We start from the raw sequence: 107,888 nt of genomic DNA, 5'->3' as shown, positions 1-107,888 counted from the left end.
GACCTTCAGGTAGGCGGTCTGCTCCAGCATGTAGCGGCCGCCCATGGCGCCGTGCATCACGAGGTCCGAGAACGTCACCCAGGTCTGGCCCGGTTCGAAGCGGATGTCGGCCTGGGGCGCGTCGGCCTGATAGGCCATGTCCTGTTTCAGGGCGTCGTGCAGGTGCAGCATGAGGTGGTCGTATTCCGAGCGCCGCGCCTTGGTGATCTTCAGGGCCGCCAGCAGGCGTGCCGAGAGGGGCGAGTAGCCGGGGAGCTTCGGCACGAACTTCTGGGCCATGGACGCGAAATCCTCGCCCACCCGCCACAGGCGGGGCTGGCCCTCCGGGTTGATGTTGCGGAAAATCCGAAGAATGCGCTTCTCGCCGATGGGGTTGGACGGGAAGGCGTCGATATGCAGGCGGGTGTCGTCGCGCCGCCAGCTCAGCTTGCGCTGGTCCACCTCGAACGGCCGGTAGGAGGTGCCGGCCAGCGACACCTTGCCGATGTAGGCCGGCAGGTGGCGGGCGATCAGCGCCTCCGCGAAGGCGCGGTAGCGGATGAGGAGCTGGCGCAGCGCCTCCTGTTCCTCCGGCGTCCCGGCCGCGCCCCGCAAGGTGGCGGCCTCGCCCCGGATGTTGACGTTCTTGGCCTTGCCGTCGGCGAAGGGCCGCTCGACGAAGCGTTCCTCGAACGGGCTGAACGGGAAGTCGAGGTCCGGGAACATCAGGACCGCGCCGCCCTCGAGGGCATCGACCAGGGACGGCGTGCCGGGGGCCGACCCTTCGCGGGAGACGGAAACGATCGGGCTGATCATCGCAGGAAGCGTCCTGGGTTTCGGCGGGTCTAGACGCCGTTTAGCCGAAGGTGATGCCCGAGACCAACCCGGGCGCCCGCATCGCGAATACCGGTGGATGACGGGTTTGTCCGGTTGTCAGGGCACGGTGGCGGGCTCAACCATTCGGTTCCCGTCGCGCGCAACTCCCAAGCGTGCGGCACGTTTGTGTGACGGTCCCGGTTCCGAGGTCGGAGACCGGCGCCGGCAAGGAAGCCAGCATGGCGACGTTGAAGGAATTCGAGGAGTCGCTGCGCGAGCACGGGATGCTCATGGCGCTCGCTCTGCTGGAGCGCCTGCGCGAGCGCGACCGGGCCACCCGCACCATCAAGCCGGCCCGGCGTCTGACGGGCCAGAAGATGACGCCCGAACTCGCCCGCGCCATCCTCGATCTTCACGCCTCCACGGGGATGACCCAGCAGGAGATCGCCTTCAAGGTCGGGGTTAACCAGGGCCGGGTCAACGAGGTGATCAAGCACGGCAAGTGGCTCGACGACGATCCCCATGCCCCGGAGGCCATCGCCCGCGACCGGGCCAAGGCGCGCCTCCGGGCCGAGCCCGTGGCCAAGCGGCCGCCGGTCAAGCGGGCGAAGCCCGCGCCGCGGACCGGCGCTCCGGCACGGCGCCCGAGCCCCCAGGGCCAGCTCATCTTCGGCGACCTCTAGGGCCTCGTCCCAGCCTTCGCAGCGAGGCCGATGTCCCCACCGACTGTCCCCGCCGACGCGGTCACGCGCCGCAGGATCGACGGGCGGCGTGCGGCGTTTTCCCGCCGGCCGCATGGATTCGCCGCGCGGCGCAGGGGATCGATCCCATGACGCGTTTCCTCCTCGCGCTGATCTGCATCGGCGCGGTCGGCCCGGCTTACGCCCAGCGGCTTTCGACCACCGCCATGAGCTGCGCACGTGCCCAGGGCATCGTCGGAAGTCAGGGCGGCGTGGTTCTCGGCACGGGCGGGGCGACCTACGACCGCTTCGTGCGCGACCGCAGTTTCTGCGAGATCACCGAGATCACCATCCCGGCCTTCGTGCCGGCGGGCGACACGCCGCGCTGCTTCGTCGGCTATCGCTGCAAGGAGCCGGGACGCGGCGACCGATTCGACGACGAATCCTGAGGGTTCGGACACGAAAACGCCCCGGCCTTTCGGCCGGGGCGCCCTCAAGGCCGGGAACGAAGCGTCGCTTACGCCGCCTGCTGCACCGTGCCCTCGATGGTCGGCGCAGCCGAGGCGCGCCCGGTGGCGATCTGGATCTGACGCGGCTTCTTTGCCTCCGGAATCTCGCGGACGAGATCGATGTGGAGGAGGCCGTTCTCCAGCACCGCGCCCGTCACCTGGACGTAGTCGGCGAGCTGGAAGCGGCGCTCGAAGGCGCGCGCGGCGATGCCCTGATGCAGGAACGTCACCGGCTTGTCCGGATCGGTCGCGCGCTCGCCCTTCAGCGTGAGCGCGTTCTCCTTGACCTCGATGGACAGATCGGAGTCCGTGAAGCCCGCGACCGCCACCGTGATCCGGTAGGCGTTCTCGCCGGTGCGCTCGATGTTGTAGGGGGGATAGGTCGGGGCCTGATCGGCGGCGACGTACTGGTCGAGGGCCGAGAACAGGCGGTCGAATCCGACGGTGGAGCGATAGAGGGGAGCAAGATCGAACTGACGCATGACATATTCTCCATAAGAAGCAACATGCTTAGATCGGGTCCGCCCGAGGGCCGGACCGGTCGCACCGCCGTTACGGCCGGTGCTCCCATGATATTGGCGGTGACGTTTGTGCTCGCAAGAGCCTGGATCGCGCGATCGCGCGCGTTTTTTCGGATTTTTCCGACACGGTGACACGCCGGAAGGGATGGCATGGCAGAACAGACGCCAGGGCGGGGACATCCCTGCCGCACGAGGATCGGTCGATGCTGACGCTGGGCTCCACACCCGACAACCCGGTCCCGCCCGGGGGCGCCCTCAAGGCGGTCCGCACCGACGACGGCATCGAACTCAGGGTCGCGCATTGGCGCCCCACCACCCGCCTCGTGAAGGGCACCGTCTGCCTGCTTCAGGGCCGGGCCGAGTTCATCGAGAAGTACTACGAGACGGTCAGTGACCTGCGCGGGCGCGGCTTCGCCGTCGTTGCGTTCGATTGGCGCGGTCAGGGCGAATCGCAGCGCCAGGTCGCCGACGCGCACAAGGGCCACGTCGCCTGGTTCGACGATTACCGCCGCGACCTCAAGGCCGTCGAGGATGCGGTCCTGCGCCCCCTGATGCCGCATCCGCACGTGGGCCTCGCCCATTCCATGGGGGGCGCCGTGGCCTTCACCGGGGCCTGCGACGGCTGGCTGCCGTTCAGCCGGATCGTGACCGTGGCGCCGATGCTCGCCATCCGCATGGTGCGCTGGCCGGCCGGGGCCTCGGTTCTGGCCCGCTTCCTTCACCGCCTCGGGCTCGGCCGCCGGTACATTCCGTTCGGCAAGCCGACCTCCATCGCCACCAAGCCGTTCGCGGGAAACCGGCTGTCGACGGACCCGATGCGCTACGCGCGCAACGCCGAGGCCGCGCGCGCCGTCGGGGCGGGTGCGGTTGGGGACCCCACCATCGCGTGGCTCGCCGGGGCGTTCCGCGCCATGGCGCGCCTGCGCGACAGGCGGGTGGCCGCCACCATCGCCATTCCGAGCCTCATCGTCGCGGCCGGCGCCGACCCCGTCTGCGAGACGCGGGCGACGGAACGGTTCGCGCGCCTCGTGCGCGGCGCGCACATCCTCGTGCTGCCCGGTGCCCGCCACGAGATCCTGTCGGAGGGCGATGCCATCCGCGAGGATTTCTGGGCGGCCTTCGACGCCTTCGTGCCCGGCAACGTCGCCGAGGCGATCCCGACCGAGACTTACGCCAAAGCCTGACCTCCGCCGACCGGATCTAGGGGTTGAGGAGCCGCAACGCCTCCGCGTGGAGCGCCCGGTCGCCCGCCGCCACGATGCGCCCGCCCGGAGCGGCCGAACCCCCGTCCCAGGCGGTGATGACGCCGCCCGCACCCTCGACGATGGGGATGAGGGCGACGATGTCGTAGGGCTTGAGCCCGGCCTCGACCACGAGGTCGATCTGTCCGGCGGCCAGCATGCAATAGGCATAGCAATCGGTGCCGTAGCGCGACATCCGCACGGCGGCCTCGATGGCGGCGAAGCCGTCGCGTTCCGGTCCCTCGGCGAACAGGCGCGGATCGGTGGTGGCCAGGAGGGCGTGCTTCAGGCTCGTCCCGCGCCGGGTGCGCAGAACCCGCTCGCCCCTGGCCGAGCGCATCCGCGCCGTGGCGCCGTCGCCCCAGAAGCGTTCGCCGAGATAGGGCTGGTGCATCAGGCCACGCACGGGCGCACCGTTCCGGGTGAGGCCGATGAGGGTGCCCCAGGTCGGCAGGCCGGCGATGAACGCGCGGGTGCCGTCGATGGGATCGAGCACCCACACGCATTCGGCCTCGAGATTCTCCGAACCGAATTCCTCGCCGAGGATGCCGTGGGTCGGGAAGGTGCGGCGGATCAGGCCGCGGAGGATTACCTCCGCCGCCCGATCGGCTTCCGTGACGGGATCGAAGGTGCCGCTGCCGTGGCCCTTGTCGTCCAGGCCGAAGGCGGCCCGGAAGAACGGCAGGATCGCCTGACCCGATTCGGTGGCGAGGTCGTCCATGAACCGCGCGAGATCGACGACGCTCATCGGGATTTCCTCTCCGGGTCCGGGGCGGCAACGAAACGGACGCGGCGGCCCGCCGTCAAGCCCCGGCGGACGAGCGGCCGCGTTCAGGCGGGGATGGGCGTGCCGACGGGGTGCGGTGCCGGCCGGTCCGCATCCACGGGATCGGGCGCGACCGGGTCGGCGGCGGCCACGATGGCCTCGACGGCGCCGCGCAGGGACGTGACGTGGATGTCCGCTGGAATCGCCCGGCGCTGGGCGGCCTCGTCGAGGCTGCTCTCGTCGGCCTGCCACAGGCCGACGACGGTGTACGCCTGGGGCAGCTTGCGCTTCAGCCGCTCGGCCAGGCGCCGGAGGTGGGTCGGCTCCCCGCTGATGGCGGTGGAGACGATGCAGACGAGGCGCGCCGGACCGGGGTCGAAGGTGTCGATCCGCGCCCGCGCCACCTCCGAGAACGGCACGACGCGCACGCCGATCCCGCGATTGCGCAGGAGCTGAGCCAGGATGGCGCAGGCGGACTCGTCCACGAAGCTGCGCCCGGAGACGCAAAGGACCGTGCCCTCCGCGCGCCAAACCTCGTTCGCGGCCCGTGCGTCCGGCGTGTCCTCGGCCGATTCGTCGTCGCGGTCGGCCAAATCCTCGACGAGGCCGGCGAGGCTCTGTCGGATATCCGCCTTCTGCTCGTGCGTGAGCACGCCGCGCGCCGCATCGCGGGCGGCGAGTTCGAGGCCCTTGATCACCACCTCGTCGTAGTAGGTCGCCAGCGGACAGGTCTTGAGGATGAGTTCGGCGTGCTCCTGCACCTCGTCGGAATCACCCGCGAGGATGCGCTGATAGAAGTTCTCCACGGGCGTCAGGGCCGGCCGGTCGCCGAACAGCACGTCGAGGAATTCGAGCTTGTCGACGTGGCGCCCCAGGACCACGAGGCAGACGGTGAGCGGCGTCGAGAGCAGCAGCCCGACGGGTCCCCACAGCCAGGTCCAGAACAGGGCCGAGACGAGGACGGCGAAGGGCGACATGCCGGTGGAGTGGCCGTAGAGCATCGGCTCGATGAAATGCCCGACGATGGGCTCGAGGATGAGGAACAGGATCAGGGTCTCGACGACCATGGACCAGCCGGGATCGACGGCCGCCGCCAGCGCCAGGGGAAACAGCGCCGACACGAAGGCGCCGATGTACGGCACGAACCGCATGAGGGCCGAGAAGATGCCCCACAGGACCGGGCTCGGCACGCCGATGAGGTAGAGGCCGATGCCGACGACGAGGCCGAACGAAGCGTTGAGGGCGAGCTGAACGAGGAAGTAGCGGCTCAAGCGCTTGGCCGCATCGTCCATGGCGACCGTAGTCCGGTGCAGGTCGCTCGATCCGGCGAGGCGGATCATGCGATCGCGCAGATCCTCGCGCTGCATCAGCAGGAACAGCAGCACCACGAACACGATGCCGATGGTGGCGAGCGGATGCAGGATCGGCGAGAGCAGGGTCCCGGCCATGGTGAGGGCGTCGGGCGCGCGGTCCTTCACCTCGACGAGGATCGCCTTCTCGGGTGGCGCCGCCGCGGGGGCGGCATCCGGTTTGGGTTCGGGTTTGGGCTCGGGCTTCGGACCGTCCGGGTGCATGGTCCGGCCGATGCCGGCGACGTAGTCGGCCATGTGCCCGGCGGGCGTGTCCTTGAGGCCCTCGACCTTGCGCTCGATGGTGCTGCGGTAGCGTGGGACGTCGCCGGCGATGTCGGCGAGCTGCACCCCGATGAGGGTGCCGAGCGCCCCGACCACGCTCAGGGTCATCAGCACGGCGGTGGCGACGGACAGGAAGCGACCGAAATGCCAGCGCCTGAGCCAGTTCACCAGGGGGCCGAGGACGAAGGACAGCAGGATCGCGATGGCGATGGGGATGAGCACGTCGCGGCCGAGATAGAGGCCGGTGACGATGAGGGCCGCGACGATGAGCGGCGAGGTCATGGTCGGTGCCGGCGTCTCGGCGGCGGCGATCCGGGTCGGGCGCGGGGGAATCAGCGAGGGTTTCGTTGTGGGTCTCGTCGCCATGCCGGTTCCGTCTCGACGCCTAAGCCGGCCGCCCTCGGATGGGGCGCCGCGCCGGGGGAACGGTGCGGTGCTGCAAAACGATCCCTCGCGCGGACCCTCCTCCTCGCGGCGGCGTGATCGGATGACCCCCGACGGCGGCACGCGCGCCCCTTGCGTTGCGTGAAGCGGGCCGGTTCAGGGCTCGCTCCGGCGGACAAGGCGTCCCTTCGGAGCCGCTCTCATCCGGCGAACGGCGCCAGGGTGAACCCGGCCTCCTCCAGGGTCCGGCGCACCGCCTGGGCGGTCGCCACCGCGTGCGGATCGTCGCCGTGGACGCAGATCGTGTCGATGGCGACCGGGATGCGGCGACCCGAACGTGTGACGAGGGCGCCCTCCTCCACCATGCGGCGGGTCCGCTCGGCGACGGTTCCGGCATCGGTGATCACGGCGCCCGGCTCGCCGCGCGGCGCGAGCTGCCCATCCTCCGCGTAGGCGCGGTCGGCATAGATCTCGCGCACCACCCGGAGGCCCTCCGCCCGAGCCGCCCGCTCGGCGGCGAGGCCCGGCATCACGAGAACGGCGAGGGTGTCATCGACGGCGCGCACGGCCCGGGCGATGGCCCGCGCCACGTCGTCCTCGGCGTTCGAGAGGTTGGCCAACGCCCCGTGGGCCTTCACGTGGGTGACGCGGTGGCCGGCCAACGCCGCGCAGGCCTGGAGCGCCCCGATCTGATAGGCGACATCGGCCTCGATCTCGCCGGGCGTGGCGCGGATCACACGGCGGCCGAATCCGCGTCGGTCGTCGAAGCCCGGATGGGCGCCGAGCGACACGCCGCGCGCCCTCGCCGCCCGGGCGGTCGCGACCATGAGGCCCGGATCGCCCGCATGGAAGCCGCAGGCGACGTTGGCCGACGTGACGATGTCGAGGAGGGCGGCGTCGTCGCCCATCCTGTAGGGGCCGTAGCCCTCGCCGAGATCGGCGTTGAGATCGATCCGCATCCCTGGCTTCCCCGCGGGTTCTCGCACGCCCCTGTCCTTGTCGCGTGACGTGCGCCGGCACAAGGCGCCGTCGATCGCCCCATCGATGCGGCGTTCTCGCCAAGGGGAACGGGCCGCCTGCGCTGCCGATCGGATGCGTCCGGCGATCCGGGGCAGCCTATCCATCGGGTTCATCGGGCTGTTGTCCAGCACCGTCCAGACTGCACCGTTGACGACTGACGCCGTACATTTACGGAACCATCGCAAACGGGTGCCGGCCCGCCGCGTAGGCCGATGAGATCTGACCGAGATCATCCTTTGGAAAAATCGTCGACCCAAATCAACACTCGACAAGTCCAGTGCCGGGCGGCGTGCTCTGGTCAGACATACAATACAACGGTCTGATAGTGCGAAATTTAATAAGGCATTAGCTGCTATCGATCATTCCTATCTCGGGTTGTAAAGACGAACGAGGGACGGATGTCGGGTTTGAGCCTCAAGCAGGGGGGCGTGGCTTCGCCAGGGCCGTCGAGCGCTCCCGGGACCGGCCTCCGGGGCGTCGCGGCGGAGATCGCCGAGCTGAAGCGCATCTCGTCGGAGAAGAGCCGCCGCATCCAGGGCATCACCGGGCAGGTCAAGATCCTGGCCCTGAACGCCCTCATCGAGGCGGCGCGTGCCGGTGAGATGGGACGCGGCTTCGCCGTGGTCGCCCAGGAGGTGCGCGCCATCGGCGGAGAGGTCGAGGGGATCGCCAAGGCGCTGGAGGCCGAGCTGTCCGACCGGATCGCCGGGCTTCAGGCCCAGGTCGAGGATCTGTCGAGCCACACCCGCGACGACCGGCTCATCGACCTCGCCCTCAACGCCGTCGAACTCATCGACCGCAACCTCTACGAGCGGACCTGCGACGTGCGCTGGTGGGCGACCGACGCGGCCCTCGTGGATTGCGCCACCGCTCCGACGCCCGACCGGGTGGCCCACGCGGCCGCGCGTCTCGGGGTGATCCTCGACGCCTACACGGTCTATCTCGACCTGTGGCTGTGCTCGCCCGGCGGCATCGTCCTGGCGCATGGCCGCCCGGAGCGGTTCCGCGAGGTGATCGGCCGGGACGTCTCGGCCGAGCCTTGGTTCCGCCGCGCCGCCGACCTGCTCGACGGCGATTCCTACATCGCCGCCGACGTCGCGCGGCAGGGCCGGCTCGGGAACGCCCAGGTCGCGACCTACTGCGCCAGCGTCCGCGCGGGCGGCAGCAGCCGGGCCGGGCCCGTCGGCGTGCTGGCGATCCATTTCGACTGGGAGGCGCAGGCCCGCGCCATCGTCGAGGGTGTCCGGGTGTCGCCGGAGGATCGGGACCGGACCCGCGTGGTCCTCGTCGATGCCCGTCACCGCGTGCTGGCCGCGTCCGATGGACGGGGCGTCCTCGAGGAGACCCTGCGCTTTCAGCCGGCCGGGCGGACGAGCGGCGCGGATCGCGATCCGCAGTCGGGCGCCGTCACCGCCTTTCACCGGACCCCCGGCTACGAGACCTATGCGGGACTCGGATGGTACGGGGTCATCGTCCAGGGTGCCGACGCCTGAGCGCACCTCACACGACGACCGGCAGCGCCGGCGCGTCCTCGACGCCGAACACCCGGCGATAGCGCGCGATCTGATCCTCCGGTCCGATGGCCTTCGACGGGTTGTCGGAGATCTTCACCGTGGGCCGTCCGTCCGCCGCGATGACCTTGCAGACGATGGAGATGGGATCGAGGCGCCCGTCCGGCACCAAGCCGCGAAAGTCGTTGGTGAGCAGGGTGCCCCAGCCGTAGCCGATGCGCATGCGCCCGTGGAAATGCGCGTGGATGGCCTCGATGGTGTCGACGTCGAGCCCGTCCGAGAAGATCGCCAGTTTCTCGCGGGGATCGCAGCCCCGCAAGCGCCACCACGCGATCGCCTCCTCGCCGCCCGCGATGGGCTCCTTCGAATCGATGCGGATGCCGGTCCAGGCGTTCATCCAGTCGGGGGCGTGCGCGAGAAAGCCGCTCGTGCCGTAGGTGTCGGGCAGCATGACGAGGAGGTTGCCGGCGTAGTCCTGCTGCCAGTCCGCGAGCACGTCGTAGGGAGCCCGCGCCAGGGCCGCGTCCCCGTCGGCCAGCGCCGAATACACCATGGGCAGCTCGTGGGCATTGGTGCCCACCGCCTCGACCTCGCGGCGCAGCGCGATGAGGCAGTTCGAGGTCCCGAGGAACCGGTCGCCGAGGCCCGCGCGCATCGCCTCGACGCACCAGTCCTGCCACAGGAAGCCGTGGCGCCGGCGCGTGCCGAAATCCGCGATGGAGAGATCGGGCAGGGCGCGAAGGCGTTCGATCTTCTCCCACACCCGGGTCATGGCGCGGGCGTAGAGCACCTGGAGCTCGAGCTTGCCCATATGGCGCACGACGCCGCGCGCCCGCAGCTCGTTGAGGATGGAGAGGGCCGGCACCTCCCACATCGTCGTCTCGATCCAGGGTCCGTGGAAGGTGAGCACGTACTGCCCGTCCCGCGCCTCGAGCTCGTATTCGGGCAGGCGGAAGGCTTCGAGCCAGTCCATGAAGTCGGGCGCGAACATCTGGCGCTGGCCGTAGAAGGTATTGCCGCGCAGCCAGGTCGACTCGCCCCGGCTCAGGGTGAGGGTGCGGGCATGGTCGAGCTGCTCGCGCAGTTCGCCGGCATCGACGAACTCGGCGAGCCGCACGCTCCTGGAGCGGTTCTGGATGCCGAAGGTGACACGGGCGTCGCGACGGCGGCGAAAGATCGTCTGCGCCATCAGGAGCTTGTAGAAATCGGTGTCGAGGAGCGACCGGACGATGGGGTCGATCTGGAAGTTGTGGTTGTACACCCGCGTCGCGAGATCGAGCATGGTCGGGCACCGTCCGGCGCGGGACCCGGGCGCCCGCTCGCCTGCGAGAGGCGCATAGGCGTCGGTCACGAGTCAATCGGACCTGCGATCGCGGAACGTCGAAGGGCGGCCACCCGTCCGGGTGACCGCCCTCCTCCCTCGTCCCGATCGGTAGCAATCAGGCGAGATCGACCTTCTTGGTCTCGGTCTTCGGCGACTCGCCCGTGAGGGCGGCCTTCACGTAGCCGTAGATGTGCAGGGCCGTGGCGTTGGGGCTGTCCCAGTACTCGCCCTTCTCCGGATGGATGCGGAGCAGCGCCACTTCCGGGTCGTCCTTCCCGTTGGGAAACCAGGTCTTCAGGCTCTCGGTCCACTTATCGTCGATGACGGCCTGATCTGTGACGATCTCGGCCTTGCCGGCAATGGAGACGTAGGTCTGGCTCGACGGGTCGGAATAGGCGAGGTTTATCTGGTTGTCCTTGCTGATCTCGGCGGTCTTCGGCGAGTGCAGCTTGGTGAAGAACCACAGGTCGCCGTTCTCGTCCGCGTCCTGGCACCACATCGGGCGGCTGTAGAGCTTCCCATCGGGGTCCGCGGTGGTCATCATCGCGACCTTGATGTCCTTGATGAGGGCGAAGAGCTTCTTGGCGCCCTCGTGATCGCGGTGGTTGCCCTGATGCATGGGGTTGGAATCTCCGACTCGGTCTCGACGCATCCGGACGCGGCGCCCTCGACGGGCGCCCGCGACCGGTTCGAAGGCTCAACGGGCGAGCTTCGCTTTGGTTTCGGGTGACGCGATGCTGGGTTTCGGGATTCCGGGCCGGACGATTCCGGGGCTCGCGATGATGGGCCGCGCGGTGCGGGGTTGCGCTGGCTGCGCGCCCATGCTGTCCCCTAAGTCGACATGCGCGCGAGAGTCCCGACCGGGGCGGATGGCGCCACCGATTTCGCGTCCGGCCCGGGCTAGCCCGTCCGTTGCGCCAAGGAGCCCGACTGTTGGCGATCACCCGCGACGATGTCCTCAAGATCCTGTCGGCCGTCACCGTCGATGCCGGTGGCACCACACTGCCCGCGTCCGGCCGCCTGTCGCAGGTGGTCGTCGATCCGACCGGCCGGGTGATGTTCTCGATCCTCATCGATCCGAGCGAGGCCGAGCGCTTCGAACCGATCCGCCGCCGCGCCGAGGGCGCGATCCTCGCCACCCCCGGGGTCTCGGGCGTGTTCGCGAGCCTGACCTCGGAGCGCGGTCCCAACCACCCCGCCCAGGGCCAGACCCCGCCGCAGCCGCCCGCCCCCGGCCGGCCGCCGGCCCCGCCGCCGCCGCGCACCGGGCCGGCCCTGCCGGGGGTCCGCCACATCGTCGCCGTGGCGTCGGGCAAGGGCGGCGTCGGTAAATCCACCACCGCCTGCAACCTCGCCCTGGCGCTCTCGGCGCAGGGACTGAAGGTCGGATTGCTCGACGCCGACATCTACGGCCCGTCCGTGCCGAAGCTCTTCGGTTTGTCCGGCAAGCCCAAGGTCATCGAGGAACGTCTGCTGGCGCCCATGGAGGGCTACGGCATCAAGGTCATGTCCATCGGCTTCCTCATCGAACCCGAGACGGCGATGATCTGGCGCGGCCCCATGGTTCAGTCGGCCATCACCCAGATGCTGCGCGAGGTGGCGTGGGGCGACCTCGACATCCTCGTGGTCGACATGCCCCCCGGCACCGGCGACGCCCAGCTCACCATGGCGCAGGCCACCCCCCTGTCCGGCGCCGTCATCGTCTCGACGCCGCAGGATCTCGCCCTCATCGACGCCCGGCGCGGCGTGACCATGTTCCGCAAGGTCTCGGTGCCGATCCTCGGCGTCATCGAGAACATGGCGACGTTCGTCTGCCCGAATTGCGGCCACGCTTCGCACATCTTCGGCCATGGCGGCGCCCGCGACGAGGCGGCGCGCCTCGCGGTGCCGTTCCTCGGCGAGGTGCCCCTGAACATGACCATCCGCGAGAGCTCGGATGCCGGGCGCCCGGTGGTGGCCGTCGATCCCGACGGGCCGCACGCCAAGGTCTATCGCGACATCGCCGCCAAGCTCTGGGCGAACCTCAACGGTGCGTCGGCGCCCCGGGCGGCGCCGCGCATCGTCATCGAGTAGATGCCGGTCCTCGGCGTCGTCCTGGCCGGCGGCCTGTCGCGGCGCATGGGCGGCGGCGACAAGGCCCTGCGGCGCCTCGCCGGCCGCCCGCTCCTCGACCACGTGGTGGCGCGATTCGCGCCCCAATGCGATGCCGGGCTGATCCTCAACGCCAACGGCGACCCGGCCCGGTTTTCGGGGTTCCCCGGCCCGGTCGTGCCCGACGGCGTACCGGGGAATCCCGGCCCCCTCGCGGGCATCCTCGCCGCCCTCGACTACGCTGCCCGCCTGCATCCGGGGGTGAAGTACGTGGCGAGCGTCACCGGCGATGCGCCGTTCCTGCCCGCCGACCTCGTTGCCCGCCTGGCGCGGGCGGACGGCCCCGTGGCGATGGCGGCCTCGAACGGGCGCGAGCACTTCACCGTGGCCCTGTGGCCCGTCGCTCTGCGCCCTGCGCTCCATGATGCCCTCGTGATCCGCCTGGAGCGGCGGGTCGGCGCCTTCCTGCGCGCGCAAGGGGCGGTCCCGGTGGAATGGCCGGCCGAGCCCCTCGACCCGTTCTGGAACATCAACACGCCGGAGGATCTGGCGGAGGCCGAGGCTCGCCTTTCGGACCCACCCTCCCCTCACACCAGACCCGATTGATCCCGTCGGGATGGCGGAGGCCGTCTCACACGCGACGCCAGCGCGGATAGAGGACGCCCAGGGCGAGTCCCGCCATGACGAGGGCCGCCGCGCCGATCTTCCAGGGCGGCAGGGGTTCGCCGAGCCAGAGGGCGGAGGCGCCCATGCCGAAGACCGGGACCAGCAGCGCCATGGGCGTGACGAGGGCGGCGGGGTGGCGCGCCAGGAGCCAGCCCCAGGCGGCGTAGCCGAACAGGGCGTTGCCCACCGCCTGCCACGCGACGGCGCCCCAGGTGGCGGCATCGGCCCGCATCACCCCCTCGCGCATGGCGTCCCAGCCTTCCAGGGCGAGGGACAGGGCGAGCAGCGGCGGCGCCGAGAACAGGCTGCCCCAGATCACGTAGGCGAGCATGCTGCGCACGCCGCTCGCCCGCGCCACCATGTTGCCGCCGGCCCAGCTCAGGCCGGCCAGGAGCACGAGGCCGAGTCCGAGCGGTGTGGTCGCCGCATCCGTATGGACGGCGATCACCAGGAGGCCGGCGACCGCGAGCAGCAGCGCCGCCCCCTGATAGGCGCGGACCCGTTCGCTCGTCAGCCACATGGACAGGCCGATGGTGAAGAACACCTGCACCTGCACCACCAGGGAGGCGAGGCCCGGTGCGATCTCGCCGCGCAGGGCGACGAAGAGCAGGCCGAACTGGCCGGCGCCGATGAGGAGGCCGTAGGCGGCGAGATTCCACCATGAGGCGGCAGGCCGGGGCAGCAGGAACACGCCCGGCAGGGCGGCGAGGACGAAGCGCAGGCCGGCGAACAGCAGCGGTGGCAGGTGGTCGAGGCCGATGCGGATGACCACGAAGTTCGTACCCCACACCGCCACCACGGCGAGCGCCAGCAGCAGATCGCGCGGGGGAAGCGTGGCGGGATTCATGGGTCAACTCGCTGCCGACACGCGCGCGCGCCCGAAACGGCGGAAGGGCCCACACGCCGGACGCGCGGACCCTTCCCGATCAAAGATCGTGCGCCGTTCAGGCGGCCGAGACGGTCGCCTTGACGATCTTGTCGGGGGAGCGCGGCGGCTCGCCCTTGTTGAGGGTGTCGACGATGTCCATGCCCTCCGTCACCTTGCCCCAGACGGTGTACTGCTTGTCGAGGAAGCGGGCGTCGCCGAAGCAGATGAAGAACTGCGAATTGGCCGAGTGCGGGAAGTTGGTGCGGGCCATGGAGCAGGTGCCGCGCACGTGCGGCTCGGCGTTGAATTCCGCGTTGAGGTCGGGCAGGTCCGAGCCGCCGGAGCCCGTGCCCGTGGGGTCGCCGGTCTGGGCCATGAAACCGTCGATGACGCGGTGGAACGGCACGCCGTCGTAGAAGCCCTGCGCCGCCAGGGTCTTGAGGCGCTCGACGTGGTTGGGGGCGAGGTCCGGGCGAAGCCCGATCACGACGCGGCCCTTGGTGGTCTCGAGGGTGAGGGTCTCGGTGTCTGCCATGGGTCTAGATTCCTTGTCCTCTGGGTCCGTGATGGATGAAGCGGAGCGCGATGGGGCGCCCCGCGATGGCCGCCCCGAGGGCGGCCGTGACCCGCGCGGGCGTGCAGCGCCGGATCGCCGAAACGGCGGCCTCCGCCAGCAGGGCTCGCGCCCGCCCGTCGCCCCCTTCCGTCGCGAAGGTGACGCGCGGGGTTCCGATGACCGATCCGTCCCGGCGAAGGGCGAACCGGGCGGTGATCTCCGTGCGCTCGAAGCGGGCGAGGCCTTCCGGCACCACCCAGCACGCGGCGAGCGCCGGATAGAGGTCCTTGAGGGTGTCGATGGGCGGGGCGTTCACGGACTTGTCCGGCGCCCGCGCCATCCCGGTCCGTGGCGTGTCCGGCGCGGGAACCTGTACGGTCCCGCGCAGGGTTTCCGGCAGGGCGAGCGGCCCCGTCGACGGGGCCGATTCCGCGCCGACGGGCCCGAGCGGCAGCGCGAGCACGATGGCGGAGACCGCCCGGACGCGACCGACGCCCGCCATGGCCCCGTCGACCCCGGGTTACTTCGCTCCCTGAGCCATCTGCAGCTTCAGGATCTTGTCGGGGTCCTGCACGGCACCGCCGGGCGCGCCGGGGGCGGCCTTCTTGATCTTGTCCACGGCCTCCATGCCCGACGAGACGAGCCCGATGACCGTGTACTGGCCGTTGAGGAACGGTGCGTCGCCGAGGCAGATGAAGAACTGCGAGTTCGCCGAATTCGGCTCCGACGAGCGGGCCATGCCGAGGGTGCCGCGCCGGAACGGCGTCTGCGAGAACTCGGCCGGGATGTTGGGCAGGTTGGAGCCGCCGGTGCCGTTGCCCTTCGGGTCGCCGGTCTGGGCCATGAAGCCGTCCATGACGCGGTGGAACTTGAGGCCGTTGTAGAAGCCCTGCTTGATCAGGGTCTTGATCTGCGCGACGTGCTTCGGCGCCAGATCCGGGCGCAGCTCGATGGTGACGCGGCCATCCTTGGTGTCGAGGAACACGGTGTTCTCGTCCGCCGCCCGGGCGGCGGGCGCCGCGCCGATGACGGCGGCGAGGCTGAGAAGGGCGAGGCGGCGGTTGAGTCCGAACATCATGGGCAGGCGGTCTTTCTCTAGCAAAGCGGGTGCGCTCAGGCGCGGCCGAAGCGGGTGGACAGGCGCTCGGCCACCAGGGCCGGCACGAAGGGCGAGACGTCTCCGCCCATGGCGGCGATCTGACGGACCAGGGTCGCGGTGATGGGCCGGACCCCGGTGGAGGCCGGCAGGAACACCGTCTGGACCTCGGGCGCCATGGCGCCGTTCATCCCGGCGAGCTGCATCTCGTAGTCGAGATCGGTGCCGTCGCGCAGGCCGCGGATGAACAGGGTGGCGCCGTGGCGCCGGGCGGCACTCACGGCGAGATCGTCGAACGCCACGATCTCCAGGCTCGCGCCCTCGGCCTCGGCGAGCGGCGTGCCCGTGGCGCGCAGGAGGTCGGTGCGTTCCTCGGCGGTGAACATCGGCGCCTTGCCCGGATGCACCCCGATGGCGATGACGAGGTGCTGTACGAGCCGGCATGCCTGACGAATCACGTCGAGGTGTCCGTTGGTGACCGGGTCGAAGGAGCCGGCGTAGAGCGCGGTGCGGATCATCGCGGCCCGAGGTAGAGCATTTCTGCCCCGAACGGAACCGGGGCCGGATGGATGGCTCCGTCGGTGCCGGATCGAGCCCGTGAAATCGAGCGCGCGAAAAAGGCGGCCGCCCCGGGGGGCAGCCGCCTCGATCCGCCCGGACCGGCCGGGCGGATGTCCAAGACGATTCTAGTCCAAGACCATCCCAGGCCAAGACGATCCTAGTAGGAGCCGAACTTGTAGTTCACGCCGGCGCGGATCAGGCTGCCCTCGGTGGTGAAGCGCGAGTTGTAGCCGATTCCGGGGCCGCCCGTGGAGGCGACGAGGAGGTTCTTGGCGCCGAGGTCGTAGCGCAGGTACTCGGCCTTGATGGTGACGGCGCTGGAGCGGAAGAAGTTCAGGAACGACTCGGTGGGCAGGGCGTACTCGATGCCGCCGCCGTAGGCGTAGCCGGTCTCGATCTGCGAGCGCGAACCGGCATAGGTCTGGGGCACGCCGGTGGTGAAGCTGATGTTCTGGGACACGTCGCCGTAGGCGAAGCCGCCGGTGCCGTACACCAGGACGCGGTCGAAGGCGTAGCCGATGCGGCCGCGCACGGTGCCGAGGAAGCCGAGCTCCGAGCGGTAGGTGTTGGTCAGACGGTTCGGGTTGAACACCGGCAGGAAGATGTTGTCGACCTGGGTGCGCTGGAGGTCGGTGTACTGCGCATCGGCCTCGACGCCGATGACGAGGCCGGAGCCCGGGGTGAACTGGAAGTTGTAGCCGACCTGACCACCGCCGGTGAAGCCTTCCTGCTGGAGACGGACGTCACCGCGGCGCAGGCCGGCGTTGACGTTGTTCTGCAGGGCGCCGATGCCCGTGGTGCGGACGATGTCGCCCTCGTTGAAGGCGTAGCCGGCGTTGAAGCCCGCGTAGAATCCCGTCCAGGTGAAGACCGGGACCGGCACGAACACCGGCGGCGCGGCGCGGCGCGGCAGATCGGCGGCGGAGGCGGCGCCGGCGAGGAGCGCGGTGGCGGCACCGGCCAGGAGGAGGGTCTTCAGCACGGGGTGTATCCTTGCACTTCAAATCTTGCGTTGGCCCCATGGGTATTACGGCGCCGCCCGGACCGCTATGACTTTACTGCAACAGGTCTTCTCAAGAGGTCGCCAACCCTTTCGGAGATACCAGCACTACTCAGAAAGACTTTTAATCCACCCGCTCGCGTCTTCGTGATCGTTCCTCGGAAAGACGCGCGCGGGGACGGGACCGGACTCAGACAGCCTCTTCGCCGGTGACCTCGCCGGCACCGTCGCCGGACTCGTCCTCGCCCTCGATGTGCTCCACGGAGACGACGCGCTCGGTCTTCTCGGTGTTGAACACCGTGACCCCCTGCGAGGCGCGGCCGACGATGCGGATGTCGTCCACGGGCACGCGGATGAGCTGGCCGGCATCGGTGACCAGCATGATCTGGTCGGAGGGCTGGACGGGGAAGGACGCCACCAGGGTGCCGTTGCGGGCGTTGACCCGCATGGCAGTGATGCCTTTCCCGCCGCGCCCGGAGGTGCGGTACTCGAAGGACGAGCTGCGCTTGCCGAAGCCGCGCTCCGACAGGGTGAGGACGAACTGCTCGGCGGCACCCATCTCGTTGTAGCGCTCCAGGGAGATGGCGGAGGCCTCGGCGACGCCCTCGTCAGCCTCGCCGTTCGCCTCTTCGCCCTCCGCCCCGTCACCGATGACGGCCCGGCGCATCTTGAGGTAGCCGGCCCGCTCCTCGGGGCTGGCCTCGAAGGAGTTGAGGATCGTCATGGAGATGACGCGGTCGTCCTTGGCGAGGCTGATGCCGCGCACGCCGGTGGAATCGCGGCCCTTGAACACGCGCACATCCTCGACGGGGAAGCGGATGCACTGCCCGTCCTTGGAGGTGAGGAGTACGTTCTGGTCGGCTCGGCAGATCTCGACGTGGACGATGTGGTCGCCCTCGTCGAGCTTCATGGCGATCTTGCCGGCGCGGTTCACCTGCACGAAGTCGGAGAGCTTGTTACGACGGACGCCGCCGCTGGCGGTCGCGAACATCACGTCGAGGGTCTCCCACGACGCCTCGTCCTCGGGCAGCGGCATGATGGTGGTGATGCGCTCGGTGCCCGCATCCATGGCGAGGATGTTGACGAGCGCCTTGCCGCGGGCGTTCGGGGCGGCCATGGGCAGGCGCCAGACCTTCTCCTTGTAGACCTGACCCTGGTTCGAGAAGAACAGGATCGGCGTGTGGGTGTTGGCGACGAACAGGCGGGTGACGAAATCCTCGTCGCGGGTCGCCATGCCCGAGCGGCCCTTGCCGCCCCGGCGCTGGGCCCGGTAGGTCGAGAGCGGCACGCGCTTGACGTAGCCGGCATGGGACACGGTCACCACCATGTCCTCGCGCTGGATCAGGTCCTCGTCCTCGACGTTGGAATCCCAGTCGAGGATCACCGTGCGGCGCGGGGTGGCGAAGGATTCGCGGACCTCGGCGAGCTCGTCCTTGACGATGCCCATGATGCGCAGGCGCGAGCGCAGGATGTCGAGGTAGTCGGCGATCTCGTCGGCGAGCTTCTGCAGTTCGTCGCCGATCTCGTCGCGGCCCAGCGCCGTGAGGCGCTGCAGGCGCAGATCGAGGATGGCGCGGGCCTGCACGTCGGAGAGGCGGTAGCTGTCGTCGTCGTTGATGCGGTGGCGCGGATCGTCGACGAGGGCGATGAGGGGCGCGATGTCCTTCGCCGGCCAGTCGCGCCCCATGAGGGCCTCGCGGGCGGAGTTCGGATCGGGCGAGGTCCGGATGAGGCGGATCACCTCGTCGATGTTGGCGACCGCGATGGCGAGGCCGCACAGGACGTGGGCGCGCTCGCGGGCCTTGTTGAGGAGGAACTTGGTCCGCCTCGACACCACCTCTTCGCGAAAATCCACGAAGGCCTGGAGCAGGTCCTTCAGGTTCATGAGTTCGGGGCGGCCGCCGTTGAGCGCCACCATGTTGCAGCCGAACGACGATTGCAGGGGCGTGAATCGGTAGAGCTGGTTCAGCACCACGTCGGCCATGGCGTCGCGCTTGATCTCGACGACGATGCGCATGCCGTCGCGGTCGGATTCGTCGCGAAGGTCGGAGATGCCCTCGACGCGCTTCTCCTTCACCAGCTCGGCGATCTTCTCCATGAGGGTCGCCTTGTTCACCTGATACGGGATCTCGGTGAAGATCAGCGCCTCGCGCTCCTTGCGCAGTTCCTCCACGTGGGATTTCGCCCGCATGATGATCGAGCCGCGCCCCGTGGCGTAGGCCTGGCGCGTGCCGGCGCGGCCGAGGATCGAGCCGCCCGTGGGGAAGTCAGGCCCGGGGACGATCTCGGTCAGGCCCTCGATGGAGAGGCCCGGATCGTCGATGAGGGCGACGCAGGCGTCGATGAGCTCGCCGAGGTTGTGCGGCGGGATGTTGGTGGCCATACCGACCGCGATGCCGCCGGCGCCGTTGGCGAGCAGGTTCGGGAAGCGGGCCGGGAGGACGGTCGGCTCTTCCCGCGACTCGTCGTAGTTCGGCTGGAAATCGACGGTGTTCTTGTCGATGTCGGCGAGCAACGCGTTGGCGGGCTTGGCGAGGCGCGATTCGGTGTAGCGCATGGCCGCCGGCGGATCGCCATCGACGGAGCCGAAATTGCCCTGGCCGTCGATGAGCATGAGCCGCATCGAAAAATCTTGCGCCATGCGCACGAGGGCGTCGTAGATCGATTGGTCGCCGTGCGGATGGTAGAGACCGATCACGTCGCCGACGATGCGGGCCGACTTGACGTATTTGCGCTCGGGCAGGTGCCCGCTCTCGTAGGCCGAGTACAGGATGCGCCGGTGCACGGGCTTGAGGCCGTCGCGGGCATCGGGCAGGGCCCGGCTCACGATCACGCTCATGGCGTAATCGAGATAGGAGCGGCGCATCTCGTCGGTGATGGAAACCGGCTTGATGTCGGAGGCGGGGGGCGCTCCGGCGCCGGGAATGTCGTTCTCTGCCAAGGTTCTGGATCTCTGCCTATGGGGCGTCCGGAGCACGGGGCGTCGGAGTGCGACGGCCAAGCGACGGGAAATGACGGATGGGCGATCGAACCCGTTCGCGCGGGCGAACCGGGCTGCACCGCTCCCTGGCGCCCCCTATAGACGATCTCGGTGCCGCCCGCCACAGATCGCCGCATCCCGCCGGGGAAAGGCGTGGACCCGCAACGGCTTGCCGCCCTTGAATCTCACAGGAATCGAAAAGGGCGCGGCCCCGTCCGGGGCCGCGCCCTCCCGTCGGACAATTCTAGAACGGAATGTCGTCGTCGAGGTCGTAATTCGGCTTAGAGCCACCACCGCCACCGCTCGACGGGGACGGGCGCCGGTCGCCACCGCCCGAGGGGCGCCCGGCGCCGGAGGACCGGCCACCGCCGCCGTAATCCCCGCCGCCGCCGCCGCCACCGTAATCGCCGCCGCGGCTGATCTGGCCGCCGCCCTCCTCGTCGGCGCCCATCTCGCCGCCACCGCCGCCCGAGCGGCCGTCCAGCAGGGTGAGTTCACCGCGGAAGCGCTGGAGCACCACCTCGGTGGTGTACTTCTCGACGCCGGACTGGTCGGCCCATTTGCGGGTCTGGAGCTGGCCCTCGATATAGACCTTCGAACCCTTGCGCAGGTACTGCTCCGCGACGCGGGCGAGGTTCTCGTTGTAGATCACCACCGCGTGCCACTCGGTCTTCTCCTTGCGTTCGCCCGACATCTTGTCCTTCCAGGACTCCGATGTGGCGATGCGCAGGTTGACCACGGGATCGCCGGAGGCGAGGCGCCGCGTCTCGGGATCGCGCCCGAGATTGCCCACCAGAATCACCTTGTTCACGCTGCCGGCCATGCCGCTCTCTCCTCTCGATCGATCTCACCGCGTGCCGAATCGAGCCCGGCCCCAAAGGGCCGGACAAGGTCGGCGCCGCCTGTCATGGGCCGTCCCGACGCGTCCGGCAATCGGCAGGCGCGGGGTTGTCCCCGAGACTCACGGAGCCTCTCCATCCTATGAATGTTCTACCTTTGTTCAATTGTGCCGGCAAGGTGCGGGCCGGTCTGTTCAGGCGATCCGCACCAGCAGCTTGCCGAAGTTCCGGCCCTTGAGAAGCCCGGCGAAGGCGGTCGGCGCATTCTCCAGGCCGTCCACGATGTCTTCGCGGTGGATGATGCTGCCTTCCTGGAGCCAGCCGCCGACCTCGCGCAGGAACTCGGGCTCCTGGGAGGCGAAATCCCAGACGATGAAGCCCTGCAGGTGGAGGCGCTTCGACAGCACCGCCCGCATGAGGAGCGGGATGCGATCGGGGCCGGGCGGCAGGTCCGTGGCGCTGTAGCCCGAGACGAGGCCGCAGACGGGAATGCGCGCGAAGGTATTCAGGAGCGGCAGCACCGCGTCGAACACCGCGCCGCCGACATTCTCGAAATACACGTCGATGCCGTTCGGGCAGGCGGCCGCCAGGGCGTCGGGAAAGTCGTCGGCGCGGTGGTCGATGGCCGCGTCGAACCCGAGGGTGTCGCGGAGATAGGCGCATTTCTCCGGGCCCCCGGCGATGCCGACGGCGCGGGCCCCCTTGCGTTTCGCGATCTGTCCGACGAGGGAGCCGACGGGCCCGGTGGCCGCAGCCACCACCACGGTCTCGCCGGGCTTCGGAGCACCGATGTTGAGAAGGCCCGTATAGGCGGTCATCCCCGGCATCCCGAGAACGCCGAGCGCCGTGCTCACAGGTGCTGCGGCGGGGTCGAGCCTGCGCAGGCCCTTGCCGTCGGAGGTGTAGAAGTCCTGCCAGCCGCCGAAGCCGACCACGGTCTCGCCGACCCGGAAGTCGGGATGGTTCGAGGCGGCGACTTCAGCCACGGTCGCGCCCACCATGGTGTCCCCGATGGCGACCGGCTCGGCGTAGGATTTGGCGGCGCTCATGCGGCCGCGCATGTACGGATCGAGGGAGAGGATGCGGTTGGCGAGCAGCATCTCGCCCGCGCGCGGCGTCGGCACCCGGCCTTCCTCCAGGCGGAAATGGCTCGCGTTGGGCTCACCGTGCGGGCGGGCGGCCAGAACGATGCGGCGGTTGACGGGGCTCGCGGTCGGGTTGGTCGTCGCAGTGCTCATGGGCGGTCTCCCGAGGCTTGGTCCGAGCAAGCGCAGATGGGGTCCCGCGCGGGTAAGGCAAATCCACCGCTGGCGCGTTGACGGAGACGGAACGGGAGAGGCGCGATGGTTCGGGGTCTGCTGCTGTTGGGTGTGGTGCTGGCGAGCAGTCCGGCGTCGGCCGCCGAAGATCCCCTCGCGCTCCATCGCTGGAAGGCCCGAATCGTCGTGATCTCGGCCCCCGGTCCCGATGACCCGCTTCTCGCGCGCCAGCGCGCGCTCCTCGCGGCGGTGCCGGAGGGCGTGCGCGAGCGCGACCTCGTGGTGTTGGAAGCGGTGGGAGCCAGCGCCGGGGCCCGGAGCCTGCGCGCCCGCCTGGGCCTGCCCGACGGGGCGTTCCGGGTGGTGCTGATCGGCAAGGACGGTGGGGCGAAACGAAATGCCGCCACGCCGCTGCCCGCCGAGACGCTGTTCGCCACCATCGACGCCATGCCGATGCGGCGGGACGAAATGCGGCGCTGACACGAAAAAAGGGACTGCCCGAAGGCAGTCCCCGATGGCGATTCCCTGTCGCCTCAGCCGGTTTCGCGCTCAGTAGCAGCGCTCGACCAGAACCCGGCGGTAGCCGTAGGGCGTCCAGCGGACGCGCGGGACCGTGTAGCAGCCGCCACCGTAGCCGACATCGTACCCGACCGGGGCGTAGCCGTACCCGCCGTAACCGTAGCCGTAGCCCGGGCCGTATCCGCCGTAGAGGCCGCCCGCCGCGAGGCCGAGGCCCACACCGAGACCGAGGCCGCCGAGACCGTAGCCGTAGCCGCGCCCGTAGCCGCGCCCACCGTAGAAGCCGCCCCGGTTGCCGTAGAAACCGCCGCGATAGCCGCCGAACCCGCCCCGGTATCCACCGAAGCCGACACCGCGATAGCCGCCGAATCCGCCCCGGAAGCCACCGCCTCCGAAGCCGCCGCGGAACCCGCCGCCGCCGAAACCGCCGCCATGAAATCCACCGCCGTGGAAGCCGCCACGGGCCTCCGCCGTCGCCGGGATCATCGCGAGGGCCCCGATCATGGCCGCCGAGGCCAGAACAACTCGTTTCATCTCAAACTCTCCGAGAGATACCGATGCGTCCCCAACGGCACAGGAACGCGGAGCCGCCCGCAACGGTTCAGCGACCGATCCGTTTTGCCGCAATCGTGAAGTCGTGCCCTACGCCTCGCCCGCCGGACGTCGGACGACTTGAAAACCGGCCGGCTTTCGGGCGAGGAAGCGCGTCCCGGCCCTCTTCCCCGCCGCCGCAAGGTTTTCGCCGCAAGGCTTCTGCCGCAAGGTTTTCGCGATGTACGGTCTCGAGTTTCAGGATGCCGCCGTCAGGACGCGGCGGTGGGTCGCTCAGGCGCTCATCGCGTTCCTGGCCTTCGCCCCGCCGGCTCTCGCTGCGCCCGCCCCCGCCCCGTGCAAGCCCGTCCAGGCCGAGGGCGAGAGCTACACCGTCTGCACCGTCGATCTGCGCCGCGACAGGGTGCGCCTGTTCTGGCGCGGCACCGACGGGCAGCCCTATTCGTCGCTCTCGACCCTCGGCGACAAGCAGGGCCCGTCCTTACGCTTCGCCATGAATGCCGGCATGTACGACAAGGACCAGGCGCCCGTCGGCCTCTACGTCGAGGAGGGGCGCGAGCTGAAGGGCGTGTCCACGGCCAACGGCCCGGGCAACTTCCACCTGAAGCCCAACGGCGTCTTCTACGTGAAGGGCGACCGCGCCGGCGTCCTCGACACCCCACGATATCTGCGGGTGAACCCGAAGCCCGATTTCGCCACGCAATCGGGGCCGATGCTCGTGGTGGACGGGCACATCCACCCGAAAATCTCCAGCGACGGGCCGAGCCAGAAGATCCGCAACGGCGTCGGCGTGCGCGACGACGGCCGCACGGCGGTGTTCGCCATCTCCGAGCGCCCCGTGAGCTTCGGGGCCTTCGCGCGCCTGTTCAAGGACGGTCTCGGCTGCCGCAACGCCCTGTTCCTCGACGGCAGCGTATCGAGCCTCTACGCGCCGTCCATGAACCGCTCCGATCTCAGCCGGCCGCTCGGGCCGATGGTCGGAGCCGTGGCCCGCTGAGGGCGGGTCGGGCTAAGCCCGCTCCGGCCCACCCATCGGCGCTCCGGGCGGCCGCGCGAACGCACCCGCCCGTGAGCGGAGGGAACGCCGACGCAGGGATGCCCGTGTCGTCGTTGGGATATGGCCGAATGGCGACCCCGTTCGACGCGGATGGCCGGCGGTCCGGGATGAGTCGTCGCATGGCGAATGTGTGGTGAGCGCGTTGGGGTTCGAACCCAAGACCTACAGATTAAAAGCTTGCAAGAAGCCCTGCGATCGGTGCTGCCCCATGTGGATGCAGAGTGATAAAGCGCTTGATTTGTAGCGGCTTAGCGACATACCTTGTCGACGAGCGGCGATCGTTGTCGCTCATTGTTGATGCCGCGTGCTGCCCCGGTGCTTCCCCAGACAGGGCCAGGTGCTACCCCGCCCTGCCCTGCGAATAGCCCTGGCAGCGTGGCGGAAGGTGAGCGCCATGGCCGAGCAACGGATCACGAAACGCATGGTCGACGGCCTCGAGCCGCGCACGGCCGAGTATACGGTCTGGGATCGCGACCTGACGGGTTTCGGCGTCCGAGTCCGGCCGACCGGCACCAAAGCATACATTGCGGCTTACCGGGCCGGGCGCGGCCGAGGCGCGCCCTACCGGCGCCAGACGATCGGCGCTACGACCAAGCTCTCGCCCGACCAGGCTCGGCAGGAAGCCGAACGCATCCTGGCCGGCGCTACGCTCGGCGCCGACCCGGCTGCTGACCTCGCTGCTGCGAACGTGGCCCAGGCTGAGAAGCGGAAGGCCCCAAAAATCCGTGACCTACTCGACCGCTTCGTCATGGAACACGTCGATACGCGCCTCAAGGCGCGCACCGCCTACGGCTACAAGCACATCGTTGAAAAGGTGCTGAAACCCGAGCTGGGCGACGTACCGGTGCGCGGGCTCACCCCAGCGTTGGTCGCCGAACTGCACCACAAGCGCCGCGCCACCCGCACCCACGCGGATCAGATCGTTCGGGTGCTGTCGTCGGCCATGGGCCTTGCCGAGCAGTGGGGCCTCCGCGAGCCGGGATCGAACCCCTGCCGGGTTCGCAAGTTCGGCTCGCGCCGGCGGGAGCGGCTGTTCTCTGACATTGAGGTGGCGAAGCTGCTGAACGCGGTCGAGGCCCTCACGGACTCGGGGGCGATCACCGAGTTCCAGGCCCTCGGCATCCGGCTTCTGTTTGCTACAGGGTGCCGGGTCGGCGAGATCACAGGCCTGGAGTGGGCCTACGTCGATTTTGACGCAGGGCTCATTTCGTGGCCGGACACGAAGACCGGTGCTCTCATGAAGCCCCTCACGAACGAAGCACGCGAGCTGCTCGCAGCCGCGCCGCGGATTGCCGGCGCATCGGCTGTGTGCCCCTCGAGGAACCTCAAGGCGATGCGGGTCGAGACGCTGGAGGGTGCCTTCGAAAAGGTAATGGCGAGCGCGGGCGTCGCCGCGAGGGAGAACGCGACTACCCACCTAGTGCGCCACTGGTTTTGCACCCAAATTTACTCTGATCCAACGATCCCCCTTCCGCACCAAATGCGCATCTGCGGCCACAAATCTGTGGCGACGGCCATGCGTTACGCACAGCTTCAAATGGATGCGGTCAAGCAGGGAGCCGAGGCCAGTTCGAAGAAGCGAGCTTTAGCGCTCGCGGCAGCTCGCAAGGCGCTTGAGACTTCAAATATCGTTCCGCTTCGGTCGGGAGGCCACTGATGTCCTTCCATTTTACTGATGCGCAGTGGGAAGGCGTTGGCCGGTGTATAGAGCGGGTTGGCGGAGTTCCAACCAATTGGGTCAAGGGAGAGATTGAAGGCTATATCAATCGTGTATTTAATCTAAAGAACTCTGAGGAGCAAAAAACTGTTCTTTTCCGTCGCGTATTTGTTGCTGCGACCGATTTGTCTGATGCGCTGATGCAACTGGCAGAAATTGGAAGATTAGAGGCCGAAGCGGACAAGATATTTGGCGATGAAATTATGTACAACGATGTAATACAACGATTGAAATTAGCCAAAAGTGTCCAAAAATACGTGGATGGCGCAGATTGGATGCTCGACAAAGAACTCCGGTCGACTGACGATCCTACGCGAGGGCGTCCTGTCGACTCTGATCTGCCTGCATTTGTAGGGCGAGTATTCAACTTTGGTCGGCAGGAGCAATGGGTATTAGAAGATAAAAAAGGTTCCACCTCACCAAAATTCATCGATTTATTGGTCGATCTGGCGAGCTGTGCGCGATCAGCAGGCTTGGACCATTCTCGTGACATCAGACGTGCTTTAACTAGGGCGGTTGCAGCGGCACGTGTCGAAGAGGTGGAGAGGCTACGGAACAAACCCATCGTGGATGCAGCGCTCGACGCCGTCTTCCTATGCGCGCAAAAAAAGGCCGACGGGTAAGCGAATTGTTTGTGTGGCGCCTCGCGAAAATCTGATTAAATTGTCGAACCGCGGACGGTAATACGAACCGAGAGCGGTGCAAATGAATAAACCATCAGCCTTAGAACAGCGCGGCTTCTATTGTGAGGCAGATGCTGCAGATCAGCTCGGATCGAAGCCCTCAACGCTGAGGGCCTGGCGTGTGAAAGGTAAAGGACCGCGCTACTACAAGATCGGTGGCAAGGTGTTCTACCGAGGCGCTGATCTCGACGCCTGGATTGAGGCGCAAGTCCGCGGCTCAACGTCCGAAGTCGCGGCGTGAGAGACACCATGCGTGACCTCACCGATCTCCCGCTATTCAGCGGCGTCCCTGCGGCCGAGCCTCTCCGATCGAAGAAGCACTGCCGCGAGAGGCATAACCGTGGCCCTGAGCGCGTCGCGCCCGGCGCCGATCCCCTGTCACCATCTGCGACCGGCAGCGCCCTGGTGCTGCCGTTTCCCCCCTCCCGCGACACCCGCCTGATCGCTGACCTCGTGCAGGCCTTCCTGAACCTGCGACAGCGCCACGGCCGGCGGTGCCGCTCCCTGCTGATTGCAAGGCGTTTCAAGCCGATCGCCGGGCAGTTGCGCAAGATGGGCGTGCCTGCTGCCTCGGTTGAGCACGAGCTTGCCCAGCTCGAAGCCGCAGTCGCACGCTCTGTCTGGCGTTGCGATGGCTGCCCCTCGACAGCCTCCAGCGGGGGGCATGCAGCATGAGCGTGATTGCGATGCCGTCGCGGGTCCCGACGGCTTCTCCTAGCCATGTTGAGCCCACGCATCTCGACGCAGTCAGTGAGCCAAAGCCAGGGGCAATCGCGGCCGACCCCAACGCGAAGGGGGCCGCGCGTGAAGCGTTCATGTGGCTCCGCCAGGTCGCTCGCGACCCTGCCCTGCCGCTGCTCTCCCTGCGCGTCGCAATCGAAGTGAGCCAGCACGTTGATCGTCGAAAGGGTTACGCCCATCCGTCGCACGAGACGCTAGCTGCCGATCTGAAGGCTAGCCGGCGTGGGGTGCAGAAAGCACTCGGCAAGCTTCAGGAGCAAGGCCACCTCGACGTTCAGGTCAGCCGTGGGGCAGGACAGGCAAACCGCTATCGGCTGAGGGTCTGGCGCATGGCGAGGGGGGCCGTATGAGCACGCTTCTGCCCTCCCCTCTTTCGCCGGGAAATGCGCATCCCAGAGTGCGCATTAATTCAGCCCAGCAAACGGACATAAATGCGCACAGCAAGTGCGCATTAATCGGACCCGTTAAATGCGCACTCCAGAGTACGCAGGGGGTGCGCACTCTGGAGTGCGCCCTATCCATGTACAGACCAGGATTTTTCTAGGAAAGAGCCGCGCGGCAAGCGTCCGGCGGTCGGCGCTCCCAGGCGTCCGATCCGTCCGGCGCGCTTCTAGTCTGAACGTCGCCGCCGCTACCTCCCTCAGACCCTCGCGGTTCCCATCTCCCGCCTCGTCGGTGGCTCTGGTGGGTCGGGCGGCCCCAGCCGACCCGATCCCGCCACCGTCCGGTGAGGTCGCGGGTGGCGCTGCCGCAGCCACGTTCGGAATCGTGCGTCACGACTGGAAAGAGCAGGGTCGCGTCGGTAGCAACATGAGGCACCTGGCATCGCACCCCTGCGCCCAGGCGAGGCGGGTCGACGCCCTCGCTCTCGCCCCGTTGGGGACGCGAGCGCGTCGCCCCTCGCGTCGGCGGGTGATCCTGGCGCCATATCCTTCGACCGATGCCCTCGGTGATGTTGCTGGCTGCGAGGGGGAGCTTCAGCGGTCGGGCCTGCCCTATCCGGCACCCGTGTCGCCGCCCTGGCCTTCGCTGCCGGCTTGCCCCTCTCGGAGCCGTTCCATCTCTACGCCTGAATGCAGCGCGCAAGACGGTTCGGCCACCATGTATTCGGCCCGCGCAGCCGGTGCATCCGTCGGCTGGAACTCGGGACACGACAGACGATCCTCGGGGGTGGCTAGGAAGCGCAGAAGGCGGGCCTTGAGGTCGGCCTGCATCTCTGTGCTGCCCGGCGCGCGAGCGAGCGCCTGGGCGATTTGGGAGAGGAAGGTCGCATCGTCATCAGCGGGCATCGTGAGCCCAATGCAACTGACGACCCTTCGTTTCACGGCGCCGCCCTTCCGTCCAATCTGCCGCGGCCTCCCCTGCGCGCTTATCGATTGCGTGCGCTGGCTTGGCCGTGGACCGGCTCGACGGGTCAGGTCGGTGTTCGGTGCCGGGCGAGAGGGCGCGGCCGGTGACGGGGCTGCCAGTCGATTTAGGGACCGTGGACGCGTGCGACGTAGCCGCGGTGCCGACGCAGCCCTCAATTCGATCAAATCTGGGGTATTCCCGATTGCAGTTTCGTTTCGCACGGCCCACCTCACCCGGGGGGTCGGCCGATGACCGCCCCCCGCCACGATCAAGCCGGTCTGGAGGCCCGTATCCGGGCCACCAGGGCGGAAATCCAGGCCCTTGAGGTGCAGGCTCGCGCCATCGCCAAGAAGCGGGCCGCCCGCGATGCCGAGATGCTCCAGATGGCCTACCAGTTGGCCCGCATCCCGGCGGATGATGATGTTGTAGCTCCCGTGCCCCGGGGCCTGGAGACCGTGCCCATCAAGCAGGCTACCCGCATCGCGAATTGCGGTGACGGTACACTCCAACGGCACGGCATCGCGGCAGGCTGGTGCTTCAAGCGAGGGGGGCGCTGGTACGTCGACCTAGCCGGCCTTCAGGCCTGGATGAGCGGGCCGCGAACCCTCCCCCTCGCGCGCGTGTAGTTATACTCCGTTCCGCCCGGTTTTGCCTTGGGACGGGCCATGACCGGGCGGGGCATCATGCCCCTCATGAAGACGCCCCCGACCTCCACAGCCGCCGAGGACGCCGCACAGGAGCGGCGGGGACGTCTTCACCTCCGCGTCGCCCCAAACCTCGCCAAGGCGGTGCGCCTCGCCGCCGAGGTGCGCCGGGTCCCCGTCTCAGACTTCGTCGCCGACGCCTTGCACGATCGCCTAGCGCGCGACGCCGCCCCCTCAAAAACCAGAGTCGACCGATGAGTTGGAACCTCACCTTACCCCCGCGCCATCCCGTCGCGTTCGCCGATCCAATCGGCCTGACGGCCGAGGCCGTCGCCAAGGCGTCTGGAGCGGCCGTTACGGCTACCAATCCCCCTATCCGGGCCATGACGCCGGCAGAGAGAGAGGCCGCCGCATGGGAGGCCGGGTATGGCGTCGGCGCCGCCACCGAGCGTCGCGAGTGGGAGGCCGCCGGGGCCGTAAAGGGCAGCGACGAGCCCTCCACCAAGGCGTCTGCCTTTTCCTGGGACGCCATCACCGCCGAGACGAACGCCGAAGCCGGCGTCAACACGCGATCGGAGAGCTAAACCCATGTCGCGCATCGCACAATTCCGCGCCCTGTTGACCCGGGCCCGCCAGGACGCCCCGGCACCGGCCCCGCAGCTCGCCCAGGACCGGGAAGCGGCCGCCGTCGAGCTAGCCGCCGCAAAAACCGGGGTCGAGGAAGCGGATGCCGCCTACGAGGGCGCGCTGCTCGGCGCCACCGACGAAGGCTTGAAGAAGCTGGACGACGACCGCCGGGCCGCCCTGATCCGCCTGGATCGCGCTGAGAAGCTCGTGGAGCGCTTCGCGGCGCAGACCGCTGCTGCAGTCGAGGCGAAGGACAAGGCCGCGCTGGCGGCCATTGTTGAAGCCGCCAGCGCGGCGCAGGCGGTGTTTCGTGAGGCCGTTGAGCGCGATATGCCCGACATGGCGGCCAAGGCTTATGCGATCTTTAGGCTCCGCCTCGACGCCGAGCGCGCGACGATCGCCGCCAACAGGGCGCTCGCCGAAGCCGGCGAGGGCGGCTCCTTGCCAGGCGTCGAAGCCTTCAGGGCCCTAGCTGGCAGGCCGCGTGAGGATCTGCGCCGCGAGATTGTGGACCTCTGGGTGGACGACGCCGGCAACGCGGCCGGGCATCAGGACAAGATCACGGTCGGCTCCGACGGCACGGGTTCACTGCGGCTCCCGAACGCATCGTACCTTCGGCGCTACACGAAGAAGCGGCCCTTCGAAACCATCGAGTTCCTCCCGGCCGAGCCCGGCGCGCAACCCGCCTCCCTGCTCGACGCGCTGCACGTACCGGAGGTCTACGGCGTCGCCCGGCAGGGCACCGATCGCCGGCCTCAAACCGAGACGCGCCCAGTGGGTCCCGCCCGGGTCGTGGCGAAGGTGGAGCCGTCGAGGTCGGATCGGATCGCGATGGGTCATCGCGCCTAGAAATTCAGAGTTGCCGGCCGGTCGTCACGATGACAACCGGCAGGGAAGGTGGGGCATTCATTGATGGCTTCGCCGGCAGTCAAATATCGAAAAGTATTCCTCCGTGCCCCGCCTAGCGAAAGCTGAAAGAGACGGTCAAGGAATACAAGCCGGCACTTCAATTCATCCATCCGGCGCGAACGCGGGATCGGGGGGCGCCGGGGGTGCCGTCAGGGGGTCGCGCTCTGACGGCACACACTCGGGAGCATCACCGTGTCCACCCTCACGTCCACACTCGCCATCCGCGTTGACGACGCCGGGCTCGCCTCAAGGCTCCGCGCCGACGCCGAGGCCCTGAAGAAGTTCGGCGCGTCCGCCAGCCAGATCAAGGCAACGGCGGGTGGGGCCGATCTACTCAAGCAGTTCGGCCAGCTCCAGGCCGCGGCCGGGAAGCTCGATGGGTTCGCCGCTGCGTCCAGAGGCCTCGACGGCCTCGGCGCCCGTCTCCGGGCCGCCCGTGACGAGGTCTGCAAGACGGCTCGCGCCCTGGTGGCGGCCGAGCGCAAGGCCGCGTTCTTCGACAGGTCCAAGGCCTCCGGGTCCAGCAACTATCCGGGCTTCGTCGGGTCCGGCGCCATCGCGGAGGCCGCGGCCGGCCTCAAGGCCGCGCGCCGTGCGAACGCCGCCGCGATCCGGGCCGCGGCCGGCGTCGAGAGCGCCTTCACGAAACAGCGCATCGCGGTCCGCGGAGCCGGCCGGGAGCTGGAGCGCGCCGGCACGCCCTTAGCGGACATCTCCAAGGCGCAGCGCAAGGTGCAAGCCGACATCGAGGCCGTCACGGTCGCGGTCCGTCGCCAGGTCGCCGCCCACGAGGCGTCCGGCACCGCCGCCGCAGCCTCCGGGATCGAGGCATCGCGGAGGGCCAAGGCTCAACTCCGGGCCACGGTCGCGGCCGGCCGTCAGGCCCGCGCGGATCGGGAGCACGCCGAGGCCACCGAGGCCTCGCGCCGGGCGAACGCCGGCCGGGACCTGGCGCGCGGCATGGGCGGCGCCGGCCGCCGGCAGTCGTCCGACATCGAGGGCAGCCGACGGATGACGGAGGGCATGTCGCGCCCCGCCCGTCAGACCCGCGCCCGTGCTGATGGGGAGGCCCTGGCCGAGGCCAGGGCGCACGCCGAGGCCGAGCGGGAACGCGACCGTCATGTCCGCCGTAACGGAGTCCTGCACGCCGCCAGCGCCGGGGCCGCCGGCTATGTCGGCGTGCATGGCGTATCTCACGGGATCGGCCACAGCGTCCGGGCCGGCGCACGTCTCCAGCACGAGCGCGTCATGCTCCAGAACGCCGGGCGCACCCCAGCGGAGATGAAGGAGATCGAGGAGCACTCTGAGCGGACCAGCCGGGCTGTGCCGCACGCTACCTTCGAGGAAAACCTGAAGGTCGTGAACGAGACCGTCGGCGCCTTCGGCGACCTCCACCACGCCCTTGAGAACTTGACCTTCGTCCAGAAGGCCACGGCTGTCGTGCACGCGGCGGCCGGCGGCAAGATCACCGACAGCGCCGGGGAGATGGGCAACAAGACGGCCCGGTTCTTCGAGATGCGGGGCACGGCCGGCAACACCGCCGTGTTCCAGCGCGAGGCCGGCGAGATGGTCCGGGCGATGGCCTTCTCCGGTGGCAACTTCAACCCGGCGGAGATGCTCAACTTCGGCCAGCAGGCCAAGGCGGCCCTGCCGCTCTACAGCGAGCGGTTCCTGACGAAGATCGCCCCCTCCATGGTGACGGAGTTCGGCGGCGATCGGGCGGGCACGGCGGCCAACGCCTTCAGGTCGGTCATCATGGGCCGGGCGAACGACCAGAAGCAGGCCGAGGCCTGGGTCGACGCCGGGTTGCTCGACAAGAAGCAGGCCCGCATCAAGGGCGGGCACGTCGTCTCATGGAACGCCGGGGCGGTGAAGGACACCAACAAGGCCCTGTCGGACCCCCTGGAGTGGGCGGAGACCGTCCTGATCCCGGCCCTCCAGAAAAAGGGGGTCAACACCGACGACAAACTGGAGCTGTCGAAGGCCCTCGGCACCATGTTCCGCAACAGCAACTCGAACCTGTTCGCGGAGGCCCTCACCCAGCAGATGAGCCGCACCCGGCTTCACAAGGATGAGGCCAACATCAACCAGTCCGACACGATGGCGGGCATGTACGCTCGCAACCTCTCCAAGGACGCCACCGAGGGCTACAAGGCCCTCAAGGCCGGCATGGAGAACCTCATCTCCACCGCCTCGTCGCCGCTCATGGAGAGCGCGGCCGGCGGCATGAAGCGGCTTGCAGGCGGGCTCCAAGACCTCGCCGTCATGGCGAAGGATCACCCGAGCCTCGCGGTGGCCGGTGGCGGGGCTGTCGCGGCCGGCGGTCTCGCCGGGGCGGGGCTCCTCTCCTACAAGCTCATGACCGGGTTCGGCCTGGGGACGTCCGCCACGGCCCTGACGGCCTCGGCCGCCTCCCTCGACGCGGCGGCCGTGGCCCTCGCCGGCAAGGGCGCCGTCGGGACCGCGGCGACGGTCGCCGCCCCGGCGGCAGCGGCGACGGCCGGCGCGGGCCTGAGCCTCGGCCTGGGAGGCGTCACGGTCGCCGCCGGGGCGATCTACGGGGCCATCGCGGACGCGCTGACCCCCGGCACGAACGGGGGCATCATCGGCGCCATCCAGGGGAAAGAAAGCTCCCTCGCGCAGTCCATGCGGGTCATGCGTCAGGAGCGCGAGCGGTCCCGCGGGACCTTCGAAGGCAAGGGGTCCCTGCCCCCCGGCCGGGCCGGGATGCCGGCGCCCGCCCCCGTGCGTCTCCCGGGCCTCGACGGCCGGCCGGCGCCGGCCGCGATCCCCGCGACCATCGCCCCGAAGGTCGAGGCGGGGGGCCTCGACGGCCTGCACGCTCGCGCCGACGAGCTGCGCGCCAGCCTCGAAAAGGCCGGCGCGACGACCGTCGCACCGCAGGCGGATAGCTCGGGGCTGTCCTCCACGTTGTCGGTGGCGAAGGACCTGTTGGCGACCCTCCAGGCGATCCCCGGGGCCATCTCCAGCGCCTCCAACGCCAACGCCCTCGCCGGCATCCGGGCCCGGGCGAATGCCGGCTCATCGTTCAGCGATGGGATCACGGCAGGCCCATGAGCGACAACCGAATGGAGGCCTTGGAGAGGGCCGTGGGGCACCTCGCCGAGCAACTCATCGCCCTGGCCCGGGTGACGACGGCGCAGGCCGTCGTATGCCGCGCCGTTGTCGACATGGTCGGTCGGCCCGGCGCGTCCGTCGAGGACGTGCGGGACCACGCCGTAGAGATGGGGGACATCATGGACGCGGAGATCGGCGCCGCCGTCCGGACAATCCTTGCCGACGCCCCGGCCGGCGCCGGGACCCTGCAATGATGCCGCCTCGTCCCGTGTTCCTGTACCGGCCGGACGGCCGGGTCGACCACGCCGCGATGACCGCCGCCGCCAACAAGGCAGTCAACGCGGCGCGGCGCGAGCGGCTGCGCGCCGAGGCCGCGGCCATCGCGGCTTCGGCCGTGAAGGCGCTCCAGGGGCAGGTGCAGCCGGCGTTCCAGCCGCCGTCTGGCCGGCTATGGAAGGTCGACGCGGAGGCGAGGATCATCGTGGGCCCGAAGGGCGGGATCGGGACGACGCCGATCATCGTCAAGACGCTGGAAGCCCTCTCGGCACCGGGCCGGCACCTAGAGGAAGTAGTCGCCGCCGCCGGCGGCTGGCGCGACGTGGCGCACCTCCGCGAAGCCCTGGCAGGCATCGCGCCGAAGCTCGCCGTGATCGGGCTCCGGCTGGATCGGCGCAAGGCTGGGGTCCGGATCACTAAGGCGAAGCCGTAGGCTTCGCTCGCCGCAAAGCGCCGCCTGTCCCTAATCCGCCCCAGCAGGTGCGCGGTGACACGTCCAGAATGGAAGTGGCTCCCCATATTAGTTTCAGACAGAGAGAAACGGACCTGATCTCAGGTCAGTCGCTGTAAAGGAGCTTATAGAAAGCCATGATGACCCGTATCGCCACCGCCACCGCCGCTCTTGTCCTTGGCGTTGCTTCGATCTCGTCCGCCATGGCCGCCGAGCGTCCGACCTCCCGCTACACCTCATTCGGGTCTGAGGTCGAGACCACCGGCTCGCTCTACGCCCCCTCTCGTGTGCCGGCCTATGGCGGTTGCCCGATGAGTTCGGCCGCCGAGGGCAACGCCAACCAGCAGAACTTCCCCGTGATGCAGTACGGCCAGACCTCGGGCGGAAACCGCTGCTAATCCAGTTCCCAGAGGCAGTCTCATGGTCCTAAAGGGGTTCTCATACGCCATGGCCGCAGCGTTTGCCGGCGGCCTGGCCTTCACCATCATCGGTGCGTCCCAGGCGATGATCGGCTCGTAAGGCTCGCTCGGACAGCATCACAGTACGGCATGACGGCGGGGCGAAAGCCTCGTCGTTTCTCGTGTTGGCTGGGACGCGCAGTGATCCCTAAGCGCCCCGCTACACTCTAAACCCATTGACCGTATCGATACCAACTATCGATCTTATCTGTTTGAATGATGGTGCAGTGCGAAGCATATTCCTTTCATGAAACGGGGCAGGCCCCGTCCCACCAGAGGAATTGACCATGACCGTCCGTACTTTCGTCCTTGCCGCCTTGGCGTCCGTCACCCTGGCGGGCACTGCACTGGCTGATGACCGGATCAACGTCACGCCGACGCTCTACCGCGAGCTGGCTCGCGCGACCGCGGCGGTGCGCCCGGCCTCCGAGCTGACGACCACGCCCTCGTTGACCCCGCGGGCGCCCACGGCCCGGCGCATTGTCGCTGACGCATCGGCCCGCTAGGCCGGCCTCACGCCTTTCGATGATAGGTCATCCAGTTACGATACAGCGGCGGGGCGAAAGCTCCGCCGCTCTCGCGTTGCCCTATGCGGCTCACTCCGAAGCGGGAGCGCCAAGGAGCGGCAGTATCTCTTGGCACGTCGCCGCCATAGCATCGTCGGCACGCACACCATCGATCCCACCGTCGAGGCAGAGGACCGCGACGTGGCCTCCGATCTCATCGTCCACCTCGTACAGGCCGAGGACGTTTTCGGTCGTCTGGATCTGATCGGGCGTCCGGATGACACGAGCCTTCTTCCCGCGATCCAGCCGTCCATGCTTCAACGCCGCGGCAGTATCCCGGATCGCGGCGTACCCGGGACACCGATCGGCGATCTGGTCACGAAACGCATCGTCTCCCTTCAGGGATGCGACAGCGGGATGACCGACCAGACGCAGATGCGTGAACAGGATGCCAACCAACGCATCGAGCGTCAGGACCGCGTTGACGACGGCGAGGAGATCAGCCGGCCGGTCCTCAACGGCCTCGATGTTCGGGCGGACCACAGTCTCGAAAAACACGCTGGGATTCATTGTTGATCTCGGCGGCGATGGGTTGGGCGCAGGCGCTTGGGTAGAGCTCCGCGACCGGCTTGGTACAACCCAAGAGATCGCCATCGCATTATCGCTCTTGGGCGAACGCCGGGTCTTCGACTCCGGCCTTCAGCGCCAAGGGCATCCTGCTAACGGGAGTCAACTTGTCGCATAGGAGAGGCACACACCACTCTCAGCAAACGCTACCAAATTCTCCAGTTGTTGATACGCATACCTCGGTTAATAACTGGTGGAGACGTAGACTATGTACAGGAAACCTGCATACGAAGAGAACAAAACGGAACCAGAAATGCTACTAGATCAAGTCATCGCCCTAAAGAACGCTTGGCAGGAACACGAACTGAAGCACAGAAAACTGCCGGATATGGAGGGAGAAAAATCAGATAACGAAGGTGGAATGCTGTCTGATTATGCCGAAGGACTTACATCGAGGATTGTGAACTTCATCCCAGAAGATGACAGGGGCCTCGACATGAAGCTTCGCTGCGTGGTCCTGCTGAACTCAATGCATCAGACAACTTTTCAAGATCGCATCGATGAATGTGATCAAATGCATGGCGAAATTGCGTGGAGCATAGTCCGCGATCTCGCCAATGCCCGCTTGAACCTCGCCGACGGCGGATTGCCGCCCCGGTTCACAGGAACGCCGTAAGCTGGATCACGACCCGCGCCCCGGCGCCGCATGTCCCATGGTGGCGCCGTTTGGCCGGCTGACCTACACCGCCTCCATGACCAACCACGGCCAGCGCTCCGACGACTTCATGGCCGTGGTGATGGAGAACGTGGAGTTGCGCCAACAGCTCGCCGACGCCCAGGACCAGTGCATCGAGTTGGCGGTCGACGGCGGCGAGTTGCACGCGGAGATCGAAGCCTTGCGGGCCCAGCTCGCCGCGGTAGAGCGCGAGCGGGACGCCTGGCGCGCGGAGGCCGAACGGACCCGGCGCACAGGTTGAAAACGGGAGAGGCAGATGGGGTTGTCGGGCGGGCTCGGGTACGATCCTGAGCACAACAGGCGCATCGAAGAAGCCGTGCGGAAGGGCTGGAATGAGACGTGGTGGGGGCAGATAGCCATTAGCCTCATCAGCGGCGTCGCAGGCGGCCTTATCGTGCACTACTTCGGCGGATGAACCACTGGGGAAAACCGTCTCGCAGATTTTGTCCCTGACGGCTCGCGGGGTATTTGGATGACGCGCGATGCAGATTCCGGCTCCGGCCCCGCACACTTCGCGTCCCCGCTGCTCCGGGCTTTGGCGAGAACGACGAGCGGGTGAAGGGCAGGGGCCGCCGTAGGGCCGCCCCTGCCCACCGCCGCTGAGAGGCCATAGCCAACGTGCTACCGCCCCTGAGCCAACAGCTAATGCCCCTGCTGCGGGACCGGCTGCTGTGCCTGCTGGGCGTTACGCTTCGCCAAGGCGCGGCCAGCGACACAGCCACCGACTGCACCGACGACGCCGTGCCCTGCGTAGTGGCCCGCGACCCCGCCCACGATGGCGCCCTTGATGCACCCCTTAGCTTCGGCCTGACCGGCCATTGCAATGGAAAGAACGGCGAGCGTCCCGATGGCTGCGATCCGCATAATGACCTCCGAACCTCTCCCCGCAGCGCGGGGCTGTATTCAGCGGAGATGGACATTCGGTCTGGTCGGCAGAAGACGTCTGATCCTGCCCACAGATCAAAAAATCGGGATTGGCCTTCAGATCGTGGTGTGAGGCCCCTGGAGCTTGGGCCGCGATCTCTCGATCACGACTGCCCCGCCGCCCGATCCGATCACGGGCCGGCGGGGAGGGTCGTCCATCTCACGCTGAGCCGGTACGCAACTTGGCTCAACCGCAGAATGCCGGTTGCCGGGTTAGCCTCAGCTCAACGGCTCAGCCGGCGTTGATCCCGATACGAGAAATCAGCCGTAGACGCCAAGAAACAGGTCTCCCACGGCTCGGCGCCGATGCAGGGTCGCGTGCCGCCTACGGCCGTGCTCAAGCCCATCGTGGAGGATATGGCAGCGCTGACACCATGCTGCGAGGTCGCTTGGACCGTTCTCGGACGTGTCGTGGTTCCGGTGTCCCGTCGCCAGATACACCCGGGTCCGGCGGACAACCGCGGCCACCTCGCTCGCCGTCGGCTGCGCCTTGAGCGCCCGGCCGGCGCCGTCGCGCCATCGGCCGGCCGCCGTATCCCACCACCGGCCATCGCCCAGGTGCAGGACGACCTTGGCGTGCGGCCGGCCGCATTGCTCGCACGCCCCCTTGGCGCGCGCGAAGCGGATCACGTCCGAGAACTGCGGCCAGTCGATCGGGTGGAAGAAGCGGTGCTCGGGCTTGATCGGCATGGGCTCGGCGGTCCTTGACGCGCAACGGTGCTATGGCTTGATCGTCCAGACAAGGCAGAACGTCCGTTCCCTACTCGTTTCAGAAACTCGTATTGTCAGCTTCCAATTACCGATGAGACAAGACCGGGCGATTCGGTCGAGCTGATACCAGATCGCCCACTTTGATATAAGGAAGGATGACGGCGAGATTGCGCCGGATCCTTGAAACAGGTCTGCGGGGGGTTCGATTGTCACAGTATAAAATGGTCACGGTGCTTCCCACCGACGCGCAAATTAAACGTGTTTTTGACGCCTTAGAAAAAGCAATGGGCACTCAAGCCCAGTATAGCTTCGTTTCATTGGGGGGCACACTTACACGTGATGATGAATTATTTAAAAGATTCATTCGGGCAAATAGCTCAGCCCTGAACAGCGCTTCAATAAATAACTCTGCTGGTGTTACTGTTTCATTTACGCCGCGTTCTATTCCAGGGCCACAGGGATACGACACCCCCCACCCATATTATTCAGTTTTTTCCACCAATGTTGCTGATCAAGATCGCCCGTCAGATAGTGTATTAGCAGATATACAGCTGGTTCTTGCCGTGCAGCTTACTAAGGAAAAGCTTCTGCCCGGCCATTTGAGCGGAGATGATGAAAGCGATACCGCGTCACAGAGTGCCCTCCTAAGTGCAGTACAGCGCTCGGCAGCAGATCAAATTGCTCGCACTGATGAGCTTATGGCTCGATTGACTGAGCAGTTTGTGGAACGGCAGGCATCCTTAGAGCGCCTCTATGTTGATAAAGCTGCTCATCTTGAGCAGCTTCATATCGAAAAAAATCTTAAATTGGACGAATCCCGCGAACAGCAAGAAAATGATATCAGTCAGCAACGAGATACATTAAACCAAGATAGAAAGGCCCTTGATGATCGAAGTAATACTCATGCTCGTCGTGCTATCCGCGGCGAATTGATTATGACCGTTCAGGAACGGCAGCGAAACTTCGCGATCTCCAAGGACACTATGGCGCTACGCCGTCCAATTCACTTGATTTTTCTCGTTTTGTTGGCAGCTAGTTTCGGGGGTACGCTTTGGTCGTTGTATGTCTGGGGTACAGCTGGCAACGACAGCTGGGGTGCCGTCACTGTCACCAGTGCCATCAAGACTGCAGTATTTTCATTTAGCTTCCTAACGACTGCGGGGCTTTATATCTCTTGGATGAACCGCTGGTTCGACAAACATGCCGAGGTGCAATTTCAAACTAAGCAATTTGAAATCGACTTCAATCGAGCAACCTGGGCGGTTGAAGCAGCACTTGAGTGGAAGGGCTTGCAAAGCGAACAAATGCCTGATGCACTACTTTCTGGCATCACCAAGCACCTTTTTGACGCCCGATCTGAAGAAGCCACCAATTATTCGCCATTGGAAGCGCTTGCCACAAGCATACTTGGCTCTGCTTCTAATTTAAAACTCAATATGGGTGGCACCCAACTGGATCTTGATCGCAAGGGAATTGCTAAGCTCAAGAGCGCCGAATAGGCTTCCGCTGCGCTCTCTCCAAAGATACAAAACTTCTAGTGCTCAGTACTATAGCAAGATTCACTTTTCCCCTAAGTTGATGGTGTAAATTCTAGGGATTATATACGTGAGCAAAGCCCTTGGAATAACGTTTCATTCTTCGTGCATATTCCCGGTGCACGGTAGCGCATGCTGTACGGCTACGCTCGCGCTTCCACAGACTACCAGAACCTCGCCGCGCAGGTCGAGCGCCTGACCGCCGAGGGCTGCACCAGGGTCTACAGGGAGACCGCTAGCGGCTCCCGTGCCGATCGAGCTGCGTTGATGCGCAATCGACACCCTCGCCTCTGGGGACGTCCTAATCGTTACCCGCCTCGATCGCCTCGCCCGATCGACTCGCGACCTCCTGAACGTATTGGAAGAGATCACGCGGCGCGGCGCAGGCTTCCGCTCCCTGGCGGATGCCTGGGCCGACACCACCACGCCTCACGGGCGGCTCATCGTGACGATCCTTGGTGGGTTGGCCGAGTTCGAACGCGAGCTGATCCGGGCGCGCACGGGAGAGGGACTCAAATGCGCCCTGGAACGCGGCGTGCGCTCCGGACCAAAGCCGAAGCTCACGCACCATCAGCAGCGGGAAGCCTTGGCGCGGGAGGCGGTCAGTGAGAGCTGCGTTGAGATCGGCCGGAGCTACAAAATTGGCCACAGCACCATGCTCTCAGCTCAAGGCCGCCCTGTAGCATCCGGGCGGCGCAGAACGGCTCCGGAGGCGCTGGCATTAGGCATGAGCGATCGGCAGTTCGGCCACCTGAGTCGTATAACGCGGCGTCCGCATCTCGAATTTCGTGTTCCACGTCCGCTGGGGGCAAATCCCCGCCATGCATGCCCACCGATTGCGGGCATCGCCTCTATCAAATCCTCAAGTTGCGCTATCCTGCATAGCGAATCACTTGGAGGAAGATGCGTGGCGCAGTTCGATTACATCCCAATCTTGCGCTGGAAGGAGGGGGAGAAAAACGCAATCCGCGCTCTCGACGCAGCGGTGAAAGCTAACATACAGCCGATGTTCGTGCTCGAGCCTGAGCAGTTCAAGGTTAGGAAGGCAACGAAGAAGAGTGTCGCAATTCCATCTGCCGATCATTTCGTTGCGCAGGTTGCATCAATATGGGGAACTGGTGCATTCTACCTCGATGCCAGCGGGATATCTGCGCCTGCCGGTACACAGCACCCGATCTTAGCCATTGCGGCGGCAGCTCGGGCCCAAGGGCTGTTCCTAATCCCCGCAATTTTTCTTGGCGCGCCGGCTTCATACGCATCCGCTGTGGCGACAATTATTCAGCAGGACCAGCATGGGGTCGCTTTGCGCATCGACCTTCAAGAACTTACGTCAGCGTCAACTTGGGCCGGGACTTGGCCTTACTCACTCAGTGAGACTGACCTGATCGCAGATTTCGGCGACGATATCGGCTCGGTAACGAAACTTGGCACCGTCGTTCAGACGGTGTTCCAGCAACTGCACGCTGGTCCGCAGTGGCGGACCGTCACGATAGCCGGCACTTCGATGCCCGCCAATTTTGCTGGGATTCAGCAGGGCCTCTACACTGTCACCATGGAAACCCTAGACCTCTGGAGAGTGCTGCACCCGATCGTGCCTTACCGTCTAGACTACGGGGACTATGCGACCCCGCCGTTGGGTGTTATTCCGCCTGGAATTAGGTGGGGATACCCCATCAATGTTCGTTATACTCTGAACGGTCAGTACTTGATCTGCAAGGGGGTGAAGACGACTGGCGCTGGTGCCGTCGATGCAGGGGTGCAACTGACCGGCCATGCCAAATCCATTGTCGGGTACCTGAACCGGAGTCCGCTGACTGGGTGCTGGGCTGACGACGAAATCGACGCCATAGCTGCGGGCGCTTCTCCGCAGGGGTTGCTCCACTGGGTGAAGATTGGAGTGAACCGGCACCTTACGCTGCTGCGCCGCATCATTCCCTAGCCAACCCAACCGCGCTTTTAGCGCTGCACGGACCTCGTCGCGTAGCACGTCCATGGGCAGCTCTGCGGCGAGCCGGCGCACCAAGATCTCAGCCGGCCGGGATCGGAAGCCCCGCGCGAGACCATGCCGATCGAGCAGTTCCAATGCCTCAGCCCGCCAGAGGAGGCGTGCTATCTGAACGGGCTGCGCTGATGGATTGCGCTGAGTTAGTCGCTCATCACCTAAGCTCACGCCTGCACTGGCGGACCCAGTAGCTAGCATCAACCCCCACCAATTGGGAACAACTGCGGAAGCTTTCACCGCGTGCTTCTCAGCGACCACCAGCGTCACTCGGTCGAACACCTGGCTATAGAGCGCCGCTTGCACCGGTAAGCGGTCCAGGGTGTCACGCTCACTCTTCAATTCGAAGCCGTGAAGTTCACCGTTGATGACAGCGATGTCGACGCGCACTGACCCCGCCCAGATCCCCATCTCTTGTACGACACGCGTGCTTGCATCGCCGGCGTGACGCTGGTCCAGGTAGGCCATGACGGCGCATCTGACATCGCGATCACGCACGGTCGACTATCCCCTCCCGAGCCGCTGCCATTTCGTGGCGTTCCATTCCACAACGATCGTGCCATGGTATGTCTCCCGAGTCCTGGGATTGCTAGGTGGGCAACCGTCACGACGTGATGCGGCGCACGTTGGCCACGGGATAGGATGGACAGCGGATGAAGCCTCGCCGGGCGTGCGCTTACACGCTTCCATGGCCGATGAGCGTGCAGGGCGAGGCCGTCAGCGACGTCGATCCGTGGTGATGACGCCGGCTTTGCTGTAGCGCCACGGCCGGTCGCCTGGCGCCTCGCATCAGGTTCGGGCGACGCCGAGCTGCGCGGCCTGGATCAGCGCGAGGCTGTCGCTCGTTGCCTCGGGCAGCGTCACCGTGGTGGAGACCGAGCGCATCGGGTCGCCCCGGTCATGGGTCGAGGTGTGGTAGAAGACCGTGAGCTGATCGGTGCCGAGCCCCTCGCGCCGGAGCTTCTCGCCCAGGCGCGTCGCGTGTGCAGCCACCGCCTGTTCGACCGTCCCCCGGTCCTCGACGCGGCGGGAGAATGAGCGCGTCACGGCGCAGCCCTTGCGCTGGGCCGGCACCAGCTCGAGGGGAAGACACGACACGCTGCGCAGCTCATGGATGATGCGCTCGCCGACGACCGTCATCGCCTTCCGCACCGGGCGCGGATCGAGGTCGCGCAGGTCCGCCACCGTGTCGACGCCCATGGCCTCGACTTTGGCGGCTGAGGCGCGTCCTATGTGCACGATGACGTCGACAGGCATGTGTGCACGCTGCCCTTCACAAATGCTCGTGTCCGCTGAAACGAGTGAGCCCGCCTGGCGCGACACCAGACGGGCTCAAATTTCGTCCCATCCCGGTCTCAGACCGGCAACCGCAGCCCCTGGTAGGGCGGAAGCGCGCTCCGCGGCAGCGCGCCATACGATCAGATGGGACTTTCCCTCTTTACAGCACATCAGCGACTAATATCAATCCCCGCATGTAAGGCAGCTGGGGGGCGTAGCTTCTCGACGTCATGCGACAGGTTGAATACCTACGGCGACTTGCACGAGTAGGTGAGCATATTACGTCCGTCGAGCATCCGCTGGCCGGATGCTCATGGCATCCTCCACCGATCCGAGCCCTTCACCCCTATTTGATCTGCCCAGCCCTCGCGCCGAGCAATCTCTACGGCGACGCGGCTCCAGAAGCGAACTTCAGTGCCGCGACGGGCGGCCCGTTCCATCCGGGCCTGCTCGCGCGCGACGCGGTAGGCCAAAGGGCCGTGAACCGTGAGGAGGTCGGTTGCCTTGCCGGCGACCTCGCGTCGGAAATCTGCGGGCCGCAGACGGTCGCGCAGCCAGCGCCAGAACCTCATCGTCAGCAGCCTCGATCACCGGTCAAGACACAAAATCAGTGGGTGTTTCCTCAAACTGCTCGACAACCGTTGCGCGCACAATCCATCCTCTCGTGAAAGGGAGGATGCTCAATGATTCGTGCGCTCACGCTGGCCCTGGTCGGGGCCGGGGCTTTCTTTGTTGCGTCGGCCGTAACCGCCTCGACGGCATCCGCGACGCCCGGCATGGTCACGGCGAGCGGTTGCCACAGCCGTCCCCGGCATTGCCACAGCCGCAGCGAGCTGCGCCGAAACAAGAGAGGCCGCCTCTATGTCCCTGGTGCGTTTAGCAGCGGCCATAAGCGCAAGCATCGTCGCCACCGTCGCCAGTAGCGCGCTCGCAGCCGAACCAATCGTTGGCCGCGCCAGCGTCACCGATGGCGACACGGTGGTGATCCGCGACACTCGCATCCGCCTCCACGGCATCGACGCACCCGAGAGCGCGCAGACCTGCCAGGACGCAGCGGGTAAGGACTACCGCTGCGGCCAAGCCGCGGCGCTGGCCTTATCCGACCGAATCGGCCAATCGCCGATCTCATGCGAGCCGCGGGATACCGACCGTTATGGCCGGACCGTCGCCGTCTGCCGCAAGGGAGCCGAAGACCTGAACGCCTGGATGGTCTCGCAGGGGCACGCCATCGCCTATCGTCGGTACTCGACCGACTACGTGTCAGCCGAGACCGCCGCCAAGGCGGCCAAGCGCGGTATCTGGGCCGGCACGTTCCAAGAGCCCACGGATTACCGGAAGGCGAAGCGCTCGGGGGGAGACAATCCCGCGCCGGCAGCCGCGGTGGCTGGCGGCTGCGCCATCAAAGGCAACATATCGGCGAAGGGCGACAAAATTTACCACATGCCCGGCACCCGCAATTATGAACGGACCCGGATAAAGGAATCGGACGGCGAGCGCATGTTCTGCACGGAGGCCGAGGCACAGGCCGCCGGCTGGCGGGCACCTCGGGGATGATATCTTGTCCAGTGCGCATGTATCGACTGAATTGATATCAGGGGCGGGATACAGGAATGACTTTTGAAATAAAAATTCCTTTTAAGCCGAGCGACCATAAACTTAGAATCGAACTTGGAGCTTCGGTTATAATTGTAGGGCCGAACGGAGGAGGTAAATCTAGGCTTGCGGCACACATCGAAAGAGAGTTGGGAAGCAGCTCTCATCGAATATCGGCGCAACGTGTCCTAGCTCTTAAACCCGACGTTGCTAAAATTAGCGGTAGAGTGGCCATATCTAAACTAAGGACTGGAGTCGACCAAGAGAATGTAAATTTGCGAAGGGCGAACCGATGGATGAACGGTGACACGCTCACATTGTTGAATGATTTTGACTATTTGATTCAGGTACTGTTTGCTGATCAGTCAAAAGTTTCATTGCAAACACATAAAGAATTCAAGAACGGTGGTTTGCAGGTCGCCGCTGACACTATGTTCGAAAAACTGGAGCGTATATGGAATGATCTTATTCCACATCGCAGGCTAGAAATTAAGGGCGACGACATTGTCGTATACCCACGTGATAGTGAAATTTGGTACAGTGCATCGCGGTTAAGTGATGGCGAAAGGAGTATGTTTTATATTATTGGTCAGGTACTCGTTGCCCAGGAACGCTCGGTCCTAATATTTGATGAACCGGAGCTCCACCTTCATAAGTCAATAATGGGAAAACTGTGGGATCACCTCGAAACGGCGCGCCCAGATTGTGCTTTCGTGCTCATAACGCACGATCTCGATTTTGCAGCGTCACGCGCTGGCAAAAAGTTTGTTATCTCATCATATGAGCCCGGAAATGGCTGGGACCTGGATGAGGTTCCACAAGATACCGGCTTCACTGAAGAGGTCACTACGATTATATTAGGAAGCAGGCGTCCAATATTATTCGTTGAGGGGGCTGAAACCAGTCTCGATAAAATGATATATCGAGCATGCTTTCCCGGATGGACGATAATATCGCAGCAATCTTGCGGGCATGTGATACATGCTGTTTCGGTGATGCGCAATAATCATAAATTCACGAGGATTAATTGTAGAGGTATAGTTGACGCGGACGATCACGACCCGGCTTATCTGCTTGATCGAGGAGTCGCAGTCTTGCCCGTTTCAGAAATCGAAAATTTACTACTCTTGCCTGAGGTTTCTAGGGCCATTCTGATCTACGAGGGATATGTCGGGGTAAATCTGGAGTTACAGCTCGAGCGTTTAATGAATGCAGTATTCGCGAGGGCAACTGAGAAGGGAGCGATTGATAGAGTTGTCGCAACTCATTGCAAGAGGAGAGTCGATCGACTCATCAAGAATATCGACTGGGCAGGGGCGCTAACCATAGAACAGATATCAAGTGGATTTGAGCATCATATTAAAACAATCGATATTAATTCTATTGGCTTGCAAATACGCCAGAAGATAGAAGCATCAATAGCTGATAGAGATTTAAAAGGGTTCTTGTCTGTGTATGATGATAAGGGGCTGCTGACGATCGCTGCAACTCATCTGAAAAATACGAACCAGAACTCCTTTAAAGATTGGCTCGGAAGAGTGCTGAGCAATAACGCAGTTCCATCAATTACCACAGCTATACAACAAGTTTTGCCAGTTATATAAAATCCTTGAACTCAAAGCGAGGGCCTTCTCGGCCCTTGAATAAAGATTAGTCAGGCGGCGAGCGTGTAGGCGGTGGGCTCGATCTTTCGGACGGGCGCGACCAGGCGGGGAAGGGGGCGCAGCGGAGCCCAGCGCAGCGGGGCCGGTCCCAGGTCGTTCGCCGGGAGTAGGCTTTGCAGCACGGTCGGCGACGTTGGTTCGCTGACTCAGCGTGCCCGGAGGTGCTCCGTATCCGATCGGCTCGTCAACGGCATCCGGGCGGACATCACTGCGAATATTCGCAGTGAGCCCGAGTCCCGCACCTATCAGGACCGCCAAGGCAACGTCACGCAGATGCGGAACGCCGCCATCGGCCGGCGTCTGGCCGAGGCACCCGATCCCCAGCTGTCTGCCGACCACACCCCTCTCGCAGACACCCCTGCCCAGGCAGAGCCGATGAACGCGATCCTGCGCTCAGTTGGGGCAACTTGCCGCCGCCACCAGACGAATTTCGGTCGAGCTGTTTCACGCACCGCTGGAACGGGTGAGGAAGCGGTTCTGTGCAGACCGACCCTATCGCGTGCTTCCCCGGTGCAACCCCAGTTCAGAACGGGGAAGCACCAAATTTGCAATCGCCTCTAAGTCATTAAGAAGAAAGGAAATTTGGTGAGCGCGTTGGGGTTCGAACCCAAGACCTACAGATTAAAAGTCCGTTGCTCTACCAGCTGAGCTACGCGCTCGCGTCCGTGGCGGGGGCTTCGGAGCCGAGTCCGTCGGGAGGCGACGCCCGCAATAGGGGCTCGACGGGTGGGGGTCAACCGCGCCAAACCGCCTTCGCGTGGGACAGCGGCCGGGATGCGATGGACGGGACCGGAGGCGGAGATCGGACGGACGGGGCGTGGCGCGGGTTCGCGCGCCGGTTCGGCTTGTCCGTGGCCGGGTTCGGTCTCGCGGCGGCCGGGTTCATCGCCGCGCTCGACCCCTACGGCCTGCGTGTCGGGCCGGGCCGGGTGCCGGGACCGCTGATGGATGGCAACCAGCGCTTCATGTATCCGCAGGTCGCCCGCAGCGGCCTTTATGACGCGGCGGTGTTCGGCTCCTCCACGGCGCGGCTCCTCGATCCGGACCAGCTCGGGCCCGTGCTCGGCGGGCGGTTCGCCAACCTCGCCATGAACGCCGCGACCCCGTTCGAGCAGGCCGCCATCGCCCGCCTCTTCCTGCGCTATGGGACGCCGAAATCCGTGGTGTTCGGCCTCGACGCCAACTGGTGCGCGGCCGAGGCGGACACGAAGCGCCTCACCTTCCGGCCGTTCCCGGCCTGGCTCTATGCCGAGGGGACCCCATGGGGATTCCTGCGGCAGGTCAACGGGCAGAGTCTCGCCACCGCCGTCCGGGTGGTTCTGCACGCCTGGACCGGCCTGTCGGCGCGGCTGCGGGCGGACGGCTACGCCGTCTTCACGCCGCCCGAGGCGACCTATGACGCCGCGCGCGCCGCCGCCCACATCCACGGGGGCGGCGCGGCGATGCCCGAGGCGGCTCCGGCCGATCCACCCGTCGATCCCGTGGACGCGCCGATGCCGGCGCTGGCCTGGCTCGACGACCTCCTGGCGCGGATGCCGCCGGAGACTCGGCGAATCGTCGCCTTCATGCCGGTCCACGTGGCGGCGCAAGGAGCGCCCGGCACACCGAAGGGCGCGCGCGAGGCCGCCTGCAAGGCGCGGGTGGCCGAGATCGGCGCCCGGCGCGGGGCGCGCGTGGTGGACTTTCGCCTTCCCTCGCCGGTGACGACCCAGGACACGAATTACTGGGACGCCCTGCACTACCGGCTGCCCATCGCCGCGCGCATCGTCACCGCCCTCGGGACGGCCGCCGCCACGGGGGCGGACGATCCGGACGGCTTCTATCGGGTGCTAGCGCGGCCCTGAGGCAATCCCGACCAGATCCCGGGGGCGGTCTGAGGGGTTCACCTCACCGGGTCCGGTTGTGAGAGCGGCTACGACGCCGCGCGCTCGGCCTCGGCCTTGGCCCAGGTCTCCCGGGTCTCGCCGCAGAAATCGGCGAGGCGCCCGTGCGCGATGGCGCTGCGCATCCCGGCCATGAGGTCCTGATAGTAGGATAGGTTGTTCCAGGTCAGCAGCATCATCCCCAGAATCTCGTCCGTGCGCACGAGGTGGTGGAGGTAGGCGCGGCTGTAGTCCCGCGCCGCCGGGCACGACGCGGTCTCGTCGAGCGGCCGGGAGTCCTCGCCGTGGCGGGCGTTGCGCAGGTTGATCCGGCCGTGGCGGGTATAAGCGAGGCCGTGGCGCCCGGCCCGGGTCGGCATCACGCAATCGAACATGTCGATGCCGCGCGACACCGAGCGCATGAGGTCGTCGGGCGTGCCGACTCCCATGAGGTAGCGCGGCCTGGTCTCGGGCAGGTGCGGCGCCACCGTCTCGATCATCGCCAGCATCACCGCCTGCGGCTCGCCGACCGCGAGGCCGCCGATGGCGTAGCCCTTGAGGTCGAGATCCACCAGCGCGCGGGCGCTCTCCACCCGCAGGGCCGGAACGTCGCCGCCCTGGACGATGCCGAACATCGCCTTCCCGGGCTGCTCGCCGAACCGGACCCGGCAGCGTTCGGCCCAACGGAGCGAGAGGTGCATGGCCTTCTCAATGGTCGCGTGTTCGGCGGGCAGGCGCACGCACTCGTCCAGCTGCATCTGGATGTCAGAGCCGAGCAGGCCCTGGATCTCGATGGAGCGCTCCGGGCTCATGTGATGGGCCGACCCATCGACGTGCGAGCGGAAGGTGACGCCCTGCTCGTCGAGCTTTCGCAAGGCCGAGAGCGACATCACCTGGAAGCCGCCGGAATCCGTGAGGATCGGGTGCGGCCAGTTCATGAAATGGTGGAGGCCGCCGAGCCGCGCCATGCGCTCGGGGCCGGGGCGCAGCATGAGATGGTAGGTGTTGCCGAGCACCACGTCGGCGCCGAGGTCGCGGACCTGGCCGGGATACATCGCCTTCACGGTGGCGGCCGTGCCGACGGGCATGAAGGCCGGCGTACGGATGACGCCGCGCGGCATCGCGATGGCGCCGGTGCGGGCGGCGCCGTCGGTGGCGTCCACCCGGAAGGTGAAGTCTTTGGGGAGGGTGGACGTTGCTGGATCGGACATCGGCGCTCCTTAGCACCGGATCGGCCGGGTGGGCAGGCGCGGCGGTGGTGCCGAGGGACCGCCCTAACGTCCGGCCGGAAACAGCAGGCTCGAATCCCCGTACGAGTAGAACCGGTACCCGCCGGCGATCGCGTGGGCGTAGGCCGCCCGCATGGTCTCGAGGCCCGAGAACGCCGAGACCAGCATGAACAGGGTCGAGCGCGGCAGGTGAAAATTGGTCATCAGGGCGTCGACGGATCGGATGGGCGTGCCCGGGGTGATGAAGATTTCCGTCGGGCCGGAGAACGCATGCAGGTGCCCGTCCGCGTCGGCGGCGCTCTCGAGGAGGCGCAGGGCCGTGGTGCCCACCGCCACGATGCGCCCGCCCGCCGCGCGGGTCCGGTTGAGGGCGTCCGCCGTCTCCGCCGTCAGGGTGCCGACTTCGGCGTGCATGCGGTGGTCGTCGGTATCCTCGGCCTTCACGGGCAGGAACGTGCCCGCCCCCACATGCAGGGTCACCGTGTGGCGGCGGATACCGGCGGCATCGAGATCGGCAAGGATCGGGTCCGAAAAATGAAGTCCGGCCGTGGGCGCGGCCACTGCGCCGGGCTGGTCGGCATAGACCGTCTGATAGTCGGTGGCGTCCCGCGCGTCGGTGGGGCGCTTGCCGGCGATGTAGGGCGGCAGCGGCAGGTCGCCCGTGGCGGCGATGGCGGCATCGAGGGCCGGACCGGAGAGGTCGAAGCGCAGGGTGATCTCACCGGCGTCGCCCTTGCGCGCGATGGTCGCGTCGAGCCCGCCGCAGTCGCGTGGGTCGCTCGTCCCGTGGCGGCCGAACACCACCCGGTCGCCGGGGGTGAGGCGCTTGGCGGGCCGGGCGAAGGCGCGCCAGGTATCGGCCGCCTCACGCAGATGGAGCATCGCCTCCATCCGCAGGCCCGGGGCGCCGGGACGCTGGCGGATGCCGTGGAGGCGGGCGGGGATCACGCGGGTGTCGTTGAACACCAGGGCGTCGCCGGCCCGCAGGAGGCCCGGCAGGTCGCGCACCGCCCGGTCGGCAAACGCTTCGCCCGGCCGCACCAGGAGCAGGCGGCCCGCATCGCGGGGGGTCGGGGGCCGCAGGGCGATGTTCGCCTCCGGCAGCTCGAAATCGAACAGATCGACGCGCATGGGGCGCCAACAGCACGGTTTGCCCCGGGGGATCAATGGCCTCCCGTTTCGTGGGGCGGGAACCGGCGGGCGGCGCACCGGTTCATCCCTGCAACCCGCGCGCGAACGGGGCGGGTGCGAGCAGGAGCAGATCCCCGCATGGCCTGGTACGCGTTGCGCCCCCGCGATCCCGCCGATCCGCGTTGGCCCCTCCCCGACAGCCCGAGCATCAGCCTGAAGGCCGATGATCCGCAGGCCGCCCGGGACAAGTTCAGCGCGGCCTATCCGAGCCGCCCGTTCGGCACACCGGGTTCGCCCGTGGCCGATGCCGGAGACGCGGGATTCCGCGACGATCCCGACGCGCTCCTCGTCGAGGCCACGTCGGAGCCGCCGAGCCCACCATCCACCTGAGTCCGGAGATCGATCCGGCCCCTTGCGCCGTCCTGGGAGTCAACGCGATGCCGACGTCTTCCTCGAAACCCAACGTCCCACCCCGGCGCACGACCCTGGATGCCCAGCTTCTCACCTATTGGGAGCGTGAGGCGCGGCGCCTCGAGGCCCTGGCGGCCGGGGCCAGCTGGGGCTGGGTCGCCCGGCGCTACGCCCGCAAGGCCGAGCGTGCCCGGGCGCAGGCCGCCCGCAGCGCCGCCCGCGAGGCTGCGCGGGATCGATCTCACGAGACCGTGCTTCCCGAGGCCGCGAACGAGGACACGGCGCCGACGGCGTGAGGGACGGCGGCATAGCCGGGCCTCAATCGTTCAGCGGCGGGTTCAACCTTTGCCGTGGCCTTGCGGGGCGCCGGGCCGCTAAAGGCGGGCTCGATCGGACCTCGGGACCTCGTCATGGACCGCACCCAGAAAGCCGCCCTGACGAGCGCCGGCATCGGCACCCTCGTCACGGGCCTGAAGTTCGCGGCCTTTGCGCTGACGGGCAGCCTCGCCCTGTATTCGGATGCCCTGGAGAGCATCATCAACGTGGTGGCGGCGGCCTTCGCCTTCGTGGCCCTGCGGGTAGCCGCGCGCCCGGCGGATGAGGACCACCCCTACGGACACCACAAGGCCGAGTATTTCTCCGCCGTCATCGAGGGGGCGCTCATCATCGCGGCGGCGATGCTGATCCTGCGCGAATCCTTCCACGGCATCCTCGACCCGAGGCCCCTCGACGCCCCGTTGCTGGGGCTGGCCGTCAACGGCGTCGCGACGGCGATCAACGGCGTGTGGGCGGTCTATCTCCTCGGGCGCGGCAAGGCCTGGCGCTCCCCGGCCCTGGTGGCCGATGCCCGCCATGTCATGGCCGACGTGGTCACCTCGCTCGGCGTCCTCGTCGGCCTCGGCCTCGTCCTCCTGACCGGCGCGGTGGTCCTCGACCCCGTCATCGCCGGGCTCGTCGCCCTCAACATCCTGTGGTCGGGCTGGACCATGGTGCGCGACTCCGTGAGCGGTCTCCTCGATCGGGCGGCCCCGGTGGAGATGGTGACCCAGATTCGTGAACTCATCTCCATCCACGGCGAGGGCGCCCTGGAGGCCCACGACGTGCGCACCCGCCACGCGGGTCAGGCCACCTTCATCGATTTCCACCTCGTGGTGCCGGGCGAGATGACCGTGCGGGATTCCCACGAGATCTGCGACCGCCTGGAAACCGCCATCGAGGGCGCCGTCGAGGGCGCCGTCGTGGTCATCCACGTGGAGCCGGCCGAACAGGCTAAGGGGCGCGGCGTGCCGGTGGTCTAACCGCGGGTTTCGGTGGCGCCGAAGATCGCCTCGAACCGCGCCCGCAACTGCATGTCCACCTCCGGCAGGGTCACGAGGTGGCCGAGATCCACGAGGCTGGTGACGCCGTGGCCGGTGATGCCGCACGGCACGATGCCGGAGAAATGCGTGAGGTCCGGCTCCACGTTGAGGCTGATGCCGTGGAAGCTCACCCAGCGCCGGACCCGGATGCCGATGGCCGCGATCTTGTCCTCGACCGCCTCGCCGTTCACGTGCCCCTTCTCGGGACGCCGGACCCAGACGCCGACGCGGTCCTCCCGGCGCTCGCCCCGGACGTTGAAGGCCTCCAGGGTGGCGATGATCCAGGCCTCCAGGGCGGCCACGTAGGCCCGCAGGTCCGTGCGCCGGCGGTTGAGGTCGAGCATCAGGTAGGCCACCCGCTGGCCGGGCCCATGATAGGTGTACTGCCCGCCCCGGCCGCTGCGATGGACGGGAAACCGCTCCGGATCGACGAGGTCGGCCGCCTGCGCCGATGTGCCGGCCGTGTAGAGCGACGGGTGCTCGAGGAGCCAGACGCACTCCTTCGCTCGCCCTGCGGCGATGTCGGCCGCCCGCGTCTCCATGATGGCCACGGCGTGCGTGTAGGGGACGAGCCCGTCGCTGATCCGCCATTCGATGGGCGGCGAGCCGGGCGCCGCGAAAAAGTCCCCCGATGGGACGGCGAGGCGCGGGGTGGTTCGGGTTTCGTTTACCAAGACTTCACCATCGCGCATGGACAGTCGGTTCCGGGGACGGGTGCGGGTGTCGCGGCCGGTCCCACGGGCAAGGAACGGGTCGCGTGGCGGTTCTCGAAGACCTCAAGGTCGATCTCACGGTGGTGCTCGGGCGTCGGCACATGCCCCTGCACCTCCTGCTGCGCATGGGCCGCGGCGCGGTGATCGAGCTCGAATCCACCGAGACCGATATGGTGGAGATTCTGGCCAACGACCACCCGATCGCGCGCGGCCAGATCGTGGTGACGGGAAACCGCATCTCCGTCGAGGTCACAGAGTTGATCCGGAAGGCCGAGGTGGTGCGCCTGCCCGGTGTCACCATCGGCGAAGGCGCGGTCCCGGTGCTCGACGGCGTCGATTTCCTCTGAACCCGCTTGTCGGCTCCAAATCCATCTGCTAGTTGCTGCGCCGCGCCAGACGAAACGGACGCCACGCCTTAACCGGCCGGCTCCGAGACGATGGTGACGACGATGCGGCCATGGCGGAATTGGTAGACGCGCTAGCTTGAGGTGCTAGTCCTGCAAGGGGTGGAGGTTCGAGTCCTCTTGGCCGCACCAACTTGATCGAGTTGGTGCTTATGTTTTCGGAGGTTGGGCGAGGGGTTATCCGTCGGCCTCCAATTTCGGATATGATCGTCTGCTTCCAGTCAGTCGGCGCTGAGCCGCGACGGTGGCGATTTATGTCGGGGCCCGCGAGCGGGCCGAATACTTTTCAGAAGCTTGTCGGTCGACGTCGGGGCGTGGCTCGTGATGGCCGGGATCGCCCGAGACGCGACAGCCTGAAACGAGAAAAGGCCGAAGCAGTGCCCCGGCCTTCGCGTGTCAGGTCTGACGGCGGGTCGCCTTACTGGCGCGGAGCCTGTGAGTTGCCCGCGGCGCCGGTGCCGACGCCGGTGTTGGAACTCGCACCCGTGCCGCCACCCATGTTGCCCGCGCCACCCTCACGGCCGGGAGTGCCGCCGACGGTGCCCGTGGTGTTGCCGGTGGCGGAACCGGTCATCCGCTCATCGACCTTCTCACCGCTGCTTTTGACGCTGCCGGGGTTGTTCATGTTGCCGGTCGCACTGCCGCCGCCGGCTGCGGTCTGAGCGAAGGCGGCTCCCGTCAGAGACAGGATCAACGAGGTGGCGATGGCGAAAGTCTTCGTGCGCATGGTGCGTTTCATCCCAAGTTTCGGTTGGATGATGAACGCGCCAGCCTCCGTATTCGTTCGCCAGGCGGAGGAAATAAAAACTCCAAAAACCGGCATGGTCTTCGGATCCGCCTTTGATGCCTGCTGATGTTCGCGTCGGCGTACGGGGTCGCGGCGCCGCGTGCTGGATACTGTTAGATCTTTTGCTCTCTTCGAGCCTTGGCGCTGTCGGCCCGCCCGTGTCGTGGCGAGGCTCGCGGATGGCTGCGCCAAACGCACGCGCCGTCCATTTGGGGCGAACCATGCGGGGCGAACCGTGGCGCCGCGCCATGCGTTGATCCGGTATCTCCTCCGATCCCGGCCACCACGGACGCCCGATGACCGATAGCCAGACGCCCGATCCGCACGCGCCGAAATCGGTGAACGTCTCCGAGCCTTGGACCCGTGCCTACTGGGCCCGCTACTTCGAGGTGCCGGTGGAAGAGATCGAGGCCGCCGTCGCGGCCGTGGGTGAGGACCCCGCCACCGTCGCGGCACAGCTCGGTCGTTCCTGGCCATCCCCGGATGGCGGTATCGTCTGACGCTCGGTCGGACGACGCCCGGCGACGGCTTCGCGACGCGGACATCGATCTCGCTCGGACGGCGCGCGGGCCGACCGAGCAGCGTCTGCGCTCTCACCAAGTGGCGGCGGCCTCAGGCCTCCGCACCGAACAGATCGACGGTGACGAAGCCGCGGGCTTCCATGCGCTCGGTGATCACCCGACGATGGCAGCGGGTGGGGTCGCGCTCGAAACACATCAGGCAGGTCGGACTGCGGGCGGCCAGGTCGCAGAGGGCGTCGAGGGCGAGGCCGCCATCGGCGGTGTCGAGCACTTCCTCGCAGTAGATCTTGCGCATGAGCGCGGCATCGTCCGCCCGTGCCGCCTGACGGCCGGACTTGGGTGTCCCGAGGGTCCGGGCGTGGTCGTAGGCCAGTCCCGCCGATTCCAGACCGGCCTTGAGCGCGCCTTTCGAGAAACCGCGCTTGCGCGAGTTCGCCACCGCCCGGACATCGGCCAGGGTGCCGACGCCGGCATCCGTCAATGTGATGGTGAAGCGCTCCGGATCGAGGCCTTCATAGCCGATGGTGAACACAGTCTTGCGCATTCGGGTCCTTCCGCAAATGGCGAGCGTCGGCCGGGACTTAGGCGTTGCGGTCCGGGCTGCCAATCGCCGGGCCTGCGGCTTATAAGTCTGCGCGGCCACGGCTTCCGGAAAACCGCCGCATTGCCGTCAAAGCTCTGTTAACCGCGCACGGGCATGCCTTAGCCCATGTTGCGTGCGTGGAAAGTGATGGGCCGGGCATCGATGTCGCTGACGAACGGGACTGCCCCGACCCCCTCTCGCCATCGTGACGGTCAAGCGCGCCGCAAGGTGCGCCTCGGTGGCTGGGCGACGCGCGTCGCCGGTGCCGCCCTCCTCGCGGCGCTCGCCGCCTGCTCCGGCACAACGGACTTCTACCCGACCAAGGGCGACGTGAAGCCCCATCCGGGCGTCGCCCGCGCCAAGCAGCATCCGATCCAGGGCATCGACATCTCGAAATGGCAGGGCCCCATCGATTGGGCGTCGGTGCGTGCGGCCGGCACCCAGTTCGCCTTCATCAAGGCGACGGAGGGCGGCGACCATGTGGATGAGCGGTTCCGCGACAATTGGGACGGGGCGGCCCGCGCCGGCGTGCCGCGCGGCGCCTACCACTTCGTGTTCTGGTGCCGCTCGGCCCAGGACCAGATGGCGTGGTTCAAGAAGAACGTCCCGTCCGATCCCACCGCCCTCCCCCCGGTCCTCGACGTCGAGTGGAACGGTCATTCGCAGCTCTGCCCGAAGAAGCTGCCGAAGGCCCAGGCGCTCGCGATGATCCGCTACATGCTCGATGAGATGGAGCGCTACACCGGCAAGCGGCCGATCATCTACACCGACATCACCTTCCACAAGGATGTCCTCGAGGACGAACTGCCCGACTACCCGCACTGGGTCCGCTCCACGGCGGCCGAGCCGGAACACCGCTTCGCCAAACGCCGGTGGATGCTGTGGCAGTTCACCTCCACCGGCCGGGTGCCGGGGGTTCGCGGCGATGTCGATCGCAACGCCTTCTACGGCACCACCGCCGAGTGGGCGTCGTTCCTCGCCACCGATTGCGACCCGCGCGACCACTCGTCCCTCGCCGACCGTGGCCTCTGCGCCGGCAAATAGAGGTCCGATCAGGCGCCGGCGTTCAGCACGGTGGTGAGCACCGTGCCGTAGTGGCAGGCGGTGGCGGCGAGCACGAAGGCGTGCCAGATGGCGTTCTGGTACGGCAGGCTGCGCCAGACGTGGAACACCACGCCGAAGGAATAGAGCAGGCCGCCGATGGCCAGCAGCCACAGCGCATCGGGCTGGAGCCGCGCGATCACCGAATCGTAGGCAACGAGGCCGCTCCAGCCGAGAAGCAGGTAGAGGCCGATGGCGGCCCGGTCGAACCGCCCCGGCATCGTCAGCTTGAGGGCGATGCCGATGCCGGCGACGAGCCACACGGTCGCGAGCAGGCTCCAGGCGATGGTGCCCACGCCCGCCAGCGCCACCAGCGGCGTGTAGGTTCCGGCGATCATGAGGTAGATCAGCGCGTGATCGGCGCGGCGCAGCAACCACTTGCGGCGACCGACGGGCCACATGTTGTAGGTGGCCGAAACACCGAGCATCGAGACGAGGGCGGCCGCATAGACGACCACCGCCGCCTGATCCGTGGCCGTGAGCGGCGCCAGGGCCGCCAGGATCACGATGGCGATGGCCCCGGCGAGGCCGAGAGCCACGCCGAGGAAATGGACGACTCCGTCGGCCAGGATCTCCCGCCGGGTATAGTTCCAGTTCAGCCCCGCCGGGCGTCCATCCTCTGCCAGGAACATCGCTGACTCCGATCGGTCATGCGAAAGCTACGCTCGGGTGAGCACAAGCGTTCCCGGTGAAAACTACCGAGCGCGCGTCGTCCACAGGAATAAGCTGCGTTGAGACGGGTCGTCCTCCGTCGCGTAGCCTGAAGCTGAACGGGAAGCCGAAGCTTTACCCTGCCAGAAGCCCGGAATAGCGGCTCGCGATCACCACGGCCCAGGCGACCCCCAGCACGCCCGTCAGACCGAAGACGATGCGGCGGGTGTGCCGGTCCCGCCTGTTGCGTCGAACGGAGATTTCCTGAGGCCGGGGCGGCGCGGTCTTCGCGGTGTCCATGTCCGAGGTCGGCTCTACCAGGGGCTTACCAAGCGTCATGCGGTCGTGGTCCTCGTTGGTTGGGCGCGGGAAGAACGCGAGATGCCGAGCGTCGCTGCGGGAGTAACGTCCGTTCGCCGATCCGGTTCGCTGCAGTGCAATAGCGCGTGGCATTCCAACGATGATGCCTGGGGACGGGGATGGGAAGAGCCGTCCACCCGGCCGCGTGCGTCCCGTCACGGAACGGGATTTCGCCTCGGATTGAAATCCGGTGGGTTCGCGGCGGTCCCGCGCGACCGCGTCAGGCCGAGCGACCGGTCAGGGCCTCGAAACCGAAGGCCGGAACCGCTTCGGGCCGCATCGGCCGGGCCGCCGTCCCGGGACTGAGGCGAGCGTGGACGGTGGCCATCGTGAGGACCGCCATGGCGAAGACCTGATGGCCGAGTCCGGCCCAGAGCGGGACGGCGAGGAGCAGGGTCGTCACGCCCAGAACGGCCTGGGCGAGGACGAGGCCGGCCACACCCGCGGCGCGCCGTGCCGTGCCGCTGCCCGGGAGGGTCCGGCGCGCATCGGCCGCGTGGATCACCGCCACGACGAGGAGGAGGTAGGCGGTCAGGCGGTGATTGAGCTGCACCAGGGCGTGATTGTCGATGAAGTTCTCGATCCAGGGTCGGATGGCGAAGAGCTCGGCGAGCGGCGGCGCGAAGGCGCCGTCCATGCCCGGCCAAGTGTTGTAGACGAGCCCCGCCTTCGAGCCCGCCACGAGCCCGCCGAGGAAGATCTGTCCCAGCGCCAGGACCATCACGGCCCATGTCGTGCGGTTGAGCCGGGCCGGCACCGGCGCGGCGGGGGCGGCGCGCAGGCCGGCGGCGAGCCAGACGAGGCCGGCGAGGATGAGGCTCGCGGTGGTGAGATGCAGGGCGAGCTTCAACGGGGCGACGGCCGTCATGCCGGGCTGGAGGCCGGAAGCGACCATGATCCAGCCGATGGCGCCCTGGAGGCCGCCGAGCAGGCCGAGGCCGAAGAGCCCGAGGCCGAGACGCCGGCTCAGGAGCCCGCGCCACCAGAACCACAGCAGGGGCAGGAAGAACGCGAGGCCGACGAAGCGCCCGAGGAACCGATGGCCCCATTCCCAGGCGTAGATCGTCTTGAAGTCCGACAGACCCATCCCCTGGTTGAGGATGCGGTATTGCGGGGTGTCCTTGTACTTGTCGAACTCCGCCGTCCAGGCTTCGGCCGAGAGCGGAGGCACGGCGCCGGTCACCGGACGCCACTCGGTGATGGAGAGCCCCGAGCCCGTCAGGCGGGTGGCTCCGCCCACGGCCACCATACAGACCACCAGCACCGCCAGCGCGTAGAGCCATGCGCGGACGGCACGGAGTCCGCCGTCCTGGTTGACTGCACTCTTCGACATCATCGCGTCATCCCGCCCGCCACCCGGCGGCTCTCATCCGAGACCGCGGAGGTAGACGGGGGCCGGCGCGAGGGCAACGTCTTCCGACGACGCAGCGGCCTCTTACGGGAAGCGCCTATTCGGCGGCGGCGAGTTCCCGGCTCCGGTTCAGCGCCATGAGATCGAGGAAGGCGACCACGAGCCAGGGGCAGGCGATTCCGATGAAGAAGGCCATCCGTGTTGCCTCGTTCCGCGTGACGATGCCCGATCATAGGCAGCTCGACACGATGATAGGCGACTTGCGCCGCGCCGCAAGCGGTCAAACACGTGCCTCGACGGGGGCCGTTCTCACGCCGTCGCGCCGGCGACCCACCGGAAAGCGAGGCCGAGCAACACGCCGGCTCCGAGGACGCGCCGCCAGGGGTTGACGCCGCGCGCCAGTTCGTCCGCGGCCCAGACGATCAGCGCCACGGTACCCGCGCCCCGCAGGATCGTTCCGGTGAGGCCCGCCGGCGCGAAGGCCCAGTCGCCGCCGGCGCAGAGACCGAAGATCACCAGGGGCGCGTTCGGCCATTGTCCGATGGTGATCGCGCCGGTTCGGCGGTCGCGCAGCCACCAGTCGCGCGCGCGGACGATGGCGCTCAGGTGCGCCGGGCTCCGTCGGCCTCGCGCATGGGCTCGCAGATCTTCGGGCTCATCTTGTCGAGGTGCTCGCAGGCATTGCGCAGGTACCAGGTCCGCATGTCGGGCTGCGACGGCGCCACGTACATCCCGACCAGGATGAACGCGATGGCGCCGACGATGACGAGGGTGAGAAGGCTACGCATGGAGTCGCTCCGAGGGGTCGGCCCGTGGATAGAAGGTTCGCGATGGCCTGTCCCGCGCCTTCCAACGCACGAGCGCCCAAAAAGAAGCAGCCCGCCGCCGCAGGGGCGAACAGGCTGTTTGAAAGGCTTGGAAGGAAGCGAGGCTGTTGAGACCCGCTTCGACAACCTGCGACAATCGCGGCCAGTTCCGCGAGCCGGCAAAAAATCAGCCGGCCTCGAACAGGGGTACGATCCGCATGCCGGGCACCAGGACGAGACCCTTGTCGGTGATGCGGATTTCCGGGATCACCGAGAGCGGGATCAGGTTGAAGCCCATGTAGGGGATGGCGCAACCCGCCCGCGTCCAGGCTTCCTTCAGGACGCGCACCTCCTCGGCCACCGCCGTGACGCGTTTGTCGGAAAGGAGGCCGGCGACCGGCAGGGGCACCAGGGCGACGACTTCGCCGTCCTCCACCACGCAGACGCCGCCCTGAATCGTGCCGATGGCCTCGAGCGCCACCCGCATGTCGGCCTCGTTCAGGCCGGCGACGATGACGTTGTGCGAATCGTGGCCGACGCTGCTCGCCACGGCGCCGCGCTTCAGCCCGAACGCTCGCAGGAGCCCGTGGGCGACGGTGCCGGACCGGCCGTGGCGCTCGATCACGGTGACGAAGGTGAGGTCGTTGTCGGCCAGCGTCGCCGCCCAGTCGGCGCCGGGGGCGAGGTCGACCACCTCGTGGGTCAGTTCGATGCCCGGCAGCGTGGTGCGGATGGCGTTAACCCGCACCGGCCCCGCCGGCAGCGCGGGGATCAGGGCCGGCAGGGGGTCGGGCAGGTGCATCGTGGCGTAGGCCGGGGCCGGATAGCGGTAGGGACGCGACAGGGCCGCGTCGAGGAGCGGGGTGATCGCCCGGTCCTTCACCACGCATTCGCCGCCGTACCACGTCGATCGCGGCACGAAATCGTCGTCGAGGAGCACGAGGTCGGCCCGCCGCCCGCCGCCGAAGCCGCCGATCTCGCCGTCGAGGCCGTAGCGGGTCGCCGGGTGGAGCGAGCCCATGGACCAAGCCTGGGCCTTGGGGATGCCGAGGCGCACGGCCTCGCGCACCACCCAGTCGAGGCCGAAGGCGAGGAGGTCCTGCGCGTCGCGGTCGTCGGTGCAGACGCAGACGCGCTTGGCCGAGGCGCCATAGTCGAGCACCGTGCCGATGGCCTTGGGCAGGCTGTGCCACGGCGTGGTCGGCGGGCCGCCGCGCAGGTAGATCCACACGCCGGCCTCCAGCAGATCGTCTGCGATGTCCCGGTCGATGGCCTCGTGGGTGTCGGTGACGCCGCTGGCGGCGTAGGCGGCGACGAAGCCGCGCCCGTAGATATGGCCGGAGACCGGACGTCCGCGTTCCAGGGACGCCTGGATGATGGCGTGCGCGCGCGGATCGCCCTCGCACACGGCGACGAAATCCATCTTCTCGCCCAAGCCGATGGCTTCGGGCCAAGCGTCGAACAGGGCCGCGATCTTGCCCGCCGTCAGGTCGCCGCCGGCCGTCTCGAGGTCAGGCGAGGTCGCCGGCACGGTGCTGGGCACCGTGAGATAGATGTTGAGCGGGGCCTGGCGGGCATCCTCCAGCATCCACGCGACGCCGTTCACGTCGAGGACGTTGCCGATCTCGTGGCTGTCGCAGACGATGGTGGTGGTGCCGTTGAGGAGGGCGGCTTCGGCGTAGGCGCAGGCCGTCACCATGCTGCTCTCGATGTGCAGGTGCGGGTCGACGAGGCCGGGCGCCAGGAGCCCGCCGCCGAGATCGACCCGCTCGGCCGCGCCCTTGTAGGCACCCGCCGGCCTTACGGCGGCGATGCGTCCGCCACTGATCCAGACCTCGCGGTCGGGCAGAATGCGCTCCGAATAGGTCGAGAGCAGGCGCGCGCCGGTGAGGACCCGGTCGGGCTCGGCCCGCCCCGAGGCCACGGCCGCGAGGTGTCGGGTCATCGTGGCGAGAGGCGCGACGGAGAAGCGGGTCAACAATGGTCTGTCGGTCATGCCGTCTCCCCGGGGCTTCGTCCCCGCACTGCGCGATCCTGACGCCGCGCATGCCGCGTGCCAAGAGCTCTCGGTGAAGGGCCGCCGCCGACCGGACGGCTTGCCAATCGCGTCCCGCGATCCCATTTAGGAGCCATGCCGGTCGCGACCCTCATCGCTCGACCGGAGACGGCCACGATGATGGTTTGGGGTGACGCCGGATGTACGCGCACCCTGGGCCTCTCCGTGGCCGTTGGCTTTTGCCCGATCCCCCGTTCCAGCGTCCGAGCACCGTTCCGTCATGGCCAAACGCACGAAGTCGAAACCGCAGGAGCGTGGCTCCGTCCTGTTCGACGTCCTCTACGAGGACGAGTCCCGCGCCTCGAATCGGCGCGTTCCCATGGAGATCCTCGGCGGCCTCGACGGCGACGCGCCGGCCCGCGAGATCATCGAGGAGCAGGACCGGGCCATCGCCGAGAAGTCGGGCCGCCCCCTGAAGCCGATCCGGAGTCTGACCCGCTCGCCCATCCGCGTGCCGAGCGCCGTCACGGGCGATTGATGGACGAGGCCCGGGCGGCCGTTTCGCGAAAACGACCGCCCGATCTCAGGCCTTCTTCAGGAACTGGGCCTTCAGCACCAGGCCTTTGACCTTCTCGGCGTTGCACTCGATCTCGTCGGGGTCGCCCGTCAGGCGGATGTTCCTGATCAATGTTCCGCGCTTCAGCACCGTCGACGTGCCTTTCACCTTGAGATCCTTGATCAGGGTCACCGAATCGCCATCGGCGAGCTTGGTGCCGTTGGAATCCTTCGTGTCGTCCATGGTCCCGTCGCGTCCTCAGGCCATCGGCGGGGTGTAGGGCTGGCCCGCATCCGTGAGGGCCCGGTCCACGGCTTCGATGGCCAGGAGGATGCGCATCAGGTCCTCGGCGGCGGAGGCGGCGGCGAGTTCGCTGGCACCGATGCGCTTCGACAGGGCGCTGCGCTGTCGGGCCAGACTGGCGCGCGCCCGGTTCAGGTCGGTGATGTCCTCGGGCGTCATGGTCTCGTCTCCCCTGGGGCTCGCGCAGGGCCGGGCCGGCCGATGGGCCGCTAGGCCCCTCGCGCGGCGTTACGAGCGATGCCGCCTTTGGCCCTCCGACGCAATGTCGGAATGACGGGACCTCAGAACAACAGGCCTTGCGCGTCCTCGTCGCTGGAGCGCGGCCGATCCGCCTCCGGCGTGGCGGCCGCTTCGAGCGCTCCCCTCGGCTTCGCGAGGGGCACGACGAGGTCCGGCTCGTCGTTGCGGGCGTCGTTCACGCGCGGGCTGACGGGATCGAGGGTGAGCCACTCGTCGGGGCACGGCCGGCACAGGGCTGCGGCGGTCCCGGGTTCGACGCCGCGCGTATCGAGCCAGGGCTCGATCTCTCCCGGCGACAGGATCGCCGGCATCCGGTCGTGGACGGCCGCCATCACCCCGTTGGCTCCGGTTGTGACGATGGCGGCCGTGTCGATCTCCGAGCCGTCGGCCCCGAGCCAGTTCTCCCACAGGCCGGCGAGTGCCATGGGGGCACCGTCGGCGCGGCGGATCATGAACGGCGTCTGCGTCGCGGTCCTGCCCGTGCCCTCGCAGCGCCACTCGTAGAAGCCGTCGGCGAGGAAGACGCAGCGGCGGTGGCGCAGCGCCCCGCGAAACGTCGGTTTCTCCTGGATCGTCTCGACGCGGGCGTTGATGACGAGGGGAAACCCCTTCGGGTCCTTGAGCCAGCTCGGCCACAGGCCCCAGCGCACGAGACGGAAGTGGCGGCCTCCGTTCTCGAAGTGGACGATCGGCACCGGCTGGGTCGGCGCGATGTTGTAGCGCGCCGGGAAGTTCGGCTGCTCGACATAGCCGTAGAACAGGCGATGGATTTCCGGCGCCTGGAGGGCGAAATAGCGACCGCACATGGTGCGGACCATCGACAATCCGGCGCGGTGGAGCAAGCCCCGCCGCGCCGGATCGAACCCGTTGGGAGTTGGGAGAGGGGGCGTCCGGTGCGCCTCAGGCGGCCCGGATCGTCGCGAGGAAGCGCCCGACCTCGGCGCCGAGATGCTCGGATTGCCGCGAGAGCTCGGAGGCCGAGGCCAGGACCTGGGCGGCGGCGGCGCCCGTCTCCTCGGCGGCTCCCGCGACCCCGGCGATGTTGTGCGTAACCTCGCCGGTGCCGGCGGCGGCCTGGGACACGTTGCGAACGATCTCCTGCGTCGCGGCGCCCTGCTGCTCCACCGCCGCGGCGATGGAGGTCGCCACGGTACTGATCTCACCGATGCGGCCCTGGATCGCCTCGATGGCCCGCACGCTCTGGCCCGTCGCCCCCTGGATGCGGGCGATCTGGGTGCCGATCTCGTCGGTGGCGCGTGCGGTCTGGTTCGCCAGCTCCTTCACCTCGGCCGCAACGACGGCGAAGCCTCGTCCGGCCTCGCCGGCGCGGGCCGCCTCGATGGTGGCGTTGAGCGCCAGCAGGTTGGTCTGGCCCGCGATGTCGGAGATGAGCTTGACCACATCGCCAATGCGGGCGGTGGCACCGCTGAGCTCCTGGATCAGGGCGGCGGTCGAGCTGGATTCCGCCACGGCGATTTCGGCGAGGCTCGCCGAGCCCTGGACCTGCCGGCCGATCTCCTGGACCGAGGACCCGAGTTCCTCGGCGGCGGCCGCCACGGTCTCGACGTTGGAGGCGGCCTCCTCAGCTGCGGCCGCCACCGAGATGGACTGGCTCGCCGTCTGGGACGCCGTCGCGGTCATCGCCTGGGCCGTGGCCTGCAGCTCGGTGGCGGCGGACCCCACCGATCCGACGATGCCGCCGACGGCGCGCTCGAATCCGTCGGCCATGTCGCGCATGGTCTGCCGCCGCTGGGTCTCGGCTCCGGCCCGCGCCAGGACCGTCTCCTCCTCCAGCGCCTTCATCCGGACGAGCCCGTCCTTGAACACCTGTACGGCGTCGGCGATGCGGCCGATCTCGGTGGCGCTGCCCCGATGCGGGATCGCCGCCGAAAGATCGCCCTGGGCCAAGGCGGTCATCGGGCGCACCACGGACTCGATGCTGCGCGCGATTCCCCGGATGATGACGGTGGCGAGGAGGATGGCGAGCAGCGCGGCACCGGCGATCGCCGCGAGGGCGATGGTCCGGGTCCGTTCCGTGACGGCCTTTCCGTCCGCCTCCGCGCGGGCGGCGCCCTCGTTGTTGAGGGCGATGATCTTCTCGAGGGACACGGAAGCGCGGCGGCGGGGCTCCACGCCCTCTGAGGAATAGAGCGCGTAGGCCTTGGCCTGCTCGCCGCCGCGGGCTGTGGCGAAGATCCGGTCGGCGACAGCGAAGAAGCCCGTCACTTGGCGGCGGAACTCCTCGTAATGCGCCCGCTCGTCGGGAGAACTGATCAGCCGTGCGTAGGCGTCCGACCGCTCGGCGATCTGCGCGCGCCGCTTGACCATGTCCGCCTCGATCTTGGCGAGATCGGCGGCGTCCGTCGTCTGCGTCGCGCGCAGCAGGCTGGTCGTGTAGCGGGCAAGCGAGACGTCGATCTCACCGGTCGTCCGGACGCTCGGGAGCCAGTTGGTCTGCACGTCGGTGAGGAGGCCGCTCGTCCGATCGACCCCGGAGATGCCCAGCCACCCGATTGCCAAGATGAAGAGGGTCACGGTGGCGAAGCTGGCGATCAGCTTCGCGCGGATGCTCGTGGACCTGAACAGCATGGGCAGCGCTCCGGAAGGCAGCCGCGGCCCCATCTGCGGGGTCATGCTCACGGCACTCCGGATCTACGTCGATCGCGGTTAACGGATAGATACGGGATGTGATCGCCTACAGCCACTTCTTCCAGCGAAAGAAGACGTACGGCAGGACGGCGGCGACAACCATCATCACCACCGCCATCGGGTAGCCGAAGCTCCAATCGAGTTCCGGCATCGCCTTGAAGTTCATGCCGTAGATCGACGCGATGAGCGTCGGCGGCATGAACACCACCGCCATGACGGAGAACAACTTGATGATGTTGTTCTGCTCGAGGTTCACCAGGCCGAGGGTCGCGTCGAGGAGGAACTGGATCTTCGAGGACAGGAAGGTGGCGTGTTCCTCCAGGGACTGGAGATCGCGCAGGGTCGAGCGCACGTCCTCGCGCAACTCGCGCGGGGCCTTGGCAGTGCGGTAGGTGGCCGAGAGCGAGAGCAGGATGCGCTCCATGGAGACGAGGCTCTCGCGCTGCTTCGAGATCAGGTCGCCGTGGCGTCCCAAGGCCCGAAGCGTGTCCTGCAGGGCGGTGTTGCGGGCCGACGGATCGGCCTTTTCCTCGAAGATCTTGCCCGACAGGCGGTCGATGCGCTCGCCCTGGAGCTGGAGCACGTCCGCCGCCCGGTCGATCACCGTCTCGATGAGGCCGGCCAGAATCGTCTCGCCGGACGGCACGGCGGAGGGCCCGTTGCCCGTCGAGCGCCCGGCGCGCTGGGTGTACATCCGGAACGCCTGCGGCTCCTCGTAGCGCACGGTGACGAGGCGGTTGCCGCGCAGGATGAAGGTGATGCCGGCGAGCCCCGGCTCGTCGCCGTCGCTGACCTTGCTCAGCACCCGGCCGGTCATGTAGCGCGCCCCGTCCTCGACGTAGAGGAGCTCGGAGGGCTCGATGTCCTTCATTTCCTCGCGGGTCGGCACCGAGATGCCCATGAACGCCTCGACCTTGAGATCCTCCTCCCGGGTCGGGCGGATCATGTCGAGCCACACGGTGTCGTCGGGGATCGGGTCCTGCAATTCGAGGGAACGGCGCTCGAGCAGGGTCTGCCCGGCGCCGGCGACCGGCTGGTGGATGAAGATCACAGGCTACGTCTCAGGCGAGGGCCCCGGGAGGCGGTAAACTCGCATCCGGCACGAAGAAGTCCGGAGCAAGGGGGACGTCGGGTGTGACGCGGTATTTTGTAAAGTCCGTGACACCCTGCTCGGCGAGAAAACTGTCGTCGATGAGGAAGCGGCCGGTGGTCTCCCGGGCCGGCAGCCCGAACAGGGCGTGGGCCGCGTCGGCGATGATCTCGGGCGTGCGGCTCGCCTGCATCAGGGCCTCGCCGCCGAGGAGGTTCTGCACCGCCGCCGTCGCGATGGTGGTGCGCGGCCACAGGGCGTTCACCGCGATGCCCTGGCGCCGGAGTTCGCCGGCGAGCCCGAGCACGCACAGCGACATGCCGAACTTCGCCATTGTGTAGGCGAGGTGCGGGGCGAACCACTTCTCCGCCATGTCGAGGGGCGGCGACAGCATCAGGATGTGGGGGTTCTCGGACTTCTCGAGATGCGGGATCGCGTATTTCGAGACCATGTAGGTTCCGCGCGTGTTGATCTGATGCATCAGATCGAAGCGCTTCATCTCGGTCTCGGGCGTGCGGGTCAGCGAGATGGCGCTGGCGTTGTTCACGACGATGTCGATCCCGCCGAAAGTTTCCGCGGTTCTCCCGATGGCGGCGGCGACACTGTCCTCGTCGCGGACATCCACCACCAGGGGCAGTGCCCTCCCCCCGGCCGCCTCGATGGCGGCTGCGGCCGTGTGGATGGTGCCGTCGAGCTTGGGGTGGGCCAGGTCGGTCTTGGCCGCGATGGCGACGTTGGCGCCGTCCCGGGCCGCCCGCAGGCCGATGGCGAGGCCGATGCCGCGCGAGGCGCCGGTGATGAACAGGGTCTTGCCCTTCAATGATCCGGTCATGGTGTCGTCTCAGGGTTCGATGTGGAAACGCGCCGGCCGGGTGCCGTCGGCGTCGGTGAAGCCGTAGCGGGCGGCGAGATCGCCGGCGTGCAGGATACGCCCGGCCTGCGCCGCGATGTCCGGGTCGGCGGCCAGCGCCGCGAGCGCCCGGCCGGCATAGAGCGGGCTCTCCGTGGCCCGATCGGCGTGGCCGAGATCGACGATGCGCTCCGTGCGGACGAAGCCCGGCGACAGGGCCAACGCCGTGACGCCGTGCGGTGCGAGTTCCTGGGCGCAGGCGAAGGCGAGGCGGTTGGTGGTCGCCTTGGCGAGATCGTAGAACACGTCGCCGAGGTAGCCGGGGCCCGTATCGAACGACACGAAGGCGACGAGGCCGGCCTTCGCCGCCACCATGGCGGGCGCTACGGCCCGGGCGAGCAGGAGGCCAGGGTAAGGCCCGCTGCCGAAGAACTCCGAGAGCGGTTCGGCCGAGCGGCGCCAGAACGGCGTGCCCCAGGCGGCTCCGTCGGGGTAGCGCTCGCCGTCGTAGCCCTCGGCGCCGCCCCAGACGCTGGAGACGGCGACGTCGATCCGGCCGAAGCGGCGCAGTGCCCAGTGGACCAGGGTGTCGACGGCCCGCTCGCTGGTGTGGTTGCACAGGTAATGGTGCCCGGTGCCGCCGGCGGCGTCGACGATCCGGGCGGTGTCCTCGATGGTCTCGGGCCGTCCGTCCGTGCGCGGCCCGGTCTCGCTGGACCGGCCGGTGACGATCACCGTCGCGCCGGCTTCGCCGAGCGCCTGCGCGATCCCGCGCCCGACGCCCCGCGACGCCCCCGCGACGAGGCAGACTTTTGTCCGGAGGTCGGGCGGCTGGGTCACGCTCTGCGTGACCGGTTGAGGAAGGTCGTGAAGGCGGCCTGGGCCTCGGGGGATCGCAGGCGCGCCTCGAAGGCGACGGCCTCCGTCTCCACCGCCGCTTCCAGGGCGGCCTGATCGCCCCGGATCAGGGCGCGGGTCGCCTGCATCGGCCCCTTCGGCAGGGCGGCGAGGCGGCCGGCCTTGGTCAGGGCGTGGTCGAGGAGCAGGTCGGCCGGGATGACGGCGTTGGCGAGCCCGAGGCGCACGGCCTCGTCGGCATCGTAGGGTTCGGAGAACAGCAGGATCTCCGTCGCCCGCTGCGGGCCGACGCGGCGCGGCAGCAGGTAGCTCGAGCCCGCCTCCGGCACGAGGCCGAGTTCCACGAACGGCATGCGGAAGCGCGCCGCCGGGCTGGCATAGACGAGGTCGCAATGAAGCGTCAGCGTCGCGCCGATGCCCACCGCGACCCCGTCCACGGCCGCCACCATCGGTGTCCGGGTCCGGGCGAGCTGGCGGATGAAGTGCAGGGCCGGCGAGTTCTCGAACGGATGCCGGGAGGCCTCGACGAAATCGGACAGGTCGTTGCCGGAGCTGAACGCCCCGGGCGAGCCGGAAAACACCACGGCGCCGATGGCCTCCGACCCGTCGGCCTCCGCCAGGGCCTCGCGCAGGGCATCGTACATGGCGCTGGTCAGCGCGTTCAGCTTGTCGGGCCGGTCCAGGCGGATGAGGCGGACGCTGCCGGTGTCCTCGATGACGACGTGCTCGGTCATGATGGTTCCTTGCTGGTCTCGCCGTTCCGTGTGCGCATTCCCTCTCCCCTCTGCGGGAGAGGGTGGCCCTCGCTTGAGCGAGGATCGGGAGAGGGGAGCGACGATTCCGGAGAGGTCGCCCCCTCTCCCGCCTGCTCCGCAGGCACCCTCCCCCGCAGAGGGGGGAGGGTTTTCGTGGGCTCATCCAGCCAACGCCAAAGCCGCCGCCTCGGTGAAGTCTCCGCCGTCGATGACGCTGTCGGCGAGGCCGGCCGCCGCAATCAGCTCGTTCTCGGCGAAGAACCGCGCCAGGGCGATGCGTCCGGCATGGGCCGGGTCGGTCTCGCCGGCCTGGAGGGCGGCCCGCGCGGCGCGGGCTTCCAGCGCCAGGCAGGCTCCGCCCTGGACGAGGCCGAACAGGCGCAGGTACGGCGTCGCGCCGGCGAGCGCCGTCTCCGGCCGGTTGGAGGCGAGCGCCGCCAGCTGAAAGCTCGTCGCCCGGTCGAGGCTCTCGATCCCGGCGCGCAGGCGCGCACCCAGATGGCCGTAGGCCGGCTCGGCATCCTTCAGGAGCCCCTCCGCCACCCGGCGCAGGGACGCGATCTGGGCGCGGACCGTGGCGCCGCCTTGGAGCGGCAGCTTGCGGGTGACGAGATCGATGGCCTGGATGCCGTTGGTGCCCTCGTAGATCCCGAGGATGCGTGCGTCGCGCATGTGCTGGGCGGCGCCCGTCTCTTCGACGAAGCCCATGCCGCCATGGACCTGGACGCCCAGCGACGTGACCTCGTTGGCGATGTCCGTGGAGAACGCCTTGGCGACGGGGGTGAGCAGCGAGGCGCGGTCGTGGGCCCCCTGCCCTTCGGGCCCATGCGCCGCGTCGAGGGCGGCCGCCGTGAGGTAGCAGATGCCGCGCGCCGCCGCCGTGTAGGCCTTCATGGAAAAGAGCATGCGCTGGACGTCGGCATGCGCGACGATGGCGCTGGTGGCTTGCGCGCCCGGCGCTTTCCCTTGGCGGCGCTCGCGTGCGTAGGCCAGGGCGCCCTGCGTCGCCCGCTCGGCGATGCCGACGCCTTGGAGACCGACGTTGAGGCGGGCCGAGTTCATCATCGTGAACATGCAGGCGAGCCCCCGGTTCTCCTCGCCGATGAGCCAGCCTATGGCGCCGCCGTGATCGCCAAAGGCCATGGAGCAGGTCGGCGAGCCGTGGATGCCGAGCTTGTGCTCGATCCCCGAACACCGCAGGTCGTTGCGGCTGCCGTCGGGCAGGATCTTCGGCACGAGGAACAGCGAGATGCCGCGCGTGCCGGCCGGGGCGTCCTTGAGCCGGGCGAGCACGAGGTGGACGATGTTGTCGGTGAGATCGTGCTCGCCGTAAGTGATGTAGATCTTCGAGCCGACGATGCGGTAGCGGCCGTCGCCGACGGGCTCGGCGCGGCTGCGCAGGAGGGCGAGGTCGGAACCGGCCTGCGGCTCCGTCAGGTTCATGGTCGCGGTCCATTCGCCCGAGACGAGCTTGCCGAGGTAGTGCGCCTTCAGGTCCTCGGAGCCGTGCTGCGCCAGGGCCTCGATGCCGCCGGCGGTGAGCAGCGGGCACAGGCCGAACGCGATGCTGGCCGCGTTCCACATCTCCGTGCAGGCGGCGTTGAGCAGCAGCGGCAGGCCCTGGCCGCCATGGTCCGGGGCCGCCGACAGGCCGTTCCAGCCGCCCTCGATCCAGGTCCGATAGGCCTCGCGCCAGCCCGGCGCCGTGGTGACGGCGCCGTCGGAAAGCGGCGTCCCGTGGTGGTCGCCGACGCGGTTCAGGGGCGCGATGACGCCGTCCGCCACGCGGGCCGCCTCGTCGAGGATCGTGCGGGCGTCGTCGGGGGTGAGGTCGTCCCCCAGTACCGCATCGAGCCCGGCGACGTGGCGCAGGGCGAACAGCATCTCTGAGACCGGGGCACGGTAGGTCATGGGGCTCCCTCGAACCGTCTTCTTGTCGCGCTTTGTGCGCTTGGCGTATCTGTTCCTGGCGTATCGTTCGCGGCCCGGTTTGACGCAACGGCCGACCCGGCGCTAGAGCACCCACCCGCGCCGGCGCCGCCCATGCGCGGGTAAGTTTCGACGGCGCAACGATTTATGCCCTCTCCCCAGGGGCGGGTCACGCCACGCCCGGTGCCGCTTTCCAGGGATAGTTTAGATATGAACGATCTCGGGTCAAGCCTTCGCCTGACCGCCGACGCGGCCGGCATCGCCGAGGCGGCGCGGCGTCTCGGCCTCGGGCAAACCGTCGCGTTCCCCACGGAGACCGTCTACGGGCTCGGCGCCGACGCTTCCGATCCGGCGGCCGTGGCCCGCATCTACACCGCCAAGGATCGCCCGCGCTTCAATCCGCTCATCGCGCATCTGGCCGATGCCGCCTCGGCCAAGGCGCAGGGCGTGTTCGATGGGGCCGCGTCGCGACTCGCTGACGCGTTCTGGCCCGGGCCCCTCACCCTCGTCGTCCCGGCCGGCCCCGATTGCACGGTCTGCGATCTTGCCCGCGCCGGTCTGGCGAGCGTGGCCCTGCGCGTGCCGGGCAACGCCATCGCCCGCGACCTCCTCGCGCGGGTCGGCCGCCCCGTGGCCGGCCCCTCGGCCAACCGCTCGGGCCGGGTCAGCCCGACGAAGGCCGCCCACGTGCTCGCCGACCTCGACGGGCGGATCGATGCGATCCTCGATGGGGGCACGGCGCCGGTGGGGGTCGAATCGACGGTGGTCGCCTGTCTCGGCGGTCCCCCGCGCCTGCTGCGGCCGGGCGGGGTCACCCGGGCCGATCTGGAACGGGTGCTGGGATGTGCCCTTCTGGGTCCGGAGCCGGCCGCCGGCACGGCACCGATCGGGCCGGGCCTCCTCGTTTCGCATTACGCACCGCGCGCCCGCGTCCGCCTCGACGCCGTAACGGTGGAGCCGGGCGAGGCTGTGCTGCGGTTCGGCGGCATGCCCCCCGTGGGCGCCGGCGTGACGTCACACGACCTCAGCCCGACCGCCGATCTGGGCCAGGCCGCCGCGAACCTGTTCTCGGCCCTGAGGGTCCTCGATGCTTCGGGCGCAGCGTCCATCGCCGTCGCGCCGATCCCGCAGATGGGCCTCGGCGAGGCGATCAACGATCGCCTGCGCCGCGCCGCCGCCCCGCGTTGACTTATTTTCGCGCCGGCCCGGAACTTTCCGGCGGGGCGGTCCGTTGGGGGTTCACGAAGGCCAGTTCAGCCCCCAAATGGCCTTTTCCCTTCCAAGGCTCGGAGCAATCCGAGCCTTTTTCTTGTCCCCGCTCAGCCAGCGAGCTTGGCGGCGATGCCGGCGACGTGGCGGCCCTGGTAGCGGGCACCGGCCAGATCCGTGGCGCTCGGCTGGCGCGAGCCGTCGCCGTCCGCCAGCGTGGTGGCGCCGTAGGGCGAGCCGCCCTTCACCTCGTCCACGCCCATCTGCCCCTGGAACGCGTAGGGCAGGCCGACCACCACCATGCCGAGGTGCAGCAGCACCGTGTGGAAGCTCGTCAACGTCGTCTCCTGGCCGCCATGCTGGCTCGCCGTCGAGGTGAATGCAGAGCCGACCTTGCCGACCAGCGCGCCCTTGGCCCACAGGCCGCCGGTCTGGTCGATGAACTGCTTCATCTGGGCGGCCATGTTGCCGTAACGGGTCGGCGTGCCGAAGATGATGGCGTCGTAGTCCGGCAACTCGTCCACGGTGGCGATGGGGGCGGCCTGATCGAGCTTGTAATGCGACTGCCGGGCGATCTCCTCGGGCACCAGTTCCGGCACCCGCTTGATCGTCGCCTCGGCGCCGGCTTCGCGGACTCCCTCGGCGACGGCCTCGGCCATCTTCTCCACGTGGCCCCACGACGAATAGTACAGCACCAGAACCTTGGTCATCGTGTCGTCTCCTCGGGATGTCCCACGCCGCCGGAACGACGGCATGGGTCTCGTCGACCCTTATCACCCGGAACGGGCCTTGCGAAAATGCCCCGATCCGCATGATGATCCTTGCGAAAATGCAAGCAGGCGTCAGGAATGGATTGGGATGATTTTCGCCTCGTGCGCGCCATCGCGGAGTCCGGCGGTCTGACGCGGGCGGCCGAGCAGCTCGGCATCAACCCCTCGACGGCGTTCCGGCGCCTCGCCGGGATCGAGGCGGCCCTCGACACGACCTTGTTCGACCGCCACCGCGCCGGCTACGCGCCGACGGCGGCGGGCCTCGCCATGATGGAGGCGGCCGCCCGCATGGCGGGGGATGTCGAGCGCTTCACCCGCGAACTCGCGGGCCAGGATCAGAATCCGGCGGGCGAATTGCGGATCACCGCCCCGGCGAGCCTCGTCGCCGACATGCTGATGCCGTCGCTGGCACGGTTCACGCGGCGTTATCCTCGCATTCGCCTCGACCTCGTGGTGGCGGAAGAGGCCCTCAACCTGTCCCGCCGCGATGCGGATGTGGCCCTGCGGGCCAGCGACGCCCCGCCGCCGACCCTGGTCGGGCGGCGCCTCGCGACCATCGCCTGGGCGATCTACGGGAGGGCCGACTTCGCCGGCCGGCCCTTCGGCGAATGCCCCTGGATCGTCCCGGGCGAGAGTGTCGCTGGCGGACGCTTCGTCCGGTTCGCGCAAGCCCGGGCCGCCTCGGACCGGATCGTTCTCACCCTCAACACCGTGCTGGGCCTGCGCGAGGCGGTGGAGGCGGGCCTCGGCATCGGTCCCCTGCCCCGCTGGTCGGCCGATGGGCGCCCGGACCTCGTCCGGCTGTCGGACCACGAACCCGATCTTTCCACCGGCCTGTGGCTCCTGACCCATCCCGACCTGCGACACGCTGCCCGCGTGCGCGCCTTCATGAACTTCATGGCCGAGGAGATCGCGATCTTGCGCCCCCGGATCGAAGGAAGCTTGGTCTCGGCTTCGCCGTTTCCGAAGGCCGCGTCCCATGGTTCGGGTTGATGCCTTACGCCGTCGCGGTGATCTCGATCTCCTGACCATTCACCTCGACGGTGTCACCGACCCCCTTGCCGGTCAGCGCGCGGGCCATGGGCGAGACGTAGGACAGGCTGCCCTTGGTCGGGTCCGCCTCGTCCTCTCCGACGATGCGGAAGGTCTGGCTCGCGTCGTCCTCGCGCAGGATGGTCACCGTGGAGCCGAACCGCACGACATCGCCGGGTTCGACCTCGACGAGCTGGGCCGAGCCCAGCCGCGCCGTCCAGTAGTGCAGGTCGCGGGTAACGCGGGACTCGTCCGCCTTGGCGTCGGGCGTCAAGGCCGAGAATGCGTTGCGCAGGCGCGCGACCTCGGCCTCAATCTGCGCCAACCCCTCGGGGGTGACGAAGTTCGGATGCTCCGAGATGGGGCGATCGGGGAGATCCTCGAAGGCTTCGCCGCCCTCGGTCTCTTTGACAAATGCACTGCTCATGAAACCAGCAATGCACGCCGCCAAGGCTAAGTTCCGTTCAGGGGACCGTCACCACGGTCCGGCCGCGCACTTCGCCCGCGAGGATTCGCTCAGCGAGGCGATCCACGTCGGCGAGCGACACCGTCGTGGTCATGGCTGCGAGCGCCGCGCGGTCGAGGTCCCTGGCGAGGCGCGCCCAGGCCGCGCGGCGTTTCGGCAGGGGTGTCGTCACGCTGTTGATGCCGAGGAGCGACACGCCGCGCAGGATGAAGGGCGCTACGGATGTCGGCAGATCCATGCCCTGCGCCAGACCGCAGGCGGCCACGGCGCCGTCGACCCTGGTGCCGGCGAGCACGTTGGCGAGGGTAACCGAGCCGACGGCGTCGACGGCGACGGCCCAGCGCTCCTTGGCGAGCGGCTTGCCCGGCGACGAGAGTTCGGCGCGGTCGAGGATCTCGGCGGCACCGAGGCCGCGCAGGTAGTCCGCCTCGTCGGCCCGCCCCGTGGACGCAATGACGTGCCAGCCGGCCCGCGCCAGCAGTGCCACCGCGACGGAGCCGACGCCGCCGGACGCGCCCGTCACCAGGGCGGGGCCGTCACCTGGGCGCGCGCCGTGATGCTCCAGGGCCATGAGGCACAGCATTGCGGTGTATCCCGCGGTACCGATGGCCATGGCCTCGTCGGCGTTGAGGCCGTCCGGCAGGGGGACGAGCCAGTCGCCCTTCACGCGCGCCCGCTCGGCATAGGCGCCGAGATGGCTCTCGCCGACGCCCCAGCCCGTCAGGATCACGGCATCGCCGGCGGTGTAATCGGGGTGAGACGAGGTCTCGACGATCCCCGAAAAATCGATGCCGGGGATCATGGGGAAGCGGCGAACCACCGCCGAGCGCCCGGTCATGGCGAGCCCGTCCTTGTAGTTCACCGTCGAATGGGTGACCCGGACGGTGACGTCGCCGTCCATGAGGTCGGCCTCGTCGAACTCGCCGAATGTCAGGGACTGTCCCGTCCCGGTCTTGTCGACCACCCAAGCCTTGAACCGGCTCATTCGCGCCTCCCGTAGCTTTCAGGGAGGTGTGGCAGGGCGGGCGTGAATCAAGCGCCTCGGCCAGGACCGCTGACAAGTCCCCGGCCAAGCGTCCCGGCGGGAAGCCCGCCGGGGCGCGACGCGTCTCAGTAACCGTCGTAGATGCTGCCCGAGGAGAAGCCGAGACCGACGCCGATATCCGCCGAGCTCGCGCCGGCGATGCCGACCGCATCCGGAATCGAGCCGATGCGGGGGCCGTAGACGCCGGGATAGCCGCCCCCCGTGCCGTAATTGGCCGGCACCCAGCCCGCGCGGGCGGGTTGGACCAGAACGCGGCGGCGGACGCTGGCATACTCGGCCGGGATCGTCTCGGGGATCGACTGGGCGGGCTGCACCAGCACCCGGCGGTGACGCACGGAGTATTGCGGCGGCACATTCACCCAGCAGCCGACGAGCTCGCCGTAGGCGTCGCGGCTGGTCTGCCAGACCCGGCCACCGGGGCTGACGAGGACGCGCTCGGACACGGTCTCATAGATGGGGGGCACCGTGCGATAGACCGTCTCGGCGGGGCGTACGAGAACGCGCTCGGATACGGCGCCATAGACCGGCGGCGTCGAGACGTGACGGTAGCACTCGGCCCCGCCGCAGCCCCCCGCCTGGGCGGAGGAAGCGAGCAGGACGGCGCCGGTGATGGCGGTGGCAAGCGGGATGAGTCGGGTGACCGGCGCGGTCATGCGGGCTTCCTCGGGCTGGAACGCGGATACGAGCGGGATGACGCCGTTTGGGGGCGCGCATCTCGACGTATCAGAGGCAGCCAAGTTGCCTTTCGAGCAAGTCGAATTCAGACTCAGGGTAAAATTAACCTAAGCTTAGGACTACTTAGAGCTTCCGCTACTTAGGTAAAAATCGATGGAACCGGAGCGGGTTCAAATCTGTCCACGCTTGAGTTCATAGAAGATGTGCCGCCCGATGACGTCCATCTTGCGCAGACGCCTGGACCAGCCGGGCTTCACATAATCGGCATGGTAATGCGTCGCCCCGCCGACCTCGCTGAGGTAGGTTCGGCCCTCGATCACCGCGCTGGCGATCCGGGTGGCCGATTGCCACGATGGACCGTCGGTGATGCGGAGCGACTTGCCCTCGCAGGCGAACGAAAACTGGCAGCCCATGTAGCGGTGGCGGTTCTGGTAGACCACGCCGCAGACGTTGCTCGGATAGAGCCCGCTCTTCACCCGATTGAGGACCACCTGCGCCACGGCGGCCTGTCCGTCCTCGGGCTCGCTGCGCGCCTCGAAATACACGGCCTCTGCGAGGCAGCGCTGTTCGCGGTCGAGGGCGTCGGGGCCGATGAGGTCGGCGTAGCGATGGCGCGCGCTGTCGGGCGCGAGGGGTTCGGCATCGCGACGGGGTGAGAAGCCCGGGATGGCGAGGTTCGCCGCCGCGACTTCGATGGGCGTCGCATCGGCCGGGGCCGGGGTGGTGGAGGACAGGGCGACAGCGCGCGGAATCGCGGGCGTCGATCCGTCGCCGGTCTCGACGATGCCGTCCGCCTCGGCCCGAGGCGGAACGAAGCCGAGGTCCGGTTCGAGATCGGGATTCCAGATGGCGGGTCCGGGCAGGAGGATTCCGCTGACCGAACCGGGGAGATTCGCGGTCAGGACCGACCCGGCGGCGGCGGTCGCGCGCATCCGGTCGCCGTGCGGCCGCCCGGTGGCTCCGATGAGGGGCGCGCCCATGGGCAGGCCCGGCACAATACGCGTGTCGCGAACGATGAGGCGCGTCGCGCCATCGGTGCCGGCGCTCGCCGTGAAGGACACCAGGAAGCCCATGCCGGCTGCCCAGGGTGCCATGGCGGCGCTGAGCCAGCGGAGGCTCGAATCGCGTCTTGCCCGTTTCGTGTCCACGCCCAACCGATCCACGCTACGCAACACCGAACCGGCCCGCCGTTCACGTCACCCGCGAGAGGTTCCCTGTGCGGCATCCGGTTCGGGCATGATCGCGTGGCATGGTTGCGGAGCGGTTAAGTTCGTTCCGCGACGGTTGGCTCAGTCTGCGACGTTCGGTTCAGAATGTGCCGGGGCGGCCGTGGGCGACGGCGAAGGCCTTCACCAGGGCGGCTGGCCCGGTGTCGGCACCATCACGCATGCCGGCGATCCGCTCCGCATCGGCACCACTCTGGGTGGCGACGGCGAACACGAGGAGCACGAGGGTCGCCAAACCTCCGACCCCCCAGAGGTAGGTCTGCTGGACCACCTTGGGGATCGGGACAGCGGCGGGATTTTCGTTGAGAAACAAGGGAGTGGGCGTCGTATCGATCATGGCCGGCGTTCCCACGCGATGGCAGCCGCCCCAATGAGCTGGAATCCCCGCGCAATGGATCGGCACTAACACTGAACGTGCCGGCAAGAAATCGGTTCGCCGCGTTTTCGACAATTTGTTGAACGAATTTCGCCGCGACCGTCCCGGGCGGCGCGGAGCCGCCCGGGACGGTTGGATCAGGCCTTCTTGGTGTCGCGGGCGGCGAGCGCCGCCTGTGCCGCCGCGAGGCGCGCGATGGGCACGCGGTAGGGCGAGCACGACACGTAGTCGAGGCCGACATCCTGGCAGAAGCCGATGGAGGCCGGGTCGCCACCGTGCTCGCCGCAGATGCCGAGCTTGATGTCCGGACGCACGGCCCGGCCGCGCTCGACGCCGATGCGCACGAGTTCGCCCACCCCCTCCTGATCGATGGAGATGAACGGGTCGGCGGAGAGAATTCCCTTCTGGGTGTAGGCCCCGAGGAAGGTCGCGGCATCGTCGCGGGAGATGCCGAGAGCGGTCTGGGTCAGGTCGTTGGTGCCGAAGGAGAAGAACTCCGCCGTCTCGGCAATGTCGCCCGCCCGCAGGGCCGCGCGCGGCAACTCGATCATCGTCCCAACCTGATAGGCGATGGTGCTGCCCGATTCCTCCGACACGGCCTTGGCCATGGCGTCGATGCGCGCCTTGACGATGTCGAACTCCATCTTGGTGAAGACCAGCGGCACCATGACCTCGGGCGTCACCGGCTCGCCCGTCTCCTCGGCGGCCTGGACGGCGGCCTCGAAGATGGCGCGGGCCTGCATCTCGGCAATCTCCGGGAATGCGATGGCGAGGCGGCAGCCACGGAAGCCCAGCATCGGGTTGAACTCGTGCAGCTCCGTCATGCGGCGACGCAGCTTGTCCTCGGACACACCCATGCTGGTGGCGACATCCCGCACTTCCTCATCCGTGTGCGGCAGGAATTCGTGCAGGGGCGGATCGAGCAGGCGGATCGTGACAGGCAGGCCCGACATGATCGTGAACAGCTCCGCGAAGTCCTGGCGCTGGTAGGGCAGGATCTTGGCCAGCGCCGAGCGGCGCCCTTCCGCGTCGTCCGCGAGGATCATCTCGCGCACGGCGACGATGCGGTCGCCCTCGAAGAACATGTGCTCCGTGCGGCACAGGCCGATGCCCTCGGCGCCGAAGTTGCGGGCGGCCCGTGCATCGGTGGGGGTGTCGGCGTTGGTGCGGACCTTCATGGTGCGGACCGCGTCGGCCCAGCCCATCAGGGTGGCGAACTCGCCCGACAGGGACGGCTCCAGCATCGCCACCTCGCCGAGCAGCACCTGACCGGTGGAGCCGTCGATGGTGATCTTGTCGCCGGCCTTGAGCACCGTGCCGGCCACCGAGAGGGTGCCGGCCTTGTAGTCGACCCGGACGGTGCCGCAGCCCGAGACGCATGGCTTGCCCATGCCGCGCGCCACCACGGCCGCGTGGGAGGTCATGCCGCCGCGGGTGGTGAGGATGCCCTCCGAGGCGTGCATCCCGTGGATGTCCTCGGGCGACGTCTCGATGCGAACGAGGATACACTTGCGCTCGGCTTTGCGGGCGGCTTCGGCGTCCTCCGAATTGAACACGATCTCGCCCGTGGCGGCACCCGGCGAGGCCGGCAGCCCCGAGGCGATGACCTTGCGCTCGGCCTTGGGGTCGATGGTCGGATGGAGAAGCTGGTCGAGGGCCGCCGGCTCGATCCGGCCGATGGCTTCCTCCTGGGTGATCAGGCCTTCGGCCGCGAGATCGACGGCGATGCGGAGCGCGGCTTTGGCCGTGCGCTTGCCGTTGCGGGTCTGGAGCATCCAGAGCTTTCCGCTCTCGATGGTGAACTCCATGTCCTGCATGTCGCGGTAATGGGTCTCGAGGAGACCGTAGATCCGCACGAGCTCGGCGTAGGAATCGGGCATCGCCCGCTCCATCGATGGCTTATCGGACTTGGCCTCGAGGCGGGCCTTCTCGGTGATGTCCTGCGGCGTGCGGATGCCCGCCACCACGTCCTCGCCCTGGGCGTTGATGAGGAACTCGCCGTAGAGGGCGCGTTCCCCGGTGGACGGGTTGCGGGTGAAGGCGACGCCGGTGGCCGAGGTGTCGCCCATGTTGCCGAACACCATGGCCTGGACGTTGACGGCCGTGCCCCAGCTCTCGGGGATGTTGTTCAGCTCACGGTACTTCTTGGCGCGCGGGATCATCCACGAATCGAACACCGCGCCGATGGCGCCCCAGAGCTGGTCCTCGGCGCCCTGCGGGAAGTCCGAGCCGTGCTCGGCCTTCACGATGGCCTTGTAGCGGCCGACCAGATGCTTCCAGTCGTCGGCGCCGAGTTCGGTGTCGAGGCTGACGCCCTTCTCGTCCTTGTAATGCTCCAGGGCCTCCTCGAAGGCGTGGTGCTCCACGCCGAGGACGACGTTCGAGTACATGGTGATGAAGCGGCGGTAGGAATCGTACGCGAAGCGCGGGTCGCCGGCGCCCTCGGCCAGGGCCTCGACGGTGACGTCGTTGAGGCCGAGGTTGAGCACCGTGTCCATCATGCCGGGCATCGAAGCGCGGGCGCCCGAGCGGACCGAGACGAGGAGCGGGTTCTTCGGATCACCGAAGCCGCGACCGGTGAGCTTGCCCACGGCCTCCAGGGCGGCGGCGACCTCGGCCTTCAGCTCGGCCGGATAGGTCTGGGCGTTGTCATAGTACGCGGTGCAGACTTCCGTCGTGATGGTGAAGCCGGGGGGCACCGGAAGACCGAGATTCGACATCTCGGCGAGGTTCGCGCCCTTGCCCCCGAGGAGGTTGCGCATGGACGACTGGCCCTCGGCCTTGCCGTCCCCGAAGGAATAGACCCACTTGCCCATCGTCACCCATCCGGTTGCAGGAATGAAACGCGACCCGCGCGCCTATTGTCCCGGCGGGTTGGACCATCTCCTGCTGCAACGCAAGATGAACGCGGCATGGAGCGTGAGCCCGCATGACGGTTTTTCGTGTCTGTCACCGACCGCCGTCGCGCCGGCTCAGGATAGCGCGCGAAACACCCCGAGGCCAATCAGCCCGACGAGGATGAGGTAGGCCGCGACGAAGAAGTTCAGCAGCCGGGGGATGAGCAGGATGAGCACCCCGGCCGCCAGGGCGACGAGGGGCTGCAGGTGGGCGATGGTGATCGTCATCTCTCTGACCCAGTACTTGTCTCAGACCCGGTACTTGCCGTTGCGCTTGACCAGCACCTGCGTGCCGACGGGGACACGCTCGTAGAGGTCGACGATGTCCTCGTTCAGCATCCGGACGCAGCCCGACGACAGTTGTTCGCCGATGCTCCAGGGCTCGTTGGTGCCGTGGATGCGAAACAGGGTGTCGCGGTTGCCTTGGTAGAGGTAGAGGGCACGGGCGCCCAGCGGATTGTCGAGGCCGCCCTTGCGGGTGCGCGGCAGGTCGGGGTTGAGGGAGACCATGGTGGTGGTGGGGCTCCAATCCGGCCACACACCCTTGCGGGCGATGCGGGCTTCTCCCTTCCACGAGAACCCCGCCTTGCCGACGCCGACGCCGTACTGCACGGCCGTGCCATCCTCCTGCACCAGGGCGATCTGCCGGTTGTCGATATCGACCACGATGGTCCCCGGCTTCTCGGGACCGGTGTAGCGCACGATCTGGCGGCGGTACTTCGGATCGAGGCGCGACTTGTCGACGATCGGCACGTCGAACGGCTTGTCCGGCATGGTCCCGGTGTACCAGGCCGCATCGTCGTCGGCGGCGACGTTGACCGGCCCGCGCGCGTTGCAGGCGGCCAGGGGGGCGATGAGGAGCAGGCCGAGGATGAGGCGGCGGGAGGACATGGCGAGCTCCATGGTGGGCCGAGCGTCGGAATCTGATGTCCTGACTAGCCGTCCCGGGCCGTTGAGGGTGTATCTTTCCCGCCGCAGGTTCCGGGAAGCGTCGCCGGCGTCACCCCGAACGCGGCCGGTTCGGTGTCGGAATGCCGCCCTGTCACGATGGACTCGCCGCCGGCCGATTGCGGCGTCCGACCGTCAAGCGCGTTGATCCGATGCCGCTCCTTACCGCATCATGCGACGCCCCCAACGAGGATAGCCCATGGCCGACACCCTGACCTTGCCGGTTTCGGATATCGAGGAGGTGATCCAGGAACTCGGCCCGGCGATCCACCTCGACCATTGCGTGATCCACGTCTCGGACTGGGCGCGTTCGACGGCCTTCTACCGCGACGTGCTCGGGGCCGAGGTCGTGCCCCGTCCCGTTGGAGCCGCCTATCGCTTCGGCGGGGTGCAGCTCAACGTCCACGGCCCCGGCGTCGAGGCGACGCCACACTCCGACAAACCCGTGATGCCGGGCAACAGCGACCTCTGCTTTCGCTGGTCCGGCCCCATCGAGGGCGCGATGGCGCATCTGGCCGCCCATGGCGTGCCGGTGGAACTCGGACCCGTGCCGCGCAACGGCGCGGCCGGGGCGGGCATGAGCGTCTATTTCCGCGATCCCGACGGATCGCTGATGGAGTTCATCACTTACCCGGAAGCGTGATCAACCCTGGCTCTGGGCCAATTGCTGGTTGGTCTGTTCCAGGCGGAAAGCGAGTTCCCGCATGACCGCGATGCCGATCTGGGGGAACTGCGCCAGAAGTTCGAGGAAGACGGTGCGGTCGATGCGCAGGGCGGTGATCGCACTGAATGCCGTCACCGTGGCCGAGCGCGGCTGGTCGGCGAGGATTCCCATCTCACCCAACAGAGCGTTGGCGCCGAGCAGCGCCAGGCGGAACCGGCCCTGGGGGCCGTCGATGGAGACCTCGGCCTCGCCCTCCAGGATGAGGTAGGCGGCATCGGCCGCGTCTCCGCGCGCGAACAGGCCCTGCCCCGCCTCGAAATGCACCCGCTCGCTGGTGAAGGCGAGGAGCTTCAGACGTGACGGCTCGACGCCGCGAAACAGCGGGACCTGGCGCAGGGATGAGACCTCGGTGTCGAGGGTCATCGGCGGCGCAACGTGCTGAATTTCGGCATCGGACGGTCTCCGGGCGCCCTTTCCTCCTCGCGGGGGCGATCGACGGGCGCTTCCTATCCACGCGATTTGCGTGGGGATTGTCCAGCCCCGGCCCCGGTTCGAGGCGGGATGACCGCCATTCCCCGCCATGGCTCCCTCACCCGATCGGATCCGCGACCCATCGTATAGCCACGCTTGTACGGCCACGCTTAGTCTGCGCCGACGTTGAATTCGACCAATCTTGGCCGCCGAACTTGGCTGAGGAACAATCGATATTGGCAAAGGTTGTCCCGGCAGTGAGAGCAATGTTGAGGAGGCGCTGATGCCATCAGGAAATTCCACCTCGAAGCGGGGCTTCGCCTCGATGGATCTGGAACGGCAGCGGGAAATCGCGAGCAAGGGCGGGCGGAGCGTTCCGGCCGAGAAGCGCTCGTTCTCCCAGGACCGCGAACTCGCCTCGTCGGCCGGTCGCAAGGGTGGTCAGTCCACCGGTACCGGTCGCCCAGGCGAAGATTGACCCACAGGTTTCCCGGGGCTCCGTGAGGAGCCCCGTTCTTTTCAACGACGCTCGTTCAACGACAAAGGCCCCTCTCCGATCGGAGGGGGGCCTTTGTCGTAGTCTCCATGGGTGGAGGAAGGTGACGTTCGTTGAAGTTGCGCTCTCCTACGAGATGCAGCGACCCGGGAGCATGCGGCGAGCCTCGGGGCCGGCAAGGGAACTGATGGCGCCTTCGCAGCCCTCCCGCATCATCCGACGCACCTTCGGCTGATCCTTCTCGCTCGCCGTCCGGCCGCCCTGCCGCACCGATGCCGGGGCCGGGCGCATCTCGGGCCGCGTCACCGACGCGACATGGATCGGGCTGATGGCCGTCGAGGCGAGGCGTTGTCCGGGAAGGCTAGCCAGGGGGGCGGTCGTTGCGGGAGCCGGCGAGACGATCGGGGCTGGAGCGGACCACTGGTCTGCCGCCTGCTGAACAGTGGGCTGGATCAGAAGGGTCAGGAGCGCCGCGGGTCCGCTGACACTGAGAAGGAAGCCTGACCGAAACATCGTCGTAATCTCCAGAAGGAGCTTGACAGGATATCGATCAAACGCGGATGCCCGTGTCGGGTTCCTGAACTGTTTCGAAATGAGCCGGTATGAGTAATCTGGCTTTCAACGATCGTTCGTATTTGACTAAAATTGGACCCGTGCGGTGCGATCTGGTGTGTCGCAAAAGCCACTGAATCGGAAAAACGACGTCCGTCGCAGCATCCCTGGAACAGGATCGGGCCGAGATCGTTTCTCCGATACCCCGGCCGCCTGGTCCTCCCCCCGCATCCCCTTGTGCATAGGCCGGAACCTCTTTGACGGGCTGGAGAGCGATCTCTGGCCCGTTTTTTCATCGTCACTCAGGGCTGGCCCGTCGGGGCCGCGCAACGAAAAGGCCCCGGTGCTTCCGGGGCCTCTGGTCTCGCCGGGACCGCAGGAGCAATCCGCAGGTCTCAGGCCGACCGAGCGTCAGGCCGACTTGGCCTCGCGACGGCGTGCGCTCTGCTGGAAGAACAGCGCCTGACTGATCACCGCCGAGACGTTGGCGGGCTGGAACGGCTTGGCAATGAGGAAGGCCGGTTCCGGGCGCTCGCCCGTGAGGAAGCGCTCCGGGTACGCGGTGATGAAGATCACCGGCACCTCGAAGGTCTTCAGGAGATCGTTGACCGCGTCCAGACCGGAGCTGCCGTCGGCGAGTTGGATATCGGCGAGGATGAGGCCCGGACGGGTGCCCTCGGATGCGATCTTGATCGCTTCCGTACGGGTCCGTGCCACGCCGATGACATTGTGGCCGAGACCTTCCACGAGGGCTTCGAGGTCCATGGCGATCAGCGGCTCATCCTCGATGATGAGGATCTCGGTGGCCATGTCGGCGGCCAGTTCACGGCCGGCCTCGTCAACGAGATCACGCACCTGACTGACATCGACGTCGAGGATAATGGCGGCGTCCTCTTCGGAGAATCCTTCGAGGCACGAGAGCAGGAATGCCTGGCGCGGCAGGGGCGTGATCTGGCCGAGCCGGACTTCGGCCGGCAGATCGTGCTGGACCTGATCGCTCTGGCCATTCACTGAGAGGGAATTCCATATACGCGTGAAGACGCGGAAGAGGTCTGCCTTGACGTTGGCGCTGCGGCCGAGCGTCTCCGGCTCGTTCACGAGGGTTTCGAGGGTGGCCGCGACGTAAGCGTCACCAGCGACCTGACTGCCCGTCAGCGCCCGTGCATAGCGGCGCAGATACGGCAGGTGCTGCACCACGAGTTGGGCTGTCGACATACTATCCCCTTGGCTTTGCCGTGCTTGGCCGCTCCCGCCACAACGCGGTTTGACGGGCTCCGTTCCGCCGGGCGGGAACCGCCGGTGTGTTTCAGCGTTGCAGTCGCAGCCATGACCTATGTCAAGCCGCAAAACAATCGCGGCGATGCCGGTACAGGCATCGAGGGGAACCGACGTATGACCGAACGCGACAAGGGCGATCCCGCCTCCGGGACTCGCACCGTGCGTGCCGACCAGACTGGCGGGAGGCAGGGTTTGAGTGATCACACCCAGAAACGCATCGGCGTCCATCTGCGGACTATGTACGATGCCGTCGTGCAGCAACCCGTCCCCGATCGGTTTCGTGACCTCATCGCTCAGCTCGAAGCCTTGCCGCCCGACGAAGCCGCGCGGTGAAATGAATTCTGCGGTCGATGGATCGCGCAAATCGAAGAGGGCCGCCGGCTGATGCTGGCGACCCTCCCTATCGTTCGGGGCGAGCCCGTCGGTCCGCCCCAGTCTTTCACGCCCTAGAGGGTCGGCGAGCGTCCGCGCATCAGGCCGATGACGGCGGAGATGGCGAACAGTACGATCGCGACGAAGAACACGAGCTTGGCGGCTTCCATGGCGGTTCCGGCGATACCACCGAACCCGAGCAGAGCCGCCACGAGGGCGACGACGAGAAATGTTACGGCCCAACCGAGCATCTGACTCTACCCTTTTCGAAAGATACGGTGCAGCGTCGGCTGCGACCTCATTGCAGCAATAACGCCAAGTTTTCGCCCCGGTTCCGGCACCTTTTCGCTAGATTTGCGGTCGCGTCAGGGTAGGTTTTCGGGCCCGCCGTCGCGGTCGGACGATGCAGGCCGATCCTCCCCACGAGCCCTCGGATGGATCGCGACCAGGGTGGCGCATTGCCTGCTCGGGTTGCATGTGAGAACTTTCGGGCAAGACGGGCAGGTCAGACAGGATGGCGTCATGGTGCGGCGGATTGACATCCGCCCCTCCGCAGGGGGCGCCACCCTCGTTATCTCTGTCTTAACCGTCACTGGAACCAGCACAGCGCTGGCAGCGTTCGTCGTCCGTCGCTGATCAAGGAGTCCGTTATGCGGGAATCGTTCGTCGGCTCGGTCGTGCGGCGTCTCGTGAAGATCGTGGTCTCGGCGGGCGAGGCCGCGGGCCGTGGCTTGGCTGACTTGGTCGACGGGACGGCACCGGCGCCGCAACTCGTCCCCGTGCGAGTTAGCAGCAACCGCCGCAGATCCTAATTCGCGCAGGTTCTGATGCGTGCAAGTCCTGATTGGACTTGTCAGTAGACGACGGTCGAACGGAGTCCGAGCACGAAGCCGCCGGTGATCCGCTTGTCCGGGTGCAGCGGATGTTCGGTTCCCCCGCCCGGATTGTGAACGTACTGGAGGTCCGGCTGCAGCGTCCAACCGGGCACGAGCTGCATCTGATAGGACAGTTCCACCGTTGCTTCCGCCGTACGGATCGGGGGAGATCCGCCGAAGGCGGCGCGGTCGCGGTCGAACGCCCGGGCAGCGCTGCTGATCCGCGCGTAGATGAAGCTTGCACCGAAGAGATCGTCCGGCCGCCCCGGCACAAGTCCGGCGACGACGACCCCGCCATCTGCCCATAGGTCGATGAGATTCCGGTCGGACGGGCTTCCCGACAGTCTGGCGTAGATCGAAACCCCGCTCGATGGCCCTCCTCTCTCGGGGCGGTAGAGCTGCTGGTCGGCGACCACGTAGAGGCCGCTGGTGCCGCGCAGACGTCGCGCGGTGCCGGTGCTGGACGGATCGGCGAGGCGCTGTCCGTCCGCACCGAAACGCAGATGGTCGAAGCGGCCAGAATGGCGATACCCTCCGAACTTGAGGCTGGCCGCCAACTCGCGCGACTCCGGCTCCTGATGGCGCCGCAGCTGGATTTCGGCCATCACCAGGGGTGGGTCGCCGGTGCGAAAATTGGTGCCGTGGCGGTTGACCACGCGCTGGTCGCCGGGATCACCGTTGAAGACGGTGACCAGGGCAGACAGATCGGCGTTCGGATCGTAGCGCAGGCGCACGCCCGGGGTAGCGAGGGGATAGGCCGGGCCGCCGCTCGGCAGGTTGGCCCCGGTGATGGTCGGCCAATCGTTGCTGAGGAACGGCTTTCCGGTCTCCGAGGCTAAGAATTCGCCGTCGGCGGCGAGTTGCCCGATTCTCACGGCGAAGCCCGAATCCCAACGCCGTTCCAACCAGAGCTCCGACAGCCGCGTGGTGGGATAGGCCTCGATGTTGCTGACCGTGACGAGCCGCTGGAAGCTCCGGTCGCGCAGGCCGCCGGTGTCGTGGATCCGGAAGGCATTGGCGAAGGCGGTGACGCCGTCGAGACCGGCGAGCCTGCCGAGATCGACGGTGAGGATTCCCTCGAGCTTGCCGGCATGGATCGCGCCACTGCGGACGCCGCCCGAGGGATTGCCCAGCACCTCATGGGTGGCGAGGAACGTCAGGTTGATCCCGCGCGCGCCCAGAGCGGCACGAAGACCGCCGGGATCGCCGAAAGCCCCCAGCGACGAGCGGATCGACACCGGAAAGTCGCCCTGGGGCTCGGCGGCGGCCGATTGCGGCGGGCGCTCGGGAATGTCCGGCGATGGCTCCGCGATCGCGTGCGACAGGGTGGCGATCATCGCCAGGAGGCCGGCCGAGACGGTTTGAGATCGTGACGTCCTGGATCGCATGAAGCCCTCGCTGAAGAAGTAAGCTGTTGCTATGTTCGGGGCGCGCGTTTTCGCTGCGGCGCCCGGTTGCCCGCCGGGTCCGCTATGGTGGTTCTGGGTGAAAGGCGGGTGGCCGGCGCGCGTGCCCTGTCAGGCGGCGCGCTGCGGGATCAGGCGCCGGTCATGGTGTCGACGAGGAGCTTGACGTTCAGGGCGACGATGAGCCCCGCGATGGCCCAGGACAGGAGCTTGAGCCATCCGGGAATGACGAGGGCGCCCATCTTGCCGCGATCGGAGACGAATCGGACCAGGGGGATCACCGCGAAAGGCAATTGCATCGACAGAACGACCTGACTCAGGACGAGCAGGCGGGCAGTGCCCTGCTCGCCGTAGAGCGCAGTCACCCCCACGACGGGGACGATGGCGATGCCCCGGGTGATGAGCCGGCGCGCCCAGTCGGGGATGCGCAACCGCAGAAAGCCCTCCATCACGATCTGACCCGCCAGGGTAGCGGTGACGGTGGAATTCAGGCCCGACGCCAGCAACGCCACGGCGAACAGGGTCGAGGCGATGCCGGCCCCCAGCAGCGGCGACAGCAGCTCGTAGGCCTGCTCGATCTCCTGCACGTCCGTACGCCCGTTGGCGTGGAAGACCGAAGCCGCCAGGATCAGGATCGCGGCGTTGACGAACAGCGCCAGCATCAGCGCGATGGTGGAATCCGTGACGGCGAAGCGCACGGCCGCGCGCTTGCCCGCCTCGGTGCGGGGATAGGCCCGGGTCTGCACGATGGAGGAGTGGAGATAGAGGTTGTGGGGCATCACCGTGGCGCCGATGATGCCGATGGCGATGTAGAGGGCGGCCGGATTGGTCACGGTCTCCGCCGTCGGCAGGAAGCCCCCGAGCACGGCCTGGAGCGGCGGACTCGCCAGGGCGATCTGCACGCCGAAGCAGACGAAGATCACCCCGAGGAGCGCGATCACGAAGGCCTCCAGGGCCCGGAAGCCCCGGCGCATCAGCAGCAGGATCAGGAACACGTCGAGCGCCGTGATCGTCGCCCCGAGGATGAGGGGGATGCCGAACAGCAGCTTGAGGGCGATGGCGGTGCCGATCACCTCGGCGAGGTCGCAGGCGATGATCGCCGCCTCGCAGGCGAGCCATAGGACGAAGCCCACGGGGCGCGAATAGTGGTCGCGGCAGGCTTGGGCGAGGTCGCGGCCGGTGGCGATGCCGAGCCGCGCGGAGAGCGCCTGCAGCACGATGGCCATCAGGTTCGAGAGCAGGATGACCGAGAGCAGGGTATAGCCGAACTGGGCGCCCCCGGCGATGTCGGTGGCCCAGTTGCCCGGGTCCATATAGCCCACCGAGATCATGTAGCCCGGCCCGATGAAGCCCAGCAGCCGGCGCAGCCACGAGCCGGTCTGAAGCACGGGCACGCTGCCGTTCATGGCGCCGAGGCTCGGCTGCTCCTGCGTGTCGCGGTGGAAGCGCCAGGCCGGTTCGTGATGCCCCATCGTACCCCATGCCCTCATACGCCCGCTGGCAGGCCGACGCCCCAGCTTTATCGCACGCGATATAGCATCGGCTATACTCAAAATAAAAGGCTTAATTCGCCCGGCGTTGTCGGGCACGCGGCGATGGCGTAGGGCCGGAGCGTACCCACGGATTTCGGCGGAGCCGGCATGAGCGAAACGCGCGACGATCCGGTCTTCGACCTGGCCGCCCCGACCAGTGGCGCGACGCAGCGGCTCTCCCCCCTCATCCGACGCCGCATCTGCCCCAACGCCAGCCCGTTCACGGCCACCGGCACCTGCACCTACATCGTCGGGATGGGCGACGTGGCGATCATCGATCCCGGTCCGGACGATGCCGATCATGTCGCCGCGCTGCTGGCCTCGATCCCGGGCGAGCGGGTAACCGCCATCGTGGTCACCCACACCCATCGCGACCACTCGCCGGGGGCCCGCCTGCTCCGGGCCCGCACGGGCGCTCCCATCGTCGGCTGCGGTCCCCACCGGGCGGCCCGGGACCTTGCCGAGGGCGAATTGCCCCACCTCGACGCCAGTGCCGACCGCGCACACGAGCCGGATCGCGTCCTGCACGAGGCCGAGACGGTGGCGGGCGACGGATGGACCCTGGAGGCGGTGGAGACGCCGGGCCACACCATGAACCACCTCGCCTTCGCGCTCCCGCAGGAGGCGGCCCTGTTCTCGGGGGATCACGTCATGGCGTGGTCGACGAGCATCGTCGCGCCGCCCGACGGTTCCATGCGCGCCTACATGGCCTCCCTCGACAAGCTGCGGGAGCGCAGCGAGACGGTGTACTGGCCGGGGCATGGCGGGCCGGTGCGCGATCCGCGCCGGTTCGTGCGGGGGCTCGCCGCCCACCGCCGCCAGCGTGAGACCACGATTCGTACACGGATCGAGGCCGGCGACCGCGATATCCGCGCCATCGTGGCGGCGATCTACCAGGGCTTGAACCCGGCCTTGCACGGGGCCGCCGCCCTGTCGGTCTTCGCGCATCTCGAGGATCTGGTGGAGCGCGGCGTTGTCGTGACCGACGGGCCGCCGCGCCTGGAAGGGCGTTACGCCCCCGCCTGATCCCCTATTTCACCGCGATGGCGAGATTGGCGACCTCGTCGAGATAGGCGCGGATGCGGTCGGCGTTGCCGCCGAGATCGTGGACGCCGAGGCGCGAGGCCGAGCGTACGTCGATGCGCGCGCCGTCCGCCCGGGGATGCACCCGCACGGTGACATCGTCGGCGAGGTTGAGGACGAGGCCGCGCGACACCGCCTCGATCCGGCCGTTGCCGACCCGTCCGCCCGGGCGGATCGCCTCGACGATCTGCCAGCGCCGGTTCACCGCCGCCTTGCGCGCGAGCTCGAAGGCGACGTCGGCGTCGAGGTCGAGGGTCAGGGGGGCGATCTGCGGATAGGCCGCCCGTTGCCCGGCCCGCGCCGCCGGTCCGGGATCGGGCGGATAGCGCCCGTCCCGGGCCGCGAAGGCGGCGCGCGAGCGCGAGAAGGCGGGTGGGTTGTCGATGTCCGTGGTGACGTCCGTCAGAGCCGGCAGGCGCACGGCCCGCAGCCCCGCGAACGCCGGATAGGCCAGGATCAGGAGAGCCAGGGACAGGCCAGCCACGGCCGCGCCGAGGCCGCGCGCACCCTCCCGCCAGACCCGCACGAAGGCGAAGGCCGACAGGGCGACGGCCAGCAGCGCGAGGACGAGCCCCCCGCCGAGGGTCGCGAGGGCCGGCCCGGCCTCCGCGCGCGGATCGCGGACCAGGACCAGGGCGAACAGGGTGACGAGGAGAGCGAGGACCGCCACCGAGCGGGCGAGCGGGCCGGCGCGGGTGACGGGCTCCTCGAAGGGCAGACGACGCATGGGCCTACAAACGATCCCTGTCCGGCGCGCGGCCCCGCGATGAGGCCCACGGGCGCGCCGCCGAGCTTTACCGGGCACGGGGACGGCACGCCACCCGGTCCTCCTTCTTCCGCCGCCGGCCGGTTCTGCTATAGCGGCTCCACCATGAGTGCCACCGCCCCAGACCGAGTCGAGGCGTTACGGGACGCCGAGGGCCCGGACCCGCTCCGGGTCTGGTTCCGGTTCATCCGCCTCAATCGCCGCGTCACCGCCGCCATGGGCGCCGAGTTGCGCGAGCTCGGGCTCTCGATTCCGCAATTCGATGCGCTCTCGACCCTGACCGAGCGCGAGGGCCTGACCCAGCAGGATCTAGCGGCGCGGCTCTATGTCACGAAGGGCAACGTTTCGGGGCTGGTCGATCGCCTCGTCGAGGCCGGCTGGGTCGAGCGCCGCGCGATTCCCGGCGACCGGCGCTCGCACGCCCTTCACCTCACCGGAGCGGGCACGGATCTCGCCGTCCGCGGCATCGTGGCTCAGAAGGCCTACGTCGCCCGCACCCTCGGCCGCCTGCCACCCGAGGATATCGCCGATTTCGAGCGCCTCGTGCTGCGCTGGCGCGAGGTCGCCCGGGAGGATTCGGCGGCTCGCCTCATCGATCCTTAAGCGGCGATCTCGGCCAGGAGCGCCGGTAGATCGTGGATCGAGCCGATGATGTAGTCGGCGTGCGCCGCCATGATCTCGCGGGCGCCCTCCCCCGCCGGACCGCTGAGGACCGCGATGGCGATGGCGCCCGCCGCCCGCGCCGCGCAGGTATCGGCGGGCGTGTCGCCCACCAGGGCGATGCGGGCCGGCGCCACCCCGAGATGCGCGGCGAAGGCCAGCACCATCCCGGGCTCGGGCTTGGCGCCGTGGCCGGAATCGTAACCGGCGATGAATCCGAGATGCGGGGTCAGCCCCAGCACCTCGGCCTGGGCCCGCGCCGAGGCTTCCGCATCGTTGGTGGCGATGCCGAGAGCGTAGCCCGCTCCGACCAGTTGCGCGGCGAGGTCCGCCGGTGCGCCGATGGGATGGAGGGATCGCAAGGCCGCCTCGCGAAACAGCCGGTCCATCTCGACGTAGAGGTCCGGCCCCGCGGGCCGGTCGAGCACCCGCGCCCAGAGTGGCCCGTAGATCGACGAGGCCCCCGCGAGCAGGGGCGAGGTCGGCAGGAAGCGCCGCTCGTCCTCGACATAGTGGCTCACGCGCATGAGCTCTTCGAAGCGCGCGCGGTCGCCACCGGCGAGCGTCGCCATCACCGCGTGGGCGGCGGGACCCCAGGTGCGGTCGAAATCGATGAGCGTCCCGTCCTTGTCGAACAGGATGCCGCGCAGCCGAGCGCCCTCAAGCCACATGGGAGATCTTTTCGACGTCGATGACGGGGCCGGCGGGCGTCATACGCTCGCGCGCCACCATCCGGTCGCCGGGCTCGAACACGCCGAGGTTCACGTCGCGGTCGGGCAGCACCACGGTGGTCACCTTGTTGAGGTGGACGAGGACGTGGCGCTTCTGCGGAAGGGAGGACGCGGCCCAGCGCTTGAGCTGGCCGTAATACGGCTCGCGCCGCCAGGCGTTCGGCTGGCCGGGATCGACCTGCACGTTCATGTGGCGCGACACCGGATCGAGGCTGAGGACCATCTTGGCCCGGTCCGGCTTCCATTCCGGACCGAGCCAGCCTTCCGTCATCCACAGGCAGTGGAAGGCGCGGCAATGGTCGGGCCGGGTGGCGTGGATGGCGCAGCCGCGGCCCTGTTTCGTGTGCCGGCACCATTGCCCGGCGACGCTCTCGACGGCGGGGACGTCATAGACCTTGCAGCACAGGGTGCAGGGGCCGCAGGCGCGGCCGGGGGCCGGCGTCGCGATGACGCTCGCTGGATCGAGGGTCGTGGGCGATAGCATGACGGGGAGCGTCCGGTGCAGCGGTGAACGGGTTTGTGCCCGGGCATCGGGCCGTTAGTGTGACGGCCCCGACCGGCGCCGCAGGCGTCCCGCTTCACCGAACGGAGATCCGATGCTCTCGAACCTGGCGGCCCGCGACGTCGAGACCCTGATCCATCCCTACACCAACCTCGCGACGTTCCGCGAGACCGGGGGGCTCGTGCTGGAGCGCGGCCACGGCGTCTGGGTCTACGACAGTGACGGCCGGCCCTATCTGGAGGGCATGGCCGGCCTCTGGTGCACGGCGCTCGGCTATTCCAACGAGGAACTGGTGGAGGCGGCCAAGGAGCAGATGTCGCGCCTGCCGTTCACGCACCTGTTCTCGGGCCGCAGCCACGATCCGGCCATCGAGCTCGCCGAGACCCTGAAGGAGCTGATGCCGGTCCCGACTTCGAAGATCTTCTTCACCTCGTCGGGCTCGGAAGCCAACGATACCCAGATCAAGCTGACGTGGTACCTCAACAACGCGTTGGGCCGGCCGAGGAAGAAGAAGATCATCTCCCACGTGAAGGGCTACCACGGGGTCACGGTGGCGAGCGCCTCCATGACCGGCTTGGTCGCGAACCACGCCGACTGGGACCTGCCCCTGCCGGGATTTCTGCACACGAGCTGCCCGCACCATTACCGATACGGCGAAGCGGGCGAGACCGAGGAGGCGTTCTCCACGCGTCTGGCCGACGAACTCGAAGCCCTGATCCAGCGCGAGGGGCCGGACACCGTCGCGGCCTTCGTCGCCGAGCCGGTGCTGGGCGCGGGCGGGGCCATCGTGCCGCCGGCTGGCTACTACGCCAAGATCCAGGCGGTTCTCGACCGCCACGACGTGCGCTTCATCGCCGACGAGGTGATCTGCGGCTTCGGACGCCTCGGCACCTGGTTCGGCTCCGAGGCCATGGGGATGCGGCCCGACAGCCTGTCCTTCGCCAAGGCGATCACCTCGGGCTACATGCCGCTCGGCGGCATCTCCATCGATGAACCTCTCTACCGACACATGGTCTCGCAGAGCGCCAAGCTCGGCACTTTCGGCCACGGCACCACCTATTCGGGGCACCCCGTCGCCTGCGCCGTGGCCCTGAAGACCATCGCCATCTACCGGCGTGACGGCATCATCGACGGCGTCGCCCGCAAGGCGCCGCACTTCCAGGGCCGCCTCTCGGCGCTCGCCGACCATCCCATCGTCGGCGAGGCGCGGGGCTTGGGTCTCATCGGCGGCCTCGAGATCGTCGCCGACAAGGCGAGCAAGCGCCAGTACGAGCCCAAGGCCGGTGTCGCCGCCCGCTGCGTCGCCTTCGCGCAGGCCGAGGGGCTCATCGTGCGATTCCTCGCCGGGGACCGCGTCGCCGTGTGCCCGCCCCTCGTGATCGCACCCGACGAGATCGACACCCTGTTCGACCGCCTCACCCGGGCGCTCGATCGGACCCAAGCCTGGATCGCCGCGGAGGGTCTCGACGCTGCGCCCTCGCGTGGCTGATGGGCCACAGGCTACCGCCATACGACGATCAAGCGCACTGCGACGTAACTTATTGCAGTGCCGCAACATCGATCACGGATTTGTCAGACCTCAGTCTGATGATGAGAAACAAGGCTGCCGTGATTTCGGGCAGTGAGGCGGTCTTAAGCTTCCATTCATATTGAGCCGACCTTTATGGTTGCTGTGATGCTCGACACGCATCCGGGTCGAACCGAAAGGTGCCCGAGCGGTGCGTGGGGGACGGCCGGGCGGGGATTGTCCGGCGGCCCTTGAAAGAGCCCAGGCAGGACACCCGTTCCCATGTACGCCCCCGATCAAAACCTGAGTGCCGGTCCCGCCCCGGACCGCCGTCCGTCCGCTTCCGGCCGGCTGGCCGAGGGCTTTCGACCCGTGGCCCTGCCGGCCCTCGCTGCAGCGGTTCTCGTCTCGGCGGTCGCGGGCAAGGCGGTGGCCGCCCGGGCGAAGGCTGCTCGCATCGCGGCGCGCTTCGAGCACGAGGACGCACCGCCGGTGTGATTCCGGCGGGATCGCTGCGGGAGGTTCCTCGGCAGGCTTTTTCGGATTGCCGTACCCTGTCGTCAATTCGTCCACATTGGCGACGAGGGAGACGGGATCGACCTGCGACCCAAGGGCTGGCACCGATGTTGATCCTGCCAAGCCGCCGGCAAGTTCTGGGCGGCATCGGCGCGGGCGCGGTCCTCGGCCTGTCCACGGGCGCCTACGCGCTCGTCGAGCCACGCTTCCGCCTCATCGTCACACGCTACGCACCGGTGCTGCCGCGCTGGACGCCGAGCCTGCGCCTGCGCGTCGCCGTCCTGGCCGATTTCCACGTCGGCGAGCCGTTCATGCCCCTCGACCGCATCGCCGAGATCGTCGATGCGACGAACGCGCTCAAGCCGGACCTCATCCTGATGCTCGGCGACTATCCGGCCGGGCCGAGCGTCACCCTCCGCAAGGTGCCGCTCGTCGAATTCGCCCGGGTGGTCGAAGGTCTGCGCGCGCCCCTCGGGGTCCATGCCATCCTGGGAAACCACGATTGGTGGGACGACGCCAGGGCACAGGCGGGTCTCAGTGACGTCACCGAGGCGCAGCGCGTGTTGGAAGCGCGCGGCATCCCGGTGATGGAGAATACGGTGCTCCGCCTCGAGAAGGACGGTCACCCGTTCTGGATCGCCGGGCTCGGCGATCAGGAGCCGTTCGTGAAGGTCGGCAATTACGAGGGCCGCGACGATCTGCCGGGCACCCTCGGGCAGATCACGGACGACGCGCCGGTGCTCCTCATGGTGCACGAGCCGGACATTTTCCTCGATGTCCCCGACCGGGTGTCCCTGACGCTGGCGGGCCACACCCATGGCGGCCAGATCCGCCTGTTCGGCTACTCGCCCGTGATCCCTTCGGTACGCGGCAACGACTTCGCCTACGGCCATGTGGTTCTGGCGAACCGGCACATGATCGTGTCCGGCGGCTTCGGCGTCAGCCGGATTCCCGTACGTTTGGGCGTCCCCCCCGAGATCGTGATGCTCGACCTCGGCGGTGCGGAGCAGCCCGGTTCCGGGACGTCCGATCGCACCGCGCGGCATAACGACGACCGGCGGTGGTAAGGCGCCGCAGCGGATGCCCTTATTTCTTGGCGTTCTTCACCGCCGCGCTGACCATGTCCTTCGTCGAAGCCGCCGCCGCGATGGTCTTGACCACGGGCTTCTTCGGCTTCTTCGCTTCGCGACTGCCACGTTTGTTCTCGGTCGCCATGAGTGCCTCCTCGGTCGTTCGGGCGGCGATCATGGCACGACTTTCCAGAACGGCGGCATGGAAAGAATCCCCGGCTCGCCGTGCGTGGTCCCCCGGAGCGGCCCGGGGGACCCGAACCGCCGTCAGAGCGGGATGTTGTCGTGCTTCTTCCAGGGCTGCTCCATCTCCTTGGTGCGCAGCATGCCCAGCGCCCGGGCGATGCGCTTGCGAGTGGAGTGGGGCATGATCACCTCGTCGATGTAGCCGCGCTCGGCCGCCACGAACGGCGACAGGAAACGGTCCTCGTACTCGCTCGTGCGCTCGGCGATCTTGTCCGCATCGCCGATCTCGCTGCGAAAAATGATCTCGACGGCACCCTTGGCGCCCATCACGGCGATCTGCGCCGTCGGCCAAGCGTAGTTGAGGTCGGCGCCGACGTGCTTGGACGCCATCACGTCGTAGGCGCCGCCGAAAGCTTTTCGCGTGATGATGGTCACGAGCGGCACCGTCGCCTGGGAGTAGGCGAACAGCAGCTTGGCGCCGTGCTTGATCAGGCCGCCGTATTCCTGGGCCGTGCCCGGCAGGAAGCCCGGAACGTCGACGAAGGTCACGATGGGGATCGAGAACGCGTCGCAGAAGCGCACGAACCGGGCCGCCTTGCGGGAGGCATCCGAGTCGAGGACGCCTGCCAGCACCATGGGCTGGTTGGCGATGAACCCGACGGTGCGGCCCTCGATGCGGCCGAAACCCGTCATGATGTTGCGGGCGTAGGTCGCCTGGATCTCGAAGAAGTCGCCTTCGTCGGCGACGCGCCGAATGAGCTCGCCCATGTCGTAGGGTTTGTTCGGGTTGTCCGGGATCAGCGTGTCGAGGCTCATGTCGAGGCGAAGGGGATCGTCGAAGCTCTCGATCTCCGGCACGCCGTCGATGTTGTTGGCCGGCAGGAAGTCGACGAGGCGACGAATCTGCAGGAGCGCCTCGACGTCGTTCTCGAACGAGCCGTCGGCGATGGAGGACTTGGTGGTGTGGACCTTGGCCCCCCCCAGTTCTTCCGCGGTGACGACCTCGTTGGTCACCGTCTTCACCACGTCGGGGCCGGTGACGAACATGTAGCTCGTGTCGCGGACCATGAAGATGAAGTCGGTCATGGCCGGCGAGTACACGTCGCCGCCGGCGCACGGACCCATGATGACCGAGATCTGCGGGATCACGCCCGAGGCCGCGACATTGCGCTTGAACACCTCGCCGTAACCGCCGAGCGCCGCGACACCTTCCTGGATGCGGGCGCCGCCGGCGTCGAAGATGCCGATGATCGGGGCGCGCATCTTCAGCGCCATGTCCTGGACCTTGACGATCTTGGCCGCGTGCGTCTCCGAGAGCGAGCCGCCGAACACGGTGAAGTCCTTCGAGAACAGGAACACCGTGCGGCCGTTGATGGTGCCCCAGCCGGTCACCACGCCGTCGCCGGGGATCTTCTGCTTCTCCATCCCGAAATCGGTCGAGCGGTGCTGCACGAACATGTCGAATTCCTCGAACGACCCGTGGTCGAGGAGGAGTTCGATGCGCTCGCGCGCGGTCAGCTTGCCCCGCTTGTGCTGGGCGACGACCCGGTTCTCACCGCCGCCGAGACGGGCCTGGGCGCGCCGCTCCTCGAGCCGTTCGAGAATGTCCTTCATGCGGGGAACGCCTTGCCTGGGAGAGATGACGGGACCCGCGCCGACGACATCGTGACGGCCACGGTTTGAAGCGCCCTTAGCACGCGGCGCTTTCAGCGAAAATGGATTTCAAGGGTTGCCCGAACCGCGCCCGAGCGCGCTCACCGTGCGAGGGCGGCAAGGTGGGCCGCGGCCTCGAACTCGGCGTTCCGCAGGGCGTGGCGCGCCGCCGCCTCGGCGTCCGTGCCCCACACGCTCGCCTGATAGGTTTCGTCGACGTGGGCGGCGGCCCAGGCCTGCGCCGGGGTGAGGTGCCCGTTCAGCACGGCGAGCGCCAGGACGAGGGAGCCCGTCAGGGTCGTGAGCGTGTGCAGGGCCGCGAGCCGAAACGGCCCGTCCGTCGCCGCGATGGCCCGGCGCAGGGCAGTTGTGGTGTCCTCCGGCTGGGCGACGTGCATCACGCCCTCGCCGAGGATGAAGCGGGCGCCGAGGGCCTCGCGAGCCCAGTCGAGCACGGGGTCCCAGGCGGCGGATTGTGCGGCCACGAGGCGCTCGGGATCACCGGCCCGGTAGGCCAGGAGATCGGTACCCGCATAGGCCGAGAGGTCGGCGATCACCGCTTCGCGCCGGGGAGCGACGCCGTCGATGGCGGTGTTGGCGAGTCGCGTCAGCGGCATGGTCGCCGGATCGATCACCGCGACCTGCGCTTCCCACTCCGCGGCCACGGCCTCGGCGAGGCTTCGATTCGGCAACACGAGGGGATTGCGCGCGGGCGTGTGGGCGGGGCGCCCGTCGAGGGTCAGGCGCAGGCCGGCCTCCGCCTCGGCGAGGCCGGCCTGCGCGTAGAAGCGCTTCGGCAGGGCCGGCTTGCCGGGGCCGCGGGCCGAGGCGGTGGGATCGGCCGCCGGCTTGGGCGGCGCGGCATCGGCGCCGCCAAGCCAGTCGGATTTGGTATCGTCGCTCATGATTGCCGCAATAGCCCATCGGCGCGGTGCCTGCGAGACCATCCGCCGTCCCCGATCAGGATTGGGAGATCACGGGGCCATTGCCGGGAAACAGCTCCGCCAGGGCGGTGGCCGTCTCCACCACCGTGGCGGCGCCGGCTCCGAACAGGGCGCCGGCCGGATGGTAGCCCCAGCCGACTCCGATGGCGACGGCGCCGGCGCTCACCGCCATCTCCATGTCGTAGGTGGTGTCGCCGATCATCACCGTGGTCTCGGGCGTGGCATCGGCCTCCACCATGGCCTGGCGCAGCATGGTCGGGTCGGGCTTCGACGGCGCATCGTCGGCCGATTGGGTGGTGGCGAACCAACCCTGCCAGCCATGGGTCTCGATGAGCCGGTCCACCCCGCGCCGGGCCTTTCCGGTGGCGATGCCAAGGCGGATGTCGTCGCGCGCGTGCAGCCGCTGGAGCAAGGCCTCCATGCCGGGAAACAGCGGCTCCTCGTAGTTCGGATCGAGGCGTAAGGTGTTGAAGGCGCGCCGGTAGCTCTCCGACAGGCCCTCCACCGGACCGTCATCGCCGACGAGGCGCCGGAACGCCTGCGGCAGGGACAGGCCGACCACGGACAGGGACTCGGCCCGGCTCGGTGCCGCGAGGCCGTGCTCGGCGAAGGCGAGTCCCTGCGCCGCCACGATGAGGTGCTGGCTGTCGATGAGGGTGCCATCGACGTCGAAGACGATGAGCGTCACGGGCGCGCGCCCGTCACGGCTGGCGCGCCGGCGCGACCTGCGGCTGACGCGGGCGCTCGTAGCCGAGCTTACACCGGATGAGGAAGCGGCGCCGCGCCCCGCCGCGCAGGCCGCGGGCATGGGCCTGCCGGTTGCAGCTCGCGTAGGATGAACGGGGTCGCCGCCCGGCGCCGGCGCCACGGCCGCCGGGTGCGGGTGCCACCTGCGTCGGCGCGGACGGACCGGGATTGGCCTGACGTGGCGCGGGAGCCGGCTGTGGCGTCGTCGCTTGGTTCGGATTCCCTTGGTTCTGACTCCCTTGGCCGGGATTCGTCTGGCCGGGATTCGTCTGGCGCTGCGTCGCGGGAGACGGTGTCGGCTGTGCCGGCCGCGCCTGCGGCGGCGGCGGTGCCGTCTGCGCCAGGGAACCGGGCGCGAACGTCAGGGCGGACAGGGCCAGGAGCGCGCTACAGGCGGCAGTCGCGGGGTTCATGAGCGTGACCTTCGAGACGCCATGCGAGAGGGCTCGCAAGGCAGCTTGGCGCGATTACGGTCCCGCCGAGACGCGGCGAGCCCTCAAGGTTGTACGGAAGGATAAGGCATGCCGCCGGATTGCCAAGGTCGCCGGGTGCGGCACCGTCGCTTTGTCCGCTCACCCGCGCCGGATCATTTCAGGCTTCGGGGGCCTCGACGATGGGATCGTAGCGCGACGCGTCGAACCCCAGCAAATTCCAGCTCTGGGCCATGTGCGGCGGCAGGGGCGCCGTCACGTCCACGGGCTTGCCCGTGCGCGGATGCGGGATCACGATCCGGCGCGCGAGCAGGTGCAGGCGGTTCTGGATGCCGCCTGGCAACTCCCAGTTCTCGATGCTGAAATACTTCGGATCACCCACGATGGGGTGGCCGATATGGGCGGCGTGCGCGCGCAACTGGTGCGTGCGGCCGGTCACCGGCTTGAGCGACAGCCAGGACAGTTTCTGGGCGGCGTTGTCCACCATGGCGTAGTAGGTGAGCGCGTGCGCGGCGCCATCGTCGCCGTGCTGGGCCACCCGCATGCGGGCGTCCGCGTCGGTGGGCTCCTCCTTGGCGAGGTAGGTGGAGATCCGGCCCTGCGGCACCCGGGGCACCCCGGCGGTGAGGGCCCAGTACACCTTGCGGGCCGAGCGCGAGCGGAAGCTCTTTGCCAGGGTGGCCGCGGCGAGCCGGGTCTTGGCGACGATGAGGCAGCCGGCCGTGTCCTTGTCGAGGCGGTGGACGAGGCGCGGTTTCTGTCCATCGGGACCGGCCAGCGACTCGAGCAACCCGTCGACGTGCCGGACGGTGCCGGAGCCCCCCTGCACCGCGAGGCCGAAGGGCTTGTTCAACACCATCATCTCGGCGTCCTCGTAGAGGATCAGCGAGCGGATGAAGTCCGCATCGGTGGCGTCGCGCTGGGCGCTGCGCGGGCGCTCGCCGACGGCGTCGAGCTTGAGCGGCGGCACCCGCACGCTCATGCCGGGGAGCAGCCGGTCGTTGGGCTTGGCGCGCTTGCCGTCGACGCGCAGCTCGCCCTTGCGGACGATGCTCTGGACGCGGGTGAAAGGCAGCTGCGGGAACCGCGTCGTCAGGAAGCGGTCGATGCGCATCTCGGCCTCGTCCTCCTCGACGACGAGGGTCTGGACGCCGGACGCCAGGGTGGCGGAGGCGGCCGCGCGCTGCTCGCGCCGGGTCGGGCCTTCCACGGGCGCAGTCGCCTCCGGGCGAGGCGCGCGGGCGCGACGCGGCGCGTCCTCGGGCGTCTCGGGCCGGGGGCTGCGGATGCGGCTCGGAAGGTCCTGCTGATCCCGATGTTCGGCCTCGGCGTCCGGCGCGTCGCCGGGGCGCCAGGGCGCCCGCTTGTCGGCCTCGCCGCGCATGGACGCCGCCCGCTGGGCCGCGTCGAGGGCGCTGGTGCGCGGCCCCGTGCGCTCCCGCTCCGGGTCCTTGGCGTTGCGGAACGGTCGCTTGGCCCCGAACGGACTCTTCGCCCCGAACGGACTTTTGCCGGCTGGGCCGGGGCCGCGCCCAGGGCGCTTGCTCGCCCCGGCACCGGAGCCCTTGCGTCCGGCGCCGCCGCGTGAAGGTGGTCGTGTGGTCATGATCCGCTCGTACCACCCGCACCCGCCGGGGCATAGCGCAGGTCGTGCACGGCTCCCTTCGCCAACAGGCAATCAGGCCGCGCGTCGGGCCGCCTCGATGGTCAGGCCCGTGCCGACGGAGCCGAAGGTGTCGCCGTCGACGATCCGCGCGTTGGGAACAGTGGCCGTCAAGGCGGCGCGGACATGCGGCAGGCCGGTGGAGCCGCCGGTGAGGAACAGGGCGTCGATCCGGTCGGCGGTGAGACCGGCCTGGGCGAGGCAGCGGCCGATGCGCTCGGCGATGCGCCGGGCGAGTTCGTCCGTGTGGGTGACGAGGCCGCTCCGGTCGATGTCGGCCGAGAGCCCGCGCTCGACCCAGTCGAGATCGATGCTGCCGCGCCCCGCATCCGAGGTGGCGATCTTGGCACCCTCGACCTCCATGGCGAGGGAATGCCCGCGCTCGGCCTCGACCACCGTGTGGAGCCGGTCGATGAGTTCGGGCCGGCGGGCGTCGCGGCGGACCTCCTCGATCTCCCGCAGGGTCCGGGCGTTGTAGAGCCGGTTGATGCTCGACCACGTGGCGAGGTCGTGGAAGTAGGCGTTGGGCACGTTGATGTCGCCGCGATTCATCGGGCTGCCGAGGCCGAGCAGCGGCATCACCGTGCCGAGGCTGAGGCGCCGGTCGAAGTCGGTGCCGCCGATGCGCACGCCGTCATTGGCCAGGATGTCGTCCGCCCGCTCCGTCTTGGCGTGGCGCTCGGGCGACAGGCGCACGATGGAGAAGTCCGAGGTGCCGCCACCGATATCGGCGATGAGGGCGATCTCCTCCGCCCTCACCTGCTGCTCGTAGTCGAGGGCCGCCGCGATGGGCTCGAACTGGAAGGAGACGTGCCGGAACCCGATGCTGTTCGCGATCTCGCGCAGGGCGCCCTCGGCGCGGGCATCGCCCTCCGGGTCGCCGTCGACGAAGTGGACCGGGCGACCGTGAACGACCGTGTCGAGGGAGCGCCTGGATTCGGTCTCCGCCCGCGCCTTCACGGCGGCGAGGTAGCGGCCGATCACGTCACGGAATTTGATGCGCTCGCGCCCGACCGGCGTGGTTTCCTCGAGAAGCGAGGAGCCGAGGACGGATTTCAGGCTGCGCATGAGCCGGCCCGGCGTGCCCTCGACGTATTCCGTCATTGCGGCGCGGCCGACGAAGGCGGCCTGCCCCGGGGGGAAGAAGATCGCGCTCGGTATCGTGAGGTGGCGGCCCTCCAGGGGCACCAGGGCGGGGGCACGCCCGGTGACGAGGCCGAGGGTGGTGTTCGAGGTGCCGAAATCGAGGCCGCAGGCCGCCATGTTGGGTCTCCGGCATCAGCGCGCGATGAGAGGGCCGGCTCACCTACAGGCTCGCTTCTCCGAGGTCCACGGCTTTTGTGCGGTGCGGCCGTGCTCCATCGGGGCATGACGGCCCGGCGCAGCGATCGTCAACCGCTCCATCGTCGCCCGTCCTGTCGCGGGTGGAGCATGGTTCGATCACGAGAACCGATGAACCGCCGCCCGTCCTCGCTGGAAGAAAGGGAATGACGCGTCAGATGTTCGCCAAAACGGCGATGCCGTCATCTTATCTCTGGAAGTAACAGCGAAACTATTTACCGCGGGCCGATCGATGATGATTTGCGCTGCGCACAGGCATTCCCAGCACTGACCGTACTTCGACTTATCTAGTCATTAAAATATTTGTCAATATAAATCAATATTATAGGTCGAAATCAAAGTATAAATTGGGTGGGTATTTATCGAATGACGAAGATTTTACAAAAATTTAAATTTTTGATTTTAGATCTTGGCCCAAGTCGCCAGTTCGCACGAGCGTCCCTCCGGACGGGGTCGCTCGCGTTACGGGGCGATAGACGCCGATGCCACGGATGCGCAGTCATCGGGGGCACGCTTCTGGATAGGGTGAAAGCCGATGTCGGGTTGTCCGTCGCTGAGGAAGGCCCCGTCCGGTTCCGTCCGACCGCTCGAGCAGCTTTCCTTCGAGCGCATGTTCAATGCGCTTCCCGTCGGGGCCATGACCTGCAACCTCGATACGTTCGTGATCGACTATGCCAATCCGTATTCGATCGGTCTGCTGCAATCGATCCAAGAGACGCTCGGTTTCGACCCGGCCAACATCGTCGGTACGTCCATCGACGTCTTTCACAAGGAGCCGCTGCATCAGCGCACCCTGCTGTCCGATGCCGCTCGGCTGCCGCACAAGGCTCGTATCTGCTTTGGCAAGGAATGGCTCGATTTGCACATCCATCCCCTGCCCGATTCGACCGGGCGGGTCAGCCGCGCCCTCCTGGTCTGGGCGATCGCCACCGCCGAGGTGGCCAAGGAGCAGGAGGAGTATCGCCTGCTGCGCATGATCGACGACATGCCCGTGGCGGTGATGACCGTCGATCCGGTCACCTTCAATATCACCTATCTCAACGAGACCTCTAAGCAGACCCTCGGCGAGATCAAGGATCTCCTGCCCATCAAGCCGTCCGAACTCCTCGGCGCTTCCATCGACGTGTTCCATCGCCACCCGGAGCATCAGCGTCGGCTCCTGTCCGATCCGGCCAATCTTCCTCACCATGCGCGGATCAAACTCGGCGCCGAGGTCCTCGACCTTCAGGTCTCGGCCGTCACGGGAACCGACGGAGTCTATCTCGGCCCGATGCTGACCTGGTCGGTGATCACCAAGCAGGTGGCGGCCGAAGCGCGCATCCAGCAACTCGCGCATTTCGACACGCTGACGGCGCTCGCCAACCGCAACACATTCCGGGAGCACCTTACGGCTTGCCTGTCACGGCCCGATCCACGGCTCGGATTGCTGTTCATCGATCTCGACGGCTTCAAGTTCGTCAACGATTCGAACGGCCACCTCGTCGGTGACATGCTCCTCGCGCGTGTGGCGGATCGGTTGCGGGCACGCTGCGCCCATCCCAACATCATGGTCGCCCGCCTCGGCGGGGACGAGTTCGCCATCCTGATCACGGATGCGGGTATCGTCGAGGCGACCGAGCTTGCCGAAGCGCTGGTCCGCGAAATCGTGGCGCCCTACCAGATCGAGGCCGATCGACGCCTCGAGATCGGTGCGTCGATCGGAGTCGCGGCGACGCCGGAGCACGGCGTCGACTCGGAGCTGCTGCTGTCACGCGCCGACATGGCGCTCTATGCCGCCAAGGCCGCCGGCAAGAAGACGTTCCGGGTCTTCACGCCGGAACTGGAGACGCGGCTGCACGAGCGCGTGCGCCTCGAGCTCAAGCTGCGCGAAGCGCTCGGTAAGAAGGACAGCCTGTTCCTGTTCTACCAGCCGATCATCGACCTCGCGACCGGCCGCGTCACGGCCCGCGAGGGGCTGATCCGCTGGCACCACCACATTCGAGGGTGGATCTCGCCCGGTGAATTCATCGGCGTCGCCGAGGATAGCGGCCTGATCGATGAGCTCGGTGTCTGGGTTCTCAACCGCGCCTGCGAGGATGCCGTGTCCTGGGACGACGACGCCCGTGTCGCCGTCAACGTCTCCGCCAAGCAGCTTGGAAAGGGAACGCTCGCGACGACCATCCTGCAGGCGCTGGTCCGCGCCGGGCTCGAGCCGAGCCGTCTGGAGATCGAGATCACCGAGAGCGCCCTCCTGGCCGACGAACTCGATTGCCTCGCCGATCTACGGCGTGTCCGCGACCTCGGGGTGCGCGTGGCGCTGGACGATTTCGGGACCGGGTTCTCGTCGCTGGCGCACCTGCGCTCGTTTCCCTTCGACAAGATCAAGATCGACGGGTCCTTCGTGCAGGATGCCGTGCAGCGCGCGGATTGCGCGGCCATCGTCGGCGTCGTGGCCGATCTCGGCAAGCGGCTCGGTGTGACGACGGTGGCGGAGAACGTCGAGACGCAGGCGCATCTCGACCTCGTCGAGGCCGAAGGCTGCACCGAAGTCCAGGGCTACCTCCTCGGCAGCCCCGCGCCGTCCGCCCGCGACGCTCCGATCATCGCCGAGCTGAACCGTGCTGCGTCTCAAAAGACGGTGGCCGCCTGATCCGCCGATCGCCCCCTCGCAGGGGGTGTCCGTCGGGCGGCCGGTCTCACCCTGCATCCTCCCGGCGCTGCCGGCGCAGGACTTCCCAATGGGCGAGACGGTCGGTGTAGCGCTGCTCCATGCCCCGGTCGGTGGGTTCGTAGAAGTGCTGACGGCCGAGCTTCTCGGGCCAGTAATCCTGGCCCGAGAACGCATCCGGCTCGTCGTGATCGTAGCGGTAGCCCTCGCCGTAGCCGATCTTGCGCATGAGCTTGGTCGACCCGTTGAGGATCGTGCGCGGCGGCGGCAGGGAGCCGTGCTCCTTGGCCACCCGCGTCGCGGCCTTGTAGGCGTTGTAGACCGCGTTCGATTTCGGCGCGCAGGCGAGATAGACGGTGACCTGTGCGAGCGCGAGTTCGCCCTCCGGCGAGCCGAGGAAATCGAACGCGTCCTTGGCGGCGGTGGCCACCACGAGGGCTTGGGGGTCGGCGAGTCCGATATCCTCTACGGCCATGCGCACGAGGCGGCGGGCGATGAACAGGCGGTCCTCGCCCCCGTCGAGCATCCGGCAAAGGTAGTAGAGAGCCGCATCGGGATCGGAGCCGCGCACGGTCTTGTGCAGGGCGCTGATGAGGTTGTAGTGGCCCTCCTGGGACTTGTCGTAGATCGGAGCCCGGCGCTGGATGATTTTCTGCAGGTCTTCGGCATCGAAGAGTTCGCCGGATTTCGCCGAGCGCCAGACTTCCTCCGCCAGGGTCAGCGAAGCGCGCCCGTCGCCGTCCGCCATGCGGACGAGGACGCCGCGCGCCTCCTCGTCGAGGGGCAGCGGGCGGCCGGTCAGGCATTCGGCCCGCACCATCAGCTTGGCGATGGCCGCGTCGTCCAGCGCCCGGAACAGCAAGACGCGGGCGCGCGACAGGAGCGCGGCGTTGAGCTCGAAGGACGGGTTCTCGGTGGTGGCGCCCACCAGCGTCACGGTGCCGTCCTCCATCACCGGCAGAAAAGCGTCGAGCTGCGAGCGGTTGAACCGGTGGATCTCGTCCACGAACAGCAGGGTCCCCTGCCCCATGGTCCGGCGCTGGCGGGCGGCCTCGAACACCTTCTTCAGGTCGGCGATGCCGGAGAAGATCGCCGAGATCTGCTCGAAATGCAGATCGGTCTCGTGGGCCAGCAGGCGCGCCACGGTGGTCTTCCCGGTGCCGGGCGGCCCCCAGAACACCAGGGAGCCGAAGGATTTGCCGGCGAGCAGCCGGGTCAGGGCCCCGTCCGGCCCGGTGAGGTGTTCCTGGCCCACCACCTCGGCGAGCGTCTGCGGGCGAAGCCGATCGGCGAGGGGGCGCGGGGCGGCGTTCTGCAGGCCGGCGGAGGCGAAGAGATCGGACATGGGCGCATCAAGACGCGGGGGGCCGCCGTTCGCAACAGGGGAATGCGCCGGCGCACGCGGATCGTCGCGGTGATCCCCCGGGTCTCGATCGCGGCAACATCCTGGATACACGACCGCCCTATCGCCGTTGCCTCGGTTGCCGACCGCGAGACGAGACCATGAGCTTCCGCACCGCCCTCTCCCGCCGCGCGGCCCTCCTCGGCCTGACCGGCGCCGCCACCGCCCTGCGCGTGCCTGCCGCCATGGCCGCCGAGCCGGAGGGTAGCGCCTGCCTCCTCATGCCGGAGACCGTCGAGGGGCCGTTCTACGTCGATCCTCACCTCCTGCGTGCCGATATCCGCGAGGACAGCGCGGGCCTGCCCCTCGCCTTACGCCTGCGCGTCATCGAGGCCGGTCCCTGCACAGCCCTGTCCCAGGTGCGCGTCGATGTCTGGCA

The 107,888-nt window shown here is 68.0% G+C and carries 113 protein-coding genes, 2 tRNA genes and 5 pseudogenes (2 of these 120 cut by a window edge); 51 read left to right on the top strand and 69 right to left on the bottom strand.

Translation table 11 applies throughout. From position 1 onward, the window contains the following. On the bottom strand, positions 1–795 hold the 5' portion of the coding sequence (locus MKK49_RS18555; protein WP_244031154.1) for a Kdo hydroxylase family protein. It extends 72 nt beyond the left edge of the window; 795 of the gene's 867 nt are visible here — the first part of the coding sequence; the start codon lies at positions 793–795; its stop codon lies beyond the left edge, outside the window. Positions 796–1,034: 239 nt separating this feature from the next. Between MKK49_RS18555 and MKK49_RS18550 the strand changes: the two genes are divergently transcribed. Together MKK49_RS18550 and MKK49_RS18545 are read left to right on the top strand one after the other, a co-directional pair. Continuing rightward, positions 1,035–1,478 (top strand): RNA polymerase subunit sigma-70, encoded by a 444-nt coding sequence (locus MKK49_RS18550; RefSeq protein WP_244031152.1) that lies wholly within the window; start codon positions 1,035–1,037, stop codon positions 1,476–1,478. Between the two features lie 146 nt (positions 1,479–1,624). Beyond that, positions 1,625–1,924 (top strand): hypothetical protein, encoded by a 300-nt coding sequence (locus tag MKK49_RS18545; protein ID WP_244031150.1) that lies wholly within the window; start codon positions 1,625–1,627, stop codon positions 1,922–1,924. A 68-nt stretch (positions 1,925–1,992) separates the two neighbouring features. On the opposite strand, the gene MKK49_RS18540 is transcribed toward MKK49_RS18545, so the two are convergent. After that, a complete protein-coding gene (locus MKK49_RS18540; RefSeq protein WP_244031148.1) occupies positions 1,993–2,466 on the bottom strand; it encodes an Hsp20 family protein in 474 nt (157 codons plus the stop codon). A gap of 242 nt (positions 2,467–2,708) precedes the next feature. On the opposite strand from MKK49_RS18540, the gene MKK49_RS18535 reads away from it, so the two are divergent. Continuing rightward, complete coding sequence (locus tag MKK49_RS18535) at positions 2,709–3,689, top strand: alpha/beta fold hydrolase (protein WP_244031147.1); 981 nt, start codon at positions 2,709–2,711, stop codon at positions 3,687–3,689. A gap of 16 nt (positions 3,690–3,705) precedes the next feature. On the opposite strand, the gene hisN is transcribed toward MKK49_RS18535, so the two are convergent. The 3 genes from hisN to MKK49_RS18520 form a co-directional block, all read right to left on the bottom strand. Further along, positions 3,706–4,494, bottom strand: coding sequence for a histidinol-phosphatase (gene hisN / locus MKK49_RS18530; protein ID WP_244031146.1), 789 nt, complete (start codon positions 4,492–4,494; stop codon positions 3,706–3,708). Positions 4,495–4,577: 83 nt separating this feature from the next. Further along, positions 4,578–6,512, bottom strand: a complete 1,935-nt coding sequence (locus MKK49_RS18525; protein WP_244031145.1) for an AI-2E family transporter — start codon at positions 6,510–6,512, stop codon at positions 4,578–4,580. Between the two features lie 218 nt (positions 6,513–6,730). Further along, a complete protein-coding gene (locus MKK49_RS18520; RefSeq protein WP_244031144.1) occupies positions 6,731–7,489 on the bottom strand; it encodes a LamB/YcsF family protein in 759 nt (252 codons plus the stop codon). Positions 7,490–7,948: 459 nt separating this feature from the next. Here MKK49_RS18520 and MKK49_RS24565 point away from each other — a divergent pair, with 459 nt between their 5' ends. Then, complete coding sequence (locus tag MKK49_RS24565) at positions 7,949–9,043, top strand: methyl-accepting chemotaxis protein (protein ID WP_279595620.1); 1,095 nt, start codon at positions 7,949–7,951, stop codon at positions 9,041–9,043. A 7-nt stretch (positions 9,044–9,050) separates the two neighbouring features. Here the strand turns inward: MKK49_RS24565 and MKK49_RS18510 are convergent, their stop codons facing one another. Beyond that, entirely contained in the window at positions 9,051–10,343 is a 1,293-nt protein-coding gene (locus MKK49_RS18510; protein WP_244031143.1) for a nicotinate phosphoribosyltransferase, read from the bottom strand. 157 nt (positions 10,344–10,500) lie between these two features. Beyond that, positions 10,501–11,004 carry a pyridoxamine 5'-phosphate oxidase family protein gene (locus MKK49_RS18505; RefSeq protein ID WP_244031141.1) on the bottom strand — a complete coding sequence of 168 codons (504 nt, stop codon included), beginning with the start codon at positions 11,002–11,004 and terminating at the stop codon, positions 10,501–10,503. Positions 11,005–11,318: 314 nt separating this feature from the next. Here MKK49_RS18505 and MKK49_RS18500 point away from each other — a divergent pair, with 314 nt between their 5' ends. Then, the gene (locus MKK49_RS18500; protein WP_244031139.1) at positions 11,319–12,458 is read left to right on the top strand and encodes an Mrp/NBP35 family ATP-binding protein; all 1,140 of its coding nucleotides are present in this window, start codon (positions 11,319–11,321) and stop codon (positions 12,456–12,458) included. Then, positions 12,459–13,082, top strand: a complete 624-nt coding sequence (gene mobA / locus MKK49_RS18495; protein WP_244031137.1) for a molybdenum cofactor guanylyltransferase MobA — start codon at positions 12,459–12,461, stop codon at positions 13,080–13,082. 25 nt (positions 13,083–13,107) lie between these two features. Here the strand turns inward: mobA and MKK49_RS18490 are convergent, their stop codons facing one another. The 9 genes from MKK49_RS18490 to MKK49_RS18450 form a co-directional block, all read right to left on the bottom strand. After that, positions 13,108–13,989 carry an EamA family transporter gene (locus tag MKK49_RS18490; protein WP_244031135.1) on the bottom strand — a complete coding sequence of 294 codons (882 nt, stop codon included), beginning with the start codon at positions 13,987–13,989 and terminating at the stop codon, positions 13,108–13,110. Between the two features lie 97 nt (positions 13,990–14,086). After that, a complete protein-coding gene (locus tag MKK49_RS18485) occupies positions 14,087–14,545 on the bottom strand; it encodes a peptidylprolyl isomerase (protein WP_056173222.1) in 459 nt (152 codons plus the stop codon). A gap of 4 nt (positions 14,546–14,549) precedes the next feature. Then, complete coding sequence (locus MKK49_RS18480) at positions 14,550–15,068, bottom strand: hypothetical protein (RefSeq protein ID WP_244031133.1); 519 nt, start codon at positions 15,066–15,068, stop codon at positions 14,550–14,552. Positions 15,069–15,086: 18 nt separating this feature from the next. Next, entirely contained in the window at positions 15,087–15,644 is a 558-nt protein-coding gene (locus MKK49_RS18475; RefSeq protein WP_244031131.1) for a peptidylprolyl isomerase, read from the bottom strand. Positions 15,645–15,679: 35 nt separating this feature from the next. Beyond that, positions 15,680–16,180, bottom strand: coding sequence for a pantetheine-phosphate adenylyltransferase (gene coaD / locus MKK49_RS18470; RefSeq protein WP_244031128.1), 501 nt, complete (start codon positions 16,178–16,180; stop codon positions 15,680–15,682). Between the two features lie 200 nt (positions 16,181–16,380). Then, a complete protein-coding gene (locus tag MKK49_RS18465; protein WP_244031126.1) occupies positions 16,381–17,205 on the bottom strand; it encodes an outer membrane protein in 825 nt (274 codons plus the stop codon). A 208-nt stretch (positions 17,206–17,413) separates the two neighbouring features. After that, complete coding sequence (gene gyrA, locus MKK49_RS18460) at positions 17,414–20,164, bottom strand: DNA gyrase subunit A (RefSeq protein ID WP_244031124.1); 2,751 nt, start codon at positions 20,162–20,164, stop codon at positions 17,414–17,416. 283 nt (positions 20,165–20,447) lie between these two features. Further along, a complete protein-coding gene (gene ssb / locus MKK49_RS18455; protein WP_244031122.1) occupies positions 20,448–21,026 on the bottom strand; it encodes a single-stranded DNA-binding protein in 579 nt (192 codons plus the stop codon). 210 nt (positions 21,027–21,236) lie between these two features. Then, positions 21,237–22,280, bottom strand: a complete 1,044-nt coding sequence (locus tag MKK49_RS18450; RefSeq protein WP_244031120.1) for an NADP-dependent oxidoreductase — start codon at positions 22,278–22,280, stop codon at positions 21,237–21,239. A 105-nt stretch (positions 22,281–22,385) separates the two neighbouring features. On the opposite strand from MKK49_RS18450, the gene MKK49_RS18445 reads away from it, so the two are divergent. Further along, entirely contained in the window at positions 22,386–22,781 is a 396-nt protein-coding gene (locus tag MKK49_RS18445) for a DUF4174 domain-containing protein (RefSeq protein WP_244031118.1), read from the top strand. Positions 22,782–22,850: 69 nt separating this feature from the next. Here the strand turns inward: MKK49_RS18445 and MKK49_RS18440 are convergent, their stop codons facing one another. After that, positions 22,851–23,354, bottom strand: coding sequence for a hypothetical protein (locus MKK49_RS18440; RefSeq protein WP_244031116.1), 504 nt, complete (start codon positions 23,352–23,354; stop codon positions 22,851–22,853). 238 nt (positions 23,355–23,592) lie between these two features. Between MKK49_RS18440 and MKK49_RS18435 the strand changes: the two genes are divergently transcribed. From MKK49_RS18435 to MKK49_RS18410, 6 genes are all read left to right on the top strand, one after another. Continuing rightward, entirely contained in the window at positions 23,593–24,369 is a 777-nt protein-coding gene (locus MKK49_RS18435; protein ID WP_244031114.1) for a phosphodiester glycosidase family protein, read from the top strand. A gap of 454 nt (positions 24,370–24,823) precedes the next feature. After that, positions 24,824–26,086, top strand: a complete 1,263-nt coding sequence (locus MKK49_RS18430; RefSeq protein WP_244031112.1) for a site-specific integrase — start codon at positions 24,824–24,826, stop codon at positions 26,084–26,086. Beyond that, positions 26,086–26,769 carry a hypothetical protein gene (locus MKK49_RS18425; RefSeq protein ID WP_244031111.1) on the top strand — a complete coding sequence of 228 codons (684 nt, stop codon included), beginning with the start codon at positions 26,086–26,088 and terminating at the stop codon, positions 26,767–26,769. The genes MKK49_RS18430 and MKK49_RS18425 overlap by 1 nt, the downstream gene beginning before the upstream one ends. A gap of 82 nt (positions 26,770–26,851) precedes the next feature. Continuing rightward, a complete protein-coding gene (locus MKK49_RS18420; protein ID WP_244031109.1) occupies positions 26,852–27,070 on the top strand; it encodes a helix-turn-helix transcriptional regulator in 219 nt (72 codons plus the stop codon). Positions 27,071–27,078: 8 nt separating this feature from the next. After that, on the top strand, positions 27,079–27,504 hold the full coding sequence (locus tag MKK49_RS18415; RefSeq protein ID WP_244031108.1) for a DUF6074 family protein: 426 nt from the start codon (positions 27,079–27,081) through the stop codon (positions 27,502–27,504). Continuing rightward, positions 27,501–27,920 carry a helix-turn-helix domain-containing protein gene (locus MKK49_RS18410; RefSeq protein ID WP_244031107.1) on the top strand — a complete coding sequence of 140 codons (420 nt, stop codon included), beginning with the start codon at positions 27,501–27,503 and terminating at the stop codon, positions 27,918–27,920. The genes MKK49_RS18415 and MKK49_RS18410 overlap by 4 nt, the downstream gene beginning before the upstream one ends. A gap of 645 nt (positions 27,921–28,565) precedes the next feature. On the opposite strand, the gene MKK49_RS18405 is transcribed toward MKK49_RS18410, so the two are convergent. After that, the gene (locus MKK49_RS18405) at positions 28,566–28,895 is read right to left on the bottom strand and encodes a hypothetical protein (protein ID WP_244031106.1); all 330 of its coding nucleotides are present in this window, start codon (positions 28,893–28,895) and stop codon (positions 28,566–28,568) included. A 273-nt stretch (positions 28,896–29,168) separates the two neighbouring features. Here MKK49_RS18405 and MKK49_RS18400 point away from each other — a divergent pair, with 273 nt between their 5' ends. From MKK49_RS18400 to MKK49_RS18350, 11 genes are all read left to right on the top strand, one after another. Next, positions 29,169–29,546: a hypothetical protein gene (locus tag MKK49_RS18400; protein ID WP_244031105.1), complete on the top strand. Its 378-nt coding sequence runs from the start codon at positions 29,169–29,171 to the stop codon at positions 29,544–29,546. Between the two features lie 272 nt (positions 29,547–29,818). Continuing rightward, positions 29,819–30,148, top strand: coding sequence for a hypothetical protein (locus MKK49_RS18395; RefSeq protein WP_244031104.1), 330 nt, complete (start codon positions 29,819–29,821; stop codon positions 30,146–30,148). A 4-nt stretch (positions 30,149–30,152) separates the two neighbouring features. Then, positions 30,153–31,040, top strand: a complete 888-nt coding sequence (locus MKK49_RS18390) for a hypothetical protein (RefSeq protein ID WP_244031103.1) — start codon at positions 30,153–30,155, stop codon at positions 31,038–31,040. A 252-nt stretch (positions 31,041–31,292) separates the two neighbouring features. Further along, positions 31,293–34,178, top strand: a complete 2,886-nt coding sequence (locus tag MKK49_RS18385; protein ID WP_244031102.1) for a hypothetical protein — start codon at positions 31,293–31,295, stop codon at positions 34,176–34,178. After that, positions 34,175–34,432: a hypothetical protein gene (locus MKK49_RS18380; protein ID WP_244031100.1), complete on the top strand. Its 258-nt coding sequence runs from the start codon at positions 34,175–34,177 to the stop codon at positions 34,430–34,432. Before MKK49_RS18385 ends, MKK49_RS18380 begins: the two co-directional genes overlap by 4 nt. Continuing rightward, entirely contained in the window at positions 34,429–34,887 is a 459-nt protein-coding gene (locus MKK49_RS18375; protein ID WP_244031098.1) for a hypothetical protein, read from the top strand. Before MKK49_RS18380 ends, MKK49_RS18375 begins: the two co-directional genes overlap by 4 nt. 155 nt (positions 34,888–35,042) lie before the next feature. Then, on the top strand, positions 35,043–35,303 hold the full coding sequence (locus MKK49_RS18370; RefSeq protein ID WP_238227616.1) for a hypothetical protein: 261 nt from the start codon (positions 35,043–35,045) through the stop codon (positions 35,301–35,303). Positions 35,304–35,650: 347 nt separating this feature from the next. Beyond that, on the top strand, positions 35,651–35,869 hold the full coding sequence (locus MKK49_RS18365) for a hypothetical protein (protein WP_244031095.1): 219 nt from the start codon (positions 35,651–35,653) through the stop codon (positions 35,867–35,869). A gap of 129 nt (positions 35,870–35,998) precedes the next feature. Next, positions 35,999–36,445: a hypothetical protein gene (locus MKK49_RS18360; RefSeq protein ID WP_244031093.1), complete on the top strand. Its 447-nt coding sequence runs from the start codon at positions 35,999–36,001 to the stop codon at positions 36,443–36,445. 259 nt (positions 36,446–36,704) lie between these two features. After that, entirely contained in the window at positions 36,705–37,112 is a 408-nt protein-coding gene (locus MKK49_RS18355; RefSeq protein ID WP_244031092.1) for a hypothetical protein, read from the top strand. 37 nt (positions 37,113–37,149) lie between these two features. Beyond that, positions 37,150–37,413 (top strand): hypothetical protein, encoded by a 264-nt coding sequence (locus MKK49_RS18350; protein ID WP_313899186.1) that lies wholly within the window; start codon positions 37,150–37,152, stop codon positions 37,411–37,413. A 401-nt stretch (positions 37,414–37,814) separates the two neighbouring features. Here MKK49_RS18350 and MKK49_RS18345 read toward each other — a convergent pair whose 3' ends face one another. Then, entirely contained in the window at positions 37,815–38,036 is a 222-nt protein-coding gene (locus MKK49_RS18345) for a hypothetical protein (protein ID WP_244031091.1), read from the bottom strand. 321 nt (positions 38,037–38,357) lie between these two features. Next, positions 38,358–38,786 carry a hypothetical protein gene (locus MKK49_RS18340; protein WP_244031090.1) on the bottom strand — a complete coding sequence of 143 codons (429 nt, stop codon included), beginning with the start codon at positions 38,784–38,786 and terminating at the stop codon, positions 38,358–38,360. 251 nt (positions 38,787–39,037) lie between these two features. Here MKK49_RS18340 and MKK49_RS18335 point away from each other — a divergent pair, with 251 nt between their 5' ends. From MKK49_RS18335 to MKK49_RS24555, 3 genes and pseudogenes are all read left to right on the top strand, one after another. Next, positions 39,038–40,306: a hypothetical protein gene (locus MKK49_RS18335; protein ID WP_244031088.1), complete on the top strand. Its 1,269-nt coding sequence runs from the start codon at positions 39,038–39,040 to the stop codon at positions 40,304–40,306. A gap of 168 nt (positions 40,307–40,474) precedes the next feature. Then, a pseudogene (locus tag MKK49_RS24560) lies at positions 40,475–40,555 on the top strand (recombinase family protein); the annotation flags it as partial. Positions 40,556–40,616: 61 nt separating this feature from the next. Further along, positions 40,617–40,820 (top strand): annotated as a pseudogene (locus MKK49_RS24555) (recombinase family protein); the annotation flags it as partial. Positions 40,821–41,063: 243 nt separating this feature from the next. Here MKK49_RS24555 and MKK49_RS18325 read toward each other — a convergent pair. After that, positions 41,064–41,147 (bottom strand): annotated as a pseudogene (locus tag MKK49_RS18325) (DUF4113 domain-containing protein); the annotation flags it as partial. A 102-nt stretch (positions 41,148–41,249) separates the two neighbouring features. Between MKK49_RS18325 and MKK49_RS18320 the strand changes: the two are divergent. After that, a complete protein-coding gene (locus MKK49_RS18320) occupies positions 41,250–42,281 on the top strand; it encodes a beta family protein (RefSeq protein WP_244031283.1) in 1,032 nt (343 codons plus the stop codon). 21 nt (positions 42,282–42,302) lie between these two features. Here the strand turns inward: MKK49_RS18320 and MKK49_RS24840 are convergent. Beyond that, a pseudogene (locus MKK49_RS24840) lies at positions 42,303–42,839 on the bottom strand (sce7726 family protein); the annotation flags it as partial. A gap of 231 nt (positions 42,840–43,070) precedes the next feature. After that, positions 43,071–43,574: pseudogene (locus tag MKK49_RS18315) on the bottom strand (Y-family DNA polymerase); the annotation flags it as partial. 906 nt (positions 43,575–44,480) lie between these two features. On the opposite strand from MKK49_RS18315, the gene MKK49_RS18310 reads away from it, so the two are divergent. Then, positions 44,481–45,173 carry a thermonuclease family protein gene (locus MKK49_RS18310; RefSeq protein WP_244031086.1) on the top strand — a complete coding sequence of 231 codons (693 nt, stop codon included), beginning with the start codon at positions 44,481–44,483 and terminating at the stop codon, positions 45,171–45,173. Between the two features lie 56 nt (positions 45,174–45,229). Continuing rightward, positions 45,230–46,816, top strand: coding sequence for an AAA family ATPase (locus tag MKK49_RS18305; protein WP_244031084.1), 1,587 nt, complete (start codon positions 45,230–45,232; stop codon positions 46,814–46,816). Between the two features lie 643 nt (positions 46,817–47,459). Here MKK49_RS18305 and MKK49_RS18300 read toward each other — a convergent pair. Beyond that, positions 47,460–47,535: transfer RNA gene (locus MKK49_RS18300), tRNA-Lys, on the bottom strand. A 120-nt stretch (positions 47,536–47,655) separates the two neighbouring features. On the opposite strand from MKK49_RS18300, the gene MKK49_RS18295 reads away from it, so the two are divergent. Next, a complete protein-coding gene (locus tag MKK49_RS18295; protein ID WP_244031082.1) occupies positions 47,656–48,720 on the top strand; it encodes a hypothetical protein in 1,065 nt (354 codons plus the stop codon). A 68-nt stretch (positions 48,721–48,788) separates the two neighbouring features. Here MKK49_RS18295 and tgt read toward each other — a convergent pair whose 3' ends face one another. Continuing rightward, positions 48,789–49,949 carry a tRNA guanosine(34) transglycosylase Tgt gene (gene tgt / locus MKK49_RS18290; protein ID WP_244031080.1) on the bottom strand — a complete coding sequence of 387 codons (1,161 nt, stop codon included), beginning with the start codon at positions 49,947–49,949 and terminating at the stop codon, positions 48,789–48,791. Positions 49,950–50,012: 63 nt separating this feature from the next. Beyond that, positions 50,013–51,098: a tRNA preQ1(34) S-adenosylmethionine ribosyltransferase-isomerase QueA gene (gene queA / locus MKK49_RS18285; protein WP_244031077.1), complete on the bottom strand. Its 1,086-nt coding sequence runs from the start codon at positions 51,096–51,098 to the stop codon at positions 50,013–50,015. Positions 51,099–51,236: 138 nt separating this feature from the next. Here queA and MKK49_RS18280 point away from each other — a divergent pair, with 138 nt between their 5' ends. From MKK49_RS18280 to MKK49_RS18270, 3 genes are all read left to right on the top strand, one after another. Next, entirely contained in the window at positions 51,237–51,488 is a 252-nt protein-coding gene (locus tag MKK49_RS18280) for a hypothetical protein (RefSeq protein WP_244031076.1), read from the top strand. 47 nt (positions 51,489–51,535) lie between these two features. Beyond that, entirely contained in the window at positions 51,536–51,805 is a 270-nt protein-coding gene (locus MKK49_RS18275) for a hypothetical protein (protein ID WP_244031074.1), read from the top strand. A gap of 114 nt (positions 51,806–51,919) precedes the next feature. Continuing rightward, positions 51,920–52,807, top strand: coding sequence for a cation diffusion facilitator family transporter (locus MKK49_RS18270; RefSeq protein WP_244031072.1), 888 nt, complete (start codon positions 51,920–51,922; stop codon positions 52,805–52,807). On the opposite strand, the gene lipB is transcribed toward MKK49_RS18270, so the two are convergent. Continuing rightward, complete coding sequence (gene lipB, locus MKK49_RS18265; protein WP_409565097.1) at positions 52,804–53,559, bottom strand: lipoyl(octanoyl) transferase LipB; 756 nt, start codon at positions 53,557–53,559, stop codon at positions 52,804–52,806. The genes MKK49_RS18270 and lipB overlap by 4 nt on opposite strands. Before the next feature lie 65 nt (positions 53,560–53,624). Here lipB and MKK49_RS18260 point away from each other — a divergent pair, with 65 nt between their 5' ends. Together MKK49_RS18260 and MKK49_RS18255 are read left to right on the top strand one after the other, a co-directional pair. After that, entirely contained in the window at positions 53,625–53,927 is a 303-nt protein-coding gene (locus MKK49_RS18260; RefSeq protein ID WP_056086060.1) for a FliM/FliN family flagellar motor switch protein, read from the top strand. A 104-nt stretch (positions 53,928–54,031) separates the two neighbouring features. Further along, positions 54,032–54,116, top strand: a tRNA-Leu gene (locus tag MKK49_RS18255). A gap of 286 nt (positions 54,117–54,402) precedes the next feature. Here the strand turns inward: MKK49_RS18255 and MKK49_RS18250 are convergent. After that, positions 54,403–54,723, bottom strand: coding sequence for a hypothetical protein (locus MKK49_RS18250; protein ID WP_409565096.1), 321 nt, complete (start codon positions 54,721–54,723; stop codon positions 54,403–54,405). 344 nt (positions 54,724–55,067) lie between these two features. Here MKK49_RS18250 and MKK49_RS18245 point away from each other — a divergent pair, with 344 nt between their 5' ends. Then, the gene (locus MKK49_RS18245) at positions 55,068–55,271 is read left to right on the top strand and encodes a DUF3606 domain-containing protein (protein ID WP_244031071.1); all 204 of its coding nucleotides are present in this window, start codon (positions 55,068–55,070) and stop codon (positions 55,269–55,271) included. A 112-nt stretch (positions 55,272–55,383) separates the two neighbouring features. Here MKK49_RS18245 and MKK49_RS18240 read toward each other — a convergent pair whose 3' ends face one another. Continuing rightward, positions 55,384–55,836 (bottom strand): DUF488 family protein, encoded by a 453-nt coding sequence (locus tag MKK49_RS18240; RefSeq protein ID WP_244031070.1) that lies wholly within the window; start codon positions 55,834–55,836, stop codon positions 55,384–55,386. A gap of 186 nt (positions 55,837–56,022) precedes the next feature. Here MKK49_RS18240 and MKK49_RS18235 point away from each other — a divergent pair, with 186 nt between their 5' ends. Continuing rightward, complete coding sequence (locus tag MKK49_RS18235) at positions 56,023–56,919, top strand: glycoside hydrolase family 25 protein (protein ID WP_244031068.1); 897 nt, start codon at positions 56,023–56,025, stop codon at positions 56,917–56,919. Between the two features lie 8 nt (positions 56,920–56,927). Here MKK49_RS18235 and trhA read toward each other — a convergent pair whose 3' ends face one another. From trhA to MKK49_RS18205, 6 genes are all read right to left on the bottom strand, one after another. Further along, the gene (gene trhA, locus MKK49_RS18230; RefSeq protein WP_244031067.1) at positions 56,928–57,608 is read right to left on the bottom strand and encodes a PAQR family membrane homeostasis protein TrhA; all 681 of its coding nucleotides are present in this window, start codon (positions 57,606–57,608) and stop codon (positions 56,928–56,930) included. A 154-nt stretch (positions 57,609–57,762) separates the two neighbouring features. Next, the gene (locus MKK49_RS18225) at positions 57,763–57,966 is read right to left on the bottom strand and encodes a hypothetical protein (protein WP_244031066.1); all 204 of its coding nucleotides are present in this window, start codon (positions 57,964–57,966) and stop codon (positions 57,763–57,765) included. A gap of 241 nt (positions 57,967–58,207) precedes the next feature. Continuing rightward, positions 58,208–59,323, bottom strand: a complete 1,116-nt coding sequence (locus MKK49_RS18220; protein ID WP_244031065.1) for a COX15/CtaA family protein — start codon at positions 59,321–59,323, stop codon at positions 58,208–58,210. Between the two features lie 324 nt (positions 59,324–59,647). After that, positions 59,648–59,935, bottom strand: a complete 288-nt coding sequence (locus tag MKK49_RS18215; protein WP_244031279.1) for a hypothetical protein — start codon at positions 59,933–59,935, stop codon at positions 59,648–59,650. 5 nt (positions 59,936–59,940) lie between these two features. Further along, positions 59,941–60,126: a hypothetical protein gene (locus tag MKK49_RS18210; RefSeq protein ID WP_244031064.1), complete on the bottom strand. Its 186-nt coding sequence runs from the start codon at positions 60,124–60,126 to the stop codon at positions 59,941–59,943. A 205-nt stretch (positions 60,127–60,331) separates the two neighbouring features. Beyond that, on the bottom strand, positions 60,332–62,140 hold the full coding sequence (locus MKK49_RS18205; RefSeq protein ID WP_244031063.1) for an adenine deaminase: 1,809 nt from the start codon (positions 62,138–62,140) through the stop codon (positions 60,332–60,334). Between the two features lie 280 nt (positions 62,141–62,420). Between MKK49_RS18205 and MKK49_RS18200 the strand changes: the two genes are divergently transcribed. After that, positions 62,421–62,678 (top strand): hypothetical protein, encoded by a 258-nt coding sequence (locus MKK49_RS18200; RefSeq protein ID WP_056086082.1) that lies wholly within the window; start codon positions 62,421–62,423, stop codon positions 62,676–62,678. 45 nt (positions 62,679–62,723) lie between these two features. Here MKK49_RS18200 and MKK49_RS18195 read toward each other — a convergent pair whose 3' ends face one another. The 9 genes from MKK49_RS18195 to MKK49_RS18155 all read right to left on the bottom strand — a co-directional run bounded on the left by MKK49_RS18195 (position 62,724) and on the right by MKK49_RS18155 (position 71,352). Beyond that, positions 62,724–62,939: an alkylphosphonate utilization protein gene (locus tag MKK49_RS18195; protein ID WP_244031062.1), complete on the bottom strand. Its 216-nt coding sequence runs from the start codon at positions 62,937–62,939 to the stop codon at positions 62,724–62,726. 15 nt (positions 62,940–62,954) lie between these two features. Further along, a complete protein-coding gene (locus MKK49_RS18190) occupies positions 62,955–63,158 on the bottom strand; it encodes a hypothetical protein (RefSeq protein ID WP_056385761.1) in 204 nt (67 codons plus the stop codon). A 122-nt stretch (positions 63,159–63,280) separates the two neighbouring features. Beyond that, positions 63,281–64,045 carry an SOS response-associated peptidase gene (locus tag MKK49_RS18185; RefSeq protein ID WP_244031277.1) on the bottom strand — a complete coding sequence of 255 codons (765 nt, stop codon included), beginning with the start codon at positions 64,043–64,045 and terminating at the stop codon, positions 63,281–63,283. 94 nt (positions 64,046–64,139) lie between these two features. Continuing rightward, positions 64,140–65,828 carry a methyl-accepting chemotaxis protein gene (locus MKK49_RS18180; protein ID WP_244031060.1) on the bottom strand — a complete coding sequence of 563 codons (1,689 nt, stop codon included), beginning with the start codon at positions 65,826–65,828 and terminating at the stop codon, positions 64,140–64,142. A 106-nt stretch (positions 65,829–65,934) separates the two neighbouring features. Continuing rightward, positions 65,935–66,939 carry a magnesium transporter CorA family protein gene (locus MKK49_RS18175; RefSeq protein ID WP_056086097.1) on the bottom strand — a complete coding sequence of 335 codons (1,005 nt, stop codon included), beginning with the start codon at positions 66,937–66,939 and terminating at the stop codon, positions 65,935–65,937. A gap of 10 nt (positions 66,940–66,949) precedes the next feature. Further along, on the bottom strand, positions 66,950–67,810 hold the full coding sequence (locus MKK49_RS18170) for an SDR family oxidoreductase (RefSeq protein WP_244031058.1): 861 nt from the start codon (positions 67,808–67,810) through the stop codon (positions 66,950–66,952). A gap of 9 nt (positions 67,811–67,819) precedes the next feature. Next, complete coding sequence (locus tag MKK49_RS18165) at positions 67,820–68,668, bottom strand: SDR family NAD(P)-dependent oxidoreductase (protein WP_244031056.1); 849 nt, start codon at positions 68,666–68,668, stop codon at positions 67,820–67,822. Then, positions 68,665–69,420 carry an enoyl-CoA hydratase-related protein gene (locus tag MKK49_RS18160; RefSeq protein ID WP_244031054.1) on the bottom strand — a complete coding sequence of 252 codons (756 nt, stop codon included), beginning with the start codon at positions 69,418–69,420 and terminating at the stop codon, positions 68,665–68,667. The genes MKK49_RS18165 and MKK49_RS18160 overlap by 4 nt, the downstream gene beginning before the upstream one ends. Before the next feature lie 180 nt (positions 69,421–69,600). Continuing rightward, complete coding sequence (locus MKK49_RS18155; RefSeq protein WP_244031052.1) at positions 69,601–71,352, bottom strand: acyl-CoA dehydrogenase; 1,752 nt, start codon at positions 71,350–71,352, stop codon at positions 69,601–69,603. Positions 71,353–71,580: 228 nt separating this feature from the next. Here MKK49_RS18155 and MKK49_RS18150 point away from each other — a divergent pair, with 228 nt between their 5' ends. Next, positions 71,581–72,558 (top strand): L-threonylcarbamoyladenylate synthase, encoded by a 978-nt coding sequence (locus tag MKK49_RS18150; protein ID WP_244031050.1) that lies wholly within the window; start codon positions 71,581–71,583, stop codon positions 72,556–72,558. 131 nt (positions 72,559–72,689) lie between these two features. Here MKK49_RS18150 and wrbA read toward each other — a convergent pair whose 3' ends face one another. After that, entirely contained in the window at positions 72,690–73,289 is a 600-nt protein-coding gene (wrbA, locus tag MKK49_RS18145) for an NAD(P)H:quinone oxidoreductase (protein WP_244031048.1), read from the bottom strand. Between the two features lie 138 nt (positions 73,290–73,427). On the opposite strand from wrbA, the gene MKK49_RS18140 reads away from it, so the two are divergent. Further along, positions 73,428–74,342, top strand: coding sequence for a LysR family transcriptional regulator (locus MKK49_RS18140; RefSeq protein WP_244031047.1), 915 nt, complete (start codon positions 73,428–73,430; stop codon positions 74,340–74,342). A 4-nt stretch (positions 74,343–74,346) separates the two neighbouring features. Here MKK49_RS18140 and greA read toward each other — a convergent pair whose 3' ends face one another. The 8 genes from greA to MKK49_RS18100 all read right to left on the bottom strand — a co-directional run bounded on the left by greA (position 74,347) and on the right by MKK49_RS18100 (position 81,957). Continuing rightward, positions 74,347–74,808, bottom strand: coding sequence for a transcription elongation factor GreA (greA, locus tag MKK49_RS18135; protein WP_244031044.1), 462 nt, complete (start codon positions 74,806–74,808; stop codon positions 74,347–74,349). A 37-nt stretch (positions 74,809–74,845) separates the two neighbouring features. Next, positions 74,846–75,832 (bottom strand): MDR family oxidoreductase, encoded by a 987-nt coding sequence (locus MKK49_RS18130; RefSeq protein WP_244031042.1) that lies wholly within the window; start codon positions 75,830–75,832, stop codon positions 74,846–74,848. Positions 75,833–75,957: 125 nt separating this feature from the next. Next, entirely contained in the window at positions 75,958–76,545 is a 588-nt protein-coding gene (locus tag MKK49_RS18125; protein ID WP_244031039.1) for a hypothetical protein, read from the bottom strand. A gap of 192 nt (positions 76,546–76,737) precedes the next feature. Further along, the gene (locus MKK49_RS18120) at positions 76,738–77,661 is read right to left on the bottom strand and encodes a cell wall hydrolase (protein WP_244031038.1); all 924 of its coding nucleotides are present in this window, start codon (positions 77,659–77,661) and stop codon (positions 76,738–76,740) included. 214 nt (positions 77,662–77,875) lie between these two features. Beyond that, on the bottom strand, positions 77,876–78,130 hold the full coding sequence (locus MKK49_RS18115; RefSeq protein WP_244031037.1) for a hypothetical protein: 255 nt from the start codon (positions 78,128–78,130) through the stop codon (positions 77,876–77,878). 176 nt (positions 78,131–78,306) lie between these two features. Further along, on the bottom strand, positions 78,307–80,985 hold the full coding sequence (gene ppdK, locus MKK49_RS18110) for a pyruvate, phosphate dikinase (RefSeq protein WP_244031036.1): 2,679 nt from the start codon (positions 80,983–80,985) through the stop codon (positions 78,307–78,309). Between the two features lie 156 nt (positions 80,986–81,141). After that, the gene (locus MKK49_RS18105) at positions 81,142–81,294 is read right to left on the bottom strand and encodes a DUF3096 domain-containing protein (protein ID WP_244031035.1); all 153 of its coding nucleotides are present in this window, start codon (positions 81,292–81,294) and stop codon (positions 81,142–81,144) included. Between the two features lie 21 nt (positions 81,295–81,315). Beyond that, on the bottom strand, positions 81,316–81,957 hold the full coding sequence (locus tag MKK49_RS18100; RefSeq protein ID WP_244031034.1) for a L,D-transpeptidase: 642 nt from the start codon (positions 81,955–81,957) through the stop codon (positions 81,316–81,318). 256 nt (positions 81,958–82,213) lie between these two features. Here MKK49_RS18100 and MKK49_RS18095 point away from each other — a divergent pair, with 256 nt between their 5' ends. Continuing rightward, entirely contained in the window at positions 82,214–82,657 is a 444-nt protein-coding gene (locus MKK49_RS18095) for a VOC family protein (RefSeq protein ID WP_244031033.1), read from the top strand. On the opposite strand, the gene MKK49_RS18090 is transcribed toward MKK49_RS18095, so the two are convergent. Next, on the bottom strand, positions 82,658–83,101 hold the full coding sequence (locus MKK49_RS18090; protein ID WP_244031032.1) for a cyclic nucleotide-binding domain-containing protein: 444 nt from the start codon (positions 83,099–83,101) through the stop codon (positions 82,658–82,660). 331 nt (positions 83,102–83,432) lie between these two features. Between MKK49_RS18090 and MKK49_RS18085 the strand changes: the two genes are divergently transcribed. Next, positions 83,433–83,627: a general stress protein gene (locus MKK49_RS18085; protein ID WP_244031031.1), complete on the top strand. Its 195-nt coding sequence runs from the start codon at positions 83,433–83,435 to the stop codon at positions 83,625–83,627. A gap of 981 nt (positions 83,628–84,608) precedes the next feature. Here the strand turns inward: MKK49_RS18085 and MKK49_RS18080 are convergent. Next, entirely contained in the window at positions 84,609–85,412 is an 804-nt protein-coding gene (locus MKK49_RS18080; RefSeq protein WP_244031030.1) for a response regulator, read from the bottom strand. 111 nt (positions 85,413–85,523) lie between these two features. Between MKK49_RS18080 and MKK49_RS18075 the strand changes: the two genes are divergently transcribed. Continuing rightward, positions 85,524–85,808 (top strand): NepR family anti-sigma factor, encoded by a 285-nt coding sequence (locus MKK49_RS18075; RefSeq protein ID WP_409565095.1) that lies wholly within the window; start codon positions 85,524–85,526, stop codon positions 85,806–85,808. A gap of 113 nt (positions 85,809–85,921) precedes the next feature. On the opposite strand, the gene MKK49_RS18070 is transcribed toward MKK49_RS18075, so the two are convergent. The 3 genes from MKK49_RS18070 to MKK49_RS18060 form a co-directional block, all read right to left on the bottom strand. Beyond that, a complete protein-coding gene (locus MKK49_RS18070; protein WP_003599466.1) occupies positions 85,922–86,098 on the bottom strand; it encodes a DUF1328 domain-containing protein in 177 nt (58 codons plus the stop codon). A 602-nt stretch (positions 86,099–86,700) separates the two neighbouring features. Then, the gene (locus MKK49_RS18065) at positions 86,701–88,110 is read right to left on the bottom strand and encodes a carbohydrate porin (protein WP_244031029.1); all 1,410 of its coding nucleotides are present in this window, start codon (positions 88,108–88,110) and stop codon (positions 86,701–86,703) included. Between the two features lie 149 nt (positions 88,111–88,259). Further along, positions 88,260–89,600 carry an Nramp family divalent metal transporter gene (locus tag MKK49_RS18060; protein WP_244031028.1) on the bottom strand — a complete coding sequence of 447 codons (1,341 nt, stop codon included), beginning with the start codon at positions 89,598–89,600 and terminating at the stop codon, positions 88,260–88,262. Between the two features lie 168 nt (positions 89,601–89,768). Between MKK49_RS18060 and MKK49_RS18055 the strand changes: the two genes are divergently transcribed. Beyond that, positions 89,769–90,686, top strand: a complete 918-nt coding sequence (locus MKK49_RS18055) for an MBL fold metallo-hydrolase (RefSeq protein WP_244031026.1) — start codon at positions 89,769–89,771, stop codon at positions 90,684–90,686. Positions 90,687–90,690: 4 nt separating this feature from the next. On the opposite strand, the gene MKK49_RS18050 is transcribed toward MKK49_RS18055, so the two are convergent. Next, positions 90,691–91,470, bottom strand: a complete 780-nt coding sequence (locus tag MKK49_RS18050) for a DUF1499 domain-containing protein (RefSeq protein ID WP_244031024.1) — start codon at positions 91,468–91,470, stop codon at positions 90,691–90,693. A 144-nt stretch (positions 91,471–91,614) separates the two neighbouring features. Between MKK49_RS18050 and MKK49_RS18045 the strand changes: the two genes are divergently transcribed. After that, complete coding sequence (locus MKK49_RS18045) at positions 91,615–92,112, top strand: MarR family winged helix-turn-helix transcriptional regulator (RefSeq protein WP_244031017.1); 498 nt, start codon at positions 91,615–91,617, stop codon at positions 92,110–92,112. On the opposite strand, the gene MKK49_RS18040 is transcribed toward MKK49_RS18045, so the two are convergent. Continuing rightward, a complete protein-coding gene (locus MKK49_RS18040; protein WP_244031014.1) occupies positions 92,109–92,840 on the bottom strand; it encodes an HAD family hydrolase in 732 nt (243 codons plus the stop codon). The genes MKK49_RS18045 and MKK49_RS18040 overlap by 4 nt on opposite strands. Continuing rightward, positions 92,830–93,384 (bottom strand): hypothetical protein, encoded by a 555-nt coding sequence (locus MKK49_RS18035; protein WP_244031012.1) that lies wholly within the window; start codon positions 93,382–93,384, stop codon positions 92,830–92,832. The genes MKK49_RS18040 and MKK49_RS18035 overlap by 11 nt, the downstream gene beginning before the upstream one ends. Before the next feature lie 112 nt (positions 93,385–93,496). Here MKK49_RS18035 and MKK49_RS18030 point away from each other — a divergent pair, with 112 nt between their 5' ends. The 3 genes from MKK49_RS18030 to MKK49_RS18020 all read left to right on the top strand — a co-directional run bounded on the left by MKK49_RS18030 (position 93,497) and on the right by MKK49_RS18020 (position 96,492). Continuing rightward, the gene (locus tag MKK49_RS18030) at positions 93,497–94,891 is read left to right on the top strand and encodes an aminotransferase (protein ID WP_244031011.1); all 1,395 of its coding nucleotides are present in this window, start codon (positions 93,497–93,499) and stop codon (positions 94,889–94,891) included. 300 nt (positions 94,892–95,191) lie between these two features. Beyond that, a complete protein-coding gene (locus tag MKK49_RS18025; RefSeq protein ID WP_244031009.1) occupies positions 95,192–95,407 on the top strand; it encodes a hypothetical protein in 216 nt (71 codons plus the stop codon). Between the two features lie 125 nt (positions 95,408–95,532). Continuing rightward, entirely contained in the window at positions 95,533–96,492 is a 960-nt protein-coding gene (locus MKK49_RS18020; RefSeq protein ID WP_244031008.1) for a metallophosphoesterase, read from the top strand. A 19-nt stretch (positions 96,493–96,511) separates the two neighbouring features. Here MKK49_RS18020 and MKK49_RS24550 read toward each other — a convergent pair whose 3' ends face one another. The 7 genes from MKK49_RS24550 to MKK49_RS17990 form a co-directional block, all read right to left on the bottom strand. Then, on the bottom strand, positions 96,512–96,640 hold the full coding sequence (locus MKK49_RS24550) for a hypothetical protein (protein WP_274533103.1): 129 nt from the start codon (positions 96,638–96,640) through the stop codon (positions 96,512–96,514). A 122-nt stretch (positions 96,641–96,762) separates the two neighbouring features. Further along, complete coding sequence (locus MKK49_RS18015; RefSeq protein ID WP_244031007.1) at positions 96,763–98,295, bottom strand: acyl-CoA carboxylase subunit beta; 1,533 nt, start codon at positions 98,293–98,295, stop codon at positions 96,763–96,765. 140 nt (positions 98,296–98,435) lie between these two features. After that, on the bottom strand, positions 98,436–99,239 hold the full coding sequence (locus MKK49_RS18010; RefSeq protein ID WP_244031006.1) for an ATP12 family chaperone protein: 804 nt from the start codon (positions 99,237–99,239) through the stop codon (positions 98,436–98,438). Between the two features lie 55 nt (positions 99,240–99,294). After that, positions 99,295–99,966: an HAD-IA family hydrolase gene (locus tag MKK49_RS18005; RefSeq protein WP_244031004.1), complete on the bottom strand. Its 672-nt coding sequence runs from the start codon at positions 99,964–99,966 to the stop codon at positions 99,295–99,297. A gap of 13 nt (positions 99,967–99,979) precedes the next feature. After that, entirely contained in the window at positions 99,980–100,438 is a 459-nt protein-coding gene (locus tag MKK49_RS18000; protein WP_244031002.1) for a hypothetical protein, read from the bottom strand. A 178-nt stretch (positions 100,439–100,616) separates the two neighbouring features. Then, positions 100,617–102,062, bottom strand: a complete 1,446-nt coding sequence (locus MKK49_RS17995) for an RluA family pseudouridine synthase (RefSeq protein ID WP_244031000.1) — start codon at positions 102,060–102,062, stop codon at positions 100,617–100,619. 72 nt (positions 102,063–102,134) lie between these two features. Next, positions 102,135–103,382: an Hsp70 family protein gene (locus MKK49_RS17990; protein WP_244030998.1), complete on the bottom strand. Its 1,248-nt coding sequence runs from the start codon at positions 103,380–103,382 to the stop codon at positions 102,135–102,137. Between the two features lie 688 nt (positions 103,383–104,070). Here MKK49_RS17990 and MKK49_RS17985 point away from each other — a divergent pair. After that, complete coding sequence (locus MKK49_RS17985) at positions 104,071–106,089, top strand: putative bifunctional diguanylate cyclase/phosphodiesterase (RefSeq protein ID WP_244030996.1); 2,019 nt, start codon at positions 104,071–104,073, stop codon at positions 106,087–106,089. A gap of 46 nt (positions 106,090–106,135) precedes the next feature. Here the strand turns inward: MKK49_RS17985 and MKK49_RS17980 are convergent, their stop codons facing one another. Beyond that, positions 106,136–107,452, bottom strand: coding sequence for a replication-associated recombination protein A (locus MKK49_RS17980; protein ID WP_244030989.1), 1,317 nt, complete (start codon positions 107,450–107,452; stop codon positions 106,136–106,138). Positions 107,453–107,610: 158 nt separating this feature from the next. Here MKK49_RS17980 and MKK49_RS17975 point away from each other — a divergent pair, with 158 nt between their 5' ends. Beyond that, positions 107,611–107,888, top strand: the beginning of a protein-coding gene (locus tag MKK49_RS17975; RefSeq protein ID WP_244030987.1) for an intradiol ring-cleavage dioxygenase. It continues 445 nt past the right edge of the window; only the first 278 of its 723 coding nucleotides appear in the window; the start codon lies at positions 107,611–107,613; its stop codon lies beyond the right edge, outside the window.

Origin of the sequence: Methylobacterium sp. J-090 (assembly GCF_022829345.1) — a bacterium.
GTDB lineage: Bacteria > Pseudomonadota > Alphaproteobacteria > Rhizobiales > Beijerinckiaceae > Methylobacterium.
Note: the sequence above shows the minus strand (reverse complement) of the source record. Positions and strands in the feature narration are given on the sequence as shown.

Excerpts from the sequence above, each read along its gene's own strand:
- MKK49_RS18550 (WP_244031152.1), top strand. The coding sequence starts at position 1,035 with ATGGCGACGTTGAAGGAATTCGAGGAGTCGCTGCGCGAGCACGGGATG.
- MKK49_RS18545 (WP_244031150.1), top strand. The coding sequence starts at position 1,625 with ATGACGCGTTTCCTCCTCGCGCTGATCTGCATCGGCGCGGTCGGCCCG.
- MKK49_RS18540 (WP_244031148.1), bottom strand. The coding sequence starts at position 2,466 with ATGCGTCAGTTCGATCTTGCTCCCCTCTATCGCTCCACCGTCGGATTC.
- MKK49_RS18535 (WP_244031147.1), top strand. The coding sequence starts at position 2,709 with ATGCTGACGCTGGGCTCCACACCCGACAACCCGGTCCCGCCCGGGGGC.
- hisN (WP_244031146.1), bottom strand. The coding sequence starts at position 4,494 with ATGAGCGTCGTCGATCTCGCGCGGTTCATGGACGACCTCGCCACCGAA.
- MKK49_RS18525 (WP_244031145.1), bottom strand. The coding sequence starts at position 6,512 with ATGGCGACGAGACCCACAACGAAACCCTCGCTGATTCCCCCGCGCCCG.
- MKK49_RS18520 (WP_244031144.1), bottom strand. The coding sequence starts at position 7,489 with ATGCGGATCGATCTCAACGCCGATCTCGGCGAGGGCTACGGCCCCTAC.
- MKK49_RS24565 (WP_279595620.1), top strand. The coding sequence starts at position 7,949 with ATGTCGGGTTTGAGCCTCAAGCAGGGGGGCGTGGCTTCGCCAGGGCCG.
- MKK49_RS18510 (WP_244031143.1), bottom strand. The coding sequence starts at position 10,343 with ATGCTCGATCTCGCGACGCGGGTGTACAACCACAACTTCCAGATCGAC.
- MKK49_RS18505 (WP_244031141.1), bottom strand. The coding sequence starts at position 11,004 with ATGCATCAGGGCAACCACCGCGATCACGAGGGCGCCAAGAAGCTCTTC.
- mobA (WP_244031137.1), top strand. The coding sequence starts at position 12,459 with ATGCCGGTCCTCGGCGTCGTCCTGGCCGGCGGCCTGTCGCGGCGCATG.
- MKK49_RS18490 (WP_244031135.1), bottom strand. The coding sequence starts at position 13,989 with ATGAATCCCGCCACGCTTCCCCCGCGCGATCTGCTGCTGGCGCTCGCC.
- MKK49_RS18485 (WP_056173222.1), bottom strand. The coding sequence starts at position 14,545 with ATGGCAGACACCGAGACCCTCACCCTCGAGACCACCAAGGGCCGCGTC.
- MKK49_RS18480 (WP_244031133.1), bottom strand. The coding sequence starts at position 15,068 with ATGGCGGGCGTCGGTCGCGTCCGGGCGGTCTCCGCCATCGTGCTCGCG.
- MKK49_RS18475 (WP_244031131.1), bottom strand. The coding sequence starts at position 15,644 with ATGATGTTCGGACTCAACCGCCGCCTCGCCCTTCTCAGCCTCGCCGCC.
- coaD (WP_244031128.1), bottom strand. The coding sequence starts at position 16,180 with ATGATCCGCACCGCGCTCTACGCCGGCTCCTTCGACCCGGTCACCAAC.
- ssb (WP_244031122.1), bottom strand. The coding sequence starts at position 21,026 with ATGGCCGGCAGCGTGAACAAGGTGATTCTGGTGGGCAATCTCGGGCGC.
- MKK49_RS18450 (WP_244031120.1), bottom strand. The coding sequence starts at position 22,280 with ATGAGCACTGCGACGACCAACCCGACCGCGAGCCCCGTCAACCGCCGC.
- MKK49_RS18445 (WP_244031118.1), top strand. The coding sequence starts at position 22,386 with ATGGTTCGGGGTCTGCTGCTGTTGGGTGTGGTGCTGGCGAGCAGTCCG.
- MKK49_RS18440 (WP_244031116.1), bottom strand. The coding sequence starts at position 23,354 with ATGAAACGAGTTGTTCTGGCCTCGGCGGCCATGATCGGGGCCCTCGCG.
- MKK49_RS18435 (WP_244031114.1), top strand. The coding sequence starts at position 23,593 with ATGTACGGTCTCGAGTTTCAGGATGCCGCCGTCAGGACGCGGCGGTGG.
- MKK49_RS18430 (WP_244031112.1), top strand. The coding sequence starts at position 24,824 with ATGGCCGAGCAACGGATCACGAAACGCATGGTCGACGGCCTCGAGCCG.
- MKK49_RS18425 (WP_244031111.1), top strand. The coding sequence starts at position 26,086 with ATGTCCTTCCATTTTACTGATGCGCAGTGGGAAGGCGTTGGCCGGTGT.
- MKK49_RS18420 (WP_244031109.1), top strand. The coding sequence starts at position 26,852 with ATGAATAAACCATCAGCCTTAGAACAGCGCGGCTTCTATTGTGAGGCA.
- MKK49_RS18415 (WP_244031108.1), top strand. The coding sequence starts at position 27,079 with ATGCGTGACCTCACCGATCTCCCGCTATTCAGCGGCGTCCCTGCGGCC.
- MKK49_RS18410 (WP_244031107.1), top strand. The coding sequence starts at position 27,501 with ATGAGCGTGATTGCGATGCCGTCGCGGGTCCCGACGGCTTCTCCTAGC.
- MKK49_RS18400 (WP_244031105.1), top strand. The coding sequence starts at position 29,169 with ATGACCGCCCCCCGCCACGATCAAGCCGGTCTGGAGGCCCGTATCCGG.
- MKK49_RS18395 (WP_244031104.1), top strand. The coding sequence starts at position 29,819 with ATGAGTTGGAACCTCACCTTACCCCCGCGCCATCCCGTCGCGTTCGCC.
- MKK49_RS18390 (WP_244031103.1), top strand. The coding sequence starts at position 30,153 with ATGTCGCGCATCGCACAATTCCGCGCCCTGTTGACCCGGGCCCGCCAG.
- MKK49_RS18380 (WP_244031100.1), top strand. The coding sequence starts at position 34,175 with ATGAGCGACAACCGAATGGAGGCCTTGGAGAGGGCCGTGGGGCACCTC.
- MKK49_RS18375 (WP_244031098.1), top strand. The coding sequence starts at position 34,429 with ATGATGCCGCCTCGTCCCGTGTTCCTGTACCGGCCGGACGGCCGGGTC.
- MKK49_RS18370 (WP_238227616.1), top strand. The coding sequence starts at position 35,043 with ATGATGACCCGTATCGCCACCGCCACCGCCGCTCTTGTCCTTGGCGTT.
- MKK49_RS18365 (WP_244031095.1), top strand. The coding sequence starts at position 35,651 with ATGACCGTCCGTACTTTCGTCCTTGCCGCCTTGGCGTCCGTCACCCTG.
- MKK49_RS18355 (WP_244031092.1), top strand. The coding sequence starts at position 36,705 with ATGTACAGGAAACCTGCATACGAAGAGAACAAAACGGAACCAGAAATG.
- MKK49_RS18350 (WP_313899186.1), top strand. The coding sequence starts at position 37,150 with ATGGTGGCGCCGTTTGGCCGGCTGACCTACACCGCCTCCATGACCAAC.
- MKK49_RS18345 (WP_244031091.1), bottom strand. The coding sequence starts at position 38,036 with ATGCGGATCGCAGCCATCGGGACGCTCGCCGTTCTTTCCATTGCAATG.
- MKK49_RS18340 (WP_244031090.1), bottom strand. The coding sequence starts at position 38,786 with ATGCCGATCAAGCCCGAGCACCGCTTCTTCCACCCGATCGACTGGCCG.
- MKK49_RS18310 (WP_244031086.1), top strand. The coding sequence starts at position 44,481 with ATGTCCCTGGTGCGTTTAGCAGCGGCCATAAGCGCAAGCATCGTCGCC.
- MKK49_RS18305 (WP_244031084.1), top strand. The coding sequence starts at position 45,230 with ATGACTTTTGAAATAAAAATTCCTTTTAAGCCGAGCGACCATAAACTT.
- MKK49_RS18295 (WP_244031082.1), top strand. The coding sequence starts at position 47,656 with ATGGACGGGACCGGAGGCGGAGATCGGACGGACGGGGCGTGGCGCGGG.
- tgt (WP_244031080.1), bottom strand. The coding sequence starts at position 49,949 with ATGTCCGATCCAGCAACGTCCACCCTCCCCAAAGACTTCACCTTCCGG.
- queA (WP_244031077.1), bottom strand. The coding sequence starts at position 51,098 with ATGCGCGTCGATCTGTTCGATTTCGAGCTGCCGGAGGCGAACATCGCC.
- MKK49_RS18280 (WP_244031076.1), top strand. The coding sequence starts at position 51,237 with ATGGCCTGGTACGCGTTGCGCCCCCGCGATCCCGCCGATCCGCGTTGG.
- MKK49_RS18275 (WP_244031074.1), top strand. The coding sequence starts at position 51,536 with ATGCCGACGTCTTCCTCGAAACCCAACGTCCCACCCCGGCGCACGACC.
- MKK49_RS18270 (WP_244031072.1), top strand. The coding sequence starts at position 51,920 with ATGGACCGCACCCAGAAAGCCGCCCTGACGAGCGCCGGCATCGGCACC.
- lipB (WP_409565097.1), bottom strand. The coding sequence starts at position 53,559 with ATGCGCGATGGTGAAGTCTTGGTAAACGAAACCCGAACCACCCCGCGC.
- MKK49_RS18250 (WP_409565096.1), bottom strand. The coding sequence starts at position 54,723 with ATGAAACGCACCATGCGCACGAAGACTTTCGCCATCGCCACCTCGTTG.
- MKK49_RS18245 (WP_244031071.1), top strand. The coding sequence starts at position 55,068 with ATGACCGATAGCCAGACGCCCGATCCGCACGCGCCGAAATCGGTGAAC.
- MKK49_RS18240 (WP_244031070.1), bottom strand. The coding sequence starts at position 55,836 with ATGCGCAAGACTGTGTTCACCATCGGCTATGAAGGCCTCGATCCGGAG.
- MKK49_RS18235 (WP_244031068.1), top strand. The coding sequence starts at position 56,023 with ATGGGCCGGGCATCGATGTCGCTGACGAACGGGACTGCCCCGACCCCC.
- trhA (WP_244031067.1), bottom strand. The coding sequence starts at position 57,608 with ATGTTCCTGGCAGAGGATGGACGCCCGGCGGGGCTGAACTGGAACTAT.
- MKK49_RS18225 (WP_244031066.1), bottom strand. The coding sequence starts at position 57,966 with ATGACGCTTGGTAAGCCCCTGGTAGAGCCGACCTCGGACATGGACACC.
- MKK49_RS18220 (WP_244031065.1), bottom strand. The coding sequence starts at position 59,323 with ATGATGTCGAAGAGTGCAGTCAACCAGGACGGCGGACTCCGTGCCGTC.
- MKK49_RS18210 (WP_244031064.1), bottom strand. The coding sequence starts at position 60,126 with ATGCGTAGCCTTCTCACCCTCGTCATCGTCGGCGCCATCGCGTTCATC.
- MKK49_RS18205 (WP_244031063.1), bottom strand. The coding sequence starts at position 62,140 with ATGACCGACAGACCATTGTTGACCCGCTTCTCCGTCGCGCCTCTCGCC.
- MKK49_RS18200 (WP_056086082.1), top strand. The coding sequence starts at position 62,421 with ATGGCCAAACGCACGAAGTCGAAACCGCAGGAGCGTGGCTCCGTCCTG.
- MKK49_RS18195 (WP_244031062.1), bottom strand. The coding sequence starts at position 62,939 with ATGGACGACACGAAGGATTCCAACGGCACCAAGCTCGCCGATGGCGAT.
- MKK49_RS18190 (WP_056385761.1), bottom strand. The coding sequence starts at position 63,158 with ATGACGCCCGAGGACATCACCGACCTGAACCGGGCGCGCGCCAGTCTG.
- MKK49_RS18185 (WP_244031277.1), bottom strand. The coding sequence starts at position 64,045 with ATGTGCGGTCGCTATTTCGCCCTCCAGGCGCCGGAAATCCATCGCCTG.
- MKK49_RS18180 (WP_244031060.1), bottom strand. The coding sequence starts at position 65,828 with ATGCTGTTCAGGTCCACGAGCATCCGCGCGAAGCTGATCGCCAGCTTC.
- MKK49_RS18170 (WP_244031058.1), bottom strand. The coding sequence starts at position 67,810 with ATGACCGGATCATTGAAGGGCAAGACCCTGTTCATCACCGGCGCCTCG.
- MKK49_RS18160 (WP_244031054.1), bottom strand. The coding sequence starts at position 69,420 with ATGACCGAGCACGTCGTCATCGAGGACACCGGCAGCGTCCGCCTCATC.
- MKK49_RS18155 (WP_244031052.1), bottom strand. The coding sequence starts at position 71,352 with ATGACCTACCGTGCCCCGGTCTCAGAGATGCTGTTCGCCCTGCGCCAC.
- MKK49_RS18150 (WP_244031050.1), top strand. The coding sequence starts at position 71,581 with ATGAACGATCTCGGGTCAAGCCTTCGCCTGACCGCCGACGCGGCCGGC.
- wrbA (WP_244031048.1), bottom strand. The coding sequence starts at position 73,289 with ATGACCAAGGTTCTGGTGCTGTACTATTCGTCGTGGGGCCACGTGGAG.
- MKK49_RS18140 (WP_244031047.1), top strand. The coding sequence starts at position 73,428 with ATGGATTGGGATGATTTTCGCCTCGTGCGCGCCATCGCGGAGTCCGGC.
- greA (WP_244031044.1), bottom strand. The coding sequence starts at position 74,808 with ATGAGCAGTGCATTTGTCAAAGAGACCGAGGGCGGCGAAGCCTTCGAG.
- MKK49_RS18130 (WP_244031042.1), bottom strand. The coding sequence starts at position 75,832 with ATGAGCCGGTTCAAGGCTTGGGTGGTCGACAAGACCGGGACGGGACAG.
- MKK49_RS18125 (WP_244031039.1), bottom strand. The coding sequence starts at position 76,545 with ATGACCGCGCCGGTCACCCGACTCATCCCGCTTGCCACCGCCATCACC.
- MKK49_RS18120 (WP_244031038.1), bottom strand. The coding sequence starts at position 77,661 with ATGGCACCCTGGGCAGCCGGCATGGGCTTCCTGGTGTCCTTCACGGCG.
- MKK49_RS18115 (WP_244031037.1), bottom strand. The coding sequence starts at position 78,130 with ATGATCGATACGACGCCCACTCCCTTGTTTCTCAACGAAAATCCCGCC.
- ppdK (WP_244031036.1), bottom strand. The coding sequence starts at position 80,985 with ATGGGCAAGTGGGTCTATTCCTTCGGGGACGGCAAGGCCGAGGGCCAG.
- MKK49_RS18105 (WP_244031035.1), bottom strand. The coding sequence starts at position 81,294 with ATGACGATCACCATCGCCCACCTGCAGCCCCTCGTCGCCCTGGCGGCC.
- MKK49_RS18100 (WP_244031034.1), bottom strand. The coding sequence starts at position 81,957 with ATGTCCTCCCGCCGCCTCATCCTCGGCCTGCTCCTCATCGCCCCCCTG.
- MKK49_RS18095 (WP_244031033.1), top strand. The coding sequence starts at position 82,214 with ATGGCCGACACCCTGACCTTGCCGGTTTCGGATATCGAGGAGGTGATC.
- MKK49_RS18090 (WP_244031032.1), bottom strand. The coding sequence starts at position 83,101 with ATGACCCTCGACACCGAGGTCTCATCCCTGCGCCAGGTCCCGCTGTTT.
- MKK49_RS18085 (WP_244031031.1), top strand. The coding sequence starts at position 83,433 with ATGCCATCAGGAAATTCCACCTCGAAGCGGGGCTTCGCCTCGATGGAT.
- MKK49_RS18080 (WP_244031030.1), bottom strand. The coding sequence starts at position 85,412 with ATGTCGACAGCCCAACTCGTGGTGCAGCACCTGCCGTATCTGCGCCGC.
- MKK49_RS18075 (WP_409565095.1), top strand. The coding sequence starts at position 85,524 with ATGACCTATGTCAAGCCGCAAAACAATCGCGGCGATGCCGGTACAGGC.
- MKK49_RS18070 (WP_003599466.1), bottom strand. The coding sequence starts at position 86,098 with ATGCTCGGTTGGGCCGTAACATTTCTCGTCGTCGCCCTCGTGGCGGCT.
- MKK49_RS18065 (WP_244031029.1), bottom strand. The coding sequence starts at position 88,110 with ATGCGATCCAGGACGTCACGATCTCAAACCGTCTCGGCCGGCCTCCTG.
- MKK49_RS18060 (WP_244031028.1), bottom strand. The coding sequence starts at position 89,600 with ATGGGGCATCACGAACCGGCCTGGCGCTTCCACCGCGACACGCAGGAG.
- MKK49_RS18055 (WP_244031026.1), top strand. The coding sequence starts at position 89,769 with ATGAGCGAAACGCGCGACGATCCGGTCTTCGACCTGGCCGCCCCGACC.
- MKK49_RS18050 (WP_244031024.1), bottom strand. The coding sequence starts at position 91,470 with ATGCGTCGTCTGCCCTTCGAGGAGCCCGTCACCCGCGCCGGCCCGCTC.
- MKK49_RS18045 (WP_244031017.1), top strand. The coding sequence starts at position 91,615 with ATGAGTGCCACCGCCCCAGACCGAGTCGAGGCGTTACGGGACGCCGAG.
- MKK49_RS18040 (WP_244031014.1), bottom strand. The coding sequence starts at position 92,840 with ATGTGGCTTGAGGGCGCTCGGCTGCGCGGCATCCTGTTCGACAAGGAC.
- MKK49_RS18035 (WP_244031012.1), bottom strand. The coding sequence starts at position 93,384 with ATGCTATCGCCCACGACCCTCGATCCAGCGAGCGTCATCGCGACGCCG.
- MKK49_RS18030 (WP_244031011.1), top strand. The coding sequence starts at position 93,497 with ATGCTCTCGAACCTGGCGGCCCGCGACGTCGAGACCCTGATCCATCCC.
- MKK49_RS18025 (WP_244031009.1), top strand. The coding sequence starts at position 95,192 with ATGTACGCCCCCGATCAAAACCTGAGTGCCGGTCCCGCCCCGGACCGC.
- MKK49_RS18020 (WP_244031008.1), top strand. The coding sequence starts at position 95,533 with ATGTTGATCCTGCCAAGCCGCCGGCAAGTTCTGGGCGGCATCGGCGCG.
- MKK49_RS24550 (WP_274533103.1), bottom strand. The coding sequence starts at position 96,640 with ATGGCGACCGAGAACAAACGTGGCAGTCGCGAAGCGAAGAAGCCGAAG.
- MKK49_RS18015 (WP_244031007.1), bottom strand. The coding sequence starts at position 98,295 with ATGAAGGACATTCTCGAACGGCTCGAGGAGCGGCGCGCCCAGGCCCGT.
- MKK49_RS18010 (WP_244031006.1), bottom strand. The coding sequence starts at position 99,239 with ATGAGCGACGATACCAAATCCGACTGGCTTGGCGGCGCCGATGCCGCG.
- MKK49_RS18000 (WP_244031002.1), bottom strand. The coding sequence starts at position 100,438 with ATGAACCCCGCGACTGCCGCCTGTAGCGCGCTCCTGGCCCTGTCCGCC.
- MKK49_RS17995 (WP_244031000.1), bottom strand. The coding sequence starts at position 102,062 with ATGACCACACGACCACCTTCACGCGGCGGCGCCGGACGCAAGGGCTCC.
- MKK49_RS17990 (WP_244030998.1), bottom strand. The coding sequence starts at position 103,382 with ATGGCGGCCTGCGGCCTCGATTTCGGCACCTCGAACACCACCCTCGGC.
- MKK49_RS17985 (WP_244030996.1), top strand. The coding sequence starts at position 104,071 with ATGTTCAATGCGCTTCCCGTCGGGGCCATGACCTGCAACCTCGATACG.
- MKK49_RS17980 (WP_244030989.1), bottom strand. The coding sequence starts at position 107,452 with ATGTCCGATCTCTTCGCCTCCGCCGGCCTGCAGAACGCCGCCCCGCGC.